The sequence below is a fragment of the Streptomyces sp. NBC_01237 genome (genome assembly GCF_035917275.1).
Classification (GTDB): Bacteria; Actinomycetota; Actinomycetes; order Streptomycetales; family Streptomycetaceae; genus Streptomyces.
In genome coordinates, this window is record NZ_CP108509.1 from 1,088,250 (window position 1) to 1,203,592 (window position 115,343).

Below are 115,343 nucleotides of genomic sequence, written 5' to 3' on the forward strand. Positions count from 1 at the left end.
GGCATATCCGACGCGATGCCGGGCGGGGCGTGGGGGACGCTCCCCGAGGGTGTGGAGCTGTACCACCTGAGGCCGGACGGATCCATCGAGCTGGCCGACCGCGACGGCGCCCGCCTGCTGGGGCCCGAACGGGAGTTCCTCCGTTTCATCGACGACGGGAAGTTCGCCCACTATCTGGTGGGCGACGCGACGACCTCCCCCGAGCATCCCTCGAACGCCACGGTCAAGCTCGGTGTCGTGGGGCCGCGCAGCGCCTTCACCCCGCATGCCCACGGTGGTGAACACTTCGTCCTCAGCCTGGGCCACGCGGCGTGCGGCCTCTACGACGCGGACCGCGACCGGGTCACCGACATACCCCTGACACCCGGAACGCTCATACGGATTCCGGAGATGATGCCCCACTCCTTCGCGAACAGGGGCACCGGTCCACTGACCATCCTCGCGGCCAACACCGGTTACGGGATCGACCACGAGGACTACGCGATCACCGCGGGTGAGGCCGAGCGCCGCGCCGCGGGCGGCATCCCGGCCGCCGGGCAGGTGGCCGTGGCCGCCGCCACCGACTACCGCGCGCTCGCCGCCGCCCTGCGCGACATCGAGGACCTCCAGCGGGACCGCGGCATCGCCACCACCACCGTCCGCGAGCGTCTGGCCGCACGACTGCGCCGTGTGGCGACCGCACTGGAGGTCCGCCGGTGATCTGTCCGCACTGCGAGAAGAACCTGCTCCGCAAGGAGCGCCCCGACCACACCTGCTCCCACTGCCGGCGCCGGTACGCGCTGGACCCCAAGACCAACTCCCTCGGCCTCAGCGATCTGCGGGTGCGCAGGATCCTCGCCAAGGTGACGGAGGGCGGCAGCATCGCGGTGACGCCGGACCAGTTGTGGTACGCGCTCTCCCGCAACCGGCTCCAGCAGCGCACGTTCGCACCGGGGTGCGCGGGTTCCTTCCTCTTCGCCGGGCTGGTCGTCGGTGCCTTCGGCGTCTTCATCGAGGAAGTGGGCCTCCTCCTCGTCTCGGGCGCCCTGCTGCTTGTCTCCGCCGGGTTCACCTTCGCGCGGGCCGCCGGTGCGGGCCGGGGCTTCCCGGCCATGAGCCGTGCGGCGTTCCGCACGGAGGCGCTGGCGCCCTGGCAGCGTGTGTACGGCGGGCTGCCGCCCGGGGTGCTCGACGACGCGCCCGGTGTTCCCCCGCAGGCCGGAGCCCGCACGCCCCCGGGCACGGAGCCCAGGGCCGTACTGCTGTGCCCCGACCGTTCCATCACGGCGTTCCTGATCGCCGACGGCCTGCCCGCCCGGTACGGGATCGCGCCGGCCGCTGACCTCGACGCGGTCCGTGCCCTGCCCACGCGGGGCCCGGTGATCGTGCTCCACGACGCCGACGCGCACGGGGAACTCCTCGTCCGGCGCGTCCGCGAGAGCCTGGGGCAGCGCCCGGTGATCGACGCCGGACTGCCGCTGCGCACCGTCCGCTCCCTCGCGCGGGCCGTGCCCTACCGCGACCGCGACGGCCGGCCCGACCGGGAGACCATGGCACGGCTCAGCGCGTACGGCGAGTTCACCGGCGAGGAGCTGAAGTGGCTGGGCAAGGGCTGGCGGTACCCGCTGGCCGGCATGCCCCCGGCCCGGCTGCTCGCCGTCGTCGCCCGGGTCGCCGAACAGGTCACCCGGAACGCCGATCCGAAACAACGCCGCGCCGCTTCCGTGGGATTCATGACCTGGCCCGGTCCGACGGCGCAGGACCCGGCGGGTGAGCGATGATCTGTCCCCGGTGCGCCGCCTCGCTCAAGGGCAAGGAGCGCGCCGGCCGTGTGTGCGTGCGCTGCCGCAAGCGCTTCGCGCTGGACCCCGCGGTCCACGGCAAGGGCATGCACGACCTCCGCGTGCGGGGCATCGCGCAGCGGGCCACCGACCACGGCCGGCTGAAGATCACACTCACCCAGCTCTGGTACCTGTCCCGCAGCAACAACTACGCGTGGGCCGGACGGGAGCGGAAGGGTGTGCCGGCCAGGATCCGCTGGCTCGTGGCGCTGCCGGTGGCCGTCGCCCTCCTTCTGAGCACCGTCCTGGTCGACGGCGACCTCGCCTTCTTCGCCGGAGCCGCCGCTTTCCTGATCCTCGTCGCCGCGTCGGCCATGCGTCATCGCCCCGGAGTGCTGCCCGGGTCGCGGATCATTCCCTCCGAGGAGATGTTCCGCGGGCTGATGACGGGCGCCTGGCCGGCGGCGTACGGCGATCTGCCCGCGGGCGTCTTCGACGACGCCCGCCCGCTGCCCCGCCCGCGCGGTGCGGGCCCTTCCCGTGCGTCCGCTCCGGTGTCGCGGCCCAGGGCCGTGATCCTGTGCACCGACCGGGTGGTGTCACTCTTCCTCACGGCCAATGACGTCCCGGGCGAACTGGGCGCCGTCCTGCTGGAAGCCACCGGCCGGGAGGGACCGGCGGGGCATGCCGCCCTCGTGGCCGAGGCCCTCGACCGCCTCGCCGAGTACCGCAGCGCGCTGCCGGTGGTCGTCCTGCACGACGCCGACCCGCTGGGCGTCCTGCTGGCGCCACTCATCCGTGCCGCGCAGCCCGACCGGGTCGTCGTGGACGCGGGTCTTCCCGTCTCCGCGGCCCGGGGCGGAAAGGGCGTCGTACGGCTCGCCCGGCCCAACCGGATCGCCGACGCGGAGCAGCTCCGCACGGTCGCGGGCCTGTCCGAGGCCGACGCCAGGTGGCTCGCCGACGGCTACTGGAGCCCCGTCGCCGCCGTACCGCCGCCCCTTCTCCTCTCGATCGTCGAACGGGCGGTGCAGCGGGCCCTTACCCTCCCGCCGCCCGGCCCCCGACAGGCCCATGCCCACGGCTTCCTCACCTGGCCGCAGGCACCGCAGCCCCCTCGGGCGCGGGGTACGGGACGTCCCGGCACCGGCCCGTCCACGAAGGAAGGCACCAGCCCCGCATGACTCCGCGACGCCCCCAGGCTCCCGGAAGCGGCACCTCCACCGCCCCGGCTCCCCGAACCGGACGCGGGCCCGGCGCCCGCCTCCTCGATCTGGCGATCACCGTGGCCGCCGCCCGCGCGGCGGGCCCCGGCGGCATCAGGTTCACGGAACGGCAGCTCTACTACGAGACCTGCCGCGTCCTGAGCCCGGCCGCGACCCTGCTCACCCGCGTCCCCCGGACTCCCGCCCCTCCCCTGCGTCTGCCGGCGTTCACGCGCGCACTGGAGGCGCGGGGCAGGGAGAGCGTCGAGGGCCTGCTCCCGCCGGTCCCGGCGCAGCCGCCCGCACTGCCACGGCCCCCGGCCACCCCGGAACCGGGCGAACCCGACCTCTACGCCTACGGGCTGCCCCGCCTGCTCGTCTGCCAGGACCGCTCGATCGCCCGCATGCTGCTCGCCAACCATGTGCATCTGGAGGCGGCCTGCCCCGTCCTCGCCGCGGACGACGCCCTGCCGCTCGCCCCGCGCCTCGTCGCGGCGCTGGAGCGGGCGCGGGGCGCGACGGTCCATGTGCTGCACGACGCGAGCCCCGAGGGCATCGAGCTCCCGGCGCTGATCAGGGCCGCCCTCGGCCGCGTCCCCGGCGTACGGATCTCGTCGATCGGGCTCGTACCCCGTCACGCGGCGGCCCTGCGCCTCCCCACCGGCCGCGGCCCGGCACCTGCTCCGCCGCCGCGGCCCTGGCCTCCGGCGCTGCGGCCCCAGGAGGTCCAGTGGCTGGCGGGGGGACGGTTCGCGCAGGTCGCGGCCGTGCCACCGGCGCGCCTGGTGCGTACGGTGCTGCGCCTCACCCGGGGACCCCGGCCGCCGCGGAACTCCCTGTGGAGCGAGCTGCGCGGACTGCGTACCACGGGCTTCCTGAGCTGGCCCGCCTCATGACCCACCACGTCGCCCCGCCCGTGAACCGCAAGGCGGCCTGTCCGAGCGCGCCCTGGCACCCGCGGCCACGGCCGCCCCACAGACCCGAGGAACGCACACGATGATCCGACCTCAAGAGATCGGCTACTTTGACGAACTGCTCGCCGACGGCAGCGTCCACCGGCGCTACGAGGACGGCCGGGAGGAGTGGCGCCACCGCGAGGGCTCCCACCGCGACCTCGTGCGGTGGCACGACAACCGGAACTCCGCCGGCACCGACGAGCTCCTCGGCGACCGCATCATCAAGCGCACCCTCGCGGACGGCACGGTGACGTACGCCCGCGACATCGGATACGGCCGCACCCTGTGGGGCCGCGGCGAGACCGTGATGGTCAACCGGACGTCGTTCGGCGGCAGGATGGGTGTCATGCTCACGGGCCTGGGCGTGGCGGGCCTCGCCATCACCGCCGCCCACCTGCCTCCGCTGAGCATGAGCCCCGCGGAGGAGGAGGCGCTCCGCCAGCAGCAGGCACAGAGCCAGTCGTCGTCCGGCGACTCGGGCGGCGGCGGGGGCGGCGATTCCGGTGACGGCGGGTCGGGGGACTGGGACGCGGGCTGGAACAACGACGACGGCGCCTGGAGCGACGACGACTTCGGCTGAGCCCCGCCGTTGCCGGCACGAACCGGAAGCCCCGGCGGCGCTGTCGGGGACAGCGGCAGCGGTACGCAGCACGGAACATCGAGGAGAGGAGCCGTCCATGGCACGCTTCTGCGTCTGCCTGGCCCCGGCCACCCGGCAGGCCCGCACCCACATCGAGGCGATGGGCGCGGCCGGGTCCGGCCGCGCGTCCCTGGATGTCCCCGGGGCCGAGCTGGGACTGATTGCGGGCGAACCCGGCCGCGCCGAGGGCCCGTTCACGGCGTACGGCCTGACGGCGGTGGGCGAGGTCACCCTCCACAACCGCCGGGACCTGCTGTCCGCGCTGCGTGCCGAGGGGTCCCCCGTACCCGCCCGGTGCTCCGACGCAGAGCTGCTGCTGCGCTGCTGGGCGCGGCTCGGCGAGGCGGGGGTGGCGCTCGCCGAGGGCATGTTCGTGCTGGCCGTGCTGGACGGCAGGGACCTGATCCTGATCCGCGACCAGGTGGGCGCGCGCACGCTCTTCTACGCCCGTGCCGACGGGGCGTGGGCGGCCTCGACATCACTGCGGGCACTGCGGCGCTGGCCCGCGCTCGGCACGTCGATGAATCTGTCCGCGGTCCGTTCCTTCCTCACCTTCGCCTATCTGCCGGGCGAGGAGACGCTCCTGACCGGCGTGCGGGAGGTCCTGCCCGGCCGGGTACTGCGGCTGGCGCAGGACGGCACGGTCACCGAAACGGTGTACTGGGAGCCCCGCGAACACATCGGACAGCCGGTGCCGCGGGATCCGGCGGAGCATGTCCTGGCCCTGCGGGCGCTCCTGGAGCGGGCGACGGCCGACCGGCTCCCGGAGGCGGAACCTGCGGCGGTCCTGCTCTCCGGCGGGATCGACAGCTCCCTGGTCACCGCGCTGGCGGCGAAGCTCCACCACCATCCGGTGCACACGTACTCGATCAGTTTCGGCGACGAACTCCCCAACGAACTGGGCTACTCGGGGCTGGTGGCCGCCCACTGCCATACCCGTCACCGGGTCCTGAACGTGTCGGGGGAGACGGTCGCCTCACGTCTCGCGGAGGCGGCGGCGCTCCTGGACAGCCCGGTGGGCGACCCGTTGACGGTCCCGAACCTGCTGCTCGCGGAGGCCGTTGCCGCGGACGGTGCCTCGGTGGTCCTCAACGGGGAGGGCGGCGACCCCGTGTTCGGCGGGCCGAAGAACCTTCCGATGCTGGTGCAGGAGATGCACCGTGAAGCGGGGGCGCCGTGGGACGAGGACCGGGCGACGGCGTATCTGCGCTCGTACCGCAAGTGCTGGACGGACCTTCCGACGCTGCTGACCCCGCGGGCCCTGGACGCGCTGCGCGACGCCCCGCGCCCCCAGCGGTTCGTGGAGCCGTATCTGACGCCGGGCGACGGCAGCCCGCACCGCATGGACCATCTCCTCAATCAGCTCCTGCACTGCAATCTGCGGACCAAGGGCGCGCACCACATCCTGACGAAGGTGGAGCGGCTGACGGCGTCGCAGGGCATCGAGGGCCGCTCACCGCTCTTCGACCGCAGGGTCGTCGACCACGCGTTCGCGACGCCGCCGACGTACAAGCTGCGCGGTTCGGCGGAGAAGTGGATCCTCAAGGAGGCCGTGCGCGACCTGCTGCCCGGCACGGTCGTCGACCGGCCGAAGAGCGGGATGCGGGTGCCGGTGCAGCAGTGGCTGACCGGTCCGCTGCGTGATCTCGGGAACGATCTGCTGCTGAGCCGGCAGGCGGTCGGCCGGGGGCTGTTCCGCCCGGACACGGTGCGCACCTGGATGAAGGGCGAGGGCGCACTGCTGCCCCGTCAGGGCGGCAAGCTGTGGCTGGTGCTGACGCTGGAACTGTGGCTGCGCAGTTACGCGTTGTGAGGTGCGGGCGACGGGATTCGACGGCTGTCGGAAACAACGAGTGGAAGCAACGATGAACACGGAACTCATGGACCCCCGTACGGGGCGCATCCGCGGCACGGCGGCCGTCTCCCGCGAGCCGGAGGTGACCGCGGCGGTGGCGGCGGCCCGTACGGCGCTGGGCACCTGGAGCGCCCTGACCCCCAGGGACCGGGCGCGACGGCTGGAACGGCTGGCCACGCTGATCGAGGACGGCGCGGCAGAATACGCCGCCCGTGAGCGCGCCGGGACGGGCAAGCCGGACACGGAGACGGCGGGCGAGATCGAGCAGGTGGCGGATCTGTTCCGCTTCTACGCGACGGCGGCGCGGACCCGGACGGCCCCGGCGGCGGGCCGGCTGGTGGCGGGCCACGAGAGCTGGGTGCGCTGGGAGCCGATGGGTGTGGTCGGGGTGATCGTCCCCTGGAACTACCCGCTGATGATGGCGGCCTGGCGCTGCGCCCCGGCGCTCGCCGCGGGCAACACGGTGGTGGTGAAGCCGGCGGAGACCACTCCGGACACAGGGGAGCTGCTGGCGGAGCACGCCGCGCGGGCACTGGGCGAGGGGGTGCTCCAGGCGCTGGCGGGAGACCGGCGAACGGGTCAACTGCTGGTCGAGTCACCGGTGGACATGGTCGCGTTCACGGGCAGCGGCCGGGCGGGGCTGGATGTGGCGGCGCGGGCGGGGACGCGCCGGATCAGCCTGGAGCTGGGGGGCAACGCCCCGGCGCTCGTGCTCCCGGACGCCCCGGCGGACACCTATGCCGCGCTCGCGGAGGCGGCCACGTACAACGCGGGCCAGAGCTGCGCGGCCCCGGCCAGGGTCATCACGCTCGCCGAGAACTACGAGTCGACGGTGGCCCGTCTGACGGAGGCGATGGGTGCCCGGCTGGCGGGCCGCGACTTCGGCCCGTTGAACAACCCGGACCAGGTGGCGCGGTACGACTCCCTCGTCGCCTCGTCGGCGGCGAAGCGGCGTCCGGCGGCCGGACTCGCCCCCCGGTCCGGCGAGGAGCGCGGCCATTGGCGCCCGGCCCTGCTCCTGGCGGATCTCCCGGACGACGACCCGGCGGTCACCGAGGAGGTCTTCGGCCCGCTCCTGACGGTCCAGCACGCGCGGACCGTGGAGGCGGCGTTGGACCTGGCCAACAGTGTCCCCCAGGCCCTGGCGGCCAGTGTCTGGACGACCGCTCTCGGCACGGGGCTGGACCTCGCGGCCCGTCTCGACGCGGGCGAGACCTGGCTCAACTGCCATCTGGTGCAGACCGCGGAGCTCCCGCACGGCGGGCGGGGCTCGTCCGGCCATGGCACGGACCTGAGCGCGCTGGCGCTCCAGGAGTACCAACGGCCCAAGACGGTGACGGTACGGCTGTCGCCCGGCACGCCCGGGAGCCGAGCGCCCGGGAGCTGAGCCTCCGGTTGGGCCCAGGGGCCCTTCTGGTGGGCCCGCACGCCCCTTTACCGTCCGGAGGACCGTCGGGGACGACAGCGGAAGGCGTGGGCGGGCATGAGCGGCAGGCGTGGGCGGAAGACCGGCGGGGCCTCGGACGGGGGCGACCGGGGGCAGAGTGCTCTGGAGTATCTGGGGCTGCTCACGGTCGTCGGTGCGGTGGTGGGCGGGGTGGTGGCGACGTCGCTCTCGGGGCAGTTGTCGGGCGGGTTGACGGACGCGGTGTGCCGGATCGCGCCGTCGGGAGGTTTCGCCGGTCATTGCGGCCCGGAGGCATCCGCCTCGGACGTGTCTGCGAACGCACAGGATGACAACGTTGCCACTGTCGAAGGAAGCCATTCCGCGGGCCGGCTCCTGCCGGGCGAGAGACCGCTCCCCCAGCTGTTCGAGCCGGCCAAGTGCCTGCTGAGCGAGGACCAGACCAAGGACGCGGTCTCGGTGCAGATCCTGTTCCTCAAGCTGAACCACAGCGAGGAGCTCAAGGTGCAGCAGTGGTCCGACGGTACCGTCACCGTCGAGCGGATGAAGACGGACAGCGTCGGCGTCACCGCGAGCGTCTCCGCGGGCATCCCGGGTCTGCGGGACTGGGGCGGCAGCGCCTCCCTGAGCGGCAGCTTCGCCACGGGCAACGGGGTCGGCGGTCAGTGGGAGTTCGCCAACAACAGGAGCGGCGACTCCAACGCCGACCTCAAGGCGAATCTGGACGACGCCAAGGACTTCGTGGAAGCGCTCGGACAGTCGGACACCTGCGAGGCCATGGCGGGCACTCCCGTGTCGCCGATCAGCCAGGTGGGATGCAGCAACAACGCCATGCGCCAGATGCAGAAGGACGATCCGACGAAGATGCCGGACCTGGACATCTCCAAGACCACCACCGAACTGGCGGGCGGCGTGAGCTTCGGCCAGTCCTTCACCAGGAGCAAGAAGAAGGGCGGCGACGAGATCGGCAGCGTCTCCACCGACCTCGCCTCCGGATCGATGACCAACGATGTCGTCGTCCTGCGTTCGAGCACCGGCGAGGACGACACGGTCACCTTCGTCTACACCTTCTCCCTCACCGGAAAGACCGGAGTGGGCACAACCGCCGAGGGGAACCGGATGCAGCAGGTCTCCGTCACCTATGACGCCGACGACTACGACGCCCAGGAGAAGAGGGGCGAGCCCCACCGCCCGACGGACCTGGAGATCACCACCAGCACCGAGAAGGGCTCCAGCACCGGCACTTCGGCGGGCGGCGGCGTCAACGCGGGCCCCCTGACCATCGAGGTCAGCGGCGGGAAGGGCAACACCACGTCCGAGATCCACACGGAGACCGCGGCGGTCGGCCTCATCGACGGCCAGGACAGCGAGACCGTGGAGAACTGGCTGCGCGGACGAGGGAACCCGGCGGCGTCGGACGGGATGCCCACCCCGTCCGACGCCGCCGCGCCGACCGATGAGGACACCGGCCCCCTGATGCGGCTCCTGCACGACCGGGCGGGCATATCCACCGTCGACTACAAGGCCGACACCGACTGGTGGAACGCCTCGCTCGGCATCGGCTTCGGCATCTCGGCCGGCCAGGTGTCCCTCGGCTTCAAACTCTTCGGGATCGACATCTCCCACGAACACCGGACCCAGACGGTCACCGGCGATCCCGTCTACGCCGGCGCCCCTTCCAGGGACGGCAACCGCCCCTGGAAGCCGTGGACGAACTGCACGAGGACCACCCCCATCGCCTGACCGAACGGCGACGGCCCTCGCCGGGTCCCACCGCCGGGTCGAGGGGTCGGCGGTGGCACCGGCCGACTCCACCGGAGGGGCACAGCGACGTCCCCCGGCACCTGCGGGAACCGCACGTGCCGGGGGACGGAACGCTGCCGACGACCCCGTCCGGACGTCCGGGCTACTCCGCGGTGCTCAGTTCCCAGAACCGGAAGACTGTCGAGGTGTCCAGGCAGTTCTGCAGTCCCCGGACGTTCTCGTGGGCGACCGCGTACTGCTTGCCCTGCCACAGCGGCAGGAGCGGCAGCTCCTGAGCCACGATGTCCTGCAGTTTCATGAACTCCTGCCGGGTGTTGGCGCGGTCGGTCATGGACGAGGTCTGCGGGATGATCCGCTTGATGATCTCGCCGTTCTCGTAGTTGTTCGACAGGACGTTGCCCTGGCCGAAGAACGGCTGGGTGAAGTTGTCGGGGTCGGGGTAGTCCGGCACCCAGCCCTTCACATAGACGCCGTACTTGCCGTCGGCGATGCCCTGCTCGTACTCGTCGTACGGGACGGACCTCATCCGGGCGTCGAAGAGTCCGCTCTCGTTCAACTGATCGGCGATGGTCTGCAGTTCGTCGTCGGTGGCGGGTCCGTAGCGGCTCGGGGTGGACCAGAGCGTGAGTTTCACCTTGTCGGTGATGCCGGAGTCCCGCAGCACCTCCTTCGCCTTCTTCGGCTGCGGGCTGTCGCCGTAGGTGTCGAAGAAGGAGGTGCCATGGCCGGTGATCCCGACCGGGATGATCGAGTAGAGCGGCGTCGCCGTGGACTGGTAGACCTCGCTGACGAGCGAGTAGCGGTCGATGAGATAGGCCATGGCCTTGCGCACGGCGAGCTTGCCGACCACGGGGTCCGCGACGTTGAAGACCATGTGCTGGACTTCGGCGCTGCTCCCCTGGACCACGTCGATGCCGTCGGTCTCCGCGGTGGGCGAAGTGTCCAGCGCCGCTATCGCCTTGGCGGTGAGACCACGGTAGGCGATGTCGACGTCGCCCTTCTCCAGTGCTGATTTAAGGTCCTGCTGGTTGCCGCGGAAGAATTGGAGCGTCACACCGGAGTTCTTCACCTCGGCAGTTCCGTGGTAGCCGGAGTAGACGGAGAAGACGGCCTTCTCCTTGTCGATGGAGTCCAGCTTGTAGGGTCCGGAGCCAACCGTTTTGCCATCCTTGAGCAGACTGTCCTTGGGATAAATCCGGCGGTCTACGATAGAACCGGCACCCGAGGCTATCTTGCTGGGAAATGTCGCATCGGGGACTTTGAGGCGGAAGACGACGGTCCTGTCGTCCGGTGTACTGATCGACGAGATGGTCGAGAGCAGTGGCGCCGGGCCCGCCGGGTCGTTGATTTTGATGGCCCGGTCGAAGGAATACTTGACGTCCGCCGATGTAAGGCTGTTGTCGTTGCTGAACTTCAACCCATCACGCAGGGTGCACGTATAGGTCTTGCTGCCGTCCGAGAACTTGCACTCCTCGGCGGCCTCCGGCACCGGGGCGGAAGCCCCTGGCGGGAAGCTCAGCAGGGACTGGAAGACGTTGTTGAACAGCAGCCATGACCCCGGGTCGTACCCCGCCGCCGGATCGGTCGCGAGGATGTCGTCGGACATCCCGACGACCATCTTCTCTTTGGACTTGAATGTCCATATCTGATCCGTGGAGCCGCAACCCGTCAGCAACACCACTGCCAGTCCCCCGGCGATCAGGGGGCTCGACCGCTTCGTACGAACCTTCACAGAACGTGCCTCATAAGCTCGGCCGGCCGTGTGGGTGTCCCCGGACAACCGGATCAGGTCAGGAAATACTGCGAATACCTCGACCGCCCAGCACTGTCAACCCGGCCGGTCTCGGCGGTAGGACCGACAGCCTGTCCGGACGCGCTGTTCACCTGAAATTCTGGCCATGGTGACTGGCTGCCAGATTTCCGGCCGGTGAACAAAGACAGACCATGATCGGTCCCGTGGTGCAGCTTGACAATCTAGTAGGAGACCGCGCCGCGCGGTGGCACATCATCAGACAAAAAATTCCCCTGGACTGCCCGTAATGTTGGCCTGGTTTGCCAGATATCACATCATGGTGGTCGAACCGGCCGAGCCGTCCGTCGCCCGGGACCGGCCGTTCGGTGAACAAGTCCGAGGAAGGTACGCGGGTCGCCGAGGCTGTGGTCCGGGCATCGCTCCCGGCATCAGTGCCGCCTCTCCGTCGGCCAACGGCGGCCGGCCACCGGGTCCGGACCGCCGGCACATGCCCGAGTCGCGCCGTCGAGGCCGAAATCCTCCGGACCATCCGCGGAGCACCAGAGCTCCCGGCATCTCCCGGCCTCCGTGAGCGGTGCCCCGTAGCCGCTCCGCGCGGCACAAGCGGCCCGGCACGGCGACGGACGGCATCTGCGCACCGGCGCCCACGGCGTCGCGATGCCTGAGAGATGATGTCCGGTGCCCCGGTCCGGGGCGACGGAAGGCCAACTGCCCGGAGGGACGCACCGCATGATCTTCGACGTCGATGAGGAACACCCGCGACCGGACGAGGCGGGATCGCGGCGTGTCCGGGCCTCGCGCGAGGTCCTCGGGGACGTCGTACGGCGGCCTGAGGACCTGGCTGCGCTCTGCGACATCGGATTCCCGCAGAGTCCGTTCCGGATGGCCCCGCCGATCGTGGCCGAGGAGTGCGCCTTCGAGCTGTCCTCGGTGGTGTACCTCGGCGATGACGTGGAGATGGTCCGGTGCGACTTCGGGGATCTCCTCCTCTTCGGAGCCGTACAGGGCTGGTATCTCTTCCTGCACCTGGGCGACGGAACGGTGTACGCCATCCCGGACGAGATCGCGGTCCTCCCCGGCGGGGACTTCCGCCCGGTGCACTCGGACCTGTCGTCGCTGCGGCGGCTGCTGGAGCTCCTGTACCGCCAGGAGTTGAGTGCCGAGAGGACGTACGACCCAAGGTCCACCGGCGCCCCGCACCGCGCGATGGAACGCTTCACGGGCGAGATACGCGCGGAGTTCGGCGACGCCGACCCCGTCGCGCTCTCCACGGAGAGTCTCTGGCCCGCCTTCTTCCGCGATATCGAGGACGGCCTCTACTCCGCCTATTACAGCGGCCGGCGAAAGTAGCGCGGCGCGTTCCCACCGCCGCCCGCCGCGGCCACGCCGGCGGTACGGGCGCGGAGTCGGCGGACGTTGACGGCCGGTTGCTCGAACGGGCCGATATTTGGCTTGAGATGTGGCCCCGAGCGTGGTGACCCCGGCGCTCCACACACGTTGTAGTTGGTGTGCCGAACATTCCCTCTGTCTCATCCCATGCTCCCGCCGCACCGACAGTGAAGAGCGACCCGTTGCCGTTCCTCCTGTCGGCCCGGCAGGGAGCAGCCGCCCGCACCCTTCTGGAGTACGTGGGTTCGCTGCCGCTGACCGGAGCCGACGCTCAGTTACTGGCCATGGTCATCGCCATCCGCGCCGCCCGGGGCGGGGTGGGCAATCTGACCGGAGCGGACATCCGTTCCCTGCGACTGGGCGACGCCGAAGCCGCCCTCGGTGCGGTGACCGCTCTGGGATGGCAGCCACGGGGTGATCTGCTCCACGGCGATCCCGATACGCCCGTGGGCGTCGTCGTGCCCGATCTGGCCGGCGACACGGACCGCAGGCTCCCCTTCGGCAAGAACATGCGCTCACGGGTGTCGGGGTGGACGACCCGCGCCCTCGCCGCCAAGCCGGTGAAGAAGACCTCGCCCGCAACGCGCCTGGCCGCCCTGTACCTGGCCGCGCACAGCACGTCCGACCGCTGCGGCGCCCTTCCGGCCGGGCTTCCCGCACACTGCCACGCCGCCCTTCCGGAACTGCTGGCCAAGGGCTTCGTGTCCGAACTCGACGGCGACAGCTACCTGCTGTCCCCCGTCGTACGCCACCTCTCGGGGCAGTACCCGCGCCCCGGCGACGAGGAGCGGGAAGAACGCGAGCAGCAGCCCAAGCCGCAGCCCGATGAACACGGTCTGGTGCCGGCCGAACGTCTGCGCTGGGAGGAGTGGAAGGCTCGGGCGAGCACCGCCTTGCGTCGCCATATCGACAACGTCCAGCGCTGTCCGCTGTGTTCGATCCCTGAATGGCGGGTGGCCGAGGCTTTCATCGGCAAGCCCATTCCCGCCCAGCGCAAGACGCACGCGCGTGCCGCCTACACCGCGTGGAAGGAGAACAATCCGGATCGGGGCCCCCGCGCCGCCGAGTTCGCCGCCGCCTTCCGCGCCGAGCATGGGCACGGCCCCTCCATCAGGCAGCTGTGCGAAGGAATGGGCTGGGGCAAGCAGCGCCGCGCCCTGCGGACGCACATCATCGACCGCCTCATCGCCAACGAGTGGCTGATCAACACCGAGCCGGTTCCCTGGACACTGCGTCCGGGGAAGGCCTTCCTGGACGGCACGTCGACCCCCGCCGCGGCCGACACGGCGCAAGGACAACCGACGTGATTGAGCCCGGCCCGTTCGGCTCGACGCCCGGTCGCAGCCGCTCGAACGGCTGCGACCGGGCCCCTCGGGGTCGGCCGCTCAGGCGAGCAGTGTCGCGTCGAGGACGGTGACCGCGTGTCCGTTGAGATGGACGCGGTCACCGTGTACGGAGGTCCTGACCAGCCCGGTGCGCGCGGACACCTGTAGGCCGGTGAGCCCGTCGCGGCCGGTCCGGGCCGACCAGTAGGGGGCCAGCGCGGTGTGGGCGCTGCCCGTGACCGGATCCTCCAGGATGCCCTCGGCGGGCGAGAAGAAGCGCGAGACGAAGTCGTACTCCAGGCCGGGCTCGGGCGCCGGGGCCGTGATGATGACGCCCCGCAGGTCCTCACGCCGGGTCACATCGGCCACCGCGTCGAGGTCGGGCGTCACGGCCCGGACGGTGGCCTCGTCGGGCAGGACGGTCAGCAGGTCGCCGAGCGCACCGGTACGGAAAGCGGCCTCCGGTGTCACCCCCAGCGCCTCCGACAGACCGTCCGGCACCGGGACCTCGGTGCCGGGCGCGGCCGGGAAGTCCAGGGTGATGCTGCCGTCCTCCTGCGCGTGCGCGGTGAGAATGCCGCTGCACCTGCTGCGGAACCGCAGCGTCCCGGTGACCCCGCGCTCCCGCCGCAGCGTGTGCGCCGTGGCCAATGTGGCATGGCCGCAGAGGTTGGTCTCGACGAGCGGGGCGAACCAGCGGATCTCCCAGTCGGCGTCCGCCCCCGCGGGGAGCGGCCGCGCGAACGCGGTCTCCGAGTGATTCAGCTCGGCGGCGACCCGCCGCATCCAGGCATCCTCGGGCCACTCCCCCGGATCGAGCAGGCACACGCCCGCAGGGTTGCCCGCGAAGGGCCGGTCGGTAAAGGCGTCAACGACGTGAATACGCATACCGCGACCATACTGACGCCAATCACCGTCCATCCCAGTCCAATCCGAGGAAAGTGGACCGACTTCCAGTGCCGACCCCGATGGTCCCCCGCCCCCGTGCCCTGCGCGGGCGGGCCGGGAGTGCCGGTCGGAGCGCGTACCTCTACCGTGCCTCTCCCCGGCTCCGTACCAGCAGCCACAGGAAGTACGGAGTCCCGATGACCGCCGTGAGCAGTCCTGCCCCGAGCTGGGCCGGTGCGATCACCGTCCGGCCCACCACATCCGCCGTGCCCACCAGCACCGCGCCCAGCAGCACCGCCACCGGTACCACCCGCACATGCCGACGGCCCACCAGGGCGCGCGCGGCGTGCGGTGCCACCAGCCCGACGAAGGCGATGGTCCCGGCGGCGGCGACGGCCGCGGCGCTCAGCAGAACGCCCAGCGCCAGGAACCCGAGGCGCGCCCGGGACAGCCCCAGCCCCAGCAGCCTGGGGGTGTCCCCGTCGAGCGAGACGAGGTCGAGCTCGGTACGCCGTGCGACGGTCACGGCGACCGCCGCCACCAGGACGACGGCGAGCGGCAGCAGGTCGGGCAGCGTCCGCCCGTACGTCGAACCGGACAGCCAGGTCAGCGCCTTGGTGGCGTTGAACGGGTCGGTGAGGACGATGAGCAGGCTGATCAGGGCGGAGCTCGCGGTGGCGACACCCATGCCGACCAGGACCAGGCGGTTCTGCTGGAAGCCGCCGCGCGCGGACAGCCCGAAGACGAGTGCGGAGGCGAGGGCTGCGCCCGCGAAGGCCGCGGCGGCGAGGCCCGTCGGCCCGGCCGTGGGCACGGTCGTGACCAGTACCACCGCCCCCAGTGCGGCTCCGCCGGAGACGCCGATGACGCCCGGCTCGGCGAGCGGGTTCCGGGTCACGGCCTGGACCAGGGTGCCCGACAGCGCGAGGGCCGCACCCGCGAGGAGGGCGGCGAGCACCCGTGGCACCCGGGTGTCGAGGACGAAGGTGACGGCCCGGCCGGCCCTGCCCTGCGTCCAGTTCATGACGTCACCGAGCAGCAGCTTGGTGTCACCGAGAAGTACGGAGACGACGGCCAGCCCGATCAGGGCCGCCACCAGCGTCCCGGCCACGGTCAGGAACACGGCCCTGCTGCGGATGCGCAACCGCTCGGGCGGGGCGGCGGCCCCGGTGTCCCGGCCCCTGGTCGCCAGCACCACCAGGAAGACGGCGCCGACGAGGCTCGTCACCACACCCGTCGGCACGGCCACCGCCGTGTCCGACGACACCAGTGTCCGCAGCACGACGTCCGAGCCGATCACCAGGGCCGCACCGGCCAGTGCGGACAGCGTCACGCTCGTACGCACACGGGAGAAGCCGCGGTAGCGACGCGCCAACAGGCGTACGACGGCGGGGGCGCACAGTCCGACGAAGCCGATCGGACCGGCGAGGGTGACGGCGGCGGCGGACAGCAGCGCGGACAGCACGACCGTGGTCACGCGGGTGGCCCGCACCGGTACGCCCAGTCCGCGCGCGGCGTCGTCGCCGAGGGCCAGGGCGTCGACTCTGCGGGCGACCATCAGCAGCCCGGCCAGCCCGATGACGGCGAGCGGCACCATCCACAGCACACCGCCGAAACCGTTCTGCGCGATGCTGCCCTGGTTCCAGGCGTACAGCCCCTCCGTCTGTACGGGGAACAGCAGCAGCAGACCTTCGGTGACGGAGGTGAGACCGAGGGTCAGAGCGCTGCCCGCCAGAACCAGTCGCACGGTCCCGGCTCCCAGGCCGGACAGTCCCAGTACGACGGCCGCCGCCACCAGGCCGCCGACGAAGGCGACGCCGGAGGAGGCGAGCAGCGGAAGCGAGACACCGGTCACGGCGACCAGCCCGAGCGAGAGGTAGGAACCGGCGTTGACCGCGAGGGTGTCGGGTGCGGCGAGCACATTGCGGCTGACGGCCTGGAGAGCGGCGCCCGCCATGCCGAGCACCGCTCCGACGAGGAGTCCGGCGGCCATGCGCGGCAGGCGTGAGGCGATGACGACGGAGGCGTCCGCCGGGTCCGCCTGCCCGGTGAGCGCCTTCCACACCTCGGCGGGACCGACGGCGGAGGTGCCCTGTGCGATGTCGACGAGCGCGAGGGCGGCGACCAGCAGGACGAGCGTGGCCGTCACCGCGACCGCGCCGCCCTTCCGGGAAGCCGCGGCCGTGGTGGGGGCGGCGGGGGCGGTGGTGGTGACGGCCATGATGTCTACGCGCGCTCCGTCATCACTTCTTCAGTGCGGCGACGACCGAGTCGACATACGACTCCATCGACCCGGTGCCGCCGAACATCCACACCCCGTCGGGCAGCCGGTGCACCTTGTCCGCCTTCACGAAGGGGAGCGACTTCCACACCGCGTTGCCGGCGAGCGCTCCGGTGAACGGCGTGCTGCCCTTGTCGCCGTCGCTGCCGATGTACGCGAACTCCACGTCACCGAGCTTGGTCAGCCCCTCGACGTCGGTGGCGGCGAGGCCGTAGGCCGGGTCGCCCTTCATCGTCCAGGGGTTCTTCAGCCCGAGCTTCTCGTTGACCGCGCCGATCAGCGAGCCGCTGGTGTACGGCCGGATGGACACCTGGTTGCCGGTGACGTACCCGTCCGCGAAGGCGAACTCCGTGCCCGCGTGCCCGGCCTTCTCCAACTCCTGCTTGCCTTCGGCGAGCTTCGCCTCGAAGCCCTTCTTCAGCTTGTCGGCCTGCTCGGTGGTGCCCGTGGCCTTGGCGATCAGGTCCAGTTCGCCGGTCATCTGCCCGAGCGGATCGGCCGCGTCGGCGGCCTTCAGGTCCAGGACCGGGGCGATCTTCCGCAGCTGCGCGAGGGCGGCGGCCGGCAGGTCGCTGGTGGCCACGATGAGATCGGGCGCGAGGGCGGCGACGGTGTCCATGCTCGGTTCACCGCGGGTGCCGATGTCCTTCGGCTCGTTCGTCAGCGGAACGGCCGTGTCCCAGGTCTTGTACCCCTTGACGTCGGCGACACCGACCGGCTCGACACCCAGCGAGACCAGGTGCTCGACGACGTTCCACTCGGTCCCGACGACCTTCTTCGCGGGACCGTCCAGCTCCACCTTCGTGCCGGAGGCACCGGTGAGGGTGATGCGCTCGGCGGACTTGTTCGACTTGTCCGCGGCGGGCTCGGTCGTACCGCACGCGCTCAGGGCGATCGTGGCGGCGGTGGCCGCGGCGGCGGTGAGGAGGAGTCGTCTCATGAGGTGGTACTGAGCCTTTCACTGTGCGCGTCGTGCGCGTTCTGCTGGGTGTCCTGCGTCGTACTGCTGACCTAGGCGTTGCTGCCGGCTTGCGTCGTGATGCCGTCCTGCGCGCTGCTGCCGGCTTGCGTCGTGATGCCGTCCTGCGCGCTGCTGCCGTCCTGCGCGTTGCTGCTGTCCTGCGCGCCTTCGCTGTCCCGCACGCTGTCGCTGCCGGATGTCCTGTCGCCGTCCGCTGTCCGTCGTGTGTGGTGCCGGCCGATCGCACGGGTGCGCAGCCGCCCCGTCAGCGGATCGGTGGAGACCTCGATCCGGATGCCGTACGTGTCCGTCAGCCGCTCCGGGGTGAGCACGTGCTCGGGCTCTCCGTCCGCGATCACCCGTCCCGCCCGGAGCAGCACGATCCGATCGGCGACGGCCGCCGCCTGGTCCAGGTCGTGGAGTACCACCCCGACGGCGATCCCATGGTCGTCCGCCAAGTCCCTTATCAGGTCCAGCAGTTCCACCTGGTACCGCAGGTCGAGGTAGGTCGTCGGCTCGTCCAGCAGCAGTACGCCGGTCTCCTGGGCGAGACATCCCGCGAGCCACACCCGCTGCAGCTGACCGCCGGAAAGGTGCTCGGCACCCCGCTCGGCCAGCTCGGCGACCCCCGTCATCCCGAGCGCCCGGTCCACGGCCGCCCGCCCGCCCTCATCGGCCCGGCCCCAGCGCCCCCGGTACGGATACCGCCCGAACTCCACGACGTCCCGCACGGTCAGCCCGCTGGGTGTGGGCCGCCCCTGGGTCAGCAGCGCCACGTGCCGCGAGAACTCGCGGGGTGTCAGCGCGAAACCGTCCGTACCCTCGTCGAGGGTCAGCGCCGCACTCCGCGCACGCTGCAACCGCGCGACGGTCCGCAGCAGCGTCGACTTCCCGCTGCCGTTCGGCCCGACCAGTACGGTCACCCGGCCGGGCGAGAGCTCAAGGAACGCCTCGTGCACGACGTCGACACCGTCGTACGCCACGGTGACGCCCGTGGCGGACAGGGTGTGGCCGCGCGAGTGCGCGGCCTGGGTAAGTGCTTCACCGACTTTCACAAGTCGAAGGTTAGCCTAACCTTACTTTGACTGAAAATCGCTGGTACGGGCCCCTGCGCCTGCCGTGGTGCCGGGCGCCGGGGCTCCGTAGCGGGCGTGTTCGCACGGCGTGGGGCTACAGGCGCACCGGGAGGGCTTTCAGGTGCCAGTTGACCGGGTTGGTGCCGCGTTGCAGGTGCTGCGGATCAGTGGCGAGCCGCAGGCCGGGGAAACGGTCGAGCAGGGCGGTCAGGGCGGCGGCGGTCTCCTCCTGGGCGAGGTGCGCGCCGAGGCAGCGATGGGCGCCGTGTCCGAATCCGAGGTGGGGTTCGCGGCCACGCCGGGTGCGGGTGATGTCGAAGCGGTCGGGGTCGGTGAAGGCGGCCGGGTCGCGGTTGGCCGCCGAGACGATCGGGAGGACGGCTTCCCCTGCGCGCACCGGGGTACTGCCGAGGGTGGTGTCGCGGATGGCGTACCTCGGCAACGCGCGCACGACGGGGCCGCAGTAGCGCATGAGTTCATCGACGGCGTGCGGCATGAGCGTGGGATCTTCACGCAGCAGGGCGAGTTGGCCGGGGTGGGCGAGGAGCGCTTCGGTGCCGTTGGTGATGAGATTGACGGTGGTGATGTGCCCGGCGACGACGAGGTTGACGACGAGAGCGACCAGTTCGTCGATGCTCAGCCGGTCCCGGTGGTGAGGGCTGAGCAGGTCGGAGATGAGGTCGCTTCCGGGGTTGGCGGCGTGGTTCTCGATGAGGATGTGGGCGTCGTCGACCATGCCGGCGAGCGCGTCGCCGAGTTCGTCACCGCAGATACCGGCGGTCAGTGTGCCACTGCGGGCACGCCAGCGGTCGCGGTCGGCCTCGGGGACGGCGATGAGCTCGCAGATGACGGTGATGGGCAGCGGCCTGGCGAAGTGCTCGACGAGGTCGACTACACCGTCTTCGGTGTGGTCCGGCAGGCGGTCCAGCAACTGGGCGGCGATGGCGTCGATCCTGGGGCGCAAGGACGCCACGCGTCCGGGCGAGAACGCGGCGGTGACCAGGCCGCGCAGCCGGCGGTGATCGGCACCGTCCGCGTCGAAGATCCCGGCACGCAGGTACTTCTCCTGGCCCAGGTGCATGCCGCGGGCCTGCCAGGTCTGCTCGGTGCGGTGTGCCACCGGTGCGCCGGGGACGGTGGCGGCGTCGATGGTGAAGCGGGCATCGCTCATGACGGTACGGATGTCGTCGTGGCGGGTGGCCACCCACATCGGGTCGACCCCTCGCACGCATCCGCGCGCCATCGGCCCGTTCTCGTCGGTCTGCGCGTACGCGGTGAACGGATCCCGTACCAGCGCCGGATCCGAGAGGTCCAACAGTGCGTCGCCGGTGTCGCCGGTGTCCAGGTCCTGAACGGTCATACCAGAATTCTCCAAACATGTGGGGATTCGGCTACGGCATCCTCGCCTCCGGGTCGAACCTCGCGCACCCCTTCGGGCGCTAATCCACCCGGACGGGCATATTCGCATCCGATATGCCCCCACGGCCTCGGGGGCAGTTGTCCCCTTCCCCGCGCCGTCTTCGGTCCGGTTCACCGCACCGCCTTCGGTCCGGTTCACCGCGCCGTCTTCGGTCCGGCGACGTGATCACGATGCATAAGGGCAGGCCGGTTATCGGCACAGCCCGGTGATCGAGATCAGGCCACCGGCCGATCCGGACCACGTGCGGTAGTCGCGGGCGCGAGCGGCACGGTCGGCGTGGTCCTGCGGACTGTCGGGCCGACCGAATGGGGTCCCCCGCCCGGTGCGGACAGGCGACGAGAAACAATCGTTCGCGGGATACAGAATTCCCGTTCACCGTACGGGAGTTCCCACACGAGAAATCTCCCCGCGCCACGCTCCGAATCCGGCCTCCTTTCCCGCTCCCGCGCTGCGTGGCCTTCTGGTCGGAAAGGCGTGCTCATGCTTAGCTGTGGCGCGCGGGCTGCCGCGAATCGAGCTCCTCATCTGGATATCCCATGGATCGCCCTGTTCCGCCGCGCGACTCCATCTACCTGAGGAAGAGGTTCTTCATGATGCCTTTGACCCGCCGTCTCACCGGATCGGCCGCGGCCGTCGCCGCACTCACCCTGGCCCTCATCACTCCGGCCACGGCCGCGTCGGCGCCCGCCGAGCGGACAGTCACATCCGTCGGCCCGGTGCAACTCCCCGTCGGCGGCCTGGGAAGCGGCCCGTACAACGTCGCCGTGCAGTCGGCCGTCGGTACCGCCATGGACAGTGCCGTGGCCAAGGGATTCGATCCCGCGCGGTGCACCCTGGTCAAGGGCCCCACCATCGTCAATCAGCTCCCGAACGGGTACGTGCAGGTCGCGGTCGAGTACCTCTGTGCCGGGGATCCGTACACGCCCGGTCCGACGTTCGTGCTCAACCGCTATCACAAGAGCTCCGACACCCAGAGCAACAGCTGGTACCACCCGAACGGTTACCAGCTGCAGGGGCCGCTCGGTTCGCTGTACACCTACGCGGCCCCGGACACCACGCCCTTGTACCTCTGCCAGGTCAGGGGCGACCACTTCACCAGTACGGACGTCAACTGTGAGGGCCAGCAGTACGTGACCCGCCTCGGCTGGCTCTACACCACCCAGCCGGCCGGCGTGGGCACCGTTCAGCTGTTCCGCTGCCTGCGGAACGAGAACCGCCAGATCTTCGACTCCATCCAGGCCAACTGCGAGGGTCAGATCCACGGGGGCGTACTGGGATACACCCTGGCCTGAGGGCCGGCCCGACCGTAGCGGCCCGACCCGTCCGGACATGCTCCGCCCGCCGGGGTGGGGCATGTCCGTACCCCCCGGCCGCACTTGGGTTCCCACCGTACGCACCGGCTCGGTCAACACCCCCTGTTCTCCCGCCGGATCACCCCGACACCACCGCAGTCGATCGAGGAGGAAGCGATGACCGAACCCACAGCCGCGGACCGTGGTGCGATCATGTCCGCAGTCTTCGGGTACATGACGGCCCAGACTCTCGCGGCGGCAGTACGCCTCAAGATCGCCGACCACCTGGGCGAGACCGGGCGGCCCGCCGCCGACGTGGCGTCCGAACTGGGCACCGACCCCGGCGCCACCCGCCGCCTGCTGCGAGCGCTGGCCGCTTCGGGCCTGGCCACCGAACCGAGGCCCGGCGTATTCGCCCTGACGCCCCGCGGCACACTGCTGCGCACCGACCGCCCCGACTCGGTCGCCGAGTTCGTCGGCATGTTCCTGGACCCGACGATGGTGAGCGCCTGGGGCCACCTCGACGACAGCGTCCGGACGGGACGCGTCGCGTTCGACGACCTGTTCGGCAGCGATTTCTTCGGCTTCCTCGCGAAGCACCCGGAGTTGTCGAGGGCGTTCAACGCCTCGATGCGCCAGGGCACCAGGGAGACCGCGGCGGTCCTGCCGAGGATGCTCGGCCTGGACGGAGCCACCTCGATCACCGATGTCGGCGGCGGCGACGGCACCCTTCTCGCGGCGATCCTGACGGCGCACCCGCATCTGCGTGGGGTGCTGTTCGACAGTCCCCAGGGGTCGGCCGAATCCGGTCCGGTGCTGGACGCCGCCGGCGTCACCGGGCGCTGCGAGGTCACCACCGGGGACTTCTTCGCAGCGGTGCCCGCCGGGTCGGACGTCTACCTGCTCAAGAGCATCGTGCACGACTGGGACGACGAACGGGTGGTCACGATCCTCGGTCACATACGGGCGGTGATCCCGCCCGAGGGCCGACTGCTGATCGTCGAGCCGGTGCTGCCGGAGACCGTCGACGGTTCCCTGCGGCCGACGATGTACCTCAGCGACCTCAACATGCTGGTCAATGTGGGAGGCCGCGAGCGTACCGAGGCGGAATTCCGTTCGCTGTGCGAGCGCGCCGGATTCTCCCTGGCCGGGGTGACACGGCTGCCGGCACCGGCCGCGATCTCGGTGATCGAGGCGGTCCCCGCCTGATCCGTGTCCCTCGGGGCCGCCTGCCCGACCGTACCTTCGCCGGAGCGGTGCGACGCAGAGCCACCCGACGGCCCGAGGAGCTCTCCGGCTCCTCGGGCCTCGCACAGCGTGTCCGGGCCGTTGACGACGAGCCCTCGGCGACCGTGCCCGGGGACCGGCCTCGATGACGGACTCCGGCGCCCCGGCCCGGTGCTGAGGGCTGTCCCGTCATCCCTGGTGGATCAGCCCGCAGCGTCGGATGCGGTGCATCGCAAGACGGAGGGACGTCCGCATACGGGATGCATCAGGGCGTTCCGACAACGCCGCGAGGTGCCGTAGCCGTCGTCGTGCGCCCGCCCAGGGATTTCGGGGCAGCCCTTAGGTCACGGTGATCGCTTGCACCGGGCAGACCCGGGCGGCCTCGCCCGCCAGCGGACCGACGGTGCCGTCCTCCGTACCCGGCAGCAGTTCGCCGTAGCCGTCGTCGTCCTGGGTGAACAGGTCCGGGGCGGTCAGCGCGCACTGTCCCGCGCCGATGCACACATCCTTGTCGATACTGATCCGTGTCATGGTCGGCTCCTTTCCGAAAGAGTGCGGGTCACCAGGCCACGGGCAGTTCGAGCATGCCCTGGATGGTGTCGCCCGGCTTGAACGGGATCTCGTCGGCGGGCGCCGCGAGCCGCAGCCCCGGCAACCGTGCGAAGAGGCTGCGCAGGGCGATCTCGATCTCGGCCCGCGCGAGGTTCTGGCCGAGACACTGGTGGATACCGAAGCCGAAGGCGACATGGTGACGCGACCGGCGGCCGAGGTCGAGTTCGTCCGGCGCGGGGTAGGCGGCGGCATCGCGGTTGACCGTCGACGTGGACAGGACGACGCCCTCGCCCGCCCGGATCGTCACCCCGCCCATCTCGATGTCCTCGGTGGCCACCCGTGAGACCGTGTCGGCGATCGACAGGAAGCGCAGCAGTTCCTCCACCGCCGAGGGCATCAGCTCCTTCTCGCTGCGCAACCGTGCGAGCTGGTCGGGGTGTTGAAGCAGGGTGAAGGTGCCCAGCGAGATCATGTTCGCGGTCGTCTCATGGCCCGCGACGAGGAGGATCTGCGCGAGGCGGACCAGTTCGTCGCGGCTGACCGCTCCCGTGTCGAGCCGTTCGGCGATCAGCTCGTCAAGCAGTCCCTCTCCCCTGACGGTCCGCTTGTGGTCGATCAGCGTCCGGAAGTACTCGTCGAGCTCGTCACGGGCGGCCTGGACATCGGTGACCACGGGCCCGCGCAGCAACGTCCGCGTCCGTGACTCGAAGAAGTCGTGGTCGGAGTACGGGACGCCGAGCAGCGCACAGATCACCATCGAGGGAACCGGAAGCGCGAACGCGTTCACCAGATCGACGGGCGGCCCCTGCTCGATCATCCTGTCCAGCAGCCGGTCCACGGTCTCCTGGATCTGCGGACGAAGGGTCTCGGTCCGCTTGAGGGTGAAGCTCGGTACCAGCATCCGGCGTTGCGCGTGATGCTCCGGGTCGTCCACACCGAGCAGTTCGATGCGGCGCGTGGCCAACTTCGCCACCCGTGCGGTGGCCATGGGGAACGCGGGGTTCTGCCGGTCGGCGGACAGCCGCTGGTCGGACAGGAGCGCGCGGGCCTCGGCGTGCCCGGTGACCAGCCAGACGACCCGGCCGTCGTAGAGGGTGGCGGGCGACAGCGGCCGCTGCGCCGCACCGGGGGGCGGCCGATACCCCGTCGGCGGGTGATAGGGGCAGGTGCGGTCCTGCGGGAAGGTGATGGTGTCCGTCTGAGGGCCGGTGTCGGTGTCTGCCATGACGAGCCTCGCAAGAGCAGGAGGGAATGGGTCCTACCGATCTCTCCCTACTAGATGCCTGAGTCACCTATTTGGTCTATGCACTGTTCGGCCAACTCGCATCCGCCACGGGCAGCTCGCGCGGAGGTGAAGAGAAGGCCGCCGCCAACAGCTCCGAGGGGGGCCGCGCTTCTCACCCGGCAGTGCGGCCACCGCCGTTCGGGGTGGCCGCACTGCCGCGAGGGGGCGGATCGGTCTCCGTACACCGGGCGGGGTGGATCGCCCAGCAGGGGCTACGCCGGGTCGATGCGCGAGACGGTGCCGCCGATGTCGAGGACGTACAGCTCTCCGTTGCCGCCCTGCACGAACGAGACGACCTCGCCGCCGTTGACCCCCAGGTCGCTCACACCGGTCACCTCGCCGTTCTCCAGTTGCAGAGCGCGGACGGTGCCGTCGCAGTAGTCGCTGAACACGTACTGACCCTGGAGGTCCGGGATCGCCTCGCCGCGATAGACGTATCCACCGGTCACCGAGCAGCCGAGGCCGTTGCGGTCGTACTCGTGGACCGGCGGCACGTGGTTCGCGGGCTCCGTGCCGCCGCGGAAGGGATGGCTGCCCTCCATCTGGGACCAGCCGTAGTTCTCGCCGCCCCCGCTGTTCGCCGGGGCCCAGTCGATCTCCTCCCAGGCACTCTGGCCGACGTCACCGATCAGCAGGTCGCCCGTGCCCGCATCGAAGGAGAAACGCCACGGGTTGCGCAGCCCGTACGCCCAGATCTCGCCCTTCGCGTTCGGGTCGCCGACGAACGGGTTGTCCGACGGGATCGCGTACGGATCGCCGCCGCTCGGGTCGATCCGCACCATCTTGCCGAGCAGCGTGTCCAGGTTCTGCCCGTTGCCGTGCGGGTCTCCGCCCGAGCCACCGTCGCCGAACGCGATGTAGAGGTACCCGTCGGGGCCGAACTTGATGTCGCCGCCGTTGTGGTTCGAGTAGGGCTGCGTCTGGGTGAGGACGGTGCGTCGGGTGTCCGGCTGGATCTTGCCGTCCCGCACGGCGAACTCGTCCACGGTGCTGGTGCCTTCGAGGTTCGTGAACGAGATGTAGAAGTGCGCGAACTCCTTGTCGAACGTGATGCCCAGCAGGCCGCGTTCGCCGTCGGTGGTGGTCTCGGCCGTGATGTCGAGGACGGGATCGCCGAGCCCCTGATCACCTAAGACCCTTACGGTGCCGGCGCGTTCGGCGATCCAGACCGTGCCATCGGGGCCGGCGGCGCCTGCGGATGGATTCTTGGCCGTGGTCACTTCCTTGAGCGCGACCTTCGGTGCCTGACGTGGGGCGGCGGGCGGCTCGTCGGCGGACGCCGTGGTGAAGGCGAGGGAAGCGACGAGGCAGACGGCGCCGATGATCGCCGAGCTTCTGGTGCGAACGTTCACCGTGATCCTCCTGGAAGTGGGGAAGGGGAGGTCACCCGGCTGCTTGGGCAGAGTCGAGCGGGTGTTGCCCGTGCCAGCACGCAACCTGGGTGGGGGGATGGTGTGCTACCGGCTCCGGATGAGGATACGGGGACAGGGGTGGTTGGTGTAGACCAAGGATCCATCCATCTGTTCTCCGTTCCGCTTTCCGTCGCGGCCTCCGCCGTCGCGTCCTCCGGCGCGTCCCGAGCCGCGGGCCGACCCGGGAGGCGGCGCACTCCGAGTTGATAGGCAAGTGAACGTTTGCCTATCATGGAGTCATGGCCGACGACCTTTTCAAAGCCTTGGCCGACTCCACCCGCCGCACCATCCTCGACGAGCTCACGGAGAAATCCGGGCAGACACTGTTCGAGATCTGCTCGCGTCTGAGCATGAAGCATCAGCTCGGCCTCTCGCGCCAGGCGATCTCCCAGCATCTCGCCGTCCTGGAGGCCGCCGGGCTCGTCGGGACCAGGCGGGAGGGCCGCTACAAGTTCCATGACCTGAACACGGCCCCGCTGCGGCAGATCGCCGAGCGATGGCCCGTGCCCGACACATCCGGACCGGAGGAGAGCACCCCATGAAGATCCATCTGACCAGCGTCTTCGTCGACGACCAGGCCAAGGCCCTGCACTTCTACACCGAGATCCTCGGCTTCGTGACGAAGCACGACGTCCCGCTGGGCGAGAAGGACCGGTGGCTGACCGTCGTCTCGTCCGACGACCCCGGCGGCACCGAACTCCTCCTGGAGCCCGCCGGCCACCCGGCCGTCAAGCCCTACCGCGACGCGCTCATCGCGGACGGCATCCCACTCGCCCAGTTCGCCGTCGACGACGTGAAGGCGGAGTACGAGCGCCTGCGCGGCCTCGGCGTCCGTTTCACCCAGGAGCCGCTGGAGATGGGCCCCGTCACCACCGCCGTCCTCGACGACACCTGCGGCAACCTGATCCAGATCGCGACGCAGCCGCAGTAGGCGTCCGGGGCCCGGCCGGGTGCGAGCGGCTCCGGCCACCGGCCCGCGGTGCACGTACGTGACACCGCGACGTCGTTCCGTCCGGCGCCGGAAGAAGCCCCGGCAGGACCGGTGCCGCACGCGGTCGCCGACGAGGGCGCGGCGACCCGCGGCATCGCCGCGGTGACCGGCCGATCCCGGTTCACCCCTGTCGCTCCGTACGGTCCGGCCGAGGGAGGCGGTCGTTCACCGAGGGGAGGTCCGTCACCCACCCGGCCCAGCATCCCCTCCGAACGCGGCGGCTACCGCTCGTTCGACTTCACCGCGGTCCCGTGAGACACGGGCGGCGTCCCGGAACCGCTTGGGTGCGACTCCGGTCGCCCGTTTGAAGGCGTGACTGAAGGCGCTCTCGGAGGCATAGCCGAGGGAGAGCGCCAGCTCCGACACCGGCGTGTCCTTGTGGAGCAGGGTCTGTTCGGCCAGCCGCATGCGCCATCGGTGGAGATAGGTGAGTGGTGGCACACCTGCCACCGAGGTGAAGACTCCGGCGAAGACGCTGCGGGACATGGCCGCCGCCCGGGCGAGTTCGGTCACGTGCCAGGGCCGGGCGGGATCGGCATGCATCAGCCTCAGGGCCGGGGCGATGCGTTCATCGGCGAGAGCCCGGAGCCAGCCGGCGGGGTAGGACTCGCTCCCGTCGAGACAGGCGCGGAGCACGTGGGCGAAGACCAGCTGGGAGAGGTATTCGGCCACGCCGTCCGCACCAGGACGGTCGGAGCTCATCTCCCGCAGCATCTGGTCGAGGAGCCAGCACAGCGCGGGCGCCTCCTCGCCCGCGCGGGACAGGTGAATCACCGGGGGCAGCGCCTGGAGCAACAAGTCCTCCCCAGCGGTGTTGAGTTCGAAATGCGCGCCGACCGACACCACCTCGGCGATGTCCTCGTCCCCGGCATGGGCGAAGAGCTGTGGCGAGGTCCCGAGCAGCGCCCGTGCGTCCTGCGGGGGCACGGACGGGTCGGAGGCCAGAACATAGGAGAGACCTCCGCCGAAGGCCACCGCATCCCCCTGCTCCAGAAGCACCGGGTGCTCGTCGCCGTCGACCATCAGCCAGCTGACGCCGCGCAGCACGGCGTGGACCTTGAGTCTGCCGGGGGCCGGAAACCGCAGGGCCCAGCCTCCCCCGGCGGTGAGACCCCGGACGAGCACACAGCGTGCACCGGTCACGCCGAGGGTGTGGGTAAGCGGATCAGGAACGGTCGAACCCAGATACGGCGGTGCACCCATGAAAGGACTCTCGCGCAACTTATCCGGACTGACAAGCATTTACCGGGGGCGACTTTTCGTTGCATCCTAAATAAGTCACCAGCGCAGTCGAAAGACGCGAAAATATGAACAATCCCATCGGCATTCGCACGCACATCCGGCATGCACGGTTTCGAACCACACCACCCCTGGATTCACGAAACCTCACGGCGCGAATGGCGTACATGCCACCGGAAAGGGGAATGGACTCCGACAGCCGAGGAGTCGGAGCGACACATCAACTCTATCGAATTTCCGCTCGACATCGCCGGAGTGAATCTCCGCCAATGAATACCGGTTCGCCACTCATCCCGCTGCCGGAACGGTAGTTCACGAAGGTCGATGCCACGGGCATATTCCTTCGTGTCATACCCACGACTTTACCCGGCAACAAGAACAAGACCACCCGCCTTTACCTGACGAGCAATGTATGACGGTGGGCCGGGGGCGCATTTCGCTGGACTCACCGAACGGGTACAGCAGAACAAAGTGAACGCATGTCGTGGTTTTCGAAACGTCGTCGTGGCGTTCCAGATCCCCGGCCGACAGATGCGACATCGCCAGAAGTCGGGACGGAGAAAAGGGTGATGCACATGGTGGGTTCTGTCTTTGTCATGCCCGGTACGGTGGCTCCCCCGCGCGGGGGGATCCTGCGCGACTTCCACAACCGGTACGAGACCGTACGTGAATCGCTTTCCCTCATCGACAGGGCAGCCCGGGAAATGGGACTGCCCGACATCAGCGCCCGGCTGATCGAGCACAACGGGACGAGCGACCGGCGCGGTCCCGAGGTGCAGTATCTGGAGATCTTCGCGGTCGCCATCGCGACGCACCGTGTGCTGATCGCCGAGGGAGCCCGGCCGGTCGCGATCGTCGGGCAGAGCATCGGGGAACTGTGGGCCCTGGCCGCCGCGGGACGCCTCTCCGTGGAGGACGCCGCGCGCCTGGCCGTGGCCCGGTCGCAGGCGCTGACCCGGCAGGGCTGGGGCGGAAAGATGCTCGCGGTCGGCGTGGACGGCCGCCGGGCGGAGTCGCTCACCGGCCTGATCGGCCATCCCGACCTGGTACTGGCCTGCGAGAACACGCCTCGGCAGAGCGTCATCAGTGGCCCCGAACCACTGATCGAGCATGTGGAGCGGGTGGCCGACGCGCTCGGCTGGCCGAGTTTCCGCCTGGACGTCCCGCATCCGACCCATACCCCCGCGATGGCGCAGGCCGCCCGCGACCTTCGGGCGGCCGCGCCACGGGTTCCCTACGGAGCCGGGCGCTGGCGGGTGTGCTCCCCCTGGCTGGGGCGGGACATCGGCGACGACGACCCGGTCGACCTGGTCGCCGACGCGCTCACCGCCCGCGTCCGCATGCTGCACACGATCCGTGACCTGCACGCGGCGGGCGCCGATGTCTTCGTGGAGTGCGGCGAGTGGCCCGTCGTCACCAAGTTCGTCGAGGCGTCGGTCCCGGGCGTGCGGTGTGTCGTTCCGCTGAGCGAGAGCGACCCGGTCGAAGCCGTCCGGGCACTGGTCGCCGAGTCCACCGACAGTGGTCCGTTCCGCCCGCGCCTGCCGCTGCCGTCGAGCAACGGACACGGTCCCACCGTGCGGGTGAGCACGGCCACTTCGGCCGACCGGGTTTCGGCGCTCCCCGCCACCGTCCCATCGCCCCGGGCCGACGTGCCCGCGCCCACGCCCGCCATGTCCTATGTGGCCACCGTCCCCCTTCCGGCCCCGGTGGCCCCCGCGGCCCCGGTGGCTCCGGCCCCGATCGCCCCGGCCGACCCCGTCGACGCGGCGGCCCCGGCCGCCCCGGAGGGCTCGCCGACGTCTGCCGGGTTGGACTACGAGACGGTGCTGGCCGAGTTGCAGACGCTCTACGGCGATTTCCTGGGCTACCCGCCGGACCTGCTCGGTGAGGACGACGGACTGGAGTCCGAGCTGGGTGTGGAGTCGCTCAAACAAGTCGCCCTGCTCGGGCGGGTGTCCGACCGGTTCGACCTGCCCGGTCTGCGGGCGAACTCCTCCCTGCTGACCGTCGGCACACTGCGCCGGATCGCGGAGTCCGTCGTACAGGGCCGGGCGGAGGCTGCCGCGCGATGACCTCCACCGACAACCTGCGAGGCCGGGTCGCCCTCGTGACCGGGGCCGCGAAGAGCCTCGGCGCGGACATCGTTCGCCGGCTGGCGGGGAACGGCGCCCATGTGATCGTCAACTACTTCCACTCGGTCGAGCAGGCGAAGCAGCTGCGGGCGGAGCTGGAACAGGCCGGTCACAGCTGCGAGTTCATCCGCGCCTCGGTGGCCAAGACCAGCGAGATCGACCGGATGTTCGACCTGGTCGAGGAGCGGCACGGCCGTCTGGACATTCTGATCAACAACGCCGCGGGCGGAGCGTTCCTGCCACTGTTCGGCATCGACGACACCTATTGGCAACGGGCGTGGTCGACCAATGTGATGGCGGCGTACCACTGTTCGCGCCGCGCGGCCGAGCTGATGGCGGGGCGAGAGGGCGCGAGCATCCTCTGTCTGTCCAGTGTCGGGGCGCACCAGCCGGTTCCGGGGTACGGCCCCGGCGGCGTCACCAAGGCGGCCCTGGAGTCGCTGGTCCGCTACCTGGCGCTTGAGCTGGTGGGCCGTGGCATCCGGGTCAACACGGTGCTGCTCGGGTCCGTCGCCAGCGAGATCGTCGTCAATCTCGACGCCCCGGACGTGGCGCTCGGCGACCCGGCCGGGACCAGCGAGCTGATGCGCCGTACCCTCTCGACGCCGGAGGCCGCCAGGTTGATCGTCCACCTCCTGCACGAGGACACCGGCTTCATCACCGGGCAGACCATCGTCGCCGACGGCGGCATCAGCATCGGCGGGATGCAGGGGATGCGGCTGCACAGCAGGCTGGCCGACCAGGTGAGTACGCCCGCCCCGCGCCAACCGTTCCCGCCCGCGGTGGTGATGACACCCGAGGCGGGAAGGCCCGCCCCCGAACAGCCGGCGGCTGTCCACCACGCGCCTGCACCCACACCTACGCCTGTGCCTGTGCCTGCCTCCGCACCTGTACCTTCGCTTGAACGTGTACCTGCTTCCACCCCCGTACCTGCGCCACCCACGACCGCTCCGGCTCCTGCACCGGAGCCGGCTCCGGATCGAGAGGCGGAGACGGACCCCGGAGCCGTCGCGGTCGTCGGCCTCGGCCTGACCCTGCCCGGCGCGAACAACACGGCGGAGTTCTGGGACCGGCTGCGGGAGGGTGTCCTGCTCTCCAGCGAGCCGTCCGCCTTCGACCTGAAGCACTTCTGGGCGCCCACCCGGGAGGAGACCGACGCCTTCTACGTCCGCGAGGCCGGGTACCTCCACACCTTCGTCCCCGATCCCGCCTCGATCACCGAACCGGACGGGAACGTCGGCCACCCCGGATGGCCGCGGACCACTCGCTGGCTGCGACACTGCGCCGTCCAGGCCCTCGCAGGGGTGGCCCGGCGTCCGGAGGACCGGTGGCTGGCCGCGACCACGGGTATCCACGACCAGACGGGGCTCGGCCCCCAGGGCGTGGTGCTGGGTGACGAGTACCGGCGCATGGTGCGCGAGGCGATCCCCGCGGACCGGGACGGCGACTGGCTGGCCGAGCTGGCCGACCACGCGATCAGCGCGCACTACGGAGGCGACGGCGGGAGCCCGCAGGCCTACCTGCCCGCGTCCGTCTCCCGCGACGCGTTGCGCGGGCTGATCCCCGCCGACTCGCAGCACCTGACTCTCGACTCGGCCTGCGCCAGCGGACTGTTCACCCTGGACGCGGCGGTCAAGGCACTGCGCGAGGGCTCCTGCGACGTGGCGCTGGCCGGCGGCACCGCGGTGGTCGAACCGATCGGGTTCACCCTCTTCTGCCGGGCCCAGGGCATCTCGATGAGCGGCAGGGTGCGTCCCTTCGACCGGGCGGCCGACGGGACCCTCATCGGTGAGGGCGCCGTCATGCTCGCCCTGAAGTCGTACGCGCGGGCCGTGGCCGACGGCGACCGGGTGCTCGGTGTCATCCGGGGCACCGGTCTCGCCGCCGACGGCCGGGGAAAGGGGATCCACGCCCCGGCCACCCGCGGGCAGCAGCTGGCGATCGCCCGTGCCTGGGCCGACGCGGGCGTCGAGGCAGACGACGTGGACTGGATCGTGGCACACGGCACCGGCACGCCGGTGGGCGATGAGATCGAACTGCGCTCGCTGCTCTCCCGGCTGGGGCCGCGGAAGCGGGCGTGCCTGCTGACGTCGAACAAGCAGGTCTTCGGGCACACCGGTGTGCTGGCGGGCCTGGTCTCGGTCGCGCACGCGCTGGTCGCTCTCGAACGCGGGGCGGTCCCCGGTCAGCCCGTGGTCACCGATCCGCACGCGCTGCTGGGTGACGGCACGCGGCTGACCGTACCGGTCAAGGACGCGCCCTGGCCGGCGGACGACGCACGACCGCGCGTGGTGGGGGTGTCGTCGTTCGGCCTCGGCGGAGCCGACGCGCACGTGGTCCTCTCCGACCGTGTGCCGCGGGCCGTGCCGGCTCAGAGGCGGGGCGGCGACCGGTCCGCCGACACGGAGGACCTGGTCGTCGTGGGCTGGAACACCCACCTGCCCGGCCTGGACCCCGCCCAGGTGCCCGCCTGGCTGCGCGGCGACGGCCCGCTCCCGGAGGCCGGTTTCGGTACGCCGTACCCCCTGCCCTCCCCACGTGACGTACGCATCCCGCCGCTGACGATGCGGCACATGGACGCCGCCCACCTGATGATGCTCCAGGTCCTCGGCCCGCTGCTGGACCGGCTCGGCGAGCCGGGCACCCGCCTGCGGCCCACCACGGCGGTGCTGGTGGGGTCGACGCTGCCGACCACGCACAACACCCGGGCCGCACTGCGGGTGCACGCCCGCGAGTGCGCCACCACGTTCGACATCCTGCCGGACCCGGCGCAGGCACAGACGCTGAAGAACTACCTCGCGAAGGGAATGGAGGAGGCCAAGGGGGTGATCCCCGGCGACCTGAACGAGGACGACTTCACCGGTGCGGTCTCCTGCATCCTGTCGGGCCGGGCCGCCAACTACTACGACTTCCAGGCCATGGGCACCAGTGTCTACTCCCACAGGGACTCCGCGCACACCGCGGTCGACCTGGCCCTGCGCCAGCTCAGGCACCGGGCCTGCGACCTCGCCCTCGTCGGCGCGGTCTGCCTGCGACCGATCAGCGGATGGGACCGCCACCTCACCGGTCTGGTGCCGCAGGGCCGGTCGATCGCGGAGGGTGCCGCCGTCCTGGCGGTCACTCGGCTCTCCACCGCCCTGGAGCACAGCCTGCCCGTCCTGGGCACGCTCTCCACCGCGGCCGGTGAAGCCGGCCCCGGGCCATCGGCAACGCCCGCGCACTCCCTTCGCGCGGTGGCCGACGCCGGACACACCTATCTGTCGCTGGACGCCCTGCTCACCGTCCTTGAGGCCGTCGTCACCGGAACGGACACCGTCGTGACGCCCGCAGCCGCCGGATCACCGCCGATCCGGTTCACCCGGCCCCCGGCCGACCCGGAGCACCACAGCCCGGCCGGGGAGGAGTCGGCACAGGATGCGCACCCCGGGCGGGAGCACACCGCGCCCGACCCGGCCACCTCGCCGGAACACACCACTCCCGACCGGACCACCTCGCCGGACCTTCCCGCGACCGTCCGGACGGGTCCGGAACCCGCCGCGCCCGACCTGACCACTCCGCCGGAACTCACCACGACCGACCGGGGCGGGCCGGAGCGCACCGAGGACGTCCTCGGCCGTCGCCAGACCTTCCGTCTCGTCCCGACTCCCCCACCGACGGGCGACCCTGACGCGCCGTCGATCCCGCCGGGCACCGTCGTCATCACCGACGCCCCGGACCTCGCCGCGGCGGCCGGCGGCCCGGACATCGCCGTCTGGTCACCGCGGCCGGGGCTCGAAGCCGCCGCCCATGTCCCGCCCGAGGCGGCGCCCGAGGCCCTGACCGGTCTGCCGTTCGTCCCGCGCCACATCCGGGTCCTGTCCCGGCTGCCCGTCCTCCACGACGGGGACGACCACGCGTGCGACGAGGCCGAGGCCACCCGGATGGAAGATCTCCAGGACCTCACGTTCACCACCCTCCAGGCGGCACTGCCCGCCCTGCGCACCGGCGGTTCCGTCAGCGCGCTCCTGCTCGGGGCGGTGCCGGACGACCTCCCGCCCCCGCTGAGCGCCCTGTTCACCGGCCTCGTCCGCTCCGTGCGGGCCGAGGTCCCGCAGTGCGGCGGGGTGACCCTGCTCAGCGACACGGCGGACCCCACGACCGCTCTGGACCAGTTGGCGAGGGCGGGCACCGCCCAGGTGCCGACGCGCACACTGGCCTGGCGCGGCGGCAGTTGGCTCACCCTCGCCGTCGCCGACGACCCGGCGCCGACGGCCCCGGCGGATCATCTCCCGCTGCCGCCCGGCGCGGTCGTGGTCGCCTTCGGCGGCGCACGGGGCATCACGCCCGAACTGCTCCACGCGGTCGCCCGTACCGGCGACCGGCCGCACATGTACCTCGTCGGCCGCACCCCGCTGCCGGACACCGACGACGCGCTGCCGCCGCAGGCCGAGTTCATCACCGCCGAACGCCGCCGACGCCCCGGGGCGTCGGTGGGCGAGCTGCGCGCGGCGTACGAGAAGGCCCAGGCGCGCCTGGAGGTACGCCGCACGGTGCGGCGGCTGGCGGAGCTGTGCGGACCGGACCGTGTCCACCACCGGGTGTGCGACATCCTGGACGCCGAGCGCACCACCGCCGTCCTCGGCGAGATCCTCGACCGGCACGGCCGGATCGACCTGCTCGTCAACACGGTCCTCGACCTGCGTTCGCGTGCGCTGCACGCCAAGACCCTGACCGATTTCCGGGCGGTACGGGCCACCAAGGCGACCGGCTACCGCAACCTCAAACGGGCGCTGGCCGGGCGTCCGCCCCTGATCTGGTGCAACTTCAGCACCCTGGCGACGCTCGCTCCCGCGCCCGGTGACATCGACTACTGCGCCGTCAACGAGTACCTGGCGTACGCGAGCGCGTGGGCACAGCGGCACGGACCGGACGGCCACCACGAGACGGCGATCCTCTGGAGCGGCTGGCGGGAGGTCGGCGTCGCCAGCAGCGTCACCATGCGGGAGACCCTCAAACGCAACCGGATGGACGCCTACGTCAGCACCGCGCAGGGATGCGCGCAGTTCCTCTCCGCAGTGACCCGGCCACCGGCCAACGGGGTGGCGTTCTTCATCCGGGAGGAGGAACGCGTCCTGCTGGCCCGGCGCGGGATCAGCACCTGGGGTTCCTCCGGCGAGCTGCGGATCCCCGCCCCGGACGCGCCACCGCCCGCCCCGCCGGATCCGGCGCTGGCCTCGCCGCTGCTCGACGGTGTCCTGCACCGCGGCAAGAACTGGGCCGTCTTCACCAAGACCTGGGATCCGCGCACGCTGGCCGAGCGGGACGGGCGGTGGATGCGCCACCACCGGGTCAACGGTGAGTACACGCTGCCCGGCACGTTCGCCCTGGAGGCCGCGGCCGGCGCGGCATCGACGCTCTGCCCCGGCCTCCAGGTCACCGGGTTCCGCGCTCTCGTCTGCCGGACGTCGATCACGGTCAGGCTCGCCGGGCCGCCGCGCACCGTCGCGGTGGAGGCCCGGGTCACGAGCCGCGAGCGCGACCGGGCCGAGGTGGCCGTCAGGATGACGGCGCACCGGATCGGCAAGAACGGCAAGGTGCTGCGCTTCAACGACCTGTTGTGCGAGACGACGGTCGTGCTGGCGGATCGCTTCCCCGATCTCGCCGGCCCTCCCGACTGCTCGTCCCACGAACCCGAACCCGGTTTCGCGATGCCGGTCTACTCCCCCGATCCGCCGATCTCGCTCACCGGTCCGTTCGCCGGGACCAGCGACTACGCCCGCGGGCCGGACGGGAACAGCGCCCGGTTCAGCCTGGACCACACCGCCTGGGCTCCGGTCCTGGCCGGGACGACCGTACCGGCGATCCTGCTGGACGCGATGGTGCATCTGTTGCTGCTGCCGCCGCGCGGTGACCACCCGCCTCTGGTCGGCCCGATGGCCGGCCTCGACGAGGTCGACCTCAGGGGGCCGGGCAACGACTGCCGGCTCAGCGCGGAGAACCCGGCCATCCGGCTGCACTGCGACTTCGCCACCGGGACCCTGACCGCCGTGACCGGTCACGGCCGGGTACTGGCCCGGATCACCGGGGTCAGCGCCCACGCCCTGGACCACAGCGGAGAACTGGTCCGGCCGCGCGCCCGCGTTCCGCAGTCGCCCCTTTCGTGACAGCCCGAGGAGACAGCAGTGTTGTGGCAGAACATCGCGATCGCCGGTACCGGCGCATGGGTACCACCCGTCAGAGCCGGGCACGAACCGTGGGACCGGGCGGCCACCGAGCAGCCCTCCCTGGCGGCGCTCAACGGATTCACCTCGGCCGCCGTCTCGACGGACAGCACGGCGACGCAGATGGCGGCCCGCGCCGGCCTCAAGGCGCTGCGCCACGCGGACGTCGCCGGCGCCGATCTGAGCCTGCTCGTGCACGCCAACTTCCAGGACGGGGACCACTACACGCCCGCGCCGTACCTGCTGCGGGTGCTCGGGGGGCCGGACACCAACGGGATCGAGCTCGGGGCCGCCAGCGACGGCGGGGCTGCGGCGCTCGTCGTCGCGGCCGAGCACCTCACCGCCAGGCCGGACGCGAAAGCCGCGCTGGTCACGGCCGCCGGTCGGTTCCCGGAGGAGCGATGGGGCCATTCCCAGGAGATGAACTACGTGCCCGGTGACGCCGGCGCCGCCGCCGTCCTCACCCGGGGAACGGGCTTCGCCCGCCTGGTGGCGACCGCCCACGCCACGGAGCCGCAACTGGAAATGCTCACCCGGGCCAGGACGGGGCCCGTCGGGGCCGACCGGTCGTTCCCCATCGAGGAGACCGGGTTCATGCCCCACATCGACGCGCTGCAGCGGTCCACCCGCCGCTGCATCGAGACCGTCCTGGAGGAGACCGGTGTGAGACCGGCGGACATCTCGCACGTGGTGTCCATCGCGATCGGGTCGGTCGTGCTGGACCTGGTGCTCGCCGGCTCACCGCTCAACGTCCGGTCCGGCGAGACCGCCTGGACCTTCGGCCGCCACCTCGGCCATGCCGGGCCGTGCGACGTGCTCCTCGCCCTCGACCGGTTGTTCCGCTCCGGCACCCTGCGGGCCGGGGAACGCATCCTCGTCGTGAGTTTCGGAGTCGGCTTCCGCTGGACCTCCGCGCTGCTCGAGGTCACCCATGATCACGCCGCCGCGGTGCCGGCCGGCCGATCCACCAAGGAATGAGGCTGTCCATGACCGACTCGACCGCGGCGACCGCCGCGTCGGTTCCGCTCGCCCCGCGGGCCCTGCCGCTGCTGGGCCACGCGCTGCCGCTGCTCCGCGATCCGCTGGCGTTCATCATGTCCCTGGCCGAGTACCGCTCGATGGTCCGCGTCCGGCTCGGACCGAGTACCGCCGTGATGATCTGCGATCCGGCCCTGACCCGGCAGGTGTTCCTGAACGACCGGGTCTTCGACAAGGGCGGCCCGATCTACGACCGGATCAGCGAGGTCATCGGCGACGGCCTGTCCACCTGCTCGTACACCCTGCACCGGCGGCAGCGGCGGCTGTGCCAGCCGTCGTTCCATCCCACCCGGCTCGCCGGTTACGGGGTGGTGTTCGCCCGCGCCGCCCAGCTGAAGGCGGGCTCCTGGCACGACGGTGATGTCCTCGACGTCACCCAGGAAATGATGACGCTGACGACGCGAGCCACCATGGAGACGATGTTCAGCGGCTCGCTGTCGGAGGAGACCATGCGGCGGTCCCTGGCCGACACCGCCACCATCGTCAGCGCGTTCTTCCGCCGGATGATGACACCGCCCCTGCTGCGCCGGCTGCCGACTCCGCGGAAGCGGCGGTACGACCACGCCCGCAACCGGCTGTCGGCCACCATCGCGGAGATCATCGCCGAACGGCGGGCCGATCCGACCGACCATGCCGACCTGCTCTCCGCACTGGTCGGGGCGGTCGACGAGGAGAGCGAGGACGGCAAGAAGCAGCTCAACGACACCGAACTGGCCGACGAAGCCCTCACGTTCTTCCTCGGCGGGATGGAGACGACGGCGATCACCCTGGCCTGGGCGCTGAACCTGCTCGCCACGCACCCGGACGTCCAGCGCCGCCTCCAGGCCGAGACCGACAGCGTCCTGGCCGGTGGGCAGCTCGATCCCGCACACCTGCCCTCGCTCGGCCTGGCCGCCCGCGTGGTGACCGAGGCACTGCGGCTGTATCCGCCCGCCTGGATGATGACCCGCACCCTCAGGGAGGACGCCGAACTCGGTGGCGTACGGCTCAAGGGCGGCAGCATCCTGGTGCTCAGCCCGTACCTCCTGCACCGCCGGCCCGACCTCTACACCGAGCCCGACCGGTTCGACCCGGACCGCTGGCTCGGCGCCCAGCCCGACCGGGCCACCTACCTCCCGTTCGGTGCCGGCCCCCGTAAGTGCATCGGGGACCAGTTCGCCCTCAATGAAGCCATCCTGGCCCTCACCGCCATCGTCGCGCGCTGGGAGGTGTCCCCCGTCGACGACGAGCCGTTCCGGCCCAAGGTGGAGACCAGCCTGAGTTCGCGCGGGCTGGGCCTGCGGCTCAGTGAGCGGCGGACGGGCGGCGCCGGCGGTACCGGCCTCCGCGACGCGGCCGTGCCGCGACCCGCGTCCGCCCAGCCGTCCGCGGAGCCGGGCGGCGCGTGCCCGGTGAAGCACGGGGAGCGATGACGCCATGAAGCCTCACCTGAAGCCGCTGGTGAAGAACCTTCTCAGTTCCCGGCAGGCCGATCCGCTCGCCGCGGCACCGGCCGACGCCCTGCACGCTCCCTCACGCCCTTACCCGAACGGGTGGTTCTGCCTGGCCTTCACCGACGAGGTGCGGCCCGGCTCCGTGACCACCCGTCCGCTGGCGGGCGCGGAGGTCGTCCTGTACCGGACGGCCAACGGCACGCTGCGGGCAGTGCGGCCCCGGTGCCCGCATCTGGGAGCGCATCTCGGGGTCGGCGGATGGGTCGAGGGTGAGGACATCGTCTGCCCCTTCCACCAGTTCGCGTTCGGCCCGGACGGTACCTGCGTACGCACGGGATACGGCGAACCACCGCCGAAGGCGTCCCTGTCGCCGTACCCGGTGTGCGAGGCCAACGGCTCGGTCTATGTGTGGTGGCACGCCCTGGGCCTGCCCCCGCAGTGGGACGTGCCGCTCTTCCCCATGGACGACCGGCAACCGTTCAGCCATGACACGTTCGATCTCGCCGGTCATCCGCAGGACGTCATCGAGAACGCGTTCGACTGGGGTCATCTGCCGACGCTGCACGGTCTGAAGGGTCTCGACATCGAGGGCGCACCGGTGGCCGGACAACAGGTCGGCACCGTCACCGCGACCGCCCGCGGCACCATGATGCGCGGCTTCCGCCAGTCCTACACGCTCACGGTGATCGGACTGGCCACCATCGCGGCGCGGACGGTCCTGCCCCGGGGCGCGGGCAGCCTGTACGTGATGCTCCACGCGACGCCGACCGGTCCGGGACGCATCCAGCTCCGGTTCGGTACGAAGCTGGAGCTGAGCGGCGTCCCCGGCCTGCCCGACAGGATGGGGCGCGCGGCGGTGATGCCCGTCGCCAGGCTGCTCAGCGCCGTACTCCAGCGGGTGGCGAGCGTCGACACCGGCGCGGACCTGCTGATGTGGCATCACCAGGAGCATGTCGAGCATCCGAAGCTCGCCAAGGGGGACGGTCCGATCGGCCGGTACCGGCAGTGGGCGCAGCAGTTCTACACGGAACCCACGGGCGGCCCGGCACCACCGCGGCCCTCCCGTACCGAGGCGATCCGCGCCGAGGAGTGATCTCCGACGCCGGCGGTCCGGGGGCGCGCAGGCCGCTCCCGGGGCCGCGGGGCCTGCCGACGCCCACACCGTCGCGGACCGGAGCTGGGCGCCGCCGTCGGCGATCACCGTGTTTCGACGTGGCCCGGGAGCCGGCCGGGCCCGGACCGAAAGAGGGACGACATGGCAGCGGAGAGCGGTACGCCCACAGCGGGGCACCGATTGGCTGTGCTCGGGGCGGGGGTGATGGGGTCGGGCATCGCCGCGCTGGCGGTCGGGCACGGCATCGCGGTGTCGCTGATCGACCTGGACCGGCGCCGGCTGGACGAGGCCCCGGCGAGGATCGGCCACCAGGTGCGGATGGCGCGGCTGATGGGCGCGCTGCCGGACGAGGCCGTCCCCGGCGCTCTCGTCACCGGTCTGTCGCTCGACCGCCTGGTGGCGGCCGAGGACGCGGCACCCACCGCGGTGATCGAGGCGGTCACCGAGGACGCCGACGCCAAGGCGAAGGTGCTCGCGGACGTGTCCGCACTGGTCGCGCCCGGCACCCCGATCATCTCGAACACGTCGGCGATTCCCATCGACGAACTCGCTCGGGCGACGGCACGGCCGGTGGATCTGATCGGCACCCACTTCATGAATCCGCCCTACCTGATCCGGACGGTAGAGGTCATCCGGGGTAGGCACACCGGCGAGGCCACCCTGGACGCGCTGCGGGCACTGCTGGCCGCGCTGCGCCGCGTACCGGTCGTGGTCGGCGACGCGCCGGGTTTCGTCACCAGCCGGATCCTGCACCCCATGATCAACGACGCGGTCCGGGTGGTGGCGGCGGGTACCGCGAGCGCCGAGTCGGTCGACCGGCTCATGCAGGGGTGCCTGGGTCATCCGACGGGACCGCTCCGCACCGCCGACCTCATCGGGCTGGACAACCTGGTCGACTCGCTGTGGGTGCTGCACAGCCGGACCGGTGACGAAGGGTGCCGCCCCTGCGGCCTGTTGCTGGAGATGGTGCGGGCGGGCCACCTCGGCCGCAAGAGCGGGCGCGGCTTCTACGAGTACGAGGGAGAACACGCATGACCATGCCATCCGACCGGCCGGTGCCGGAACCCGTCGACGGCCCGGGAAGCGTCCGGACGGACCTGCTGAGGTTCCTGGAGCGGCAGACGGGGAGGGCCTGGGCGACCGATGCGGACGTCTTCGGTTCCGGTGGGTTGTCCTCGCTCTTCGCCATGGAGCTGGTGGTGCATCTGGAGCGGACGTACGGTATCGCCATCCGCGGCTCCGACCTGCGGATGGAGAACTTCCGTACGGTGCTGCGGATGGCCGCTCTGGTCGAACGGCTCCGGCAGCCGGCCCCGGGCGGCTCCCATGCGTGAAGCGGTCGCCGCGGCGTCCTCGGGCCTCACCGAACTGGTCGGCGACCGGGCGTCCGCCTGGGACCGGGCGGGCCGGCTGCCCGAGGATGTGGTGCGGAAGCTCGGTGCGGCCGGGCAGTTGGCCACTCAGATCCCGGCGAGGTACGGCGGACCGGGGTGGACCAGCGCGGACAGCGGCGAGTTCACCGCCCGTGCCGGCAGCCTGTGCAGCTCGCTGCGGAGTGTCATGACCTCGCAGGGCATGGCCGCGTGGACCGTCGAGCGGCTCGGTGACCCGGCACAGGCGGCGGAACTGCTGCCGCGGCTGGCCTCGGGTGTCACGGCGGCCGTGGCCTTCAGTGAACCGCAGGCGGGCAGCGACCTGTCGGCCATCGCGACCACCGTCACCGTCGAGGGGGACACCCTGGTGCTCACCGGTCACAAGAAGTGGGTGACCGCCGCCGCCTACGCCGATCTCTTCCTGGTCGTCGCCCGGATGGGTGAGGAGGGTGCCGTGGTGGTGGTGGACCGGGCCGCCCCCGGCGTCCAGGTGCGACGGGTGGCCGATCCGCTGGGCTGCCGGGCGGCCGGGCACGCGGAAGTCCGGCTCGACGGGGTGCGGTTGCCGATCGGCAGCCTGCTGGGCGGCGGGCGGCAGCCGCTGTCCCTGCTCGTGACGACGGCCCTGGCCTACGGCCGGATCTCCGTCGCCTGGGGCTGTGTCGGGATCCTGCGGGCCTGCGTGGCGGCGGCCCGCGACCATGCGGCGTCCCGGCACCAGTTCGGCCGGCCGCTCGGGCAGCACCAGCTCGTCGCCCGGCATCTGGCCGACCTGTGGACCGCGGAGCAGGTCGCCACCCGGGCCTGCGAGCACGCCAGCCGCCGCTGGGACGAGAACGGGGCCGACCTGGCCACCGCCATCGTGCTGGCGAAGTACGTCAGTGCCCGGAACGCGGCCACGGGCGCGGCCGCCGCTGTCCAGGTGCTCGCGTCGGCCGGGGCGCAGGACGGGCACATCGTCGCGCGGGCGTACCGCGACGCCAAGCTCATGGAAATCATCGAGGGCAGCAACGAGGTGTGCCAGCTGATCCTGGCCGAGCACACGCTCGGCCGGAGGTGACCCCGCCCGTGGCCGTCGAAGAAGTCGTCGCAGGGAGCCGAACATGAGCGACACCGCCCCGGCGGTCCCGCCCGCGACCGTGAAGTGCCTGGTCTGGGATCTCGACAACACGCTCTGGCGCGGCACACTGCTGGAGGACGGGGACGTCGTCCTGTCCGATGCGATCCGCGAGGTGATCACCGGCCTGGACGCGCGGGGCATCCTCCAGTCGGTGTGCAGCCGCAACGACCACGACCACGCCTGGGCACGGCTGGAGGCACTCGGTGTCGCCGACTGCTTCGTCCTCCCGGAGATCGGCTGGGGGCGCAAGTCGGACGCCGTACGCCGGATCACCGAGCGGTTGGACTTCGCTCCCGGCACCGTCGCCTTCATCGACGACCAGCCGGCCGAACGGGCCGAGGTCGCCCACCATCTGCCGGAGGTGCGCTGCTACCCCGCGGAGGCCGCCGAGACGCTGCTCGGCCTGCCCGAGTTCAGCCCGAGGTCGGTGACCGTCGACTCGCGGCAGCGCCGGAGGATGTACCAGGCCGGCTTCCGGCGCACGGACGAGCGGGCGCGGTTCACCGGCTCGCACGAGGACTTCCTGCGCTCGCTGGACATGGTGATGAGCATCGGGCGGGCCACGGAGGACGAACTCGCGCGGGTCGAGGAACTGACCCTGCGCACCAGCCAGATGAACGCGACCGGGGTGCACTACCCGGACGAGGTGCTGCGCGCGCTCCTCGCCCACCCCGGCTACGAGATTCTGGTCACGACGCTCACCGACCGCTTCGGGCCGCACGGTGCCGTGGGTGTCGTGCTCCTCAGGAAGCACGCGGAGGCATGGCACCTGAGGCTGCTGGCCACCTCGTGCCGTGTGGTGGCGTTCGGCGCGGGGACGCTCATCCTGAACTGGCTGGTCGACCAGGCCGCCCGAGCCGGTGTCCACCTGCTGGCGGACTTCCGTGCCACCGACCGCAACCGGATGATGGAGATCGCCTACCGGTTCGCCGGCTTCGACGAGCAGCCCTGCGCGTGCCGGATTCCGGTCTCGGGGAGTTCCGGCGACGACGTCCAGCTGCTGCACCTCGTGGCCGATCGCCGGGACTCCCCCACGGTGGCCCGCCTGATCGCTCCGCATCTGACCGACCGGACCTCACCGGCCGGGGGCTCGGGCCTTCCGGAGTGAGCGCGGCGTCACCGGATCGGGCCGGTCGGACCGGCCCGATCCGGTGACGGTCACCGTCGGCGGACCAGGGTGATGCCGTCGGCCATCGGGAGCATGCAGAGGTCGACGCGCCGATCGTCCCGGATCCTGGCGTTGAGCTCACGGACACCGGCGGTGTCCGCGTCGTCGGCGAGGGGGTCGATGACCCGGCCCGCGAGGAGCGTGTTGTCCACCACCAGCAGTCCGCCCGGCCGCACGAGCCGCAACGCCAGCTCGTAGTAGCGCGGATAGTTCGCCTTGTCGGCATCGATGAAAATGAGTCCGAAGCTCTCGGAACGGCCGTCGGCGAGCATCTCCTCAAGAGTGTCGATCGCGGCACCGATGCGCACGTCGATCCGTTCCTCGACGCCGGCACGCCGCCAATGGCCGGCACCGATCTCGGGCCACCGCTCACTCATCTCGCAGGTGACCAACCGACCGTGCGGCGGAAGAGCGCGAGCCATCCACAAGGTGCTGTAGCCGGTGAACGTGCCGATCTCCAGCACGTCCGCGACACCCGCGGCCGCGATGAGGAACGCGAGGAGCTGCCCCTCCTCGGCCATGACGTGCATCGATTCCCCACCGGGCAACTCTGCGGTCACCCGGCGCAGATCGCGCAGGATCTCATCCTCCCTGAGAGAGGATTCCCTGACATATTCCAGAAGCTCCGGGCCGACCGAAACCTGATGCGCCACTGCCTACTCGGCGATCTTCGTGCTGTAGTGGAACCGGAACACGGGCACCGTCCGGCCCTCCACCAACGCCGTCTCGCTGGTGCGCACGAAGCGCTGATGCCGTCCGTAGAAGGCCACGATGAGCCGCGATGCGTCCGCGACGATCCCTTCCGGCAGCCGTTGCACACGCGGGAGTTCCGGTGGCCCGCCGCACAGCACCACCAACCGCCCTGCCCCCGTCGCATCCTCGCCGGCCATGCCCACCCCCACCTCTCGTCACCGCGACGGCCGACGGTCACACGCCGGACGCCGGGAGCGATACATTTCCTTTGTACTCAATTGGGCATGATCAGAAAGAGCTCCACCAGGCGTACGGGCAGGGCGCTCGTAGTACCTCGCGCGCGACGTGGGTCAGCGCACGCCCCTCACTCTGTTCGCCGCACAAGGTTGCTGGGTGGCCAGGATGACTACTCGCTCCGATTGCGTACCAGATCCTGGGTGAGGCGGTGCAGACGCAGTGCGGCGTCCGGGTCGAACGACGGCCCCTTCAGCGGCAGTCGACGAGTGACACGGTAGGCGGTGAAGCGTTCGGCCGGCGGTTCGTCCAGGAGGCGGGCCATGGGGGCGACGGCCTTCGCCACGGAGGTGGCGAGCAGGGCGAAGGACGCCTTGGTGAGGGTGCGCAGCGGTTGTGGAAGATGGTCGGGCATGCCGGTCGCCACGACCCCGGGGTTGTAGCCGATGTAGCGGATGGGGGTGCCGGCGTACACGGTGGCGTAGGCCGTACCGAGCAGGTCGTTGGCACGGAAGGACTGCAGGGTGGCCCTGGTGCCGCTGTAGTGGCGCGTCAGTTGCAGGTCGTCCCAGTGGATCCGGCCCAGGGGGACGCCGGGGGTGCCGACGTTCATGATGACCGGTCGTGGTGCGGACTCCAGCGCCGTGCGCAGGCCGTGGCCGAGGACGTACCGGCTCAGGTAGGCGAGGGCGAAGCTGTGCTCGAACCCTTCGCGGGTGACGGTGCGGGGGCCGGAGAGCCGGTACCGCTGGGCGCACAGGATCAGTGTGTCCACCGAGGTGCAGGCGCTCTCGACCGTGGCGACGAGTTCCTCGGCCGCCGCGACCGAGGTCAGGTCGGCCCGCAGGAATGTGACGCGGTCACCGGCCGGAAGGGCGGACGCCTCCGCCAGCAGGGCCTCGCCCTTCGCGGGTGTGCTGCCCACTGCGAGCACCCGCGCACCTTGGCGCAGGTAGTGCAGAGCGAGCCCTTTGCCGAGCCCGTCGGTTCCTCCAGTGATGACCACGGTCCGCATCCCCGACTCCCTTTCCCTCCGGGCCGCGTGACGGACACGCGGCCCGATCCCACGGAACCAATATACGGATATCCTCTATCCGCTTACGCGGGGACCGTACCACGAACCGGATATGCTGTATCCGTTTCAATGGAGCTACACCGACGGAAGGAGCCGTTCATGGGCAGGCAGCGGGAGGACGAGGAACCCGCCGTGGCGTCGGGACGCCCGTTGAGACGGGATGCCGAGCTCAACCGCCGGCGCATCCTCCGGGCCGGGCGCGAGGTCTTCGCGGCGCGCGGCCTTCAGGCCACGCTCAACGACGTCGCGCACCACGCCGGCCTCGGAGTCGGCACCGTCTACCGGAAGTTCCCCGACAAACAGGCGCTCGCGCAGGCCGTCTTCGGCGAGGAGCTCGACGAGATCGCGGCGATGGCGCAGGAGGCCCGGGCCGGGCGCGACGCCTTCGCCGCCCTGGCCGACTTCCTTGAGCGGGCCCTGGCACGGGCCGCGCACAACCGCGGGCTGCGCGAGCTGATGCGCCACGGCACCGTCGAAGGCGCCGGCCTGGCCCGAGCCCGGCGGGAGATCACCTCGCACTGCGAGCAGCTCGTGGCGCGGGCCCGCACCCAGGGCTCGCTGCGCGACGGAGTCACCGAGGCCGACCTCGCGCCGATCGCCGCGATGATCGACGCCGTCATGTCCCTGCCCGCCGAACACCCGTCCGAGGCGTGGCGACGTTATCTGGCGATCATTCTCGACGGACTTCGCACCCGTCCGCACCAGGCACCGCTGCCCGGTCCGGGTGATGCGCCCTGAGCCCTCGGGAGCCACCGCGGGCCGAGGTGGCGCAGGGGGAGCGCGCGGGTGGCGCGCCGTAGTTCGATCTTTCAGCACCTATGTCACGCCTGGTCAGATCGGCGGGCGCAATCTCACACTGTCTGTCGGCCCTCCCGGGCTGTCGTCGGCACAGTGCCGCCCCCGGGAGCGATGGCGCATGCGGTGGTCAACGTACCGGCATGAGCATATGGAAGGCCGAAATTTCCGGGTGGTAGCAGATATGAGTCATCAGAGTTGGCCGATTTTTGCCGTGTGCGCTCACGAAGGCGGGCAGGCGGAAGGGTTCCACGAACAATTCGCGGCTCCTCTGGGCGAGGTCGCCGATGTCGATTCCCTGATCCGTGTGGCCTATAAGTACTTCGCGGCGCTCGGTGCGCACGTTCCGGCATCGCCGTCCGCGCTCTGCGGCTGCGGTCAGGGGCGGGAAGCGATGTGCGCGGCATGTGGCGGCCGCTGGCTGTCCACCGCGTACAGGGCCGCGAAAATCCCCGAGAAGGCAAGTCGCGGCGCTTTCATGGACGGCCTGCTCAAGGACGAACACAAGGGTGCCACCGGGATCACCAAAGCGGCGGTTCTGGGAAGCGTCCTCAAGGTGGTGGGCGATGTGCTGCGGGAATGGCACCGAGGAAACCACTTCGAGAATCCGGGAGGTGGCGAAGAGCTTTCGCTGCTCGGCAGGAACCCGTTCCTGCGGCCCGCCCCGGAGCTGTGCGACGACCATGTCGGCGAATGCGCGATCCTGGTACTGACCAGCGGATTCCCGCTCGCCCACGCCCGGTCGGACCTTTGGGCGGCATCGAGGCTGGGCCTCGGCTGGGCATGCGACTACCAGGGCGGAGACCACTACGAGTACGCGGACTGGCTCAAGGTACAGCGGGCGACGACGCTGCCGGGCCGGGTGCGTGACGCGGAAGAAGTGGTGTGCCTCGGACTCAGTCAGGGGGTGGACTCCGGTGGGCGGGTGGACGCCCACTGGCTGTGCGACGCGGCTCTCCCCGCCGGGGTGGACCCGCTTCCGATCCTGCTGGGCTCCGAACTCGTCAACTTCGGGATCCTCGGCGATGTCGAGTCCGACTGCGACGAGTTCGCGCGCAGCGTGGTCGCCCGCCTCGGCGTGATGATCATCTGCAGTAGCGTCGACATGGTGGACGAGGCCATGTGCGGGGAGCGCAATCTCCTCGACACCCTCTGCGAGTCCGGTGCCCGGGGCGCGATCGAGTGGGCCGTGGAGCGCATCCGCGACGACTCGTGGTCCCGGTCCGAGACGGATGCGTGGGCCCTGTGGAGCCACTACGTCTGGCTGGGACAGCGGCACCGGTTCGTGTTCCGGGGGCTGCCGGAGCGGACACAGGCCGAACTGGCGACGAGTTGGCGGGACTCCGACAGCCTGTCCGCGCTGCTGCGGACGCAGCGCGCGTATCTCTCCACCGTCGTGCCCGACCCCGAGTTGCTGGTGGCCTGCGACTGCTGCGACTACGTCGCCATGGCCCGCGAGATGACGGCATGGCTGAAGGCGGCGAACGGCTCGGTCGATGTGCGGGACGAAGGACAGGTCGCGTTCGTCAAACTCGTCGACGCGTGTGGAGTCAACGAGTGCGACAACTGGCATCGCGGCATCCTCGATCTGTGCCCGTCGCTGCGGGCCAGGCACAGGGTTCTCCTGCGGTCCCTCGTCCGCGACATCCGGAAGTTCACGGCGGGGCTGGACCACTACGTGGCGTACCTGAAGGGCGCGGACTGCGGCTTCCTGCCCGTCCGGCCGCAACGGATCGCGGACGAAGCGTCGGCGGACCTGTGCGCGAAGTACCACGGGCACCTCATGCGCGCCGCGCGGAGCGATCAGGTGGAGTTGGCCGGAGTTCGCTGACCGCGGGGATACCGGAGTGCGGGTTTCCCGGCGGCCTCTCCTCGATCGGGCCCGCTCGCGAGATCGGCGCCGATCGGCGGGCCACTCCGGGCGGGAGGCCCGACCCGCCCCCGGTCCCCCGGATCCAGCCGCTCCGCCGCGCCCCGGAGCGGGAGCCCCTTTCGCTCCCGCTCCGGGCGGCGCTCAGCCCACACGCGCGAGGCACGGCGCGCGGTTCAGACGTGTTCCCGACCGGTACCTGGCGTCCGGTCCACCGCGGAGCCGCTGTGCGGGCGTGGGGTGTGCCCCCGTGCCAGCGCGGCCACGCACGACGCGCAGCACACGGTGGCGGCAAGTGATCTGCGCAGTCCGCGTATGAAGCCCACCCCGCCCTGCGGCCGCGTTCCCCGGTCACGCACGTGCCAGCCGTCCCATCGACAGCCGCACCGCGGCGTCCACGGCGCGCCGCGCGGCGGCGGGCACCTCGTCCGCGTCCAGCACACGCAACGCGGCCTCCGTCATGCCGCCCGGCGAGGCGACGGAGTCGATGACCGCGTCCACGGTCATCGCGTCCTGGGCCAGCAGCGCTCCGGTGCTGCGGACCGCGTGGGCGGCGAGGACCGCTGCCGTCCGCTCGTCGAGTCCCTGAGCCACGCCCGCCCCGGCGAGCGACCGCGCGAAGTGCGCGACCAGCGCCGGGCCCGCCCCGGACACCGCACTCACCGTCTCCAGCAGTTCCTCGGCGACGGTGAGCGTCTCTCCCAGCGGCGCGAACAGCTGCTCCACCGCACGCAGCCGGGACGCATCGGTACGGGGGCCGGCCGAGAACACGGTGGCTCCCGCGCGCACCCCCACCCCCACATTCGGCACGGCCCGCACCACCGGCACACCGGGCAGGGGTGCCGCGACGGCCTCCGTCCGCCATGACGCCACCAGTGACAGCAGCGTCTGTTCCGGGCCGAGCAGGCCGGACAGGGCGGCGAGGGCCTCGGGTGTCTGGTGCGGATGCACGGCGAGCACCACGATGTCGGCGCCCCGCACCGCGTCGGCGCTCCCGTCCACCGCGGTGATGCCGAACTCCCGGCTCAGCGCCAGGGCCCCGGCCCCGCTGCGGGACACCCCGCGCAGCAGGTGCGCGGGGTGTCCGGCGCCGACGAGGCCCTGCACCAGGGCGCGGGTGATGCGGCCGCAGCCGATGAACGCGAGCGTCGGGTGGGCCGCCCCGCTCATCGGGTCTCCTCGATCAGGGTGGCCACCGCGGAGACCCCACGTATCAGGCGCTCCTCGCTCTCCGCGCCGACCGCGATCCGTACGAACCGGTCGCACGAGGCGCCGTAGCCCGAGCCCGGTACCACTCCGACGCCATGCCGCACGAGCAACTCATGGGCGAAGTCGTCGGAGTTGAGCTTCGAGCCGCCGAGCGAGGCGAACAGGTAGAAGGTGGCGTCCCCTTCGAGGCAGTCGACACCCCGGTCGGCGAGAAGCCGCCCCATGCGGTTGCGGGTTTCCACCACCCTCCGGATCTGCGGCCTGGTGCGCTCCAGGACGGATTCGAAGTGCTCCGCGAGGTAGTAGCTCAGAATCGTCGGTGCGCACGTCACGAGGTGCTGCTGGATCTTGATGATCTGTGAGAGCAGGGACGCTCCCGCGACCAGATAGCCGATCCGCCAGCCCGAGATCCCGTAGTTCTTCGACATCGAGTTACACACGATGGTGTGCCGCTTGTCCGGGTCGTGCTCAAGGGCCGAGACGAAGCGCTCTCCGGCGGGCACGAACTCGTGGTAGGCCTCGTCGGCGATGAGGAACAGGCCGTGCTGGTCGGCCAGCCGGTGCAGGCCCCGCAGCTGATCGGCGCTCAGGCGGCGACCGGTGGGGTTGTGGGGATTGTTGACGATGATCGCCTTGGTGCGGGGCGTGATGCGGGCGCCGAACTCCTCCACGGACTCGTACCAGGGCGTCATCACCGGCACGGCACGGGCGAGGCGCACCTGGTCGGGATAGCTCACCCACAGCGGCTCCGGGATGATCACCTCGTCGCCCGGTTCGAGCAGTGCGGTGAGCGCCATGTAGATCGCCGCCTTGGACCCGGCGGTCACCAGGATCTCCTGGGCCGCGTCGACCGGCGCGGTGGAGATCTCCTGCTGGTAGGCGGCCAGCTTCTCGCGCAGCAGTGGCACGCCCCGGGAGTGGGAGTAGTGATGGATCTTCTGGGCGGGCAGCCCTTCGAACGACGGCAGGGGAATGTCGAAGAACGCCTCGCCCAGGGAGAGCGTGATGATGTCCCGGCCGGCTTCCTGGAGTTCGTAGATCCGGTTGTTGAGCCGGATCGATGACGCCTCCGAGATCCCGTCGAGCAGGCTGGAGTGCCGCGGCGGCAGCAGTGGGGTCTCAGAGAACACGGACCTGCCCGCTTCCCCAGACGACGTTCTTGACACAGGTCAGCGACTCCAGGCCCATCGGACCGCGGGCGTGCAGCTTCTGCGTGGAGACGCCGATCTCGACGCCGTAGCCGAACTCACCGCCGTCGGAGTAGCGCGTGGAGGTGTTCACGAAGACGCTGCCGGAGTCGATCGCGCGGGCGAAGCGCCGTGCCACCGCGATGTCCTGCGCCACGATGCCCTCGGCGTTGCGCGTTCCGTAGCGGTTGATGTGGGCCAGGGCGTCGTCGAGGCTGTCGACGACCTTCACCGCGAGCACCAGGTCCAGGTACTCAGTCTCCCAGTCGGCCTCCCGCGCCTCCACGGCAGCGGGCCACGCCTTGCGGGTGCGGTCGTCGCCGCGGATCTCGACGCCCAGGTCCCGCAGCGCGTCGAGGGTCTTGGGCAGCCAGTCCGCCGCCAGGTCGGCGTGGACGAGGAGTGTCTCCACGGCGTTGCACACGCTGGGGCGGGACGTCTTGCCGTTGACCACGATGTCCGTCGCCATGGCCCGGTCCGCTGTCGCGTCCACGTACACATGACAGTTGCCGTCGCCGTCGATGACGGTCGGTACCGTCGCGTTGTCCTGCACCGTCTTGATCAGGCCGGGACCGCCGCGGGGCACCAGCAGATCGAGGTACTCGTCGGCGCGCAGCAGCTCCAGGGCCGCCTCGCGCGATGTGTCGCGGACGAGCTGCACCGCGTCGTCGGGCACGTCCTCCTGCCGCCGCAGGACCTCCGTGAGGACATCGGCGATGGCGGCGTTGGTGTGCTGTGCGATCGACGAGCCGCGCAGGACCGCCGCGTTGCCCGTCTTCAGGCACAGGGCCGCGACGTCGGCCGTGACGTTGGGCCGCGCCTCGTAGATCACGGCGACAACGCCGAGGGGCTCGCGGACCTGCTCGATCTGCAGGCCGTTGGGCCGGGTCCAGCCCTGAACCACGGCGCCGACGGGGTCGGGCAGGTCGACGATCGTACGGATCGCCTTCGTCATGCCGGCAATGCGCTTGTCGGTGAGGGTCAGCCGGTCGATCAGGGTCGCCGAGGTGCCGGCCTCGCGGGCGGCGGCGACGTCGAGCTGATTGGCCTCCTGCAGCCGGGCCGCGGCCGTGTCGATGGCTTCGGCCATCTCCATGAGCACCCGGTCCTTGACCTCGGTCGTCAGTTCCTTCACGACCAGCGACGCCTCGTAGGCACGGCGGCAGATCTCATTGACAGGTACGGACATCTCAGGCCTCCAGAAAACGGATGTAGTCGACGTGATGGATGACGGTTGTCCCAGTGGGGTGGCGCATGCCCGTGATCGTGTCGCAGGCCGTACTGGCGCGGCCTCGGGCGATGACGCCCTGGCCGGGCACGAGCACATCGACCACGGAGTCCGCGGTGAAGGTGCCCTCGACCGTGATGCTGTGACCGAGCGTCAGCGGCCGCCCGTCGCGCACGGCGGCGACCGCCTCGGGGTGGCAGACGACCCGGCCGGCGGGTGGCGCGCCCAGGGCCCGCCACAGTCGGCCGAGGTCAAGCTCCTTGTCGGGCGTGCGCGGGTGGACGAGTGTGCCGACGGGCTTCCCGACCACCGCGCGCACCACGACGTCGGGGCTGTCGGCTCCCGCGATGACGGTGGGGACACCGGCCATGGAGGCGATCCACGCCGCGCACAGCTTCGCGGGCATTCCGCCGGTACCGAGTCCTTGCGCGGCCAGACCGGCGAGGCGCTCCACCTCCGGGGTCATGGCGAGCACTTCGGGGATGAGCCGGGCGTCGGCGTCGCGCCGCGGATCGCTCTCGAACAGTCCCGGCACATCCGTCAGCAGGACCAGTCTCGCCGCGCCGAGCGCCGCGGCGAGCAGCGCCGCGAGCACATCGTTGTTGCGGACCATGACGGCGTCGTTCTCGTTCACCACCGGTACGAGCCCGCTCGCCAGGCTCTCCTCGACCACGGTGCGGGCGCTGTCGCGGTGCTCGGGGTGCGTGAGGTCGGGCGGCGTCAGGAGGATCTGTGCCGCGAGGAGTCCACGGTGGGCCAGGGCCTGGCGGCATGCGTCGAACAGCACTCCCTGTCCGACAGCGGCGGCGAGCTGGCGGCTGTGGGCCGGCTGTCCTCCGACAGGCGTGAGCAGCAGCGCGTCACCCGCGGCGATAGCCCCGGACGCGATGAGTACCGGCTGCACGCCGTCGGCGCGCAGCTGCACCACCGCGTCCGCGAGCGCGTCCAGTTTGGCCGGGTCGGGGCGTCCCTCCGACATGAGGGAGGACGTACCGATCTTGATGACGACGCGTCCTGCAGCGGCGCCGAGCGACATGCTTGACCTGCTTCCGGTAGGGGACATGTGCGCGCACGGGGATGAGCCGGGTGAAGGGGTCAGGAGGAGGGAGCGGTGTCGCCCGGTCCGTCGTCGGCGGAGGTGAAGCGCGCCATCTCCTGCGCCGTCATGCCCAGCACCTCCGCCGTGATCACCTCCTCGACCTTCTGCGCGAGCAGGGAGACGGTCGGGTTCTCGAAGAGGGCGCGGACGGGCAGCGTGACCGCGAAGGCCTCGCGCACGCGGGACACCACCTGGGTGGCGAGGAGCGAATGCCCGCCCAGGTCGAAGAAGTTGTCGTGCGGGCCGACCGGCCCGACTGCGAGGACCTGTGTCCAGATGCCCGCGATGATCTCCTCCTGCGCCGAGCCGAGCGCCTCGGCCACGGCTCCCCCGCCCAGGACCGCGTCGGGCTCGGGCAGGGCCCGCCGGTCCACCTTGCCGTTCGGATTCAGGGGGAGTTCGGGCAGGGGAACGTACGACACCGGGATCATGTAGTCCGGCAGCAGTGTCCGCAGGAAGTCCTTGAGCGCTTTGGCGGCCGGGGCCGTACCGCCCGCCACCGGCACGATGTACGCGGTGAGCTGGAGTCCGCCGCCCGGCCCCGGGTGGACGAGCACGGCCGCGTTCTGTACCTGTGGGTGCGTACTGATGACCACCTCCACCTCGGCCGGCTCGATGCGGAACCCGCGGATCTTCACCTGGTCGTCGGTGCGGCCCGCGAACTCGAGCCGGCCGTCCGTCGTCCAGCGCGCCACATCACCGGTCCGGTACATCCGGCTGCCCGGTTCGCCGCTGAACGGGTCGGCGACGTAGCGCGCCGCGGTCATGGAGGGGCGTCCGATGTAGCCGCGGGCCAGCGCGGAGCTGCGCAGATACACCTCGCCGCGGACTCCGACGGGCACGGGACGAAGCCGCTCGTCCAGGACGTAGACCGCCACATTGGGCAGCGGCGTGCCGATCGGCGGGCGGGCCGGCCAACACGCCGGTTCGCCGCCCAGGGTGAGGCGCGTGACGGCGTGCGTCTCGGCCGGCCCGTACTGGTTCTCCAGGACCGCTCCGTCGAGTGCGGCCAGGAACTCGCGGATCTCGGTGGTCAGACGCAGCGCCTCACCACCGACGATCACCTCTGTCAGGGTCAGCGGCAGCGTATGCCGGTCCGCTCGCCGCGCCCAGGTCGCGGCGAGCTGCTGGAGCATGGACGGGGAGGAGTACATGCGCTGGACGCGCTTCTCGGCGAGCACGTCGAGCAGGCGGTCCAGGTCCTCCCTCGTGCGGTCGTCGATCACGGTGAGCGTGCCACCCGCCGCGAGCGTCACATAGAACTCCTGCAGGGCGACGTCGAAGCCGATGGACGACAACTGGGCCACACGACGGTGTCCGTGACCGTCCGCCAGCTTCCAGCCCACCAGGTTCTCCAGCGTGCTGTCGCACAGACCGATGCCCTTGGGGCGGCCGGTCGAGCCGGAGGTGAACAGCACGTGCGAAAGATGGCCGGGCAGCGCCTTCCGCTCGGGCCGGGTCGTCGGCGCCGCGCCGGCCCGCGCCAGGAACTCCCCGGCCCCGACCAGCGCCGCGGTACCGCCGGCGACGCACTGCTCGAATCCCGCCCCGTACACGACCAGGCCCGCGCCCGCGCTCTCCAGCATGTAGCCGAGACGGTCGGCGGGGTGGATCGGATCGAGCGGAAGATACACGCCGCCCGCCTTCATGATGCCGAGCATGAGCACGAACACGTCCACGCCGCGGTTCATGCAGACGCCGATCACCTGCTCGGGGCCGCACCCCCGGGCGCGGAGTGCGTTCGCCACCTGGTTGGCCCGGGCTTCCAACTCTGCGTAGGTCAAGGACTCCTGGCCGTCCGCGAGTGCGGTGCGGTCAGGGCTGCGCGCCAGCTGCTCGGTGAACGTGTCGACGATGCTGCCGCCGGTGTGCACGTCGACCGGGTCCCGGTTCCATTCCACCAGGAGCGTCTCACGCTCCCGGTCCTCCAGGGCGGACAGTTGCGACAGCGGGCGGTCGGCCCGCTCGGCGATGCCGGCGAGCAGTCGCAGGAACTGCCGGACGAGCCCCGCGGCCGTCTCCCCGGTGAACAGGTCCGTGCTGTGCACGAGCCGCCCCGAGAGAAGGCCGTCCCGGTCCTCCAGATACATTTCGAGGTCGAAGCGGGCCACGTGGGCGGGCATCGGCACCGGCGCGCACTCCAGGTCGCCGGGCAGCGTCGGCTCGGCGACGCTGTCGACGTCGAACCACACCTGGAACACCGGATTGCGGCCGAGGTCACGCTCGCCGGTCAGCTCCGCCACGACATGCTCGAAGGGGTACGCCTCGTGTGCGTAGGCGTCCAGGGTGACCTCGCGTGCCTGCCGCAGCAGCTCCGTGAAGTGCGGATCGCCGGACCAGCGCAGACGCAGCGGGATCGTGTTCACGAAGAAGCCGATGAGCTTGTCGAGTTCAGGACGTACGCGTCCCGAGACGGGGGAACCGGTCACGATGTCGCTGCTCGCGCTGTGCTTGGCGAGCAGCACGTCGAACCCGGCGAGCAGCACCATGAACAGGCTCGCGCCGTGGGCGCGCCCCAGCGCACGCAACTCGTCGGCCACGGCGACCGGGACGGTGAAGTCCACCTGCGCTCCGCGCCCGGAGGGCGTCCTGGGACGAGGACGGTCCGTCGGCAGGTCGAGGGAGTCCGGTGCCCCGGCCAGCTGCTCACGCCAGAAGGCGAGGTGACGCGCGTTCTCGGAGTCGTCCAGCATCGTGCGCTGCCACGCCGCGTAGTCGGTGTACTGAACCGGCAGCTCGGGCAGCGGCACGGAACGTCCCCGGGCCAGACCGTCGTAGAGGGCGGACACCTCCGCCCAGAACACGTTCATGGACCAGCCGTCCACGACGATGTGCTGGAACGTCACCGCCAGATAGTGCGTCGCGTCGTCCGTGCGCATCAGCCGCGTGCGCATCAAGGGGCCGCGGGCCAGGTCGAACGGCTCGTCCGCGCACCGCCGTGCCACCGCACGCGCTTCGGTCCCGGCCCGCTCGGGGTCCAGGCCCGACAGATCCGTCCAGATCAGCGGGAGGTCACCGGGCGCACCGATGACGACGCGCGGCAGGCCGGCCACGCTCACGAAGGTGCTGCGCAGCACGTCGTGACGGCGCCGGACCTCGTTGATGGCCCGCTCCAGGGCACCGACGTCCAGGCGTCCCACGATGCGCCACAGCCCCTGCACGTTGTAGAGCGCGGAGTCGGTGCCGACCTGGTCCAGGAACCACAGCCTCTGCTGTGCGAAGGAGAGTGGGGGATCGCCGGCGGCGGGGGCGATGGCCGGTACGGTGGCGCCGCCCGCGTGCGCCACCAGCTCCGTGAACGCGCGCACTGTCGGGTGGTCGAACAGGCCGCGTACCGGGACGTCCACGCCGTACGCCTCGCGGGTACGGGAGACGATCTGCGCGGCCTGCAACGAGTGGCCGCCCCGTTCGAGGAAGTCGTCGTCGATGCCGAGTTCGGCGCCGCCGAGGATCTCCGTCCACAGCGCGGCCATGCGCCGCTCCGCGTCGTTGCGGGGCGGCACCGGGGGCGCCGTCCGGGGTGCGGCGGGCACCGTCAGCGCGGAGCGGTCCACCTTCCCGTTGGCGGTCAGCGGCAGTTCGGACAGCTCCACGAAGATGCCCGGCACCATGTAGTCGGGCAGGCGTCCGCGCACGAACTCCCGCAGCTCGGCGGCGCGCGGTGAAACCGCCCCGGCCGGCACGGTGCAGGCGACCAACTGCTGCCCCAGAGCTGTCGGGCGTGCCACGACACAGACCTGGCGCACCTCCGGGTGCGTGGCGAGGGCCGCCTCCACCTCGGCGGGCTCGATGCGGTGGCCGCGGACCTTGACCTGGTCGTCGGCCCGGCCCATGAACCGGAGCGTCCCGTCGGGCAGCGTCCGCACGAGGTCGCCCGAGCGGTACATGCGGGTGCCGGGCGGGCCGAAGCGGTCCGCGACGAACCGTTCGGCGGTCAGCGCGGTGGACCCGAGATACCCGCGGGCCAGGCAGGGCCCTGCGATGTACAGCTCCCCGGTCTCCCCGTCCGCCACCCGGCGCAGCGCCCCGTCGAGCACGTGGATGCGCACCCCCTCGCCGGGGCGGCCCAGCGAGGGGATGCGTGCGTCGTCCGCGTGGCTCAGCGTGACCTGGACCGTCGCCTCCGAGGGCCCGTACGCCAGGAGAACCTGATGGTGCGCCGACCAGAGGGCGAGCATCTCGGCGGAGAGCGCCTCCCCGCCGACGGTCAGGGTGAGGGGCGTCGGTACCTGGGTGGGCACGAGCGTCCCGAGCACGCCCGGCGTGGTGGCCAGGTGGGTGACGGCGTGATCCCGGAGCAGGGCGAGGAGTTCGTTCCCGACGGGCTGTCCGCCCGACGCCGGAAGGACGAGGGTCGCGCCGCTGAGCAGGCCCGTCACGAGGTCGCCGAGGCTGACGTCGAAGTTCGGCGAGACGCCCTGCAGCACCCGGCTGCCCGGACCGATGCCCTGGCGGTCCATCGCGGTCGTCAGGAGATCGGTGAGCCCGGTGTGCGTGACCTGCACTCCCTTGGGCGTCCCCGTCGAACCCGAGGTGTGGATGACGTACGCGGGGTGCTCGGGGAGCAGCCGGGCGCGCCGCTGGGTGTCGGTCGGCGCCGTTTCCGGGTAGCCCATGGCGACATCCGGCTCTTCGCCGAGTACGAGCACGTCGGTGGCCGTACCGTCCGTGGCCGTAGCGTCCGGCGCCGTACCGTCCGCGCCGGCCCGGATGGTCAAGGTGGGGCGGGCACTCGAATGGAGTGCCGCGATCCGCTCCGGGTGGTGTGTGGGGTCCACCGGCAGATAGCACGCGCCGGACTTGAGGACCGCGAGCAGAGCCACCACCCACCGCGGGGAGCGGGGAAGCTCGACCGCGATCACCTTCTCGGGTCCCGCGCCGCGCTCGATCAGCTGGTGGGCCAGGCGGCTCGACGCGCGGTCGAGTTCCGCGTAGCTGAGGGTGGTGCCGGCGGCCCGCACCGCCGTGGCCCCCGGTCGGGCGGCCACCGCGGCGGCGAACAGTGCGGGAAAGGTCTGCGTGGTCATGACTGCGACGCCTCAGGTGCGCTCTCGGGGCCGGCGGATACGGGGTCGGGGCGCCTCGCACGCCGAAGGGCCGGCCGTGCCGGCCTGGCCCGTCCGAGCCGCCCGGCCAGCTCGGCAACGGTGGGTGCTTCGAACACGTCGGGGATGCGCAGATCGAGGCCGAGGCGGGCGCGCACCCGGCTCACGAGACGTGTGGCGAGCAGTGAATGGCCGCCGAGCGTGAAGAAGTCGTCGTCCACCGACACGCTCGGCTGCCCGAGGATCTCGGCGAACATCTCGCACAGTGCCGTCTCCTGCGATGTGCGGGGAGCGCGTCCGGCGCCGGACGCCGGGGCAGCGGGGTCGGGCAGCGCGTCGAGATCGAGCTTGCCGTTCGGGGTGAGCGGCAGCTCATCGAGCACCTCGATGCCCGACGGGACCATGTAGGAGGGCAGGCGCTCGGCGAGGCTCGCCCGCACGGATGCGGCGAGCTCCGTCGCGCGCTGTCGCCGCCCGGGGTCGTTGGTCAGCTCGTCGACGCGTTGGGGAGGGGGCGCCAGGGACCGGTAGGTGCCGGCCGCCCGCGCCGTACCGCGTTCCATGAGGACCGCGTCGAAGAGGTGCTCGCCCCCCGGCCCCGACCAGGTGACGGCGGCATGGAGGCCGAGGCTGTCGGCGAGGGCGTACACGTCCTCCGGGTCGACGGCCGTCCCGCCGGGACGGGGTGCGTCCGTGTCCGTGTGCACTGCGTGCAGTGCGGCGGCCTCGGCCTCCAGACGGGCGTTGGGGATGCCGGTCACCCGCAGCTCGCGAGGACGTCGTCCGACGAGCCGTTCCTCCAGGGCCGTGAGTGAGCCCAGCGAGTCCCAGTCCGTGCTGTCGGCCTCGGTCAGGTCTCTGACCTCCGCGCCCGTGCTGTACAGAACAGCGTCGTAGCGGTGGCGGGTCAGTTCGTTGTGCGTCCGGCCGCGGCGCAGCTGGATGTCCACGCCTTCGACCGCGGGCAGCGTACGGGCCAGGTACATGAAGCAGTCGGGATCGACCAGGAGTTCGCGCTCCTGGACGAGGTCCTGTGCCACCTGGGCCGCGATCTCCCGGGGGTCGCCGCCGTCGCGCGACCGGATGGCGGTGCGCAGCGTCCGCAGCAGTCGCACGTTGCGTACGTCGCCGACGAAGACGGCGCCGCCGGGCGCGAGATGCCGGACGAGGGCCTCCATGACGCCGGCGAGGTAGGAGGCACTGGGGAAGTACTGCACGACCGAGTTGAGGACGATGGTGTCGAAGTGGCCCTCGGGCAGACCGTCGAGCACGTGGGCGGCCTGCTTGCGCACCCGAACGCGGCCCGTGAGGTCCGCGCGGCCCGCGACGAGCTGCCGCAGCCGCTCCACCACGTCGTCCGATACGTCCGTGGCGCAGTACTCCTCGCAGTGCGGTGCGATCCGGGACAGCAGCAGGCCGTTGCCCGCACCGATCTCCAGGACCCTGCGAGGTGCGAGGCCGCGGATGCGGCGCACGGTGGATTCACGCCACTCGGCCATCTCCGCCTCAGGGATGGGGGCGCCGTCGTAGACACTGGTCCAGATCGCGAAGCTGTCCTCGACCGCCTTGCCGTCAGCCGGCAGAGCGTCCCGGTAGAGGGAGTCGTACACCGCCTGCCAGGCGTCGAGTTGGCGTTCCTCAAGGCCGGGCAGGCCGGCTGCGTCGGGGCGGGGGACGACATAGGCGGCGAGTGCCGGCTCGCCCGCCGGGGTCCGGCGCAGCCGCACGGCCGCGCGCTCCACGCCCGGGTGCGCCGCCGCCGCGGACTCGATCTCGCCCAGCTCGATCCGGTAGCCGCGCAGCTTCACCTGGTGGTCGGTGCGGCCCAGGCATTCGAGTTCGCCGTCGGCGGTCCAGCGGGCGAGGTCTCCGGTGCGGTACATCCGGCTCCCCGGCGCGCCGAACGGGTCGGCGACGAAGCACGTCGAGGTGAGACCGGGTCGTCCGAGATAGCCGCGGGCCAGCCCGAGACCCGCGATGTACAGCTCACCGGTGACTCCGGGCGGTACGGGCTGCAGATGCCGGTCGAGCACGTACGCGCGGTTGTTCCACAGCGGGACTCCCACGGTCGGGGCGCCCGGGGAACCGTCCAGGACCTTCGCCGTGGAGTAGATCGTGGTCTCGGTGGGGCCGTAGAAGTTGGTCGCGTCGGCGGCCAGCGCGTGCATGGTGGCGCCGAGTTCGGCCGGGAGGACCTCGCCGACCGTCAGCATGCGCAGCCCGCGCAGACTCTCCGGGTCCGCTTCGGCGAGGGCGTGCCAGAGCGAAGGGGTGGCCTGCATCAGCGTGGCGCCGCGCTCTCGGGCCGCAGCGGCGATCGCGCCTGCGTCCTTCAGCAACTCCGTTTCCGCCAAGAGGAGTTGGCCGCCCGTGGTGAGCGGCAGCAGAATCTCCACCGCCGCGATGTCGAACGCCGTCGTGGTGATCGCGAGGAACCGGTCCTGAGGGCCGGGCCGCAGTCGCTCGGCCACACACCCCAGCAGATTGGCCAGGGCGGCGCGGGGAATGACGACACCCTTGGGGCGGCCGGTCGAGCCGGAGGTGTAGATCACGTACGCCGGGTGCGCGGGCTCGACCGCGGGAGCCGGCAGCGGTCCGGACGCGGAACCGGGCAGCACCGCACCGCCGTGGATGTCAGGGCTGCCGGGGCTGTCGACGTCGTCGAGGCTGTCGAGGCTGTCGAGGCTGTCGAGCAGCAGCATCGGTGTGCCGGTCTCGGGCAGACCCGTCATCGCCTCGGCGGTCGTGAGGATCAGCGTCGCCCGGCAGTCCGTCAGGATGTGGGCCACGCGGCCCACCGGCTGGTCCAGATCCAGTGGTACGTATGCCGCCCCGGACTTGAGGACGGCGAGCATCCCGACCACTGTCGCCGCCGAGCGCGGCACGGCCAGCACCACGATGTCCTCGGGACCGATTCCCCTCGACCTCAGCGACCGCGCCCACCCGTCGGCCCGGTTGCGCAGTTGGCGGTATGTCAGGGTGTCCGAGCCGCAGCGGACGGCGACGGCCTCGGGGGTGCGGGCAGCCCAGGCGTCGAAGGCCGCGACCGGCTCGGCGTCGGCCGGCACCGGTGTGCTGGTGGCGTTCCAGCCCTCGATCAGCGTGGTCGCCTCGTCGTGACCGAGCGGCGACAGGCGCGACAGCGGCAGTTCGGGATGCGTGGCCACGGCGCGCAGCAACGTCTTCAGATGGCGCGCGAGCCGCTCCACGGTCGCCGGAAGGAACAGATCGGTGCTGTACAGGAAGTGGCCCGCCAGCTCCCCCTCGTCCACGGCGATGCGCAGCTCCAGGTCCATGCGCGCGCTGTGCCGGTCGCGGGGCAGGTCCGCCACATCGAGGCCATGGGGCTGTTCGAAGGTGTGGTCTCGCCCGCCGTCGAACCAGATCTGACACAGCGGGGTACGGCTGATGTCACGGGTGGGTGCCACCTCCTCCACGATGCGTTCGAAGGGCACGCCGTCATTGGCGTAGGCGTCGAGCGAGACGTCCCGGACCTTTTCGAGCAGTTCCAGGAAGGTCGGGTCGCCCGACCACGAGACGCGCAACGGGAGCAGATTGACGAAGAATCCGATGAGACCTTCGAGCTCGGGACGTGCGCGTCCCGAGGAGGGGGTGCCGGTGACGATGTCGGTGCTGCCGGTGTACCGGGACAGAAGCGCGTCGAAGGAGGCCAGCAGCACCATGAACAGGGACGCACCGTGATCACGCCCGAGTCTGCGCAGTCCCTCCGCGACGTCCGTGTCGACGGTGAACTCCACCTTCCCCGCGCGACCGCTGAGCGTGCGCGGACGTGGCAGATCGGTGCGCAGGTCGAGCGCGGAGGGGGCGGCGTCGAGCAGCTCCTTCCAGAAGCGCAGCCGGTCGGCCGCCTCCTCGCCGCGCATCCACTCCCGCTCCTGGGCGGCGAACTGGGTGTGCTGCAGGGGCAGCGGGGGCAGCGATGACGGGCCTGCGATGCGGAACGTCCCGTACAGGGTGCTGAGTTCACTCCACAGCACCCCCATCGACCAGCCGTCCACGACGATGTGATGGAAGTTGAGCATCAGGGCGTGCTGATCCGGCGCGAGTTTGAACAGGCGGGCGCGCATCAGGGGGCCGGCCGACAGGTCGAAGCCCTCGGCCGCGTCCGCGCCTGCGAGCCGGATCGCCTCGGCACGGGCCGGGGCGGGGCCCGGCGCGGAGAGGTCGACGAGGTCGAGGGGGAACCGCCCGGGCTCGGCGACGATCTGCCGGAGGGTTTCGTCCTCCTCCTCGAACCGCGCTCGCAGCGAGTCGTGCCGGTGCCATATGGCATCGAGGGAGGCCCGCAGGGCCGCCACGTCGAGCTCTCCGCCGATCGACCACAGTGTGTCGACGACATGCATAGGGGCTTTCGGCATCAATTGCTCAAGAAACCAAAGCTGCCGCTGTGCGAACGACGCAATGCCCTTGTCCTGTGCGCGAGGTATCCCGGCCGGCCGGGCCGCCCTCCCGGAAGTTCCCGTCGCAGTCCCCCGCAGGCGCTGCCTGATGAGGTCTTGCTGTTCAGGAGTGAGTTGGCTCATTTGTATTCCCCCCATCGCCCGACGCGCATCCGGCGTGCCCAGCGGCGTTGAGGAGCATATGCAGAAAGCGATTTTCAACAGATGGCCGGAGGTCGTCAGTTGGAGGCAGATCCGTATGGTAGGTGGCTGGTGGGACTGGTCGTATGCGAAGCGGGCCGCCGAATTCCCGATGTCTCGCCGGCGGGACGGCCATAGTCCCGGTGCTGCTCTTTGCGGCAGGATGCGGCGCGCTTCAACGGGAGAACGAAAGGCAAGTGGTGGCTCAAACAGCACGGTGGGTCGAGCGGTACGTCCCCTTTGCTCCGGTGTTATCGCACCCGCGGCTGCGGCGCGTATGGCCGGGGTTCATCGTTTCGTTCCTCGGCGACGGCATGAGTGCCGTCGCGGTCAGCTGGCTGGCGTTGCAGCTGGCCCCGCAGCAGGGCTACGGGCTGTGGGTCGCGCTCGCCGTGGGCGCCTACACGCTGCCGGGGGCCGCGGGGGTGGTGCTGCTGGGGCCGCTGATGCGTGGGCGCGGCGGAGCCCAGCTCCTGGCGTGGAACGCGTGGCTGCGGACAGTGGGGCTGGGCCTGATACCCGTCGCAGCCCTCTTCGACGTCCTGTCCATCGGCGTGTACGTGGGGCTGCTGGCCGCCTCGTCGCTCCTGCGCTCATGGGGCTCGGCCGGGTACTACACGCTGGTCGCGGAGATGCTTCCCAAGTCCCGGCATCTGTCGGCCAACGCACTGATCTCGACGCTCAGCCAGACCGGAATCCTGATCGGACCGGTGATCGCCGGACTGCTCATCGCCTGGGTCGGAGCGCTGTGGGCGCTGGCGGTCGACGCGCTCACCTTCGCGATCCTGGCGGTCACCTGCCGGTTCGCGCTGCCGACGATGCCTCGTACCGAGCGGGCGAAGCAGGAGAAGGACCGGACCGCAGGATTCCGGTTCATCGCCCGACAGCCGGCGCTCCTCGGCGTGATGGCACTGACGTTCGGCTTCTATCTGCTGTACGGACCCATCGAAGTCGGTCTGCCGGTACATGTCGCCGACGATCTCAAGGCCCCGGCCTCGGTCCTGGCGTGGCACTTCGCGGCATTCGGCGCGGGTGCTGTCGGCGGCGGACTGCTCGCCGCACACCTGGGGCGGCTGCCGCACTGGCTGGTCCTCAACGGCAGCGTGATCGGCGCGGGCCTCGCCCTCCTGCCGCTCGGCCTGGGAGCACCGATCGCCGTAACCGTGCCCTGTTTCGGTGCCGTCGGCGTGCTCTACGCCCCCTTCGGCGCCACCTCGACCGCCCTCATCCAGCGCACCGTCGGCGCGGACGACCTCGCGCAGGTACTCGCGGCCAGGAGCGCGCTCCTGGTGACGTCGGGCCCGGCCGGAATCGGGATCGGCGGACTGATCGTCGCCGGCTGGGGTGCGGGCCGCACTCTCCTCTCCGCCACCCTGGCCACGCTCGGTCTGGGTGTCGTCAGCGCCGTCCTGTGCGGGCTGCGCCGCGTCCGGCCGCGCCCCCTGCGGCCGACGGAGGTCAGCGGCGTCGTGCGCTGACTCCGCACGGTGCCGCCCGAGGGCTGTCCCGCCATCCCGGCGGGACAGCCCTCGGGCTCAACGCTCGCTGAGCGACTTGAGGATGGCCGGCGCGATGCCGTCCAGGACGGTGGGACTCATCATTTCGCCGTGGCGGCAGTCCAGCGGTACGTCGCTGACGCGGCCGGTGACGAACGGCTCCCAGCACCGGGCGGTGGGCGCGTCCGCGGGCCGCCCCCGGTTCGCGGTGAAGTAGAGCAGATCGCCACGGAACCGACGCGGCACATGCTCCTCGCGCAACTCCTGGTGGTGCTGGATCGTCTCGATCACACGCGGCAGTTCGTCCTCGGTGATCCCGTCCAGACCACCGATGGCGGCGCCCAGCGCATCGACCTGACGCTGCACGGCAGCGGAGGTCGCGCTCTTCGCCCGGGCCTGCCGCAGGCCCGTCAGCAGTTGCCCAAGGGCGTCCGCCGACGCCGGGTCAGGGCCCGATGCCGGGTCAGGGCCCTCCGGCTCGCTCTCGCCGGTGATCCGCGAGGAGGGGAACGTGTCCAGCATGGCGAGGAGTTCGACCTCCTCACCCGCCTCCTGAAGCAGGGTGGCGACGGCGTGGGCGACGAGCCCGCCGAAGGACCAGCCCAGGAGGCGGTAGGGCCCGCGGGCTTGGACGCCGCGCAGCGTGGCGGCGTAGTCGCGCGCCATCGCCTCCACCGAGCCGGGCCGCGCGGCGGTGTCGGCCAGCCCGCGCGCCTGGAGCCCGTACAGCGGGATCCGCGGGTCGATCCGGCCGAGCAGGCCGCTGTAGCACCAGCCGACTCCGCCGCCGGGATGGAAGCAGAAGAGCGGCAGCCTGCTGCCCGAGGCCCTAAGCGGCAGCAGCACGTCGAACGTGTCGTGCCGCGATCCGTCGGCGACCCGGCGGGCGAGCCCGGCGACCGTCGGCGCCTCGAACAGGTCACGGATCCGCAGCGTCACCCCGAACCGCTCGTCGATCCTGCGCATCAGCTGGATGCCGAGCAGCGAATGCCCACCGAGCGCGAAGAAGTCCTGGTCGACGCCGACCGTGCCGGTGCCGAGAACGCCGGCGAACAGGGCACACAGCTCGGCCTCGCCAGGGGTGCGCGGTGCGACATGCTGCGCGGACGGCGTGGGGTCGGGCTGCGGCAGCGCCGCCCGGTCCAGCTTCCCGTTCGGTGTGAGCGGCAGCTCGGGCACGACCACCACGGCCGAGGGCACCATGTAGGCGGGCAGCTGGCCCCGCAGGTGCGCAAGGATGCCGGACACGTCGGGCGCGTCTCCCGGCTCGGCGGGCACGGCGTACGCCACCAGGCGCCGGTCGCCCCGCACGTCGTGCATGACGACGGCGGCCCGGCCGACCTCCGGGTGGCCCGCGACCACGGCCTCGATCTCGCCGAGTTCGACACGGAAGCCGTGAATCTTCACCTGCTGATCGGCGCGCCCCACGAATTCGAGGTCGCCGTCCTTGTTCCAGCGGCCGAGATCCCCGGTGCGATACATCCGCCCGCCGGGCGGGCCGAATGGATCGGCGACAAAACGCTCGGCCGTCAGTCCGGGCCGGTTGAGATATCCGTGTGCGAGACCGGCCCCGGTCACATGGATTTCCCCGACGACGCCGGGCGGTGCGGGCCGGAGCGCGGAATTGAGGACGTACACGCCCTGCCGCGCCTGGGGCCGGCCCACCGGCAGGACCCCGGAGGGTGTTTCCTGGCCCGGTCGGATGTGGTATTCGGTGCAGTTCACCGTCGTCTCGGTCTGCCCGTAGACATTGAAAACAGTGGCTTTGGGATGACGGACGCGCCAGTTCTCCAGCATCTCGGCGCTGAGTGACTCACCGCCGAGAAGAAGTTCTCCCGAGGGTGAGAATCCGGCCTCCGCCTCGTCGAGGATCGCGACATGGCTGGGGGTCGCTTTGAGGAAGGTGGCGGGAAAGGAGGCGACACCGGCGAGTTCGTCATCGGTCGGCTCGGTGACCGAGGCCAGGCAGACGCAGCCGCCGACCGTCAGCGGCGTGCACAGGCCGGTGACGGTCAGGTCGAACGACAGGGGCGACGGGACGACCGCCACACCGGACATCCCCGGGTACGCGTTCGCGCACCAGCTCACGTAGTCGGCGAGCGCGCTGCGCGGGATCACCACGCCCTTCGGGCGGCCGGTCGAACCTGATGTGTAGATCACGTAGGCGGGATGCCGAGGATCCTGCACGGCTCCCTCGGGAGGTGTGGCCGGCAGCTGGGCCAGCCGGCTCAGGGTCGCCTCGTCGTCCAGCCGCAGCACGGGCATCCGGACGGCGGGCAGCCCGGTGACCGCGTGCGAAGTGAGCAGCAGCGCGGGCCGCGCGTCGTCCAGCATGAAGGCGATGCGGTCCGCCGGATACTCCGGGTCTATGGGCACATATGCGGCTCCGGCCTTGAGCACGCCGATCATCGCCGTCACGGCGTCCGTACCCCGAGGGAGCGCGAGCGCCACGAACTGGCCGTTGTCCACGCCCTCTCGGCGGAGGAGCCGGGCCAGACTGTTGGCCCGCGCGTCCAGTTCCGCGTAGCTGAGCCGGGTCCGGCCGTGGACCACCGCCATGGCGGTGGGCGTGCGTCGCGCCTGCGCCTCGAACAGGCCGAGGAAGCCTCCGGGGTCCGGCTCAGGGCCTGCCGGGCCGCGCCCCCAGTCCAGAACCCGCTCCCGGTCCTCGGGGCCGAGGACCGGGATCCGCCCGACGGGGATGTCCGGGGCGGCGGTTGCCCCGTCCAGAATCCGCAGGAGCGCGGCAGCCATCCGCTCCGCCGTCGCGCGGTCGAACAGATCGGTGGAGTAACGGAGTTCACCGTCGATGCCACGCGCGGCGCCCGCCCCGTCCGATCGCTCCATCAGCGAGAGCGCGAGGTCGAACTTGGCCACGGGTACGTCCACCGGCACGAGCCGTCCGGCGAGCGGACCCACGGCGAATTCCAGGTCGGCATCCTGGTGAACGGACAGCATCACCTGGAACAGCGGGTGCAGTGCCAATGACCGGGCCGGTTTCAGGAGCTCGACGAGGCGCTCGAACGGCAGGTCCGCGTGTGCGTACGCCTCCAGGTCCGTCTCCCGCACTCGTGCGAGGAGTTCACGGAATGTGGGGTCGGCCGACACATCGGTGCGCAGCACCAGTGTGTTGACGAAGAACCCGATCAGATCGTGCAGCGCGTCGTCGGTCCGGCCCGAAGTGACCGTGCCGATGGGAACGTCGTCGCCCGTACCGAACTCGCGCAGCAGCACGGCCAGTGCCGCGTGCAGCACCATGAACGGGGTCGCCCGGGTCTCCCGCGCCAGTCCCGCCATGGGGCGGTGCAGATCCGCGTCGATGCGGACCGGTACCGCGGCACCGCGCCCGCTGCCCACTGCCGGGCGCGGCCGGTCGGTGACCGGCGTCGCCTCTTGGGGTGTCCCGGCGAGCCGCTTCGACCAATAGGCCGACTGCCGGGCCAGGTCGCTCTCCGGGTCGCCCTCCGTGCCCAGCACATCACGCTGCCAGATCGCGTAGTCCGCGTACTGGACGGGTAGTTCGGTCCACTCGGGTGCGGCCCCCGTGCAGCGCGCGGCATAGGCGGTCCCGAGGTCGCGCACCAGCGGGCCGGTCGACCAGCCGTCGCTCGCGATGTGATGGATGACCAGTGACAGCACGGATTCCCTCGGCCCCACCCGGCACAGCAGAGCGCGCAGGGGGATTCCGGCGGACAGATCGAACGGGGCGGCAGCCTCCCCGACGAGCAGGTCACGGGCCGCTTCCTCGCCCGACTCCACGACACGGAACGGAACGTGGGCCGCTTCGGCGTCCAGGATCTGCTGGTGCGGCACACCGTCAATGTCCACGAACACGGTCCGCAGGCTCTCGTGGCGCTTCACCACATCGGTGAGCGCTGCCCGCAGCGCCTCCGGAACGATGCTTCCCCGGAGGTGTATCGCCAGCGGAATGTTGTAGGCGGCCGTCGGCCCTTCGGCCTGGTCGATGAACCACAGGCGTTGCTGTGCGAAAGACAGGGGGATCATGAGGACTTTCCCGTTCGGCTCCGAGCCTGGCTCGGGCAGGTCGGCAGACCGTCGATGAGTGTCGGCGCGGAGGTAGGGCTGTAGAAGGTCTCGGCACGGTTCCAGTGGGACAGCTGTCGCTCGAACTGCTCGGCGCGCCGGCCCGCGACGGTGTCCGCGGACGCACCGGGATGCGGGCGGACCGCCATGTTCCCGGTGCTGCGCCATTGCAGCCGGCCGGCCGGGTCGAGAAAGCTGCGCGAGCGATTCCGGTTGTCCGGGTGGATGCAGTAGGGCACGTCGAGCAGTCCGGTGCGAAAGGCCCGCAGCAGTGCCGTGCCCAGGGAGTCGTCCAGCGACAGCACGGACTCGATGAGGGCCAGGGCCTCGGAGCGGAGAGCGGAGGCGGGGCTCTGTCCGGCGGTCGCGGTGAGGTTCGCGCGCACCTGCCGTGCGTGGTTCGCCGCGGTACGTAACGAGCTCACGTTCTCGTCGACGGTCGGGATCCTGGAGTGCTCGGCCGGGGTCTTCACGATGAGCCGCTCGGTGCCGGTCAGCACCGCGAGTTCGGCGCTGCCCCGCAGAAGGTGCCCCGCCTTCGCGGGATCGTGCGGGTACACCCCCATGTAGGTGTAGATGACGACGTGCCAGTCGACTCCGGGGAGGAACTGCGCGGCGAGACTGCGCAGGGCGAGGACCGCCTCGACGTCCTGTTCCAAGGATGTCTGCTGGGCGTAGCTGAGCGACAGGCTGCGCAGTCCGTGCTGCTGGAAGAACATCGCCTCCAGCAGCGAGAGCGCGACGAGGAGGCTCGGCGGGCACAGCTGCCCGAGCATGCATCCGCCGAACGTCTCCATATGTACGCCACCGGCCGACGCGAGGAGTTCACAGGCACGCTGCCATTCGGCGACGGCCGTCGCCAGGGGGACCCTTCCGTACGGCAGGCAGTACGAGACCGGACCGCCCTCGCTCGCCCGCACACCCGCGTCGAGCATCACCTCGAAGAGGTCGAAGGGGGCCGCGGAGCCGTGCCGGACCTGGACCGGGAAGTCGTCTCCGACGAGACCCGCCAGTACCGCCCGGGTGTTCTGTGCCCCGTGCGCCACGATCGGATAGCCGTTCAGCGGTACGCCGTCCGAGCATGCCGCGCGTGCGGCCTCGTGGTCGCCGACCCTCGTGTAGCTGTCCAGTGTCAGGGTGCCGCAGGCAGGGAACCCCACCGCCTTCACCGCGGTCAGGCCCTGGCGCATCGCCTCGGGATCGGAGAAGCCCATGCGGGGCTGGACGACCGGAACACCGGTGGCCCGCGCCGAGTCCCGTACATACCGCGAGAAGACACTGACCGCGAGGTGTGGGCTGTTCACGTGACCTCGGTCGGGGTCGGTATCCGGGCATGGCGGGCCCCGGTGCGGGCGAGCGGCGCGACATCCTCCCGGAAGCGTGCCAGCTCGGCTTCTCCGGGGCTGAAGACCGCGTCGAACCCGGCGGCTAGGAGCGCGGCGGTGTGCTGGTCGCCCGCCCCGTCGATTCCCAGCTTTCCGCCGATCACCACTTTGGTGTCACGGCAGCCGGGCAACGAGCGGACCGCCCCCGCGTACGCGGGACCCTCGATGTGACCGTGGCCGTTGACCGTACTGACCACGACGAGTGCCGGCGGCTCGGTGCGGCAGAGCTTCATGAGGTCGGCGACTTCGGTGCATGCTCCCAGGTTTCGTACGTCGAATCCCAAGTCTTCGAGAAGCAATTGCAAGTAGACGAGATTCCAGGTGTGTGCATCCGACGAAATGGAACACACGACTGCCTTGGCGTCGAGCTCTGAGCGCACCTGCGCTGGCCTCTCATGTAGCGGAAGCGGCGACGGATCATGCGTCTAGGATGCCGCTTTGTCGACGGCATTCGCGATCCAGTCGGCCAGGTCTAAGTTCTGCCGTCGGGCCGCTGCCCGCCAGCGACGAATTCGGTCCTGACTCAGGACGAGGCGCAGCTGATACGCCTCGGGATCCGGCTGTGATTCCGTACCTTCCGGTGATTCACCGGCCGCCTTTATCTGCTTCCTGAGTTCATTTCGTGACCACCCGAACTTGATGGCGAAGTCCAGCCAGTGGTCCTGCTCCACAGGCGGAAGTGCGGCCACTTCCATGTGGTGCTGGAACGTCAGCTCCGCACGGCGTCGCGCAATGTCGAACTTCCGAGCCACCCAGGCATAGTTGCGCAGGGTCTGATAGTCGAGCTGTGTGCCCGCGATTGCGTCACGGTAGCGGGTGCGGTAGCACTGCTGACCGAAGATGATCCAGTCCCCGATCCACCACGCCGACGATTCGCTGACGTCGATGATCCGGTGTCCCACCGAGTGCCATGCGTCGAAGGGCAGGTCGTCGCAGAGCCGGAGGCCGAGCCGGTCCGCCGTTACGCCGTCCGTCCGGATGATCCGGTCGGTGATGCCCTCGATGTCCGGGGGGCGGAGGTGAGGATCTTGTTCGCCGTATCGTTCCTGCATCGGAGGATTCTTCTCAGGAGGATCCTTTGTTCTCGTGGTCAGCGAGTCGTGGCCTCAATGAGGCTCTTCGGGCGCATGTCGGTCCATTGCTCATCCACATAGGAGAGACATGCGTCCCTGCCCGACTCGGGAAGCACGATCTCCCAGCCGGCCGGCACGTCGATGGCAGCGGGCCAGAGCGAGTGCTGCCCCTCCGAATTCACGAGGACCATGTAGGTGGAGTCGGCGTCCTCGAACGGATTGGCCATACGGTACCCCTCGATTTCGTGGCGCTGTTTCGACTTCAGCGCCATGCCGATTGGAGAACGCCGGGTTCCTTTCCGATCGATTGCCAATGGTTGACCGGCGGCGCCCGTAGGGATCTTAGTAGCGGATTGGCTCAGCGGCAACGCTCTTTGGAGTCGCGATCCACGTGCCGCTGGGAGGCGTTGAGGGGATTTGGTCACCCTCTGCAATCCTCACTTGCCGTCATGCGCCGGTTGATATCGATTCCGTGCGTCTTGGTCCATTTTGATCTTGATGAGGTCACCGGGGCCGACGCGCGCCGGGACAGCGCCAGGGAACTGGGCGGCCGTCCCGGCGCGTTGAACCGAATACTTCAACGCTCCCACTCGTTCGCCAGGCGCCGGCATTTCTTTCTCGTTCCCAGCCCCTAAGGGCTGTCCTCCGAATAGCCGTCCCTGTTCTGCCGCTGCGTGGTCGAGGACGGGGAGGAGTCGCGCGGGGCATCGAGGACGGCGTCGTTGTCCCCGCGGTCGCCGATGGTCAGCCGTACGCCCCTCACCCGGAAGGGCCCGGGTGCGGATGCGCACCCGTTCCAGGGGCGGCAAGGGGCTCTCGTCGAGGGCGAGTTCGTGCCTGCCGGAGTTCCTCAGACTGCGATGGCCTGCCCGTGCGGCGGCAGTTCGTGGAGCACGGCGCCTCCGTACGCCCCGGTGGCGAGGTTGACGACGAGGTCTCCGGAGGCGGCGGGGGTGGCGCGGATAAAGGCACCGCCGTGGCCGTTCACCACGGTGAAGACCCCCCACAGAGGTGTCCAGGGATGGAGTTCGCCCTTGTCGTCGGGGAAGAGTTCGGCCGTCGGGCGGACCCGTCGCTGGATGACGTACGGGCCGTCCAGCGCGGCGAGCATCCGCTCACTCCACTGCTGCGCCGTCAGGCCCTCCGTCCAGCCGGGCAGCACTCCGCTGCCGCCGGCCAGCGAGGTGGGCTTGAGGACCAGTTCCTGACGGTGGGCCAGCGCGTACTCGACGAGATCGACGCGCTCGCCGCTCTCCAGGGTGACCGGTCCCGGGCGGACCATGCGCGTCCACGGCAGGATGCGATCGAGGCTGGCGAGCACGTCCTTGCCGAACAGTCCCCGGTTGCTCTCGTCGGAGAGCAGGGCGAGCGCCCCCTTGCTGGCATACACGGCCGAGTCCAGCGGCGTGAATATCCGGACCTCGCCGCGCTCGGCCGCGTCGAGGATCGGGTCCACCAGGCGCAGGGCCTCCGCGGACTCCAGCAGATCGCCGATCAGGAACACCCGGAACACGATGTCCACGGGCTTGTCCCCGAGCCGGACCCGGCCGTCCCTCGCCTCCAACTGTCCGACGTGGCAGGGGTGGGCATCGAGCCCGAGCCCGCGCCAACGCTCACAGAGCGCCTCCATGTACGGGAGCATCCGCTCGTAGCCGTCCGGCCAGTCGGCCAGGGCGACCACGGGACGGTCGCCGTGCCGGAATCCGCTCTCCACGATGATGTTGTTGACCTGCTCCCGCAGCGAGTCCACGAAGCCGAGCCTGTGGCGCTCGGCGAAGGACGCGAGGGGCGGGTGTGTGAGCAGCTCCCGGCACATGTCGGCGTTGTCCATGCCGGCAACGGCACTGCCGATGTTGAGCTCCAGCAGTTTGAAGCCCGTGTCGTCGACATACAGGTCGGCCCGGGTCTGACGGCTCACCGCCACCCCGCGGCCACGCATCACGGCGGAGATCTGGACGTCGGTCAGTCCGACCGCACGGGCGAACGCCTCGAAATCGCCGCCGAAGAGCAGATCGGGAAGGGCCGCCAGGGCGGTGCGCAGGTTCTCCAGGTCGCTGTGTATCCGCACACGGTCGGCGTGGCCGAGGAACAGCGGCCGGGACAGATACCTCCCTTCGTACATCCCGTCGAGCAGTTCCGAACCGGCCCGGCCTCCCGGCCAGGAGTGACCGGCGCCCCCTTCCTCGGCCAGCTCGGCAAGGTATTCGCGGGTCAGCGAGATGCGGTCCATGGCTCTCTCTCTACTTTTCGGTCGCCGTGATCCTGCGGCGACCGCGGATCAGTCCGACGGTGAGGACGATCGCGGCGAGCACGGCCGAGCTGATCAGCTGGACCCGGGTGTCGGGCCTCACGGCCATGAGCCCGAGCAGCGCGACCATGGCGGTGAGGGCGGCCCAGCTCAGGTACGGGTGTCCCCACATCCGCACCGGCGAGGCCGCCGGCAGGCGCGGGCGGAGGCGGAGCTGGGAGCAGGCGACCAGGATCCACACCAGCAGGAGCACGGCCCCGATCGCGTTGAGCAGGTGGAGGAAGATCGTGCGCGGCCACAGCAGATTGAGGACGACCCCGACGAATCCGAACGCGGCGGAGGCGAGCACGGCCGGCCAGGGGACTCCGGTCCGGCTGAGCCGGGCCAGCAGGGCGGGCGCCTGGCCCCGGCGGGCCAGGGAGAAGACCATCCGTGCGGCGGCGTAGGTGTTGGCGTTGAGCGCGGACAGCAGGGCGATCAGGACGATGAGCTCAATGATCTTTGCCGCGGCGGGCACGCCGATGTGGTCGAGGACGGCGGCGAACGGGCCCACGTCGAGGAACTCGTCGGACCAGGGCAGCAGGCTGACGATGACCACCATCGAGCCGATGTAGAAGATCGCGATGCGCCAGACGGCGCTGCGGACGGCGCGGCCGGTGGCGCGGGCGGGGTCGTCGGACTCCGCGGCTGCGATGGTGACGATCTCCAGGCCGCCGAAGGCCGGGACGGCGATGGTGAGGCCCGCCGCCACTCCGGCCCAGCCGTGGGGCAGCAGGTCGCCGTCGAGCGCACCGGAGTCCCCGCCGGGGAGCACGCCGATGATCGCCAGCACGCCGATCAGGAGGAAACCCACGATCGCCGCGACCTTGATCAGGGCGAACCAGAACTCGAACTCACCGAAGTTCGCGACCTCCGTGAGGTTGATCGCGGTGAAGACCGCCATGAAGAGCAGCACCAGCAGCCACTGGGGGACGGCCGGCAGCCAGCTGTGGACGATGACGGCGGCGGCGGTCGATTCGAGTGCGAGCACCACGACCAGGGTCAGCCAGTACATCCAGCCGATGGTGAACCCGGCCCACGCGCCGAAGGCGCGCTCCGCGTGCACGGAGAAGGAACCGCTGGAGGGGTACGCCGCGGCCATCTCGGCCATCATGCGCATCACCAGCAGGGTGAGCGCACCGGCGGCCACGTAGGACAGCACGATCCCCGGTCCCGCCACACCGATGCCGGCCCCGGAGCCGACGAACAGGCCGGACCCGATCACTCCGCCCATCGCGAGCATGGTGAGGTGGTGCGAACGCAGGGTGCTGCGCAGTTGTTCCTTCGGTGGCTCGGTGTTCGTGGGTGCGGCAGTGGTCATTCGAGGTCCTTGGATAAGTCGGGGGGACGTGAAGTCAGGCGGTTCGGTGCCCGTACGGGTTCGCCCGTGGAGTCGGCGACGCGGGGCGGCATCCTGGACCAGCGGATCGCCAGAAGTCCGGAGGCCGCCGCGCCGACGGCACCGAACGCCGCGATGACGTGGGGCACCGGGGCGACGGCGGTGGCGAGACCGGCCAGCGAGATGCCCGCTCCCTGGGCCACCCGGACGGAGGCGGAGGCCAGGCCGAACGCCTTGCCGCGTTCGGAGTCGGGGACCGAGAGGCTGTACTCGGCGTTCGCGGGGAGCTGGAACGCCGAGAACAGCCCGGACGCCGCCCACAGCACGCAGGTCACGGCGATGCCCGAGGACACCGGGGTGAGCATCAGCACCGCGCACGAGGCCACGGCCAGCGGCCCGAGCAGCTTGAGAGCGCGATCCGGCTTCACCCATCGGGTGATGACGAGCATGCCGACCACCGCGCCTGCCGGACTTGCCGCGAGGAGGAACCCCGCCCCGGCCGGTCCCTCCCCCAGGGTCTCCGCGTAGGGGGTGGCCAGGCCTTCCTTGCAGGCGTAGAAACCCGACACGGCGCCGAACGCCATCAGCAGGCGCAATCGGCGGTCGGCCCGGACCAGGCCGGCACCACCGGTGATCACACTCCACCGGGCACCGGCCGGCGCGGGGCCGCTCGGCCTCGGCCTCGGGCGCCGCGCGAGGCCGAACCGGGTGAGCACCGCCGAGAGCGTGAACGTACCGGCGTTGACCAGGAGCGCTTGCGAGGGGCCCAGCGCAGCGACCACCGCGCCCCCCGCCGCGAACCCGGCGAGCTGGCCGAGCTGAGCGGTCAGGTTGACGACCGCCGACGCGGCCAGATAGCGCTCACCGAGCGCGATCGTCGGGAGCAGCGCCGCTCGTGCCGCCATGTGCGGCGACTGGACCAACTGCACGGCGACAACCAGTGCGCACAACAGCCACAGGGGCGTGCCGGGCACGGCCATGACCGCGACCAAGCCCGTGCGGACCAGGTCGCACACCACCATCAGTCCGCGTCGTGGGTAGCGGTCCGCCAGCCAGGAGAGCATCGGACCGCCGACCAGTTCCGGCAGCAGGGTCAGGGCGTAGGTCAGTGCTGCCAGCCCCGCCGATGCGCTCCTGTCGAACACGAGCACAGCCAGCGCCACCCGGGCGAGCTGGTTGCCGCCCACCGAGATCAGCTGTGCCAGCCACAGCATGCGGAACTCGCGGATGACGAAGACCTGGCTGAAGCGCGGCACCGCCGGGGCCTTGCTCACGGACGCGCCACCGACTGCGCACGTCCGGCTGCGCGGATCACCGGAAGGTCCCCTTCCGCCACCGGCTCCCAGTCGAGACGGTACTCGGCGAGCACCCGGCCGATCGCGAGCGCGATCCGGTCGCCGCTGCTCGCACGGAACCGGTAGCGGCCACCGGTCTCCTTCGCCCCGCCGGTGCCGTTCAGGATCGCGCCCGCCTCGGGCAGGATCTCCGCATACATCTCGGGCACCCGGTCGAGGAGCGAGGTGGCCGACAGTACGCGGCAGGGCCGCACCGGCGGCTCCGGGATGAGGAGATAGCCGCCGGCCTCACCCGTGGGGCCGTGCGAGGCCAGTACCGGGGACTCGTCGAGTGCCAGCCGGGTGGCGATCTCCAGCAGGTCGAGCCCGTACACGTCACGCCAGATGTGCGGAAGTTCCGCGCCGCCGGCCCGCGCGGCCACCTCCAGGAACACGAGCCCGTCGTACTCCCCCGGCCCGGTCGGGTCGACAGTGAACACTTCGAGGTGGAACACACTGCTGCGGACACCGAGGGCACTCAGCACCACCTCCGAGTATCCCGTCAGCCGCCGTTCCAGCTCCGGGTCGTCGGCGGCCACCGACCCGAACGAGTCGCCCAGGGCGTAGTCCAGGCACGTGTTGAGCAGGCGGAAGGCACGCAGGACCCGTACCGTCCCGTCCTGGATCACCCCGTCCACCTGGTACATCGTCCCGCTGACGAACTCCTCGCAGACGTAGTTCTCCAGCGGGAGCGCGAGCGTCTCCTCCAGCGAACCCGGGGAGTTGATCAGGTAGATGCCCTGGCTTCCGGAGCCGTCACGGGGCTTGAGCACGACCGGGAAGCCGCACTCGGCGGCGAGCCGGCGTACCTGCTCGGGCTCGCGGGCCTCCACGAACCGCGGTACCCGCAGGCCCGCCGATGCCACCAGCTGTTTCATCGGCACCTTGTCGCGCACCCGCGCGATGTCCTCCGGCCGGGGGCCCGAAACCCCGAGCAGCTCGCGCAGGGCCGCCGCGGTTTCGAGGTCGCGTTCGAAGAGGGCGACGACATGGTCCACCGGACCGAAGCGCCGCACGATGTCACATGCCCGTTCCGAGACCGCCAGCCAGTCCGCGAGGTCGTCGACGACGACCACGGTCTCCGCCGTTCCGGCGTCGACGCCGCTGATACCCGCCGGCGGGACGAGGTAGGCGACCCGGTCGGTGGTGTGGTCGATGTACGCGGTGTAGTCGCAGCCCACGCCCTGATCAAAACGATTGAGGACGAGGATGTGCCTGCCCGCCGCAGCAGGGGCGTTCATTCGCCCGTCACCTCGCGGGTCAGGTGCATGAGCGCCGTGTACGGGGGGAGGTCGAAGTCGATGACGTCCGTCCGGAGCCAGCCGGCCTCGGCCAGCACGTCCGTCCACTCGTCCAGCGAGGGGATCATCTGTCCCATGACGGCGTGCGCGGTCTCGAAGCCGAGGGTGAAGACCGGGTGCCGTTCGGTGGACGGCAGGTCGGAGCGGTAGGTGTCGCAGATGATGAGGTCGGTGGCCCGGGGGAACGCCTCACCGATCAGCTTAAGGCTGGCCAGGCATTCGGCCCGCGGCCACAGGTCGTGTCCCATCATGAAGGTGCACACGAAGTCGACCTGGTCGAATTCGGGACGGGGTTCCATCCGGGTCGCGTCGCCGTGCACCACGGAGATCCGGTCGCTGAAGCCGGCCCGGGCAACCGACTCGGTGGCGAGCGACAGCGCTCCGGCGGCGAAGTCCACCCCGATCCCGCGGAACTCCGGGTCGCTCCCGGCCAGTTTGATCAGCCGTTCACCGCTGCCGCAGCCGAGATCGGCGCCGTGGCGCAGGCCGCGGTCCGCGATGATCTTGTAGAACACCGGGTCCACGTAGGAGAAACCCGCCTCGCGGGCCCCCAGACCGATGGCCTTGTAGTCACGGCGGACCGTGAATCCCTCGGGCCGGTTGGCGTTGCGGACCAGCTCCGGCATGGTGGTGAAGAGTTCGCCGCAGCCGCGGGTGAGCCAGTAGAAGAAGCCCTTCTTCGCCAGGGTGTCGGCGAACAGCGGGCCCGGCTTGGCCGTGGTGCGGTCCGCGCTGAGCACAACGACGTCGGCGAGGGCCAGGCCCCGGGCGATGGCCTCGACGGAGGGAGCGTCCAGGTCCTGCTCCCGGGAGAAGTCACGGAGGTCCACCGGCGAATCGGAGTTCTCCAGCCGATCCAGCAGGCCCAGTTCCCAGGACGCCGAGATGGCGAAGGCGGAGAGCGTGTGGTTGTAAAGGTCGTCAATGCCTGGACCGGTCATATTTCCTCCATGCTCTTGGTCTGCGTACTGGTCAGAATGTCGTCGACCGCCGCGATGAGAACGGCGGTCTCGGCAGCGGAGCCGACCGTCACCCGCAGTGCGGTACCGACGGGGTAGACACGGACGCCGCGGTCGAGCAGATCGGCCCCCCAGTCCGAGGTGCCACGCGGCGGCCGGACGTACAGGAAGTTGGCCTGGCTGGGCTCCGCCTCGAATCCGCGCCCCGTCAACGCGGCTGCCATGGCCTCTCGTTGCTCCCGGTTCCGGGTACGACGGTCCAGGACCAGCGTCTGATCGGCCAGGGCGGCCAGGGCGGCGGAGCACGCGGTGCTGCTGACACTGAAGGGCGTCTGCAGTGCACGCAGCAGGCCGATCAGCCGGGCGTTGCCGACGCCGTAACCGACCCGCAGGCCGGCCAGACCATGGATCTTCGAAAAGGTCCTGGTGGTCAGCATGTTGGGCAGTTCGGACAGCGCCTTGAGCGACGGCCCGGCGTCCGGCACGTCCACATAGTCGTAGTACGCCTCGTCATTCAGTACGACGGTGGTGTCGGGCAGGCGTCCCGCCAGGTCGGCGATCGCCTGCCGGGGCTGCCAGGCGCCCGTGGGGTTGTGCGGGTTGGACAGGGCCATCAGACCGACCCGCTCCTGCCGGAGGTACTCGGCGAGGTGCTCCTCGGGCGGCCACGCCCGGGTCAGTGCCGCGGTGCCGCACTGAGCACTCAGCATCGGATAGAACTCGAACTCGGGCTCATGGAAGAACGCCGCCCGCTCCGGCCCGGTGAACACGCGCCAGGCCAGGCTGATGATCTCGGCACTGCCCGCGCCGACCAGAACCCGGTTGAGCGGGACATCGTGCAGTTCCGCGATCGCGGCTTGCAGGGCGCCCTCCCCGCTGGGGTACCGGTGCAGCTCCGGGACCAGCGCATGCAGGGACTCGGCCACACCGGCCGGAGGTCCCTGCGGGTGTTCGTTGGCATGCAGACGCAGCATCGCTCTCCCGATTCGATCTTTCGACTACCGTATGAATCGGTACTGGATGACGACTGGACGACAACTGGACGACGAGTGGTCATCCCTCACACGGGGCGAGGGACGCATTGACGACACACGGGGAACCATGCGTGCGGATCCAACTGCTGGGCCCGGTCAGAGTGCTGCACGGGGCGGTCCGGCACGACGTACCGACGGCGGGACGGCGGGCCGTTCTCGGTCTCCTCGGGCTGGCCGGCGGCCGCCCGGTGTCCCGCGCGGAGTTCATCGACGCCCTGTGGTCGCACGACCCGCCCAACTCGGCGGTCAACGTGATCCAGACGCATGTGAAGCATCTGCGGAAGCTGCTCGAACCCCAGCGCTCGCCCCGCGCCCCCAGTTCTGTCCTGCCCTCCGCCGGCGACGGCTACGTACTGCCCACGGAGGCCTGCGCCGTCGACATCCGCGCGTTCCGAGGTGTCCTGACCCGAGCGGCAGCGGCCCGGCGGGCAGGGGATCACACGGACGCCCTCGCGCTGTTCGACTCGGCACTGGGGCTCTGGCGGGCCGACTCCCCGCTCTCCGACGTCCCTGCGCTGGCCGCCCATCCCGCGACCCGCGCCCTGGTCGAGGAACGGTTCGCGGCCCTGGCGGCCAAGGGCGAGACGTTACTGTCCGCCGGGGCCGCCGACGAAGCGGTCGCCCTCTTCGAGCAGGCAGCCCACGCACGTCCCCTGGACGAGGCCGCGCTGGCCCGGTTGATCCGTGGCTACGACGCCGCGGGGCGACGGGCGGCGGCCGTCGACACCTACCACGAGGTACGGCGCAGGCTGGCCGAGGAGCTCGGGATGGACCCGGGCCCCGAGCTGATCGCCGCCTACCAGGCGCTGCTGACGCACGACGCCCGGCACACCACGGGGCCCCCGATGCGCAGGCTGGTGCCCGCGACGCTGCCGGGTGACGTGCCCGACTTCGTCGGCCGGCAGCGTGAACTGGCCGAACTCGAGCAGGCCCTGACCCGGCCGGAGGGCGCGGCGGTCCCCGTGGCCGTGATCTCCGGAACCGCCGGCGTCGGCAAGACGGCACTCGCCCTGCACTGGTCGCACGGCGTCAGGTCGAGATTCCCGGACGGCCAGCTCTACGTCGACCTGCGGGGCTACGACCCACAGCAGCCGCTGTCCGGCAGCGAGGCCCTGACCCGGCTGCTGTCCGCGCTGGGCCTGCCCGCCCATGAGATCCCCCTGGACGAGGCCGATCGGGTGGCCCGGTACCGGACCGAACTCAACGGGCGCCACGTCCTCATCGTGCTCGACAACGTTTCCTCGGTGGAGCAGGTGCGCCCACTGCTCCCCGGAACGGGATCCTGCTCGGTGGTGGTGACCAGCCGTGACACCCTGGGCGGGCTGATCGCTCGGCACGGGGCCCGGAGGGTCAACCTCGACCTGCTGCCGATGAGCGACTCGCTGGACCTGCTGCGCAGGCTGATCGGTGACCGCGTGGACAGCAGGACGGGGGTCGGTGAGGAACTGGCGCTCCAATGCGTGGGGTTGCCCCTCGCGCTGCGGGTGGCAGCCGAGCTCGCGGCCACGCTGCATACCACCCCGCTGCCGTATCTGGTCTCCGAACTGGCCGACAGCCGGCGGCGCCTCGGCATGCTGGACTCGGTCGGCAATTCGGTCAGTGCGGTGTTCTCCTGGTCCTACGAGCACCTGCCGGCGGCCGCCGCGCGCCTCTTCCGGCTTCTCGGCCTCCAGTTCGGGCCCCATATCTCTCTGAGCGCGTCCGCCGCCCTGGCCGGGCGCAGTCCGGACGACACCCGCCAGGCGCTGACCACGCTCACCCGCGCACACCTGGTGCACTTCGTCGGCCCGGACAGGTTCGGCATGCACGACCTGCTGCGGGCGTACACCACCACGCTGGCGCACGACCACGTCACACCCGCCGACCGGGCGGGTGCCCAGCGGCGGCTCGTCGACTACTACCTGCACACCGCGTACGCCGCCACCACGCTCCTGGGCCCGCGTGATGCGATCAGCCTTCCCCCGCCCGCGCCGGACGTGCCGCCGGCGGCGTTCACGGACCGCGACAGCGCCTCGACGTGGTTCGCCTCCGAGCACCGGACCCTGCTCGCCGCGGTCGAATCGGCCCCCGACAGCCATGTGGGTCTGCTGGCCAGGGCGATATCGACCTACCTGGAACAGCGCGGCCACTGGCCCGACTGGGTGGCCACCCAGCACGCCGCGCTGGACGCCGCGCAGCGGCTGGACGATCGGCCGGGGATCGGCGCGGCGCTCGGTGAACTGGGGCGCGCCAACGCCAGGATGGGCCGCTACGGGGAAGCCGGCCTCCTCCTGCGCCGGGCCGTCCTGCTCTTTCACGAGCTCAGCGACCCGCTCGGACAGGCGCACTGTCACAACACCCTGACCCTGGTGTTCGAGCGGCAGCACGACTTCGCCTCCGCACTGGCGGAGGCGACCTCCGCACTGGCGAACTACCGGTTGGTCGAAAACCGGTTGGGCCAGGCCCGGGCGCTCAACAACATGGGCTGGTGCAACACCCGGCTCGGCCGGTATCCCACGGCCCGCGAATGCTGCGAGCAGGCTCTGTCCCTCCAGCGGGAGATCGGTGACCGCAACGGCGAGAGCGCCACCTTGGACACCCTCGGCCTGGTGTACCACCGGGTGGGACGGCACCGGGAAGCCATTGCCTGCTACGAACAAGCCCTCCGCATCTACCGCGAGTTCGGCGACCGGTTCAACGAGGCATCCCTGCTCACTCACCTGGCCGACTCGGCGGACTCGGCGGGCGATCCGGGAACCGCTCTGGAGGCGCGGAAGAACGCCCGTGACATCCTTGCCGAGTTCGGCCACACGACCGGCGCCGTCCAGGACTGACGGCCTCGTGCCGGGTGAGCGGTATCGACGGCCGGCCGAGCTCGCCCTCGGGGGTGATCGCCGTCCTGCGCCCGCCGCTGTCGCTCGTGGCCCTCCGACGCACCGCCCCGAGCTCGCACCCGACCCTGACGACCGTTCCGATCACGCCAGTTGCGGACAGATCATCGATTTCCGATACGGCCCGGTGTTCCCCAGACTGCTGTCATGGCAACACCGTCCCATTCGCCACGATCCCGGAGACACCGCCATGCCACGCGTACTCCTCGTCGAAGACGACCCCTCCGTGCGCGAGGGCGTCGAGATCGGGCTGCGCCGGCGCGGGCACGAAGTCCTCGCCGCCGCGACCGGCGAGGCCGGTCTCAAGGCACTGCGTGCGTTCCGCCCCGATCTCCTGCTGCTCGACCTGATGCTGCCCGCCATGAGCGGCGTCGAGGTGTGCCGCCGGGTGCGTGCGGCCGGCCAGTTGCCGATCATCATGCTGACCGCGCGCGGTGACGACACCGACATCGTCGTCGGGCTGGAGGCGGGCGCGGACGACTACATCGTCAAGCCCGCCCGCAGTGAGGTCATCGAGGCTCGTATACGCGCCGTGCTGCGCCGCGTCGAAGGCCCGGTCGACGCGAGGCCCGCCGTTGAGCACCACGGTGAACTCGACATCGACCGCGCCGGTCACAGCGTCGTCAAGTCGGGCGACCAGATCGCCCTGGCGCCCTCCGAACTGAAGTTGTTGCTGCACCTGTCCGCCGTGCCGGGACAGGTCTTCAGCAGACAGCGGCTCCTGGAAGAGGTCTGGGAACACAGCTACCACAGTGACGTCCGGCTGGTGGACGCCTGTGTGCGCCGGCTGCGCGCCAAGATCGAGGACCCGTCCCGGGATCCCCGGTACATCCAGACCCTGCGGGGCTTCGGCTACCGCTTCGGTCCGCTGTGAGGATGCCCGGGGCGACCGCCGCGTTCGGGCTGCGCACCCGGCTGGTGATCGCGTTCCTGCTGGTGGCCGCTGTCAGCGCTGTCACGACCGCCGCGTTGACCTATCGGGAGGCGCGCAGCGCGGTCCTCGTGCGTGCGCAGGACACCGCCGTCGTCTCCTTCCGCGAGGAGGTCGAGCGGTTCGCCCCCGGCCTGCCCCTGGACGTGGAGTCGTTGCGGTGGGACCTCTTCGACATCGCGGCGCGCGCCAAACCGCATCCGTGGATCGTCTTCGCCGAGTACGGCTCGTTGCGCGTCTCCTCAGGTGACAGGTCCGTCTCCGGTGTGCTGACCGCGGAGCTTCGCCGCACCGCGCTCACTTCGCCGCACGGCAGCTTCGAGCGGGTCGTCAAGGACGGGAGCGCGTATCTGACGATCGCCATGCCGGTGATGACCCGGGTCGTCGCCGGCGGCGGCGCGGTGCCGAGCGGCCTGGTCCTCTTCGCCGTGATGCCCATGACGAACGAGGAGGTGGACATCGACGCCCTGGTGACCGCTGCCCGCGACGGCGCGCTGCCGGGGCTGGCCGTGGCCCTGGTGCCCGCGCTGCTCTCGGCGCGCAGCGTGCTGCGCCCCGTCCGTGAACTGCGGCGTGCCGCACACTCCATGGGCGGCGGGCAGCTCGACACACGTATCCCCGTACATGGCCGGGACGAGTTGGCCGACCTGGCCAGGACGTTCAACGAGTCGGCGGCCCGCCTCGAACGCTCGGTGCAGGAGTTGCGGGACGCCGGGGCACGGGCCCGGCGCTTCGCCTCGGACGTCTCGCACGAGTTGCGCACCCCACTCGCCGGTATGCTCGCCGTCACGGACGTGCTGGACGAGGACGCCGCGGCACTCGCCCCGGACACCGCGCGGGCGGTGCGCCTGATCAGCGCCGAGACCGGCAATCTGGCCGTACTGGTGGAGGATCTGATGGAGATCTCCCGCTTCGACGCCCGCGCGGCGGAGCTCAACGCCGACGAGGTGGACGCGGCGGAGGCCGTGCGCAGCACCCTGTCCGGCAGGCAGTGGCTCGGCCGGGTCCGCGGGGAGCTGCCCGACGGCTTCCGGATACGCCTGGACCCGCGTCGCTTCGACGTCATCGTGGCCAACCTGGTCGGCAACGCCCTGCGCCACGGTGCCGAACCGGTCACCGTGCGGCTGTCGGCACACAAGGGTGCGCTGATCACCGAGGTGCACGACAGCGGCCCCGGGATCGCACCGGACGCGCTGCCGCATATCTTCGACCGTTTCTACAAGGCGGACACCGCACGTTCCCGCTCGTCGGGCAGCGGCCTCGGGCTGGCGATCACGGAGGAGAACGTACGGCTGCACGGCGGCACGATCCGCGCGGAGAACCCGCCCGGCGGCGGAGCGCTGTTCACGGTGGAACTCCCCTTCGACGGGCCCGCGTCCGGGAGCGACGCGCCGGCCGGTCCGTCGCCCGCACACCGTGCGGGGCCGAGGGACAGCGGAGACCGGACGGGGGCCACCGCGTGAGGGAGCCGGCGCCGCGTGGGCGTCGAGCACATGGGCGTCGAGCGGTCCGGCTCGCCGCGCTGCTGGTGCTCGCCGCGGGCCCGCTGATGGGCTGCGGTGTCCGGGAGACGGCCGTGATCGAGGCCGGGAGACCGGCTGTCGCCGATCTGCTTCCCCCGCGCGAGGGACGCGTGCTGTTGTTCTTCTTCTCCCCCGCCAACGAACTGCTGCCCGTGCCACGGACCGTCGAGGCGCCGTGGCGAAGCGGCAACGCGGGCTCCGAGCCGCACGGACAGGACGAGCCGCACGGACAGGACGGCTCCGGCGGGTCGCTCCCGGCCAGTGAGGGGACGGGCGAGTCCCTCTCGCCGCTCGCGGCCGTCACCGCCCTGCTCGCCGGACCGGACAAGGCCGAACGACGGGCCGGGCTGCGCAATGCTCCCTCGATGCCCGGCGCGGCATCCGCCGCGGAACGGATCGTGACGGGTGGCCCCGCCGTCGAGGTCGAACTGCGCCTGCGGGTGAAACGGCTGACCGCCCCCGCCCGCGACCAGATCGTCTGCACGGCCGCGTACGCGGCGCACGCGCAGGGGGCCGTGTCCGTAAGACTCGTCGGGCAGGACGGGCGCCTCGCCCCGGCCGACTGCCCCGTTCGCCCGGTCGAGGTGCCGGCGCGCTGAGCCGTGACCGAAGGCGTGCGGACGGCCGGACACCGGTCCGGCACGAAAAGGGAGCGGTCCGCCGGAACTTCCGTTCCGGCGGACCGCTCCCCCTCGACTCACCCGGGGCCGTGCCCTGCCCGTCGGGGTCTCACCCGATCGCGCGACGCCCAAGGGTTCCGGCCCCGTGATGCCTCACTTGCCGAAGAAGGCGTGGTGGATCGTGACGGTCGACCGGTTGCCGTCCTTGTCGGTGACAACGGCCTTCAGCGAGATCGCCTTGTCCTTCGCCGGGGCGCGGACCTCGATCCTGTCCGCCGTGACCGGGGTGGGCAGCCACGTCGTGCCGTCGTACGACACCAGGACCCGAAGGGTCTTCAGGTTGGCACCGGCCGCCGCGCCCTGCACCTTGACGGGGACGGTCAGCCTGCTGCCCGCCGGAGCGGTGGAGTCCAGCGCGAGCTGCGGCAGGAAACGGACCGTGGAGACCGGGAGCACGGTCGGGCTCTCGGTGCGGGCCGAGTGGAAGGTCCACGAGGCGTCGATCCGGGTCCCGGTGCGGTTGAACTTCGGGTTCCGGTGGATCGTGGTCGACACCGTGTACGCGGCGGAATCCGACGGCAGGGTGAAGGGCTCCTGGTCGATGGCGGCGTCCTTCTGCACGTACAGCTCGCCATTGCGGTGGATGGTGGTGCTCGCACCGGAGTACTCGGCGAACCCGGAATGGCCCGCCCCATCACTGACCAGCGGGAACGCGCCGAAGATGTCGTCGCCGTCGCGGACGATCCCCTCGTCCGCGTTCATCCGCGGTCCCATGACACCGATGTTGTAGTCCTCGGTGTAGGTCTTCCCCGCGGTGAACCGCTGCGGCCCGCCGAGCTCGTACGCCGAGTCGAAGCCGCGGTAACCCGTCGCGTCCTTCTCGCCGAGTACACCCGCGACGATGTTCCAGGCGGCCCCGTCGGCCGTGGACAGATACACATTCCGCGTTCCCGGTGCCGACTGCACGGCGAAGGGAGCGTCGAAGCCGCCACCCCAGTCCAGTAGGCCGTGCGCCGCGAGGGCACCGTCAAGGCCGGGTACGGACGACCCGATCTTCGCCTTCACCAGGGCCATGTCCTTGGCCGTGTAGGTCTTGCTGTAGCCGGTGGCCAGCTCCTGGACCGGGCCGCCGGTGAGGACGTTGTATTCGGTGGTGCCCCGCGCCCAGTTGGCGGACCACTGCTGGGCGAGGGAACCGTCGTCCATCTTGGGACCCTGGTACGCGGTGCGGACGTTGTCGAAGCTGCTGAAATCGGCCCCCTCGATGATGTAGGTCTCGGGTGTGCTCAGGGTGTTCATCATTCCGGCGCGCGTGGGGCGTGCGGCCGCGTCCGGCACCTTGAAGGTCACCGGCCGGGTGGTCCGGGCGTCGAGGGTGACCGTGGTGGGACCGGTCACCGAGAGCTGCGGATTGTTGATCAGATCGGCGCCCTTGTGCGGGGCCGCGGGGTCGACCAGCATGTTGGCGGCGAGGCTGTAGGTACCGCGCGGCAGCCGGACCGTGGTGGAGCCCGACGACAGGTCCGGGAAGAACCGCCGGCCTGCGGCGGACTCGCGGTAGCCCTTCAGGTCGGCCTGCCAGCCGGTGCTGGGCTCGCCGTCCCGTCCGATGGTCTTGAAGGTGACGTCGTACGACTCGCTCTCGCGCTCCGCGGCTGCCGCGGTGCGCACGGTCTGGCCGCCCCCGGACGCGACGACCGTGGCCGAGTACGAGCCGTCGACCGTACCGCCGAGGCGGGTGTCGGCCGTCAGGTCCACGGAGGCGGTGCCGCCCGCCGGGACCGTGACCCGCTGCGCTCCGAGGGTGAAGAACCCGGCCGCCGCGGGCTTTCCGTCCCCGCCGGTGGGTTCCGCCAACGACAGGTCGAGGGTCACGTCGGCGGTGCCGTTGTTCCGGTACGTCACCTGCTTGGTGACGGGGGTGTCGTCGGTGTGCGGCCACGGCTGGGTGCCCAGGCTGACGGATCCCGGTTCGGAGACGAGCGTCTGGTCGATCGCCTTGTCGACGGCGAGCCGGCCCGAGCCCTGCTGGAAGACCGACTGGGAGCTGCCCTTGGCCGATCCGGTCAGGACCGCCTTGATCTGTGCGCCCGTCCAGGTGGGGTTCTTCTGCTTGAGGATCGCCGCTGCGCCCGCGACGTGCGGGGTCGCCATCGACGTGCCGTCCATGCTGATGTATCCGGGAGGGTTCTGTCCCGCGGTGCCCGCCGCCGCGGCCGCCGTGATCCCCACGCCCGGCGCGGTGATGTCGGGCTTGACGGCGCCGTCCCCGGTGCGGGGCCCGACGCTGGAGAAGTCGGCGATCAGGTCGTTGTCGTCGACGGCGCCGACGGTCAGGGCCGCGTCGGCGCTGCCCGGCGATGCGACCGTGCCCTGTCCCGGGCCACTGTTGCCCGCGGCTACCGCGAACAGGATGCCCTTCTCCGCGGAGATCTTGTTGACCTGGGCTTCCATCGGGTCGATCCCGACGGTGTCGGGGCTGCCCAGGCTCATGCTGATGATGTCGGCGCCCTGGGCGACGGCCCAGTCGACCCCCGCGATGATGCTGGAGTCGTCGCCGATGCCCCGGTCGTCCAGCACCTTGGCGTTGATCAACCGGGCCCCGGGCGCAACGCCCTTGAACCGCGGGTCCTTCGCGCCCGTACCGGCCGCGGTGGAGGCCACGTGCGTGCCGTGACCGACATGGTCCTTGGCGTCCGCGGAGCCGCTGAAGTTCCGCTCCGCCACCACCTTGCCCGCCAGATCCGGGTGGGTGGCGTCGATTCCGGTGTCCACGACAGCGATCTTCACACCCGTGCCGTCGTACGAGCGGGCCCAGGCGGCCGGGGCACCGATCTGACCGGTGCTGCGGTCGAGCGTCGCCTTGCGTACGCCGTCCAGCCAGATCCGCGAGATGCCGGAGGCCGTGGCCGCCGAACCGTCGCTCCGCTGACGGGTCAGGGCGTCCCACAGCGCGCCCGTGCTGTCGGTGGTGGCTGTGGTGACGGCATCGGCGTCGAGGGCCGACAGGGTCCGGCGGACGGTGGTGCCGTCGGAGGAACGCACCTCGGCGCGGGCGGACTCGGCCGCCGATCCCCGGTAGCCGACGATCACCTTGAGTCCGGCCCGGTTGGCCTTGCGGCTCTCCGGCTTGGCGAGTGCGGTGATGTCGAACAGCCGCTGGTCCAGCGTGCCGTCGGCGATCAGCCGGCGGGCGTCACGCGGCACCACATAGGTACGGCCCTCGTAGGTCTGGGTGAAGAAGGGTATGTCCTCCCGCCCCTTCGCCCGCTGGATTCCGCCTGCCCGGCCGCGGGAGTCCACGAGGACCCGGTCCCCGGTGATCAGGGTGACGGTGTGCTGAGTCCGGCCCGCTGCCCCCAACTCCTTGGCCGCAACCGGGGATTCCGTATCCAGACCGCTGATCTTCGCCGATGCCGGGCCGGTCATGCCCGCCGTGAGGGCGACGGCCGCAGCGATGACGGCACACGCCTTCTTTGATTGTCTACGCAAGATTGCCCCTGCTCAGGAGTGAATCGGGCGGGCGAAGGCCCAGCCCGCACGGGGCGCATTCGGATACGTGTACGACCCCGGATTTCTGAAGTATGCCGGGGTCGCTCGGACGCACTCAATGATCGTTGTGTAACAGCCGCTCGGAGTGATCGGGCTTACCCGGAAGGGGTGTTCGGCCCCGGATTCCCGGCACACGCGGCCACTTGGGCGTGTGGATCCACGGGCGGACGGCACTCGGCCGTGTCCCCGCACAGCCGGACCTCGCCCGCTTCCTGGACATCGGAATGCCCCACGCCACGGCCCCGTGCCTCCCCCGGGCCCGACCGGATCAGTCGGCCGTGCCCGGCTTGGTGCCCCAGATGTACAGCGCGTCATCGATGTCCAGCAGGTCCCACAGGGCCGCCGCGTCCGCGAGCCGCAGGTTCACACAGCCCGCCGAACCGCCCCCGTCGAACAGACCGTCGGGGCGCCCGTGCAGGGCCTGGCCGCCGTCGAAGAACTGCGAGTAAGGCATGGGCGCGTTGTTGTAGATCGTGGAGACGTGGTCGCGGTCGCGCCAGTAGACGGCGTGCCAGCCGGTCCGGGTCTCCTCGTCGTCGCGCCCGGTGCGGATCGGTACGGGGTCGAAGACCACGTTCTTGCCGGTCTGGACCCACAGGAGCTGACGGTCGAGGTCGACGCAGGTGACGCGGTAGGAGCGCTGGGGGCAGTCACCGGCGGCGTTGGGGTCGGCGCCTGCCTTGACGGCCGTCATCGTCCGGTACGTGACGAGGTTGGCGTAACCGTCGGCGGGGGTGATCGACCGGGAACGCTGGAAGGTACGGATCGCCGCGCAGTCCTCGGGGGACTGCGCACCGTCGACGGTCCGCTCCAGGTACTCCTCCATGGGCCGCTGATAGGGGCCGGTGGCGGCGGTGCACGCCTCCGCCCCGGCCGCGGCCGCCGCCGTCCCGGGCAGCGCTGCCGTCAGTCCCGCGCCCACCACGGCCAGCACCGCGATCCGCCGCCGCACCGCACCGCACCGAAGCCCCGCCCGTACGCCCCTCCCCCGTACCGCTGCCGCCCGGTCGCCTCCTGCGGACGGCCCTCCCGTACGTCCGCTGGTATCCGCAGACCTCATGCCGACCTCCGCGTCTCGTGCGGCACAGCTCCCGGCGACGTGTGACCACCGGCGCTCACCGGGCGACCGTCGCCCCTGCCACCCCACAGCTATCAGGAGCGGCCCGTCCGCGCCGCGCGGAGTATGCCGAACCGGTGAGGCCCCCGGGACGGCACACGGGGAACGCGGCCGTCCGGGGGCCTCACCGGTTTCGGGGAGGGAAATGGGTCACTTGTACTTGCCGGGCTCCCCCCGCTTGTTCGCGACCTTGACCGTCACGGTCTCACCGGCGTTCTGCTCGGTGATCACGTACGGGCCGTTCACCGGGTTCTCCGGCAGGACGTAACCCTCGGGTACGGCTGTTTCCAGCAGGTAGTACGTCCCGAGCGGCAGTTCGTCGAAGACGCAGGATCCGACGGTGTCCGTGGAGCAGCCAGGACCGGTGCGGGTGTCCGGCGGCACGGTGCCGTCCGGGCGGGTCTGGAGACCCGCGACCCCGTTGGACTCGCGCCACAGCTCGAAGACGGCCCCGGCGAGCGGCTTGCCGTTCTTCGCGTCGGTCTTGGCGACCTCGATGGTCGACTCCTCGGTCGGCACCGATGTCCTGGTGTTCACCGCGGTGACGGTGACACCGTCGGGTGCGTTCGCGTCGGTGAGTACCAGCGGGCCGAACACCGCGGGGTCGGGCAGGTCGTACCCGGCGGGTGCGGCCGTCTCCCGCCAGTAGTACGTACCGGTCTCGACGGTCCTGGTGCACCGACCGTCGGCACCGGTGGTGCAGGAGGTGCCGACCTGGGTGTCGGGAGTCCCACCGGTGGTCTGGAGACCGGCCACCCCGTTGGTCTCCTCCCACAGCTCGAACACCGCGCCGGGCAGCGCCTCACCCGTCGCCGCGTCCTGCTTGACGACCGTCACGGAGCCCGGGACGGGCGTCCTGTCGTCCTCGACGGTGATACTGACGCCGTCCGGAACCTGTGCCTGGGTCAGCGTCAGGGGCCCGAAGACCGTCTGCGCGGGCAGCTCGTAGCCGGGCGGGGCCGCGGTCTCGCGCCAGTAGTACGTACCGAGGTCCACCGTCCTGGAGCACTCGCCGTCGGCACCGGTGGTGCAGGAGGTGCCGACCTGGGTGTCGGGAGTCCCACCGGTGGTCTGGAGGCCGGCCACCCCGTTGGTCTCCTCCCACAGCTCGAAGACCGCGCCGGGCAGCACGTCACCGGTCGCCGAGTCCTTCTTGACGACCGTCACCGGGGCCTGGGGCGTCGGGGCCGAGCAGTCCGGCAGGTCGCCGTCGAACGGGTAGGCGTGGAATTCCTGGCCGCCGCCCCCACTGGCGGAGCTGGTGTGGGTGAGGGAACCGGTAGTGAAGAAACGGCCGTTGACACCCGGCAGGGAGACGGTCGCCTCCGAGGCGGGGTTGCCGATCAGGACGCTGCCCTGGAACTGACCGGTTCCGGCCAGGTTCACCGTCGTGGCGTCCGGGAAGTTCCACAGCAGCCGCGGGCGGAGCTGGTTGAGCGGGTCGGTGTCCGCGATGCCACCGCTGAAGGTGCTGAGCGTGCGGGAGGTCCCGAGGACGTTCACCAGGACGGTGGCGCCCGCGGGAATGTTCTGGAAGACGAGGCCCTGCTGGGCACCGGTGCTCGTGGTCATGTCGAAGTCGACGTTGAAGACCTGGAGGGCCGAGGTGTTGTCGCCGGTGAAGAGGGTCTGGCCGCCCTGGTTGACAGCGGTGCCGGTGGCGGGCCGCGGTCCGGCATCCGTGCGCGCGTAGCACTGGCTCGCGGTGGTGAGCAGGCCGGGAAGCTGCGCGTACGGTGCGGCGGCGTCCGGGTCGGCGGTGACCGTGCCCTCGATGGTGCCCGTGGCGGTCCCCGCGTGCCGGACGACCCCGCCCTCGGCGAGCAGACGCTGACCGGCGGCCACGGAGACGTTGCCGCCCGTGGTGAGGAAGTCCGCGCCGTCCGGCGGGGGGACCCGTGAGCCGACGCCCACGATGCCGACGTTGTAGATCGCGCTGCCCGCGGCGCTCTTGTTCTGGTCGAAGTCGCCCAGGACGACGAGGCGGCCCTCGGCCTCGGCGGCGCGTTCGCGGACCCGGTAGTCGCCGCCCGTGAAGATGTTGATGCCGTTGTCGCGGCCCATGATCGGGCCGTTGCTGACGGGCGGGTACGGATCCGGGCAGTCGCCCGGGACGCAGGGACCGAGGCCGCCGGGGAGGGGCGCTGCCAGGGCCGGTGTAGCCGCGGCACCGAGGGCGATGACGGGGGCCGACGCGGCGGCGACCATGTACGCGAGTCCGGTGGCCCAGGCTCGGGTGCGTGGGCGTCCGGTGGGCCCCCGGCCGGATAGCTGGGTGAGGAGTTTCATATGTGGCGTTGTCGCACGCGCGCGGGGGATGACCCGTGCGGGACACTCGCTCCGAGCCGTTTGCCGCACGACAGATCACCCGACCGGGCCGGTGGCGCCCGGACGGAGACGGGGCGAACCCGTGGAGCGGGACGCGGCACTCGAAGCCTCCCGGACCATGAGCCTGAAGGGTCCGGCCGCTGTCGCGCCAGGTGCGTCACGGCTGCTGGCGGGTGATGCGGGTCGCAGGAGCGACCGGGTGATCCGTTCGCGCCATTGCCCGACGAGGACGGGATCGGCCCGTGACGCTCGTAGGTGGCCGGGCGGCGCTCAGTCGGAGGCGCCCCTGAAGAAGTCGATCAGGCCGAACGGTGCGCGGTCGCCGAGGCAGAGGTCCAGGATTTCGTGGGCGTCCGCGTAGAAGGATTCGCTGCGCGGGAACAGCGCCTCCTCGTAGACGGCGAGTGCCGCCTCGATGTCGTCGGGGTGAGCGGCGATCGCCCTGCCGAGTTCGGCCCCGTCGAGCATGGCCAGGTTCGCGCCGTCGCCGGACGGCGGCATCAGATGTGCGGCATCGCCGAGGAGCGTCACCCCGGGCACCCGGTCCCACCGGTGTCCGTCCGGGAGCGTGTGGATCATACGCGCGACCGGTGCGGTCCCGCCCTCGGTGATCAGCGCGGTGAGGTGCGGGGCCCACCCGTCGAACTCGGCCGCGACCTGCGCGCTCGCGGTGGCGGGGTCGGTGAGGTCGATGCCGGCGATCCACTCGGCGGAACGGTTCAGCTCGATGTACGTGTGGAGGATGTTCCCCGCCTCGCGGTGCGCGACGATCCCCTTCCCCGGGGTCAGCGCGTACATCGCGCCATCGCCGACCGCCTCGGCCGTCGCGGAGTGCCGCTCGTCCACGTCGTAGAGGTAGGTCTCGATGAATGTCGTGCCGATGTACTCGGGCTCCGCATCGGAAAGCAGCGGCCTGATCTTCGACCAGGCACCGTCGGCGCCGACGAGGAGGCCGCTGGTCACGGTCGAGCCGTCGGCGAAGGCCAGCTCGTGCCGGCCGTCGCCGACGGGCCGGACACCGGTGACCTTGCGTCCCCACCGGACCACGCCGTCGGGCAGGGAGCCGAGCAGGATCCGGCGCAGATCTCCGCGCAGCACCTCGGGGCGCCCCTGCGTCCCGTCGGCGGGGTCGTCGAGCAGCACCGCGCCGTTCCGGTCGAGCATGCGCAACGCCTCGGCGCCCTCGTGGATGATCGCGCGGAACTCGTCGGTGAGGCCCGCCTCCGCGAGCGCACGCTGCCCGTCGTCCTCGTGGATGTCGAGCTGGCCGCCCTGCGTACGGGCCTCCGCCGAGGGGTCCGCCTCATAGACCGTGGCGGGAATGCCGTGGACGTGGAGCACACGGGCGAGGGTGAGGCCGCCGAGGCCCGCACCGACGATCGTGATGGGTGTCGCCATGATGGTCCTTTCGCAAACTGATTAGAACGCCGTTCCACAACCACTTTGGAACGGCGATCCATCTATGTCAAAATCGTGCTCATGGCTACCAAGTCGCGGCGGACCGATCGGCGCACGGACGCGCTCTCGAAGGAGCGGATCGTCGGGGCCGCGATCGAGATCCTCGACTCCGAGGGCGAGAGCGCTCTGACCTTCCGGGCACTCACGGCGCGCCTGGCCACCGGGAGCGGGGCGATCTACTACCACGTCGCCAACAAGGGCGACCTGCTCGCGGCGACCACGAACTCCGTCATCGCGCGTGCCATGACCGAGGTGGTCAGCGTCGCGGAGCCCCGGGAGGCGATCCGTGCCATCGCCCTCGGGGTGTTCGACGCGATCGACGCACATCCCTGGGTGGGCGCCCAGCTCTCCCGTGAGCCGTGGCACTCCGCGATGCTGCAGATCTTCGAAAGCGTCGGCGAGCAGCTCCAGGCGCTGGGCGTCCCCGAACGGGCGCAGTTCGACTGCGCGTCCGCGCTCGTGAACTACATCCTCGGCCTCGCGGGGCAGTACGCCGCGGGCGCCCGCCTCCAGGCCCCCGAGACGGATCGGTCGGCCTTCCTCGCGGTCTTCGCCGCGGAGTGGGCGCAGCTCGCCCCGGCGGAGTACCCGTTCATGCGTCAGGTGGCGACGCAGCTGCGTGATCACGACGACCGCGAGCAGTTCCTCGCCGGCATCGACCTCATACTGACCGGCATCGCATCCGTCCGGTAGTCCGGTGGACGGTTCCCGGCCCCGGGGCCGGTGGGGTCCCACGCGTCGGAGGTGTCGGCACCCCGGTAGCCGGTGAGGTCCCGCAGCAGCCACCAGCAGAAGCCGTCATCCGTCGAAGCCCTGTGCGCCGACGGCGCCCCGCACGAATCGCCGCAGGTGCGCACGGACGGCGTCGGGCTGCTCCAACCAGGGTTCGTGTCCTGCGCCCTCGATCCGTGTCAGCGGTACAGCGAGACGGAGCGCGAGCGATTCGAGTGCCGCCAGAGGGCGGGGATCGCCGCGTCCACCGAGGAGCTCCGCCCGTGCGGGCAAACATGCGCGCAGCTCGGCCAGGCGCTCGTCGAGCGGGTCCGCGCGCCCTGCCCTGCCGAGTTCGGCGTTCATGGCCCAGTTGACCGGGCGACGCCGCCGGGCGCCCTGGGCTGCCCAGTGCCACCCGCGTTCGAGATCGGCGTGGTCGGCGAACCAGGCCAGCGTGAGCAGTTCGACTTCCTGCTCCTCCGTGCGGTGCGACAACTCCTCCAGCTCACGGAGTCGCGCCTGCTGCACCACGGACATGCGACGGCCGCGCTCCGCCTGTTCCCCCGTACGCCAGTCACCGACGAAGGGTCCGCACATCAGGAGCACTGCGGCAACCCGGTCCGAGTGCGCCAGGCAGAACCGGCTCGCCAGATCGGTGCCGTAGGAGTGCCCGATCAACACGGCCTCGGGCACGTCCCATGCGTCGAGCAGCCCGGCGAGATCCTCGACATGCCGGGCAAGGGAATGAGGGCCCCGCCACGGGGACTGTCCCGTACCACGCTGGTCATACCGGTACACCGGGGCAAGGTCCGCGACCATGGGGGCGACATCGCCCAGATAGTCCGGCAGACCCGGACCGCCATGCAGCATGACCACAGCCGGCCTCCGGGTCGTATCCCCCGACGCCACCCAGCGCAACCGCGCCCCGTCGGTCATCGGCACAAGGCCCTGCGCCTCCATCGAAGTCACCTCGGCAAACCTACCGGTCCTGCCGAGGGCCCGCCGAGAGCTGACGAACCCACCCGCCGCCGATGCCGGGTGGGGTGCCGGCCCCGAGGGGGCTACTCGTCGGCCGGCCGGGAAGAAGGCGCACCGCTCCGCTGCGGGCGGCCGATGGTCACGGCACCGCTGAAGCCGGAGACAACCGACATCGTGTCCAGCGATCGATCGGCAACGGGCAGCAGATGGGCATCGACCCAGGTGTCCCCCGTTGCCGCGTTGGCCCACGGGTCATCGACGACCACGGCGCCGGGCACGACGCCGTGACAGAGCACCCAGTGCGGTACGTCGAACCCTTGCATCCCGGCCAGCGAGACCAGGAGCAGCACATGCTCCCGTCGGCCGACCGCGGAGCGGATCGCGGCCGTGGAGAGACGGTGCGGGGCGATCGGTACGCCGATCCGTCCGGCGTCCGTACGCGACATGCGCTGGAGGTGCGCACGCCACTCCTGCTCGCTCTGCGAAAGGTGGTCGAGCAGGACGGGCCGGTCCACGTCGAGGTGGACCTCGACGGGGGACGACGGCCAGGCCCGGCGTACGGCAACGCCCAGTCCCACGGGCTCGCACGCGGGGAAGTTGGTCGCGTCGCGCCACAGCGTCAGCTCCGCCCGGCGGTCGAACTCCTCCCGCGACAGCACCCCCGCATGCGCCTGGGCGACCAGGGCGGTGACGGCGCCGCACGTGAAGTGCGTGGTCTGCCCGTAGTACGGAGGCTCGGTCACCGTGCTGTCGTGCAGCCAGCGAACGTAACCGGCCGCGGGCCCCGCAACGTCCTCCGGTCGCGCGAGCGGAGGGCTCAGCGCGGCGAAACCGGCGGCAGCGGCGTCCTCGGGGCCGGCCGTCCATCCTTCCCACTTGACCTGCGCGAGCTCCCGGCCGCGTGCGTGGGCGACGACGGCCGCGACGGCTGCCGGGATGTCACCGATGGCGTCGACGATCTTCAGATAGGCCGTGTGCGGGCGTGCCGTCACGAGCGCGGCAGCGGTCCAGTCCTCGCCGTCCTCACCCGGAACGGCCACGATGCGGGGGGCGTGGGCGGTGCGGTCGACGGCGTGCCAGCGCTCCAGCACCTCAGGGTGTCCGAGTCGTCTCAGCGGGGTCGGCGAGCTACCGGCCTCGAACGGGACGACGAGGGGATTCACGGGCGTTTTCTGCTGGGACGTCATTCCGGTACTCCTGGTGGATCTGAGAGGGAGGGGCGTGGCCCCGCGCCCGGGGGCCGGTGGCAGGCCGGTCGGCGCGGGACGCTGCCGCCCGGTGTCATGCGCGGGACTGCCGGAGCACCCAGATGAAGTACGGAGCACCGACCAGAGCGATCATGAGGCCCGCCGGCATCTGGGCGGGCGCGACGAGCGTGCGGCCGAGGGCGTCGGCCACGCACACCAGCAATCCGCCGAGCAGCATCGCGACCGGAATCGCGCGGCCGTGCCGGGCGCCCACCAATGACCGGGCGAGATGCGGGGCGACGAGACCCACGAAGCCGACGACGCCGACGGCGATCACGCTGAGCGCGGCGAGCACCGCGGCGATCGCCAGCGCGGCGAAGCGGGTGCGTTCGACCCTGACGCCGACGATGCGCGGGGTGTCCTCGTCGACGGCGAGCAGGTCGAGCCGGCCCCGCATGGCGAACAGCACGGGAAGCGCGAGCGCCAGGGCCACCGCGACCGGTACGACGTCGGGCAGCGTGCGGCCGTAGGTCGTGCCGGAGAGCCAGGTGAAGATCCGGGGCGTGTTGTACGGGTCGGCGCGCAGCAGGAGGAAGGTGGTGATGGAGCTGAGGCCGTACCCGCACCCGATGCCGATCAGTACGAACCGGTCGGGCAGGAAGCCGCCGCGCCAGGCCAGCAGGGCGATCAGCCCGAAGGTGGCGAGCCCCGCCGCGACCGCGACCGCGATGAGCACGGGCCGACCGCCCGACAGGCCGGAGGTGACCACGCTCGCCGCGCCCAGCCCGGCGCCCGCCGTGATGCCGAGCACCCCCGGCTCCGCCAGCGGGTTGCGTACCGCGCCCTGCACGACACATCCGGCCAGTCCGAGCGCCGCGCCGGCGAGGACCGCGGCCGTCACCCGGGGCACCCGGTCGTCGAGCGCCTGGCCGATCAGGTCCGGGGCGGCGCCGCGGAACCACAGCGTGATGTCCCCCGTCCGCAGCCAGAGGCTGCCCGCCAGGACTGCCACCAGGACCGCCCCGGCCAGGAGTGTCACCACAGCGAACACGACGAGGAGGAACCCGCGGCGTGAGCGTGCGGCGACCCGTGAGGGCGGTGGCTGCCGGAGCCGGCCCGTGTCGCGCAGGCGCAGCGCGAGGACCACGATCACGACGGAGCCGAGCAGCGCGGTCGGCACGCCGGTGGGAATGGAGGCGGCCCCGTCCGCCCCCTGCACCGCGCGCAGGGACGCGTCCGCGAGCAGGATGAGCAGCGCGCCGAACAGCCCGGCCGCGGGCACCAGGAAGAGGTGCCGGCGCAACGCCCGGACGCGTCCCGCGATCAGGCGGGCCAGGACGGGGGCACCGAGGCCGACGAAGGAGATCGGGCCCGCGAGGGTCACCGCCGTACTGGTCAGAAGTACCGCGCAGATCACGGCTGTCACGCGGGTGGTCCGGACCGGCACACCGAGGGTGGACGCGGCGTCGTCACCCAGGTTCATCACGTCGAGCCGCCGGGACAGCACCAGGGCGACGCACAGCACCACGGCCACGAGAGGGAAGGCGCGTGCCGCGGCGTCGATGTTCAGCTGTGCGAGCGAACCGCTCCCCCAGGCGAAGAGCCCGGTCGTGTTCTGGTTGAACAGGATGAGGAGCATCCCGGTCGCCGCGTCCAGGGCCATGGCCGTCGCCGATCCGGCGAGGATGAGGCGGGTGCCCGCGGTGCCCGCCGCCCGGCCCGCGAGGAGCAGCACGAGCGCCGCCGCGACCAGGCCGCCGGTGAAGGCGACGGCCCCCGACGCCCACAGCGGAACGGCGAGGCCGAAGGCGGCGACGAGTGTGAGTGTGAGGTAGGCCCCGGCCGTGACCGCGAGGGTGTCGGGGGAGGCCAGGGCGTTGTGCGTGACGGACTGGAGCAGCGCACCGGCGGTGCCGAGGGCGAAGCCCACCGCGACGCCCGCGAGCAGGCGCGGCAGGCGTGAGCCGGTGAGGATCTCACCGACCGGTGCGTCACCGGTGCTTTCCCGGTTCCCGGCGAGATGGCGCACCAGGTCGCCGACGCCGACGCCGGACGTCCCCTGCGTCAGGTGCCACATGCCCACCAGCGCGGTCACGACGAGAAGGAGTGCCAGGACGGCCACGCCCTGGGGGCCGCCACCGCGCTCGGCGCGCGGCAGCGTTCCCCCTGCGGATTTCACTGTCTGCGGTGTGCTCACTTCTTGTCGAGTACGTCGACGTACGCGTCGATCGCCTGCTCGCAGGAGCGCGGACCGCCTGCGCCCCATACCCGCGACGGGAAGGCGTGCGCACGGCCTTCCTTCACGGCCGGGATGGTCTTCCAGATCGGGTTCTTGGCCAGCGCCGCGACGTACCCGCCGGCTCCTTCGTCATTGGCGTAGAAGAGGTTGGCGTTCCCCACGGCGGTGAGTCCCTCGACATCGGTCTGCGCGAGGCCGTAGGCGGCATCGACGCCGCCGTCCCCGTGCGCCTTGTTGATGTCCTTGGTCCATGCGGGCTTCATACCGAGCTCTTTGCCTATCTCGGTGAACAGGGCGCCGTCACTGTAGGGGCGGACGGTCAGGTTGCCCCCCTGGAGCCAGCCGTCGAAGAACAGGAAGTCCTTCGTCGGCAGGTCGGCGTCGGTGACCCGCTTCTTCGCCGTGGCCAGGTGCTGGTCGAATTCCTTGAGCACCTGGTCGGCACGCTCGGTGCGCCCCGTCGCCTTGCCGATCATGCTGAACACTTCCTGCATGTTGCCGATCGGGTCGGCCGGGTTCGCACCCCGTGTGGCCATCACGGGGACCCCTCGCTTCTCCAGCTTCGCGATGGTCTCGTCGTCGGCGTCGAAGGCCTCGACGACGATGAGGTCGGGCTTGGCCGCGTAGAGGGTGTCGAGGTCGGGCTCCTCACGGGTGCCGATGTCCGTCACCCCGCCGGGCAGCTTCTCCGCGCTGACCCAGGTGCGGTACCCCTTCGCGTCGGAGACGGCGGTGGGGGTGACACACAGGGTCAGCGCGTCCTCGATCTGCTGCCATTCCAGGACCGCGATCCGTTCGGCGGGCTTGTCGAGCTTCACCTGCCGGCCGACGCCGTCCTTGAAGGAGACGGGCTTCGTCGAGGTGGCCGTGGTGTCCTCGGCACAGCTCTTCGACGCGGGCGACGCGCTGGTGCCGCCGGCCTCGGTTTTGTCGACATCGGTCGTGCCGCAGGCCGTTGCGGCGAGGAGGACGAGCCCGGTGGAGGCTGACGCCGCCAGGCGATGGGCACGGTTCATGAAGGGTCCTGCTTTCTTGGGTTCGTTCGCGATGCGTTGGGGGGCGGATGTCCTGCTTCAGGAGGAGTGCCGCCCGAGCGGGTCGATACGGAGACGGCCCGTGCGGGGGTCGGTAGCGACCTCGACACGGATGTCGTAGACCTCGCCGATGTTCTCGGCGGTGAGGACGTCGGCAGGCGCGCCCGCCGCGTGCACCCGGCCGGAGCGCATCAGGACCAGCGTGTCCGCGACACGGGATGCCTGGTCCAGGTCGTGCAGCACGACCCCGACCGCGATGCCGTGCTCCTCGACGAGATCGCGTATCAGGTCGAGCGTCTCGATCTGGTAGCGCAGGTCCAGGTGATTGGTCGGTTCGTCCAGCAGCACGACGCCGGTGTCCTGGGCCAGACAGGCCGCGAGCCAGACACGCTGCATCTCCCCGCCGGAGAGTTCCCCGACCGGCCGGGCGGCCATGTCCCGTACGCCGGTGATGCCCATGGCGTGGTCGATGGCGGTCCGGTCCTCGGCGGTCTGTCCGCCGAAGCCGGTCCGGTAGGGGTGGCGTCCGAACGACACGACCTCCGTCACCGTCAGCCCTTGGGGCGCGGGCCTCGACTGGGAGAAGAGGGTGACCTCGCGGGCGAACCGGCGGGGACTGAGCAGGGCCGCGTCACGCTCGGACTGCCCGTCGCGGGGGCCGAGCGTCACCCGGCCGCCCTCCACTCGGTGCAGTCGGGAGAGCGCTCGCAGCAGCGTGGACTTCCCGCTGCCGTTCGGTCCCACCAGGGCGGTCGCGCGGCCGGGTTCCAGGGCGATGGAGACACCGTGGACGACGGGCTTGCCGCTGTACCGCAGCACCAGGTCGTGCCCGTTGAGAGCGGCAGCCGGCGCGGCGCGGCCGACCGCGGGGCGGCCGGCGTGCCGGAAGGGGCTTGTGAACATCGAGGGGTCCGGACGGTCGGAGGGGCAAGGACTGCGGCACCCTCCGTCCGGCCTTCACCGGCCGGGCCGCGGCTCACCCACGCACGGAGAGAGCACCGTTCGCGGCGAGCACCAACTAAGGGTCACCTAACTCCGTGAAGGTTATATTCCGCTTGCCGAGTCGACAATCAGGAGTTCTGGACACGCGATACGGGATTCCGGACATTCCCGTGACTGCCGTCGGCCGCGCCGAAGAACGCGCCCGGCGTGGTTCCCATGACCCGCCGGAAGGCCGCGATGAAGGAACTGGGCTGCGCGTAGCCGAGTGTCTCCGAAACCGTCATCACATCGAAGCCTTCGGAGAGGAGCGTCAGCGCCCGGTGCACACGCAGCATCTGCCGCCACCGCGCGAAGGAGAGACCCGTCGTGTGACGGAACGCACGGGTGACGGTGCGGTCGCTGATCCCCAGCGACTGTGCCCACTCCTCCAGCGAGCGGCCGTCGGCGGGATCGTCCAGCAGCGCCTCGGCGATCATGTCGATCCGGTCGTCACCGGGCAGCTGCAGAGCGAACTGGCGCTCCGACGGCTGGATCACATCGAACACGACCGACTCCGCCCGCGCCCTGGCCTCCGCGTCAAGATCCTCGCGGGACAGATGGGTCAGCAGCGACTCGAGCAGCGGCGTCATCGTGATCGCTTTCGGTTCCCCGAAAGCGAACGGCGTGCGGTCGGGAGCGAAGAAGGCGTCATGGAACTCCGCACCGGCCGTCGCTCTGCCCCCGTGCACCACTCCGGCGGGCATCCACAGACCGCACCCCTCGAACACGGTGAAGACGCGGTCCTCCACCCGGGACGTCAGCGTTCCCCCGCGTACCCAGACGAGCTCGTGCAGGGCATGCGCATGCGGCGCCCACTCCGTGGGAACGCGGGGAACCCGGACCCCGGCGACGATGGCGAAAGGGGCTGCCTCCCCCTCCGGAAGCGCCGCCACCCGGCGCAGGGCGGTACCCGTCTCGCGCCGCCACATCCCGGGGGTCGCCTCACCACAGGACGATCGGACCATGGGGCCGAGTCTATCCAGGGCCCCCGCACCGGCACCGGCGCCCCGGGCCGCGAGGGGCCGCCGGACGGGCTGGACGCCCCCTGGAGCAGGACCACGCTGCCCGAGCCCTGCCAGGGCCCAGGTAATCCCTGGACGCCCCCTGGAGCAGGACCACGGCCCGCCCGTCGGCTCCGTCCTGGATCTCCCTGTGGGGGCACCCGCGTGGAGCGGCTTCAGACCCGGGGCCCCGCCGCCGTCAGGGCGCCCTTGACCTCTCGCAGCACGCGGGCCGCGTCCTCGGGGTCGTTCACCACATCGGTGTGGTTCATGTCGACGACGAGCACGTCGCTGGCCGAGTAGTGCGTGTGCACCCAGTCGTCGTAGCCGGACCACAGCGTCCGGTAGTACTCGACGAGGCTCTCGTCCTGCTCGAAATCGCGGCCCCGCAGCCCGATGCGATGCAGCACCGTCTCGAAGTCCGCCTTGAGGTAGACCATGAGATCGGGTGCCTTGCGGTACGGCAGGCCGTCGATCTCGCGCATCATCTCGTCGAGCAGCCCCTCGTACACCCGCATCTCGAGGGAGCTGATCCGCCCCAGGTCGTGATTGACCTTGGCGAAGTACCAGTCCTCGTAGATGGACCGGTCGAGGACGCTGTCGTCCTGCTTGTACGCCTCCTTGATCGAGGCGAACCGTGTCTGCAGGAAGTACAGCTGGAGCAGGAAGGGGTAACGATTCGCCTGGATCTCCTCGGGGCTCGCCGTGTAGAAGAGCGGGAGGATCGGGTTGTCTTCCACGCTCTCGTAGAAGACTTCACTGCCCAGCTCCTTGGCGAGCAGCTCGGCCACGCTCGTCTTGCCGATCCCGATCATGCCTCCGACGCAGATCACCGGCATACCTCGCTTCTCCCTGGGGGCTTCTGTTCACGGGCGGGGGCTGGACACCCCCACCACCGGGACGCGGGTCGGCGGCCACCCGACTCCCCAAGATCTTCATGATCGGCGTCATCCAGGTCCCGGCCGGACCGAGGTCCCGACGCGCACCGCGCTCCTACGGCCGGACGAACCGTTCCGCAGGTGTCGCGTACCGCGAGGAGCCATCGCCCCGCGGCCGCCCTGAAGCATAAATGACGACTCGCCCCACGCAGGCCGGAGCACCGGCGCCCGCCTCCCCCGGCGAGGGCGGGACGCCCCGGAGCGGTGGCGATCCGGACGGCGCGCGGCAGCGCGTTGTCGATCCCGCGCACCACCCGCGGAGCCGATGTGACCGGACGGAGGCTCCGGTGCGGGCAGGGTGTGCCCGGCCTGTCCCGTCGCGGGCACAGCCTCTCCGGGCCACGGCTGACACCCTGGGGCCGGGCCGGCAGGAGCCGGGCCCGGTCGCGACCACCGGGAGCAGCGTCGTGATGGCCTTCCCGGCGGAGCCGACCCGACTGAACACCCCCTACGGAGCCGCGGTGACCATGGAACCCTCGACATACCCCGGACCCGACGTACGTCTGGCACGCCTCGCGAGCGCGGTCGGGCTCCCGGCCGAGTGGCCCCCGACCGGGGAGTACCTCGACGGTCTCGCGGAGCGGACCGGTCTGCGTACCCACGACCTCCTGCTCGTCGCGGACCTTCCCGTGCCCGGGACCGCGTGGCTCTTCGACGAGTCGGCCGGCGCGTCCAGTTCCCTGGTGCGGCACTCCCTTGCCCTGCCCGCACCCGCTCGGCAAGTGCTGCGCACCCGTGCACGCTCCATGACCGCTCCGGTGGGCACGCTCACTCCTTCTCGGCCCCGCGTGCACGCGCACTACCCGCCGGGCTTCGGCTCGCTCCTTCTGCGGATGCTCGCGCTCCGTAACCTGAATTGGTCGGGGACGGCCAAGGTGATGTGTCTGATGTCCGGTGTCTGCAAGGCGGCTTCGACCATCGGCGCGGTGGGGCGGGGCGCCAAGGCGCTCGATGCGGAGACGCTCGACGGCTTCGCCGCGACGCTCGGCGTGCCGGTCGCCGTGCTCGCCGGGCTGACCGGCATCCGCCCGTCGGCGGAGAGCCGCGCACTCATCCCTGAGGTGGTCGACACGGCCGCGCTGGTCTGGGAGATCCGGCACCTGACCCAGGACCAGGAAGGCCGGCTCACCGAGTACGCGGAGGTATTGAACAGGGAGTGAAGCCGTCCGGTGGGACGGCCCGCCCGCGCCGCGCGGGCGGGCGGCACCGCACACAGGTCCAGCCGGACGTCCGGAGCCCGGCCACGCGGCGGCCGTTGCCCCAGGGCCGTCCGAGGCCGGACGGGCCCGATGCCGGGTGCGGCCCCGGTGCGGGGCCGCACCCGGACCGGGGTCAGGCGCCCCAGCGCAGGGCGATGGTGTCACCCACGTTGATCACTCTGTTGCGGGCGGCGGCGGCGAAGGCGGAGCCGTCGACACCGGCCTTCCAGGTGTTGGAGCCGCTGTTGGCCTTGCCGTTGATGCCGGTGAGGGTGCCGGTGCCCGACGAGGGGGTCACGCTCGTGACGCATCCCGACGGGGTGGCCCCGCTGCCCGCGGCGTCGAGGACGTCACCGAGGGTGGTGGTGGTAGCGGTGGGTGTGAAGGCCACCGAGCAGACCTTCAGGTTTCCCGCGCCGTCGTCGACGGTGAGGGCCAACGTGGTGGCGGTGCCCGCGGTGAAGGCGGGCTGGGCGACCCACTGCGGGGCTCCAGGGGTGACCGGGACCGGAGGGGCAGTCGTGAAACCGCCGCCGACGACGCCACGCAGAGCGTCGATGGAGGAGTAGGCGGAGGGGCCGGTGTCGGCCGGCTGGTACTTGAAGCCGCCCGCCGGGTTGTACTGGTTGGCGATCAGGAAGTCGACCGGGGTCTTGCCGCTCGACGTCAGGAAGTCTCCGGTCTGCGGGTTGATGCCGCAGGCGTTCAGGCCCGCGACGCCCCACCCGTTGGAGCTGGTGTTGACCCCGTACAGGGAGTTGAAGGCACCGGTGCCCGCGATCAGCTTGCCCTTGAGGAAGTTCTTCGCCCGCACCACGTCCGCGTCCGTGTTCGGCACGCCGGAGACGCACAGGGCAGCCATCGCGGAGCCGGTCATGTCGACGTCGCCGGGAGCGTTCAGGGCAGTGGGGTCGCCCTCGGCCTTGCTGTAGGTCCAGCCGCCGTCGACGTGCTGGTTGGCGCGGATGCGCGTGACCATCGAGTCGGTGAGCGCCTGCGGGATACGGTTCGCGCCGCCCTGGGTCTTGGCACCACGCAGCGCGAGTGCCGCGAAGACGGTCCCGTTGAAGTTGGCGGACGGGCCGAAGTACCCGGCCTCGGCGGTCTGCCAGTGCGCGTAGACGTTCGCGACGAGGTTCCGCGAGGCCGACACCCGGGCGGGGTCGATACCGGCCGCGTACGCGTTCAGGGTGCCGCGCTCGTAGTCGGTGACCACCGGGGCGCCGGACGGCCAGCCCGCCGTGGACAGCAGGTTCCGGTAGACGGTCCGGGCGTTCTTCGTGGTGTCGCCGCCGGGGTAGACGTCGACGACCGCGGTGCCGGCGGCGGCGAACGTGCTGAAGGCCCATTCGTTGGACAGGCCGGAACCGGCGTACGAACCGTCGGCCGCCTGGAGCGACTTGAGGTAGGCGACACCGTTCGCCCTGGACGTGGCGATCTGCGCGGGAGACGAGGTCGCGAAGGCGGGCAGCGCGGTGAGAGCGAACGCGCTCAGGGCTGCGGGCACCGCGAGCGCGAGGCGGCGGGAGATACGGGGACGGGACATGTCCTGCTCCTGGAATCGGCGGACCCCGGCTGCTCCCGCGCAGGCCGCACGTCACCGCCGTAGGGGCACGGCAGAGCCTGGTCGGAGGGCCGTGGTCCGGAACGCGTGGTACGGCTTCCTGTACTGCATCGCCGTCTGGGCATTCGGGCTCGGAAACGGCCCCCGCCGTCCCACACCGCTGCGCGTCAGCTCCGGCATCTCACCGGATTCCCCCAAGTGGCAGCCCAGGACGCTACCCGAGTGGTCGAGGGACCGCCAGCCATCCGGACCGGAACGCGGACCGCACGCATCCGGGGCCGGTCCGCCGGGTCCTGTGCCACCTTGACGCGTCCATGGAATCCGTGTTGCACTCCGGCTGATAACTGCTCAACTCCAGGGGAAGCCGGTCGAATTCCGGCGCTGACCCGCAACCGTAGGCCCGGGCTCGTCCCGGGTGAGCCGGAATGCCTGGGGCTGGGCCACAGTACGAAGAGCGCCGTCGCGGATTGCGGTGTGGTCGTCGAAGCCTCCCCATGGCGAAGGAAGCCGTGCGGGGGCACATCGCCACGCACGCAGCCGCCCGGCAGAGACGAGGGGCCGCGGTGGGGACCGAACAGCAGGCGAAACGGCAGTCGGGGACGGGACGACGCCTCCTCTCGCTCATGACCGCGTCCTTCCTGACGCTCGGTGCGAGCGTGGCGCTCTTCACAGTCCCCGACTCCGCCGGCGCCGAACCGATCGAGCGGTGCACGGCCACCAGCGGCGCCATCGTGGCCGTGGACTTCGGCCCCTTCGGCGGCAAGGTCGAGCGCGGCTGCGACACGACCCCGACGACCGGCTACGAACTGCTGCACACGGGCGGCTTCACGACCGAGGGCACCGTCCACGACGGCCCCGCCTTCATCTGCCGCATAGGCAAGGACTCCGGTACGCAGTACCCCACTCCGGAGAAGGAGGCCTGCGTCCTCACCCCGCAGGCCACCGCGTACTGGTCGTACTGGATCGCCTCCCCCGGCCAGAAGAACTGGACCTACAGCCCGCTCGGCGCCATGGCGCGCACCCCGAAACCCGGCGACGTGGACGCCTGGGTCTTCGGCGGCACCGACATCGGCGGCACCAAGGGCAAGCCGGACTTCTCCCCCGACGACGTCCGGGCCGCAGGCGGCTCCACCCCCGACCCGACGGTGCCGACCGACCCGCCCGACGTGCCCGCGGGAGCGGTCGACGTTTTGGCCGCCACCCGTTGGATCACCGGACAGCTGACGGACGGGAAGCGCGTCGTCGACGAAGGGTCCACCACCCCGAACCACTTCCTCACCACCGAGGCCGTGTTCGCCCTGGCGTCCACCGACGCCAAGAGCCGGGCCGCCCGCGAGATCGCCGACTTCCTGGCCACGCCCGCGCAGACGGACGCGTACGCCTACCCCGCGGGCAAGGACGGAATACCCGACGCCGGCGCCGCCGCCCGCCTCGCGCTGGTCGCCGAGGCCACCGGCAAGGACCCCCGTGCCTTCGGCGGGCACGACCTCCTCGGTGACCTCCTCACCTACGTCTGTCCGCGCGACATCGGCGACGGCGAGACGATCGACGGCTGCCTCACCAAGGGCGACTTCCGCACGACGGGACAGTCCGACGCACAGGCCATGGCCGTCATCGCCCTGCTGAACGGCGGGGTGACTCCCCCCGCCGGCGCCGTGAACCGACTGACCGGGCTCCAGTGCGAGGACGGCGGCTTCACCTCCATCCTGATCCGTTCCGGCGGGTGGTGCGACAGCGACGCGAACTCCACCGGTCTGATCGCCCTGGCCCTCAAGCGGGCCGGCGGTCACGACGCCGCCGTACAGAAGGCCCGCGGCTACCTCAAGAAGTCCCAGCTGAAGTCCGGGGCCTGGCCCTCCGCCTCCTACCTGACCACCGGCAGCCCGGCCTCCACCGCCTGGGCGGCGCAGGCCCTGCGCGCCCTCGGTGACGCCGCCTTCGCGGACGCCGGCGTCTCCTGGCTCTCCAGGCACCAGTTCCCCGGAGGCGGCTTCGGCTTCGAGGAGGACGACACCGAATCGCGGCTCTTCGCCACCACCCCGGTCACCGTCGCCGGCGCCAGGAGCGACCTCGTCACACTCACCACCAGGAAGACCGACCCTCCCACCATGCCTCCGGCGGGTGACGGGCCCGACCTGAAGAAGGGCGTGACGTACCTCACCCACCCCAGCCGGCTGATCCAGGGCCGCTACTACGAGGCCGGCGCGGGCACCGGCCACGCCGACTACGGCATGACCATCGACGGCGCCTACTCCCTCGCCGCCACCGGGACGGACAACGCCACCCTGCGCAACATCGTCGACTTCTTCGACAAGGGCGGCAAGGACGGCAGGGGCCGGGGCATCCACGACTGGACGCTCATCGGCACCAAGTACGCGAGCGGCGGCTCCCTCGGCAAGGCGGCCCTCCTCGCGGAGGCCGTGGGCCGCGACCCCCGCGACTTCGGCGGCCGGGACCTGATCGCCGCACTCGCCAAGGGCACCTGCGCCGCCAGGACCTCGACCCGCCAGGAGTGCGCGGCGAAGGGCAACTACACCTACGCGACTTCCGTGTTCTCCCAGTCCCTCGGCGTCATCGCGCAGCTGCGGGCGGGTGAGAAGGCCGCCGCGGCCGAACCGGTCGCCTACCTCAAGAGCCTCCAGACCCCCTCGGGTGCCTGGGTCAGCCTGATCGGCGAGCCGAGCGGTGCCGAGGTCGACTCGACCGCCATGGCCGCCATGGCCATCGACCTGTTGCCCGACGCCGCCTCCCAGGCCGCCGCGGACAGGGCCGTCGCCTGGCTCGCCACCCAGCAGAAGGAGGACGGCGGGTTCCCGGGCGCCTCCGGCAACTCCGTCAACTCCGCGGCCCTCGCCATCCAGGGACTCTCCCTGGACGCGCCCAAGTACAGCGCGCAGATCGCCAGGGCCCGCAAGTTCCTGGCGAGCCAGCAGAACCGCGACGGCGGCTTCAACATCGCCAAGGGCGGCCAACCGGGCTCCGATGTCCGCGCCTCCGCCCAGGCGGTCGGCGGCGCCACCGGCATCTCCTTCGGCCTGCTGACCCGCGACCTCGACGGCACCACCCCTGAGCCCGTCCCCGGCACGTCCGGCGGGACGAACGGCGGGACCGCCGGTTCCTCCTCCGGCGGCGACGGCTCGCCCGTCATCGTGACCCCGGGCGAGGACGCGGGAGGCACGGGCTCCTCCGGGGGCGGCGCCTCCGGCTCGGGCGGCGGGAGCCTCGCCTCCACCGGTGCGCGGGTCGGCGGCCTCGCCGCCGCAGCCCTGGTCCTGGCCCTCGGCGGCTGGGGCCTCACCCGCGCCGCCGGGCGCCGCCGTGAGAACACCGGGAGCGAGGCATGAGCAGCAACCGACTCCTGCGGGCCCCGGCCCGTACGGTCGCCGCCCTCGGGCTGACGGTGGTGGCCTTCGCCGCCACCGCGGCCCCGGCGGCCGCGGCCCCGCAGCCGATGGGCAGGTGCACCACCTCCTCCGGGGTGGTGCTGGCCGTGGACTTCAGCCACTGGGGCGGTCCCGTCTACCGCTCCTGCGGGACGGCCCCCACCACCGGCTACGAGCTCCTCAACCAGGGCGGCTGGGCCACCACCGGCACCGGCCACGACGGCCCCGCCTTCATCTGCCGCATCGGATACAGCGGCCACAAGGGCGGCAAGCAGTATCCGACGCCCCAGCAGGACGACTGCGTGCTGACCCCGCCGGCCTCCGCGTACTGGTCGTACTGGCACGCGGACCCGGGCCGCAACACCTGGGAGTACAGCCGGCTCGGCGCGATGCTCTACAAGCCGAACCCGGGCAGCGTCGATCTGTGGATCTTCGGCGGCACCGATATCGAGGGCACCGAGGGCAGGCCCACCATCACCCCCGACCAGCTGCGCGCCAAGAACACCAGGCCGACCGGTGGAGCTGCCCCCAAGGACACGCGTACGGCGGCGCCCCTGCCGCGCGACGTCAACACCGGCCCCGAGCCGGAGAATCCGCCGCCGGCCGACCCGAGCCCTCCCTCGACGACACCGCCGCCCGGCCCCACCGCGTCGGAGAGCCCCTCACCTTCGGCAAGCCCCTCCGGGAGCGTCTCGCCGTCACCGTCGTCCAGCGCCCCGGCGGTGGTCACCCCCGGCCCACAGGTCGTTGACGCGGCTCCCGCCGCGGACGCCGAACACGACGTGGGCTCGTACCTGCCCGCCGTCGCCACCGGGGCCCTGGTGCTCCTCATCGGCGCCGCCGCCGTACGCGCGGCCAAGCGCCGTCGTCGTACGGAGTAGCCGCGTGTCACGCACCACCACGGCCGCGGCCGAGCCGCCGGTGTCCGGCCTCGCACCGGACGCGGGCGGCCGTCGTCCGCCCCGCACCCTGCACCCCGTCGCCTGGTGGATCTGGGCCCTGGCCCTGGCCACGGCGGTCAGCCGCACCAACAACCCGCTGCTGCTGTTCCTCGTCCTGGCCGTCCTCGGGTACGTCGTCACCATGCGCCGCACCGAGGCCCCCTGGGCCCGGGGCTTCACGTACTACCTCTACCTGGCACTGACCGTGGTGGCGGTCCGGGTGGTGTTCCGCGCGATCTTCGCCACCGGGATCACCCCTCGCGACCACTTCCTCTTCTCGCTCCCCCACATCCCCACCCCCGACTGGTACGCCGGCATTCGGCTCGGCGGCCCCGTCTCGCTGGAGGCGCTGCTCTCCGCGGCCACGGACGGGCTGCGACTGGCCTGCATGCTGTGCTGCATCGGCGCGGCCAACACCCTCGCCAACCCCAAGCGAGCCCTGCGCGTGCTGCCCGGCGCCCTCTACGAACTCGGCGTCGCCGTCACCGTCTCCATCAGCGTCGCCCCGCAGCTCGTCCAGAGCGTCCAGCGCGTGCACCGGGCCAAGCGGCTGCGGGCCGGGCCCTCCAAGGGGCTCCGCGCGCTGCGGGGCATCATCGTGCCCGTCCTCGAAGACGCCCTGGAACGCTCCCTGCGGCTCGCCGCGGCCATGGACTCGCGCGGCTACGGCCGGGCCGGTACCGCCACCCGCCGCTCCCGGCGTGCCACCGGTGCCCTCATGCTGCTCGGCATGTGCGGGCTGTGCGCCGGCGCCTACGGCCTTCTCGACGCCACCGCCCCCAAGCTGCTCGGCCTGCCCGCCATGGGCGCGGGCGCACTCCTGTGCTTCGCCGGCCTGCGCCTCGGCGGCCGCCGCGTCACCCGGACCACGTACCGCCCCGACCCCTGGCACTTCGCGGAGTGGGGCGTCGCCGCCTGCGGCGTCCTCTCCGCCGTCCTGCTGTTCACGAACGCCGGCTTCGACGCCGCCGAGCTCAACCCCTCCATCTACCCGCTCAGCTGGCCCACCCTGCCGCTCGTACCCGCCGCCGCGATCCTGCTCGCGGGCACGGCCGGGTTCCTGGCCCCGCCCCCGACCGCCCCCGCCCGGCCGGCCGTCCCCGCTCAGCGCACCGAGGAACCCAGATGATCACCTTCGATCAGGTCGCCGTCCAGTACGACGACACGGCCGAGCCCGTACTGCGCGACGTGAACCTCACGGTGGAGGAAGGCGAACTCTGCCTGGTCGTCGGGCACACCGGTGTCGGCAAGTCCACCCTCCTCGGCGCCGTCAACGGCCTCGTCCCGCACTTCACCGGCGGCACCCTCTTCGGCCGGGTCCTGGTCGACGGCAGGAACACCGCGGACCACCCTCCCCGTGAACTCGCCGATGTGGTGGGGGTCGTGGGACAGGACCCCCTGGACGGTTTCGTCACCGACACCGTCGAGGAAGAACTCGCCTACGCGATGGAGCAGTTGGCGGTTGTGCCCGCCACCATGCGCAAACGTGTGGAGGAGACCCTCGACCTGCTCGGCCTCGCCGACCTGCGCCACCGCGCGCTGCACGAGCTCTCCGGCGGCCAGCAGCAGCGCGTCGCGATCGGCTCCGTCCTCACCGCCCACCCCCGCGTACTCGTCCTGGACGAGCCCACGTCCGCCCTGGACCCGACGGCCGCGGAGGAGGTACTGGCGGCCGTCACCCGGCTCGTCCACGACCTCGGTGTCACGGTGCTCCTCGCCGAACACCGCCTGGAGCGCGTGGTCCAGTACGCCGACCGCGTCATCCATCTCCCGGGCGACGGCCTCGTCGTGTCGGGCGCGCCCGCCGAGATCTTCCGTACGTCCTCCATCGCCCCGCCGATCGTGGAACTCGGCCGCGCCGCGGGCTGGTCCCCGCTCCCCCTGTCGATCCGCGACGCCCGCCGGGCGGCGGCTCCACTGCGCACCCGGCTGGCCGGCACCGTTCCCCCACCGGTGAGGCCCGCCCCGGCCCAGGACCGTCCCGAACTCCTCGCCGCGCGCGGCATCACCGTCACCTACCACGGGGTGCCGGCCGTACGCGAGGTCGACCTGACCCTGCACGGCTGCGAGGTCACCGCCCTCATGGGCCGCAACGGCTCCGGCAAGTCCTCCCTGCTGTGGGCGCTCCAGGGGTCGGGGCCCCGCAGGGCGGGCTCCGTGGCCGTCGCGGCGCCCGGTGCGCCGAAGCCGCAGGATCCCCGGAAGCTCTCCGCGGCGGCGGCCCGCCGGCTCGTCGGACTCGTCCCCCAGACCCCGACCGACCTCCTCTACCTGGAGTCCGTCAAGCAGGAGCTCGACCAGGCCGACGCCGAGTCGGGGGTCGCCGGGGACGGCATCCGGGCCCGCGCCGTCCTGGACCGGCTGGCGCCGGGCATCCCCGACACCACCCACCCCCGTGACCTGTCCGAGGGCCAGAAGCTCGCCCTGGTCCTCGCGATCCAGCTGACCGCCGCCCCCCGCGTACTGCTCCTCGACGAGCCCACCCGCGGCCTCGACTACCGCGCCAAGAGCGAACTGATCCGCATCGTCGACGAGCTGGCCGCGGAGGGCCGCGCCGTCGTGATCTCCACGCACGACGTGGAGTTCGTCGCGCGGGCCGCCGACCGCGTCGTGGTCATGGCCGAAGGTGACGTGGTCGCCGACGGCCCCACCACCGAAGTCATCGTCGCTTCCCCCGTCTTCGCCCCCCAGACGGCCAAGATCCTCGCCCCGCTCCCGTACCTCACGGTCGCCCAGTCCGCCGCCCGCATGCCCGCCGACGAGACGGACCCGGACTCATGACCGCACGCGCCGCCGCCATCCGGATCCACGCGCGGGCCGGGACCGTCATCGCCATGGCCGCCTTCCTCGGCATCGTCGCGTTCTTCTGGCCCTTCCTCGTCGCCCCCGGCACGTTCGGCTCGAACTACGCACCACCGCTGATCTTCGGCGTTCTGCTCGTCATCGTGCTCTGCGTGGTCATCTCCGAGATCGCCGAGGGCGGCATCAACTCCAAGGCCCTGGCCATGCTGGGGGTACTGTCCGCGGTCAACGCCGCCATCCGCCCCCTCGGCGCGGGCACGGCCGGCATCGAGACGGTGTTCTTCATCCTGGTCCTGGCCGGACGGGTGTTCGGCCCCGGCTTCGGCTTCACCCTCGGCTGCACGTCCCTCTTCGCCTCCGCCCTGATCACGGGCGGGGTCGGGCCCTGGATGCCGTACCAGATGTTCGGCTGTGCCTTCGTGGGTATGCTCGCCGGCTTCCTCCCCAAGGCCACCGGCCGGTGCGAGGTCGCTCTGCTCGCCGTCTACGGCTCCGTGTCCGGCTACCTCTTCGGCTTCCTCCTCAACCTCTCCTTCTGGCCGTTCTCCCTCGACCCCAACAGCTCCATCGCCTATCTCCCCGGCCTCCCCTTCACCGAGCAGTTCCAGCGCTACCTCGCCTTCGACCTCGCCACCTCCCTCGGCTGGGACACCGGACGCGCCGTCACCAACTTCGTCTGCGTCTGTCTGGCGGGACCGGCCGTGCTCACGGTCTTCCGCCGCGCGGCCCGCAAGGCCCGCTTCCAGGCCCCGATCCGCTTCGCACCCCGCACGCCCCCGGCCGAGCACGGGCCCCCGAAGCGGCCCGCGCCCTGAGCCGCGGCCCGGCAGGCCCGCAGTGCCGGCCGGGCCGTGCGGGCCGTGCGGGCCGTGCGGGCCGTGAACCGGTACCGCGCCGGATCGCCTCCGCCTCCTGCCGGCGCCCCGGTGGGAGGCAGATCACGCATCCCGCTCCCGGCCACTCGGTGTTCCCCGTGCCGGTGCCGGTGCCGGTGCCGGTGCCGGTGCCGGTTCCGGGTCGGTGATGCTTCCGTCGACGAGCCGGACGATCCGGTCGGGGCGCCAGCGTTCGGGGTCGTGGTGGGTGACCACGACGCGAGTGCAGTCCAGAGCGTTGACCGTGGCCGTGACATGGGCGCCGGTGACAGGGTCGAGTGCGGCGGTCGGTTCGTCGAGGAGCAGGACGGGTGCGTTCCTGAGCAGGGCGCGGGCGAGGGCGACGCGCTGGCGTTCGCCGCCGGAGAGCGCGGTTCCGCGGGCTCCGACCTGGAGGTCCAGGCCGTCCGGATGGGTGTCGAGCAGAGTACCGAGGCCCGCGCGCAGTGCCGCGTCGCGCAGCGCTGCGGTGTCGGCGTTCGGGTCGCCGACGCGGATGTTGTCGGCGACCGTCCCGTCGAAGAGCGTGGGTTCCTGGGGGAGGACGGCGAAGCGGCGGAGCCGGTCCGCCGAGGCGAGGTGCCGCAGATCGGTGCCGCCCAGGGTGACGCGTCCGCTGTCCGGGTCGTCGCCCCGCAGCAGCAGCTTCAGCAGGGTGGACTTGCCGCTTCCGGTCGGGCCGGTGATCACGGTGGTCGATCCGGCGGGCAGGGTCAGGGACACGTCCCGCAGCGCCGGGGCGAACGCCACGCGGTCGATGCCGAGGCCGGTGTCGTCCGGCAGCGGGCGCGGGTGCGGCGGTTCGGGCAGTGGGGGCACGGTCACGAGCGAGGCGTACCGGTCGATACCGGAGCGGGTGTCGCCGAGGGTCACCCCGAGGAGCGCGAGTTCGTCGACCGGGGCGGCGGCGCGCAGGGTCAGCAGGAGTACGGCGAACGCCGTGGGAGCAGGGGCGTCGAGCACGACGCAGAGGACGAGCATCCCGACCGTGGGCAGGGCCGTGGCCAGTGCCGATACGAGGGTCACCGGGGCGCTGACGGCGTTGAGCCGTCGCAGTGCGGCGTGCTCGCGGTCCCAGGCGTCGGTGAGCCGGCGGACCGCTCCTGCGGTTCCGGTCACGCTGCGGTACAGCTCCTGGTGCTCGGAGAACTCCAGCAGTGCCTCGGTCGAGGCCGCGCGGGCGGTCCGGCGGTCCGCGTCCGTGCGGGCGAGGGCCCGTTGGGCGACGGTCTGTGCCGTGCCCGAGACCGCGAGGAGGCCGAGCAGCACGACGGCATGGGTCCGGCCGACGACGATGCCGAGGCCGAGGACGACGAGCGGCGGGGTCAGTACACCGCGGACGAGGAGTTCCACGAGATGCGCGGGGATGCCCATCAACCGGGGCACGCCCTCGCCCGCGATCCGGTTGGCGAGCGCCCGGTGATCATGGGTGAACCAGCCCAGCGGCAGCCGGACCAGGGCGTGGCCGAGCCGACGGTAGAGGTCGGTGGCGAGGGCGGCCCCGGCGAGATAGCCGCCTCGGGAGACCAGCACGGTGGCGCCGAGCACGAGGATCACGGTGCC

Annotated in this window: 80 protein-coding genes and 1 riboswitch (2 of these 81 cut by a window edge); of the genes, 37 read left to right on the top strand and 43 right to left on the bottom strand. The window is 71.2% G+C overall.

Annotated elements, in window-relative coordinates; genetic code table 11:
- The 8 genes from OG251_RS41055 to OG251_RS41090 all read left to right on the top strand — a co-directional run.
- Window positions 1–699, top strand: the 3' portion of a protein-coding gene (locus OG251_RS41055; protein ID WP_326682358.1) for a cupin domain-containing protein. 21 nt of this gene lie to the left of the window's left edge; the window shows 699 of its 720 coding nt (coding positions 22–720); its start codon lies off the left edge, out of view; its stop codon occupies window positions 697–699.
- Complete coding sequence (locus OG251_RS41060) at window positions 696–1,760, top strand: hypothetical protein (protein ID WP_326682359.1); 1,065 nt, start codon at window positions 696–698, stop codon at window positions 1,758–1,760. Before OG251_RS41055 ends, OG251_RS41060 begins: the two co-directional genes overlap by 4 nt.
- Entirely contained in the window at window positions 1,757–2,944 is a 1,188-nt protein-coding gene (locus OG251_RS41065) for a hypothetical protein (protein ID WP_326682360.1), read from the top strand. The genes OG251_RS41060 and OG251_RS41065 overlap by 4 nt, the downstream gene beginning before the upstream one ends.
- Complete coding sequence (locus OG251_RS41070; RefSeq protein ID WP_326682361.1) at window positions 2,941–3,861, top strand: hypothetical protein; 921 nt, start codon at window positions 2,941–2,943, stop codon at window positions 3,859–3,861. Before OG251_RS41065 ends, OG251_RS41070 begins: the two co-directional genes overlap by 4 nt.
- A gap of 100 nt (window positions 3,862–3,961) precedes the next feature.
- Window positions 3,962–4,501 (top strand): hypothetical protein, encoded by a 540-nt coding sequence (locus OG251_RS41075; protein ID WP_326682362.1) that lies wholly within the window; start codon window positions 3,962–3,964, stop codon window positions 4,499–4,501.
- Between the two features lie 97 nt (window positions 4,502–4,598).
- A complete protein-coding gene (locus tag OG251_RS41080; protein ID WP_326682363.1) occupies window positions 4,599–6,374 on the top strand; it encodes an asparagine synthetase B family protein in 1,776 nt (591 codons plus the stop codon).
- A 52-nt stretch (window positions 6,375–6,426) separates the two neighbouring features.
- Complete coding sequence (locus OG251_RS41085; RefSeq protein ID WP_326682364.1) at window positions 6,427–7,803, top strand: aldehyde dehydrogenase family protein; 1,377 nt, start codon at window positions 6,427–6,429, stop codon at window positions 7,801–7,803.
- Window positions 7,804–7,899: 96 nt separating this feature from the next.
- Window positions 7,900–9,564 (top strand): hypothetical protein, encoded by a 1,665-nt coding sequence (locus OG251_RS41090; protein WP_326682365.1) that lies wholly within the window; start codon window positions 7,900–7,902, stop codon window positions 9,562–9,564.
- 163 nt (window positions 9,565–9,727) lie between these two features.
- Here the strand turns inward: OG251_RS41090 and OG251_RS41095 are convergent, their stop codons facing one another.
- A complete protein-coding gene (locus OG251_RS41095; RefSeq protein ID WP_326682366.1) occupies window positions 9,728–11,317 on the bottom strand; it encodes an ABC transporter substrate-binding protein in 1,590 nt (529 codons plus the stop codon).
- A gap of 750 nt (window positions 11,318–12,067) precedes the next feature.
- Here OG251_RS41095 and OG251_RS41100 point away from each other — a divergent pair.
- A complete protein-coding gene (locus OG251_RS41100) occupies window positions 12,068–12,688 on the top strand; it encodes an SUKH-4 family immunity protein (protein ID WP_326682367.1) in 621 nt (206 codons plus the stop codon).
- 221 nt (window positions 12,689–12,909) lie between these two features.
- On the top strand, window positions 12,910–14,034 hold the full coding sequence (locus OG251_RS41105; protein ID WP_326682368.1) for a hypothetical protein: 1,125 nt from the start codon (window positions 12,910–12,912) through the stop codon (window positions 14,032–14,034).
- 78 nt (window positions 14,035–14,112) lie between these two features.
- Here the strand turns inward: OG251_RS41105 and OG251_RS41110 are convergent, their stop codons facing one another.
- The 5 genes from OG251_RS41110 to OG251_RS41130 all read right to left on the bottom strand — a co-directional run bounded on the left by OG251_RS41110 (window position 14,113) and on the right by OG251_RS41130 (window position 20,618).
- Window positions 14,113–14,940: a PhzF family phenazine biosynthesis protein gene (locus OG251_RS41110; protein ID WP_326682369.1), complete on the bottom strand. Its 828-nt coding sequence runs from the start codon at window positions 14,938–14,940 to the stop codon at window positions 14,113–14,115.
- Window positions 14,941–15,082: 142 nt separating this feature from the next.
- The gene (locus tag OG251_RS41115; RefSeq protein WP_326682370.1) at window positions 15,083–17,161 is read right to left on the bottom strand and encodes an iron ABC transporter permease; all 2,079 of its coding nucleotides are present in this window, start codon (window positions 17,159–17,161) and stop codon (window positions 15,083–15,085) included.
- 22 nt (window positions 17,162–17,183) lie between these two features.
- Window positions 17,184–18,161 (bottom strand): iron-siderophore ABC transporter substrate-binding protein, encoded by a 978-nt coding sequence (locus OG251_RS41120; RefSeq protein WP_326682371.1) that lies wholly within the window; start codon window positions 18,159–18,161, stop codon window positions 17,184–17,186.
- A 71-nt stretch (window positions 18,162–18,232) separates the two neighbouring features.
- Window positions 18,233–19,237 carry an ABC transporter ATP-binding protein gene (locus OG251_RS41125; protein WP_326682372.1) on the bottom strand — a complete coding sequence of 335 codons (1,005 nt, stop codon included), beginning with the start codon at window positions 19,235–19,237 and terminating at the stop codon, window positions 18,233–18,235.
- A gap of 115 nt (window positions 19,238–19,352) precedes the next feature.
- Window positions 19,353–20,618 (bottom strand): cytochrome P450 family protein, encoded by a 1,266-nt coding sequence (locus OG251_RS41130; protein WP_326682373.1) that lies wholly within the window; start codon window positions 20,616–20,618, stop codon window positions 19,353–19,355.
- 650 nt (window positions 20,619–21,268) lie between these two features.
- Here OG251_RS41130 and OG251_RS41135 point away from each other — a divergent pair.
- The gene (locus OG251_RS41135; RefSeq protein ID WP_326682374.1) at window positions 21,269–21,970 is read left to right on the top strand and encodes a hypothetical protein; all 702 of its coding nucleotides are present in this window, start codon (window positions 21,269–21,271) and stop codon (window positions 21,968–21,970) included.
- A gap of 177 nt (window positions 21,971–22,147) precedes the next feature.
- Window positions 22,148–23,179, top strand: a complete 1,032-nt coding sequence (locus OG251_RS41140; RefSeq protein WP_326682375.1) for a methyltransferase — start codon at window positions 22,148–22,150, stop codon at window positions 23,177–23,179.
- A 357-nt stretch (window positions 23,180–23,536) separates the two neighbouring features.
- Here the strand turns inward: OG251_RS41140 and OG251_RS41145 are convergent, their stop codons facing one another.
- From OG251_RS41145 to OG251_RS41155, 3 genes are all read right to left on the bottom strand, one after another.
- Window positions 23,537–23,728, bottom strand: coding sequence for a ferredoxin (locus OG251_RS41145; RefSeq protein WP_326682376.1), 192 nt, complete (start codon window positions 23,726–23,728; stop codon window positions 23,537–23,539).
- A 28-nt stretch (window positions 23,729–23,756) separates the two neighbouring features.
- Window positions 23,757–24,974: a cytochrome P450 gene (locus OG251_RS41150; protein ID WP_326682377.1), complete on the bottom strand. Its 1,218-nt coding sequence runs from the start codon at window positions 24,972–24,974 to the stop codon at window positions 23,757–23,759.
- A 272-nt stretch (window positions 24,975–25,246) separates the two neighbouring features.
- Window positions 25,247–26,386 (bottom strand): PQQ-dependent sugar dehydrogenase, encoded by a 1,140-nt coding sequence (locus OG251_RS41155; protein WP_326682378.1) that lies wholly within the window; start codon window positions 26,384–26,386, stop codon window positions 25,247–25,249.
- Between the two features lie 299 nt (window positions 26,387–26,685).
- On the opposite strand from OG251_RS41155, the gene OG251_RS41160 reads away from it, so the two are divergent.
- Together OG251_RS41160 and OG251_RS41165 are read left to right on the top strand one after the other, a co-directional pair.
- On the top strand, window positions 26,686–26,988 hold the full coding sequence (locus OG251_RS41160) for an ArsR/SmtB family transcription factor (RefSeq protein WP_073721240.1): 303 nt from the start codon (window positions 26,686–26,688) through the stop codon (window positions 26,986–26,988).
- Window positions 26,985–27,377 (top strand): VOC family protein, encoded by a 393-nt coding sequence (locus OG251_RS41165; protein ID WP_326682379.1) that lies wholly within the window; start codon window positions 26,985–26,987, stop codon window positions 27,375–27,377. Before OG251_RS41160 ends, OG251_RS41165 begins: the two co-directional genes overlap by 4 nt.
- Window positions 27,378–27,620: 243 nt before the next feature.
- Here OG251_RS41165 and OG251_RS41170 read toward each other — a convergent pair whose 3' ends face one another.
- The gene (locus OG251_RS41170; RefSeq protein ID WP_442818464.1) at window positions 27,621–28,679 is read right to left on the bottom strand and encodes an AraC family transcriptional regulator; all 1,059 of its coding nucleotides are present in this window, start codon (window positions 28,677–28,679) and stop codon (window positions 27,621–27,623) included.
- A 572-nt stretch (window positions 28,680–29,251) separates the two neighbouring features.
- Here OG251_RS41170 and OG251_RS41175 point away from each other — a divergent pair.
- From OG251_RS41175 to OG251_RS41215, 9 genes are all read left to right on the top strand, one after another.
- Window positions 29,252–30,751, top strand: a complete 1,500-nt coding sequence (locus tag OG251_RS41175; protein WP_326682381.1) for an acyltransferase domain-containing protein — start codon at window positions 29,252–29,254, stop codon at window positions 30,749–30,751.
- Entirely contained in the window at window positions 30,748–36,954 is a 6,207-nt protein-coding gene (locus tag OG251_RS41180; protein ID WP_326682382.1) for an SDR family oxidoreductase, read from the top strand. Before OG251_RS41175 ends, OG251_RS41180 begins: the two co-directional genes overlap by 4 nt.
- An 18-nt stretch (window positions 36,955–36,972) precedes the next feature.
- Window positions 36,973–37,989 (top strand): 3-oxoacyl-[acyl-carrier-protein] synthase III C-terminal domain-containing protein, encoded by a 1,017-nt coding sequence (locus tag OG251_RS41185; RefSeq protein WP_326682383.1) that lies wholly within the window; start codon window positions 36,973–36,975, stop codon window positions 37,987–37,989.
- Window positions 37,990–37,997: 8 nt separating this feature from the next.
- A complete protein-coding gene (locus tag OG251_RS41190; protein WP_326682384.1) occupies window positions 37,998–39,461 on the top strand; it encodes a cytochrome P450 in 1,464 nt (487 codons plus the stop codon).
- A gap of 4 nt (window positions 39,462–39,465) precedes the next feature.
- Entirely contained in the window at window positions 39,466–40,575 is a 1,110-nt protein-coding gene (locus OG251_RS41195) for a Rieske 2Fe-2S domain-containing protein (protein WP_326682385.1), read from the top strand.
- Between the two features lie 162 nt (window positions 40,576–40,737).
- Window positions 40,738–41,631: a 3-hydroxyacyl-CoA dehydrogenase family protein gene (locus OG251_RS41200; protein WP_326682386.1), complete on the top strand. Its 894-nt coding sequence runs from the start codon at window positions 40,738–40,740 to the stop codon at window positions 41,629–41,631.
- A 2-nt stretch (window positions 41,632–41,633) separates the two neighbouring features.
- Entirely contained in the window at window positions 41,634–41,930 is a 297-nt protein-coding gene (locus tag OG251_RS41205; RefSeq protein ID WP_326682787.1) for an acyl carrier protein, read from the top strand.
- Window positions 41,923–43,029: an acyl-CoA dehydrogenase family protein gene (locus OG251_RS41210; RefSeq protein WP_326682387.1), complete on the top strand. Its 1,107-nt coding sequence runs from the start codon at window positions 41,923–41,925 to the stop codon at window positions 43,027–43,029. Before OG251_RS41205 ends, OG251_RS41210 begins: the two co-directional genes overlap by 8 nt.
- A 43-nt stretch (window positions 43,030–43,072) precedes the next feature.
- A complete protein-coding gene (locus OG251_RS41215) occupies window positions 43,073–44,197 on the top strand; it encodes an HAD-IIIC family phosphatase (RefSeq protein ID WP_326682388.1) in 1,125 nt (374 codons plus the stop codon).
- 50 nt (window positions 44,198–44,247) lie between these two features.
- Here the strand turns inward: OG251_RS41215 and OG251_RS41220 are convergent, their stop codons facing one another.
- From OG251_RS41220 to OG251_RS41230, 3 genes are all read right to left on the bottom strand, one after another.
- Window positions 44,248–44,910 (bottom strand): O-methyltransferase, encoded by a 663-nt coding sequence (locus OG251_RS41220; protein ID WP_326682389.1) that lies wholly within the window; start codon window positions 44,908–44,910, stop codon window positions 44,248–44,250.
- 3 nt (window positions 44,911–44,913) lie between these two features.
- Complete coding sequence (locus OG251_RS41225; RefSeq protein WP_326682390.1) at window positions 44,914–45,147, bottom strand: DUF5988 family protein; 234 nt, start codon at window positions 45,145–45,147, stop codon at window positions 44,914–44,916.
- Between the two features lie 209 nt (window positions 45,148–45,356).
- Window positions 45,357–46,199 (bottom strand): SDR family NAD(P)-dependent oxidoreductase, encoded by an 843-nt coding sequence (locus OG251_RS41230; protein ID WP_326682391.1) that lies wholly within the window; start codon window positions 46,197–46,199, stop codon window positions 45,357–45,359.
- Between the two features lie 159 nt (window positions 46,200–46,358).
- Between OG251_RS41230 and OG251_RS41235 the strand changes: the two genes are divergently transcribed.
- The gene (locus tag OG251_RS41235; RefSeq protein WP_326682392.1) at window positions 46,359–46,997 is read left to right on the top strand and encodes a TetR/AcrR family transcriptional regulator; all 639 of its coding nucleotides are present in this window, start codon (window positions 46,359–46,361) and stop codon (window positions 46,995–46,997) included.
- 271 nt (window positions 46,998–47,268) lie between these two features.
- Window positions 47,269–48,885: a hypothetical protein gene (locus OG251_RS41240; RefSeq protein ID WP_326682393.1), complete on the top strand. Its 1,617-nt coding sequence runs from the start codon at window positions 47,269–47,271 to the stop codon at window positions 48,883–48,885.
- A 390-nt stretch (window positions 48,886–49,275) separates the two neighbouring features.
- Here the strand turns inward: OG251_RS41240 and OG251_RS41245 are convergent, their stop codons facing one another.
- The 6 genes from OG251_RS41245 to OG251_RS41270 are packed head-to-tail and all read right to left on the bottom strand — an operon-like array spanning window position 49,276 to window position 63,251.
- Window positions 49,276–50,094: a pyrroline-5-carboxylate reductase family protein gene (locus tag OG251_RS41245; protein WP_326682394.1), complete on the bottom strand. Its 819-nt coding sequence runs from the start codon at window positions 50,092–50,094 to the stop codon at window positions 49,276–49,278.
- Window positions 50,091–51,263 carry a pyridoxal phosphate-dependent aminotransferase gene (locus tag OG251_RS41250; protein ID WP_326682395.1) on the bottom strand — a complete coding sequence of 391 codons (1,173 nt, stop codon included), beginning with the start codon at window positions 51,261–51,263 and terminating at the stop codon, window positions 50,091–50,093. The genes OG251_RS41245 and OG251_RS41250 overlap by 4 nt, the downstream gene beginning before the upstream one ends.
- Window positions 51,253–52,509, bottom strand: coding sequence for a glutamate-5-semialdehyde dehydrogenase (locus OG251_RS41255; RefSeq protein ID WP_326682397.1), 1,257 nt, complete (start codon window positions 52,507–52,509; stop codon window positions 51,253–51,255). Before OG251_RS41255 ends, OG251_RS41250 begins: the two co-directional genes overlap by 11 nt.
- 1 nt (window position 52,510) lies before the next feature.
- The gene (gene proB / locus OG251_RS41260) at window positions 52,511–53,584 is read right to left on the bottom strand and encodes a glutamate 5-kinase (RefSeq protein ID WP_326682398.1); all 1,074 of its coding nucleotides are present in this window, start codon (window positions 53,582–53,584) and stop codon (window positions 52,511–52,513) included.
- A 59-nt stretch (window positions 53,585–53,643) separates the two neighbouring features.
- The gene (locus OG251_RS41265) at window positions 53,644–58,674 is read right to left on the bottom strand and encodes a non-ribosomal peptide synthetase (protein WP_326682399.1); all 5,031 of its coding nucleotides are present in this window, start codon (window positions 58,672–58,674) and stop codon (window positions 53,644–53,646) included.
- Complete coding sequence (locus tag OG251_RS41270) at window positions 58,671–63,251, bottom strand: non-ribosomal peptide synthetase (protein WP_326682400.1); 4,581 nt, start codon at window positions 63,249–63,251, stop codon at window positions 58,671–58,673. The genes OG251_RS41265 and OG251_RS41270 overlap by 4 nt, the downstream gene beginning before the upstream one ends.
- Window positions 63,252–63,379: 128 nt before the next feature.
- Here OG251_RS41270 and OG251_RS41275 point away from each other — a divergent pair, with 128 nt between their 5' ends.
- The gene (locus OG251_RS41275; RefSeq protein WP_326682401.1) at window positions 63,380–64,771 is read left to right on the top strand and encodes an MFS transporter; all 1,392 of its coding nucleotides are present in this window, start codon (window positions 63,380–63,382) and stop codon (window positions 64,769–64,771) included.
- Window positions 64,772–64,828: 57 nt separating this feature from the next.
- Here the strand turns inward: OG251_RS41275 and OG251_RS41280 are convergent, their stop codons facing one another.
- The 11 genes from OG251_RS41280 to OG251_RS41330 all read right to left on the bottom strand — a co-directional run bounded on the left by OG251_RS41280 (window position 64,829) and on the right by OG251_RS41330 (window position 79,485).
- A complete protein-coding gene (locus OG251_RS41280; protein ID WP_326682402.1) occupies window positions 64,829–68,794 on the bottom strand; it encodes a non-ribosomal peptide synthetase in 3,966 nt (1,321 codons plus the stop codon).
- Entirely contained in the window at window positions 68,791–70,137 is a 1,347-nt protein-coding gene (locus OG251_RS41285) for a methylaspartate mutase (protein ID WP_326682403.1), read from the bottom strand. Before OG251_RS41285 ends, OG251_RS41280 begins: the two co-directional genes overlap by 4 nt.
- Window positions 70,134–70,598, bottom strand: coding sequence for a cobalamin B12-binding domain-containing protein (locus OG251_RS41290; protein ID WP_326682404.1), 465 nt, complete (start codon window positions 70,596–70,598; stop codon window positions 70,134–70,136). The genes OG251_RS41285 and OG251_RS41290 overlap by 4 nt, the downstream gene beginning before the upstream one ends.
- Before the next feature lie 45 nt (window positions 70,599–70,643).
- Window positions 70,644–71,270 (bottom strand): LmbU family transcriptional regulator, encoded by a 627-nt coding sequence (locus OG251_RS41295; RefSeq protein WP_326682405.1) that lies wholly within the window; start codon window positions 71,268–71,270, stop codon window positions 70,644–70,646.
- Window positions 71,271–71,308: 38 nt separating this feature from the next.
- Entirely contained in the window at window positions 71,309–71,518 is a 210-nt protein-coding gene (locus OG251_RS41300; RefSeq protein ID WP_326682788.1) for an MbtH family protein, read from the bottom strand.
- A gap of 623 nt (window positions 71,519–72,141) precedes the next feature.
- Window positions 72,142–73,521, bottom strand: a complete 1,380-nt coding sequence (locus tag OG251_RS41305) for a hypothetical protein (protein WP_326682406.1) — start codon at window positions 73,519–73,521, stop codon at window positions 72,142–72,144.
- A gap of 10 nt (window positions 73,522–73,531) precedes the next feature.
- Window positions 73,532–74,899, bottom strand: coding sequence for an amino acid permease (locus OG251_RS41310; RefSeq protein ID WP_326682407.1), 1,368 nt, complete (start codon window positions 74,897–74,899; stop codon window positions 73,532–73,534).
- A complete protein-coding gene (locus tag OG251_RS41315; RefSeq protein WP_326682408.1) occupies window positions 74,896–76,191 on the bottom strand; it encodes an MFS transporter in 1,296 nt (431 codons plus the stop codon). Before OG251_RS41315 ends, OG251_RS41310 begins: the two co-directional genes overlap by 4 nt.
- Complete coding sequence (locus tag OG251_RS41320; RefSeq protein WP_326682409.1) at window positions 76,188–77,492, bottom strand: ATP-grasp domain-containing protein; 1,305 nt, start codon at window positions 77,490–77,492, stop codon at window positions 76,188–76,190. The genes OG251_RS41315 and OG251_RS41320 overlap by 4 nt, the downstream gene beginning before the upstream one ends.
- Window positions 77,489–78,493, bottom strand: a complete 1,005-nt coding sequence (locus OG251_RS41325; protein ID WP_326682410.1) for an SAM-dependent methyltransferase — start codon at window positions 78,491–78,493, stop codon at window positions 77,489–77,491. The genes OG251_RS41320 and OG251_RS41325 overlap by 4 nt, the downstream gene beginning before the upstream one ends.
- A complete protein-coding gene (locus tag OG251_RS41330) occupies window positions 78,490–79,485 on the bottom strand; it encodes a pyridoxal phosphate-dependent aminotransferase (protein ID WP_326682411.1) in 996 nt (331 codons plus the stop codon). Before OG251_RS41330 ends, OG251_RS41325 begins: the two co-directional genes overlap by 4 nt.
- Window positions 79,486–79,616: 131 nt before the next feature.
- Between OG251_RS41330 and OG251_RS41335 the strand changes: the two genes are divergently transcribed.
- From OG251_RS41335 to OG251_RS41350, 4 genes are all read left to right on the top strand, one after another.
- Window positions 79,617–82,358: an AfsR/SARP family transcriptional regulator gene (locus OG251_RS41335; protein WP_326682412.1), complete on the top strand. Its 2,742-nt coding sequence runs from the start codon at window positions 79,617–79,619 to the stop codon at window positions 82,356–82,358.
- Window positions 82,359–82,605: 247 nt separating this feature from the next.
- Window positions 82,606–83,289: a response regulator transcription factor gene (locus OG251_RS41340; protein WP_326682413.1), complete on the top strand. Its 684-nt coding sequence runs from the start codon at window positions 82,606–82,608 to the stop codon at window positions 83,287–83,289.
- 2 nt (window positions 83,290–83,291) lie between these two features.
- Entirely contained in the window at window positions 83,292–84,809 is a 1,518-nt protein-coding gene (locus tag OG251_RS41345) for a HAMP domain-containing sensor histidine kinase (RefSeq protein WP_326682414.1), read from the top strand.
- Window positions 84,810–84,895: 86 nt separating this feature from the next.
- Window positions 84,896–85,468: a hypothetical protein gene (locus tag OG251_RS41350; protein WP_442818478.1), complete on the top strand. Its 573-nt coding sequence runs from the start codon at window positions 84,896–84,898 to the stop codon at window positions 85,466–85,468.
- Window positions 85,469–85,642: 174 nt separating this feature from the next.
- Here OG251_RS41350 and OG251_RS41355 read toward each other — a convergent pair whose 3' ends face one another.
- From OG251_RS41355 to OG251_RS41370, 4 genes are all read right to left on the bottom strand, one after another.
- Window positions 85,643–88,918, bottom strand: coding sequence for a S8 family peptidase (locus OG251_RS41355; RefSeq protein ID WP_442818479.1), 3,276 nt, complete (start codon window positions 88,916–88,918; stop codon window positions 85,643–85,645).
- A gap of 391 nt (window positions 88,919–89,309) precedes the next feature.
- Window positions 89,310–90,101, bottom strand: a complete 792-nt coding sequence (locus tag OG251_RS41360; protein WP_326682417.1) for a L,D-transpeptidase — start codon at window positions 90,099–90,101, stop codon at window positions 89,310–89,312.
- 207 nt (window positions 90,102–90,308) lie between these two features.
- Entirely contained in the window at window positions 90,309–92,447 is a 2,139-nt protein-coding gene (locus OG251_RS41365; protein WP_326682418.1) for a choice-of-anchor A family protein, read from the bottom strand.
- 309 nt (window positions 92,448–92,756) lie between these two features.
- Complete coding sequence (locus OG251_RS41370; protein ID WP_326682419.1) at window positions 92,757–93,884, bottom strand: FAD-dependent oxidoreductase; 1,128 nt, start codon at window positions 93,882–93,884, stop codon at window positions 92,757–92,759.
- 72 nt (window positions 93,885–93,956) lie between these two features.
- Between OG251_RS41370 and OG251_RS41375 the strand changes: the two genes are divergently transcribed.
- On the top strand, window positions 93,957–94,637 hold the full coding sequence (locus tag OG251_RS41375; protein ID WP_326682789.1) for a TetR/AcrR family transcriptional regulator: 681 nt from the start codon (window positions 93,957–93,959) through the stop codon (window positions 94,635–94,637).
- 105 nt (window positions 94,638–94,742) lie between these two features.
- On the opposite strand, the gene OG251_RS41380 is transcribed toward OG251_RS41375, so the two are convergent.
- The 7 genes from OG251_RS41380 to OG251_RS41410 form a co-directional block, all read right to left on the bottom strand.
- Window positions 94,743–95,528, bottom strand: a complete 786-nt coding sequence (locus OG251_RS41380; RefSeq protein ID WP_326682790.1) for an alpha/beta fold hydrolase — start codon at window positions 95,526–95,528, stop codon at window positions 94,743–94,745.
- A gap of 191 nt (window positions 95,529–95,719) precedes the next feature.
- Window positions 95,720–96,823, bottom strand: a complete 1,104-nt coding sequence (locus OG251_RS41385; RefSeq protein ID WP_326682420.1) for a peptidase C39 family protein — start codon at window positions 96,821–96,823, stop codon at window positions 95,720–95,722.
- Window positions 96,824–96,917: 94 nt separating this feature from the next.
- The gene (locus OG251_RS41390; RefSeq protein WP_326682421.1) at window positions 96,918–99,020 is read right to left on the bottom strand and encodes an iron ABC transporter permease; all 2,103 of its coding nucleotides are present in this window, start codon (window positions 99,018–99,020) and stop codon (window positions 96,918–96,920) included.
- A complete protein-coding gene (locus tag OG251_RS41395) occupies window positions 99,017–100,078 on the bottom strand; it encodes an iron-siderophore ABC transporter substrate-binding protein (RefSeq protein ID WP_326682422.1) in 1,062 nt (353 codons plus the stop codon). The genes OG251_RS41390 and OG251_RS41395 overlap by 4 nt, the downstream gene beginning before the upstream one ends.
- Window positions 100,079–100,135: 57 nt before the next feature.
- Window positions 100,136–100,999: an ABC transporter ATP-binding protein gene (locus OG251_RS41400; protein ID WP_326682423.1), complete on the bottom strand. Its 864-nt coding sequence runs from the start codon at window positions 100,997–100,999 to the stop codon at window positions 100,136–100,138.
- A gap of 167 nt (window positions 101,000–101,166) precedes the next feature.
- Window positions 101,167–102,006: a helix-turn-helix domain-containing protein gene (locus OG251_RS41405; protein WP_326682791.1), complete on the bottom strand. Its 840-nt coding sequence runs from the start codon at window positions 102,004–102,006 to the stop codon at window positions 101,167–101,169.
- 248 nt (window positions 102,007–102,254) lie between these two features.
- A complete protein-coding gene (locus tag OG251_RS41410) occupies window positions 102,255–102,917 on the bottom strand; it encodes a deoxynucleoside kinase (protein ID WP_326682424.1) in 663 nt (220 codons plus the stop codon).
- 566 nt (window positions 102,918–103,483) lie between these two features.
- Here OG251_RS41410 and OG251_RS41415 point away from each other — a divergent pair.
- Window positions 103,484–104,176, top strand: coding sequence for a hypothetical protein (locus OG251_RS41415; protein WP_326682425.1), 693 nt, complete (start codon window positions 103,484–103,486; stop codon window positions 104,174–104,176).
- A gap of 172 nt (window positions 104,177–104,348) precedes the next feature.
- Here the strand turns inward: OG251_RS41415 and OG251_RS41420 are convergent, their stop codons facing one another.
- Window positions 104,349–105,761 carry a hypothetical protein gene (locus OG251_RS41420; RefSeq protein ID WP_326682426.1) on the bottom strand — a complete coding sequence of 471 codons (1,413 nt, stop codon included), beginning with the start codon at window positions 105,759–105,761 and terminating at the stop codon, window positions 104,349–104,351.
- Window positions 105,762–105,898: 137 nt separating this feature from the next.
- Window positions 105,899–105,974: riboswitch (cobalamin riboswitch) on the bottom strand.
- A 368-nt stretch (window positions 105,975–106,342) separates the two neighbouring features.
- Here OG251_RS41420 and OG251_RS41425 point away from each other — a divergent pair.
- From OG251_RS41425 to OG251_RS41445, 5 genes are read left to right on the top strand one after another with little or no spacing between them, the layout of a single operon-like run.
- Window positions 106,343–109,123, top strand: coding sequence for a prenyltransferase/squalene oxidase repeat-containing protein (locus OG251_RS41425; RefSeq protein ID WP_326682427.1), 2,781 nt, complete (start codon window positions 106,343–106,345; stop codon window positions 109,121–109,123).
- Window positions 109,120–110,043 carry a hypothetical protein gene (locus OG251_RS41430; protein WP_326682428.1) on the top strand — a complete coding sequence of 308 codons (924 nt, stop codon included), beginning with the start codon at window positions 109,120–109,122 and terminating at the stop codon, window positions 110,041–110,043. Before OG251_RS41425 ends, OG251_RS41430 begins: the two co-directional genes overlap by 4 nt.
- Window positions 110,044–110,047: 4 nt before the next feature.
- Complete coding sequence (locus OG251_RS41435; RefSeq protein ID WP_326682429.1) at window positions 110,048–111,232, top strand: energy-coupling factor transporter transmembrane component T; 1,185 nt, start codon at window positions 110,048–110,050, stop codon at window positions 111,230–111,232.
- A complete protein-coding gene (locus OG251_RS41440; protein WP_326682430.1) occupies window positions 111,229–112,884 on the top strand; it encodes an ABC transporter ATP-binding protein in 1,656 nt (551 codons plus the stop codon). Before OG251_RS41435 ends, OG251_RS41440 begins: the two co-directional genes overlap by 4 nt.
- A complete protein-coding gene (locus OG251_RS41445; protein WP_326682431.1) occupies window positions 112,881–113,720 on the top strand; it encodes an ECF transporter S component in 840 nt (279 codons plus the stop codon). Before OG251_RS41440 ends, OG251_RS41445 begins: the two co-directional genes overlap by 4 nt.
- Before the next feature lie 123 nt (window positions 113,721–113,843).
- On the opposite strand, the gene OG251_RS41450 is transcribed toward OG251_RS41445, so the two are convergent.
- Window positions 113,844–115,343, bottom strand: partial view of an ABC transporter ATP-binding protein gene (locus tag OG251_RS41450; RefSeq protein ID WP_326682432.1) — the 3' portion only. 144 nt of this gene lie beyond the right edge of the window; only the last 1,500 of its 1,644 coding nucleotides appear in the window; its start codon lies beyond the right edge, outside the window — the gene reads right to left on this strand; it ends in the stop codon at window positions 113,844–113,846.

Bases quoted from the DNA above. Each gene is read 5' to 3' on its own strand.
- OG251_RS41100 (WP_326682367.1), top strand. From the start codon at position 12,068: ATGATCTTCGACGTCGATGAGGAACACCCGCGACCGGACGAGGCGGGA.
- OG251_RS41140 (WP_326682375.1), top strand. From the start codon at position 22,148: ATGACCGAACCCACAGCCGCGGACCGTGGTGCGATCATGTCCGCAGTC.
- OG251_RS41325 (WP_326682410.1), bottom strand. From the start codon at position 78,493: ATGACCGGTCCAGGCATTGACGACCTTTACAACCACACGCTCTCCGCC.
- OG251_RS41180 (WP_326682382.1), top strand. From the start codon at position 30,748: ATGACCTCCACCGACAACCTGCGAGGCCGGGTCGCCCTCGTGACCGGG.
- OG251_RS41135 (WP_326682374.1), top strand. From the start codon at position 21,269: ATGATGCCTTTGACCCGCCGTCTCACCGGATCGGCCGCGGCCGTCGCC.
- OG251_RS41255 (WP_326682397.1), bottom strand. From the start codon at position 52,509: ATGTCCGTACCTGTCAATGAGATCTGCCGCCGTGCCTACGAGGCGTCG.
- OG251_RS41405 (WP_326682791.1), bottom strand. From the start codon at position 102,006: ATGTGGCGGCGCGAGACGGGTACCGCCCTGCGCCGGGTGGCGGCGCTT.
- OG251_RS41300 (WP_326682788.1), bottom strand. From the start codon at position 71,518: ATGGCCAATCCGTTCGAGGACGCCGACTCCACCTACATGGTCCTCGTG.
- OG251_RS41115 (WP_326682370.1), bottom strand. From the start codon at position 17,161: ATGGCCGTCACCACCACCGCCCCCGCCGCCCCCACCACGGCCGCGGCT.
- OG251_RS41120 (WP_326682371.1), bottom strand. From the start codon at position 18,161: ATGAGACGACTCCTCCTCACCGCCGCCGCGGCCACCGCCGCCACGATC.
- OG251_RS41110 (WP_326682369.1), bottom strand. From the start codon at position 14,940: ATGCGTATTCACGTCGTTGACGCCTTTACCGACCGGCCCTTCGCGGGC.
- OG251_RS41280 (WP_326682402.1), bottom strand. From the start codon at position 68,794: ATGATCCCCCTGTCTTTCGCACAGCAACGCCTGTGGTTCATCGACCAG.
- proB (WP_326682398.1), bottom strand. From the start codon at position 53,584: ATGTCGCTCGGCGCCGCTGCAGGACGCGTCGTCATCAAGATCGGTACG.
- OG251_RS41065 (WP_326682360.1), top strand. From the start codon at position 1,757: ATGATCTGTCCCCGGTGCGCCGCCTCGCTCAAGGGCAAGGAGCGCGCC.
- OG251_RS41160 (WP_073721240.1), top strand. From the start codon at position 26,686: ATGGCCGACGACCTTTTCAAAGCCTTGGCCGACTCCACCCGCCGCACC.
- OG251_RS41410 (WP_326682424.1), bottom strand. From the start codon at position 102,917: ATGCCGGTGATCTGCGTCGGAGGCATGATCGGGATCGGCAAGACGAGC.
- OG251_RS41090 (WP_326682365.1), top strand. From the start codon at position 7,900: ATGAGCGGCAGGCGTGGGCGGAAGACCGGCGGGGCCTCGGACGGGGGC.
- OG251_RS41205 (WP_326682787.1), top strand. From the start codon at position 41,634: ATGCCATCCGACCGGCCGGTGCCGGAACCCGTCGACGGCCCGGGAAGC.
- OG251_RS41380 (WP_326682790.1), bottom strand. From the start codon at position 95,528: ATGCTGCATGGCGGTCCGGGTCTGCCGGACTATCTGGGCGATGTCGCC.
- OG251_RS41365 (WP_326682418.1), bottom strand. From the start codon at position 92,447: ATGAAACTCCTCACCCAGCTATCCGGCCGGGGGCCCACCGGACGCCCA.
- OG251_RS41150 (WP_326682377.1), bottom strand. From the start codon at position 24,974: ATGGCAGACACCGACACCGGCCCTCAGACGGACACCATCACCTTCCCG.
- OG251_RS41210 (WP_326682387.1), top strand. From the start codon at position 41,923: ATGCGTGAAGCGGTCGCCGCGGCGTCCTCGGGCCTCACCGAACTGGTC.
- OG251_RS41200 (WP_326682386.1), top strand. From the start codon at position 40,738: ATGGCAGCGGAGAGCGGTACGCCCACAGCGGGGCACCGATTGGCTGTG.
- OG251_RS41420 (WP_326682426.1), bottom strand. From the start codon at position 105,761: ATGTCCCGTCCCCGTATCTCCCGCCGCCTCGCGCTCGCGGTGCCCGCA.
- OG251_RS41195 (WP_326682385.1), top strand. From the start codon at position 39,466: ATGAAGCCTCACCTGAAGCCGCTGGTGAAGAACCTTCTCAGTTCCCGG.
- OG251_RS41275 (WP_326682401.1), top strand. From the start codon at position 63,380: ATGCGAAGCGGGCCGCCGAATTCCCGATGTCTCGCCGGCGGGACGGCC.
- OG251_RS41215 (WP_326682388.1), top strand. From the start codon at position 43,073: ATGAGCGACACCGCCCCGGCGGTCCCGCCCGCGACCGTGAAGTGCCTG.
- OG251_RS41345 (WP_326682414.1), top strand. From the start codon at position 83,292: ATGCCCGGGGCGACCGCCGCGTTCGGGCTGCGCACCCGGCTGGTGATC.
- OG251_RS41265 (WP_326682399.1), bottom strand. From the start codon at position 58,674: ATGACCACGCAGACCTTTCCCGCACTGTTCGCCGCCGCGGTGGCCGCC.
- OG251_RS41360 (WP_326682417.1), bottom strand. From the start codon at position 90,101: ATGAGGTCTGCGGATACCAGCGGACGTACGGGAGGGCCGTCCGCAGGA.
- OG251_RS41310 (WP_326682407.1), bottom strand. From the start codon at position 74,899: ATGACCACTGCCGCACCCACGAACACCGAGCCACCGAAGGAACAACTG.
- OG251_RS41340 (WP_326682413.1), top strand. From the start codon at position 82,606: ATGCCACGCGTACTCCTCGTCGAAGACGACCCCTCCGTGCGCGAGGGC.
- OG251_RS41235 (WP_326682392.1), top strand. From the start codon at position 46,359: ATGGGCAGGCAGCGGGAGGACGAGGAACCCGCCGTGGCGTCGGGACGC.
- OG251_RS41270 (WP_326682400.1), bottom strand. From the start codon at position 63,251: ATGGGGGGAATACAAATGAGCCAACTCACTCCTGAACAGCAAGACCTC.
- OG251_RS41395 (WP_326682422.1), bottom strand. From the start codon at position 100,078: ATGAACCGTGCCCATCGCCTGGCGGCGTCAGCCTCCACCGGGCTCGTC.
- OG251_RS41400 (WP_326682423.1), bottom strand. From the start codon at position 100,999: ATGTTCACAAGCCCCTTCCGGCACGCCGGCCGCCCCGCGGTCGGCCGC.
- OG251_RS41330 (WP_326682411.1), bottom strand. From the start codon at position 79,485: ATGCTGCGTCTGCATGCCAACGAACACCCGCAGGGACCTCCGGCCGGT.
- OG251_RS41085 (WP_326682364.1), top strand. From the start codon at position 6,427: ATGAACACGGAACTCATGGACCCCCGTACGGGGCGCATCCGCGGCACG.
- OG251_RS41320 (WP_326682409.1), bottom strand. From the start codon at position 77,492: ATGAACGCCCCTGCTGCGGCGGGCAGGCACATCCTCGTCCTCAATCGT.
- OG251_RS41075 (WP_326682362.1), top strand. From the start codon at position 3,962: ATGATCCGACCTCAAGAGATCGGCTACTTTGACGAACTGCTCGCCGAC.
- OG251_RS41295 (WP_326682405.1), bottom strand. From the start codon at position 71,270: ATGCAGGAACGATACGGCGAACAAGATCCTCACCTCCGCCCCCCGGAC.
- OG251_RS41430 (WP_326682428.1), top strand. From the start codon at position 109,120: ATGAGCAGCAACCGACTCCTGCGGGCCCCGGCCCGTACGGTCGCCGCC.
- OG251_RS41130 (WP_326682373.1), bottom strand. From the start codon at position 20,618: ATGACCGTTCAGGACCTGGACACCGGCGACACCGGCGACGCACTGTTG.
- OG251_RS41445 (WP_326682431.1), top strand. From the start codon at position 112,881: ATGACCGCACGCGCCGCCGCCATCCGGATCCACGCGCGGGCCGGGACC.
- OG251_RS41415 (WP_326682425.1), top strand. From the start codon at position 103,484: ATGGAACCCTCGACATACCCCGGACCCGACGTACGTCTGGCACGCCTC.
- OG251_RS41225 (WP_326682390.1), bottom strand. From the start codon at position 45,147: ATGGCCGGCGAGGATGCGACGGGGGCAGGGCGGTTGGTGGTGCTGTGC.
- OG251_RS41165 (WP_326682379.1), top strand. From the start codon at position 26,985: ATGAAGATCCATCTGACCAGCGTCTTCGTCGACGACCAGGCCAAGGCC.
- OG251_RS41170 (WP_442818464.1), bottom strand. From the start codon at position 28,679: ATGCTTGTCAGTCCGGATAAGTTGCGCGAGAGTCCTTTCATGGGTGCA.
- OG251_RS41175 (WP_326682381.1), top strand. From the start codon at position 29,252: ATGGTGGGTTCTGTCTTTGTCATGCCCGGTACGGTGGCTCCCCCGCGC.
- OG251_RS41370 (WP_326682419.1), bottom strand. From the start codon at position 93,884: ATGGCGACACCCATCACGATCGTCGGTGCGGGCCTCGGCGGCCTCACC.
- OG251_RS41080 (WP_326682363.1), top strand. From the start codon at position 4,599: ATGGCACGCTTCTGCGTCTGCCTGGCCCCGGCCACCCGGCAGGCCCGC.
- OG251_RS41350 (WP_442818478.1), top strand. From the start codon at position 84,896: ATGGGCTGCGGTGTCCGGGAGACGGCCGTGATCGAGGCCGGGAGACCG.
- OG251_RS41305 (WP_326682406.1), bottom strand. From the start codon at position 73,521: ATGGACCGCATCTCGCTGACCCGCGAATACCTTGCCGAGCTGGCCGAG.
- OG251_RS41385 (WP_326682420.1), bottom strand. From the start codon at position 96,823: ATGACGTCCCAGCAGAAAACGCCCGTGAATCCCCTCGTCGTCCCGTTC.
- OG251_RS41440 (WP_326682430.1), top strand. From the start codon at position 111,229: ATGATCACCTTCGATCAGGTCGCCGTCCAGTACGACGACACGGCCGAG.
- OG251_RS41355 (WP_442818479.1), bottom strand. From the start codon at position 88,918: ATGACCGGCCCGGCATCGGCGAAGATCAGCGGTCTGGATACGGAATCC.
- OG251_RS41070 (WP_326682361.1), top strand. From the start codon at position 2,941: ATGACTCCGCGACGCCCCCAGGCTCCCGGAAGCGGCACCTCCACCGCC.
- OG251_RS41245 (WP_326682394.1), bottom strand. From the start codon at position 50,094: ATGAGCGGGGCGGCCCACCCGACGCTCGCGTTCATCGGCTGCGGCCGC.
- OG251_RS41230 (WP_326682391.1), bottom strand. From the start codon at position 46,199: ATGCGGACCGTGGTCATCACTGGAGGAACCGACGGGCTCGGCAAAGGG.
- OG251_RS41145 (WP_326682376.1), bottom strand. From the start codon at position 23,728: ATGACACGGATCAGTATCGACAAGGATGTGTGCATCGGCGCGGGACAG.
- OG251_RS41190 (WP_326682384.1), top strand. From the start codon at position 37,998: ATGACCGACTCGACCGCGGCGACCGCCGCGTCGGTTCCGCTCGCCCCG.